We start from the raw sequence: 115,343 nt of genomic DNA, 5'->3' as shown, positions 1-115,343 counted from the left end.
ATGGCGTCGTACCCAGCACCTGTGCCCGGCCACTCGACAGATTAATCGAATACAACCGGCTGCCGTTGCTCACGGCGTACAGTTGCCCCGTTGCCGGGCGAAAGTCGATGGCCACCAGCCGTTCGCCCATCTGTAAATTGGTAACGTTAATGGTGCTCTGGACAACCGACGAGTTCTGCGAGTTTAACTGCAGCAACTGATTGTTGTCGGTCAGCGCGAAGAACATAAGGTCGGCAGACAGGCGTCCGTTGGCGGTCGACCGCCCATCTTGTGGGCTAAGTGGGTCCTGCACGTCCCGGCAGGCATTCAGCGTCAGCAGCGAACCAATCGTCAGCAGACCAGCGACGACACGGAGTGTTTTAGTGTAAAACATAAACATGAAGTAGTTGAAAGGTTTTTCATGGAGAAAACAATACCAGGGGTAATACGTCTCAGCGGGGCGAATGGATGCGTATAGAGCGAAAATAAGCTGGAAATTTACCAAGCGGAGGTAACTACTTACCAATCAGTATTTTCCCCGGAGAAGTAAACGGACTGAGCAATCGGGTTTCACCAGTTTTTCCGCAGGCTCACAAAGCTGCCGAATGCGTTAGGGTACAACTCCCCCCGGTCGAGTGCCACCGACGTAGTAAGCAGCGCACCGGGCCATCCTCTAAAGCGCCACTGCGCCGATAATCCCGTTGATAACTGCCGGAAGGGCTGTGGGTATGGCTGGTTTAAGGTGCCAAAATTCCGGCTGTAGGCCGCCCGCACCGTTAGCATCGGGCCGCGCCGAAAGCCGCCCCCGGCTCCGGCATACCAGGCCACAACCCGGTTGTTGGCGAAAAAGCCGCCCCCGCTCAGGTCATTCACGGTTGGACTAAAGTTGGTTCGTGGGCTAATGAACGGCGTGCCGAGCGTACGGCCCCGGTAGGACCACCCTTCGCGATACTGGCTGTGATTGAAATAGTTGTCACGTCCCTGGTAGCGGAGCGTCTGGTTGAAGACCGGGCCACTTTGGTTGGTCGTGCTCAACCACTCTAACACTATGCGCTGCATCCTGAATCGAACAGGAGCCGTTCGCTGGTTCAGAAACCGCAGACCCGTCAGGCCGTCGGGCAGATTTTGTAGTGCTAACCCGGACGCGTCTTCGTAAATGTGCTGATGATAGAGGAGCCAGTTGCTGGCCTTCCTGCGCCACTCCAGCGCAGCATCGTAACTGCCCACGTGATTGCCGATGCGGTTCTCGCCGTCGAAGCTTGTGAAGCGGTCGTTTTGGAGGCCGTCGGGATAGCGGCCGGTAACCAGCGATACGTAGTCGCGGAACGACGTGGGTAACGCCCCGTTGACGGCTAAGAGCGTGCCGACTAAATAATCCGCCCGCCCGCCCCACTGCACCTGATGGTTCAGCCCGGCGTAGAAACGGACCTTCCAGTTCGGTTTTCCAAAACGGCCATACAGGTATTTCTGATGCAGGTAACTATTCTTGATATAACTGTTCAGGAACCAGCCGTGGGCGTATCCCCCCCGAAAGGCCAGCAAACCTTTGGTAAAGGCCAGCGGTACGAAGTTGGGCGTGTGAAGCTGTACTTTAGGGAACGGCGTCGCATTGCCCGACCAGCTCACAAACCCCGATGTTAGCACCGTATCGCCCAGTCCAAACACTTCTCGCCGGTTGCCGCCGTAGAGTTCGAGCCAGCCAAATTTTAGCTTTACGTACGCATCCGGGAGCAGCCCGGCCGGATTGTTGGCCAGTCGGGGCGCTCCCACGTTCGCCACGGCATACAGCCCAAAACCCCAGTCGAACCGCGACGTTCGTTTGTTCGCTGAGTCGGAGCGGGCCTGGTAATCGCGTTGGGCGCTTAGGCGCACCGTGCCGAACGAGCCACGTGCCGGTATGATGCCGTGTTGGTTGGCGCTGAGCCAGAAGGGTGTTTGAGCCGGAGTTGCTGTTAGCCCACCCACCTCAACGGCGTATCGAATGGCTGGTTGCCCCACTACCGAACAACTAATTAGAAAAAAGAAACCGTTGAACAGATAGAGCAGACGCATAAGTGGAGTGGAGTGGATGAGCGATGGGGGTAGCGCCAGACGCAGCCCACGGATGGTATGTTGACGGCGGAATTTTGGCGGATCAAACTAAGCGAAAACATCTTGTATCCGCTGGCTATTAAGTTGATAAAATTAATTGGCAAATGGCAATACCTACTATAAAACTCAACAACGGCATCGATATGCCCCAGCTTGGCCTCGGTGTGTACGCTCCGCGTCACAATAATGAAATACAGCAGGCCGTAGAATGGGCGCTCGAAGCCGGGTGCCGCCTGATCGACACTGCTGCCGCCTATGGCAACGAACGGGAGGTGGCCGCTGCCCTGCAATCGGTTGGCCTGCCCCGGCAGGAGGTGTTTATTACGACCAAAGTCTGGAACGACGATCAGGGCTACGAACAAACGCTGCGGGCGTTCGACCGGAGTCTGGAGCGGCTTCAACTCGATGTCGTGGACCTGTACCTGATTCACTGGCCCGTGGAAGAGCACCGGCGCGAAACCTGGCGGGCGTTCGAAAAAATCTACGCCGACGGTCGCACCCGCGCCATTGGCGTTTCCAATTACTACGCTCCGCACTTAGATGAATTGTTTGAGCAGGCTACTATTACGCCCGCCGTCAATCAGTTCGAGTTCAGCCCGTACTGCTACCTACCTGACGTGCTGACGTACTGCCGCGAAAAAAATATTCAGCCCGAAGGCTACGCGCCCTTAGTTCGGGGCGAGAAAAAGGACGATCCGAGGTTGGTGAAACTGGCTGATAAGTACGGCAAAACGACGTTTCAACTGCTGGTACGCTGGTCGTTGCAACACGGCGTGGTGACTATCCCGAAATCGGTGAAGCGGGATCGCATCCGGGAGAACTTCGACGTGCTCGATTTTGTGCTTACCGACGAGGATATGGCGCTGCTGAACACATTTTACGATAACACCCGCGTTGCCCCCGACCCAAGCGACATTCCGTAGCGGGCGCGGGCTCGACCGGATTGTTCTGATCGCACGTTTGTATCTTTTCTCGACTACAGCACAAACAGCAAAGCGGGTTGTTCCGAATTATCCGGAACAACCCGCTTTGCTATTTACGAAAAAATATTGCTCAAAAGCCTACCGCGAGTAGCGGCTGCGGAACTCACGCCCGACGCCAAAGCCATACCCAAGCGCAAGGGTGAAGGTTGAGTTTTGCAGGGAACTGCGTCGTCCCCAAATGTTTGGCAGGTTGGTTTGAACGTCCGTCAGACCGAGGTTGTAGCGGGCGTCGATCAGGAACCGCTGCCGGTTGCCAACGCCCCAGTTGAATTGAAAACCGCCCGTTGCGCCGAGATCCAGGTTACTGAAATCATTGTTGTTGTCGCCGTTGATTAATGGGAAAGAGCCACTCGACAAGATCTCCCCGTCAACGCGTTTGGCGTTCAACTTAATGCCCAGCGACGGGCCAATGAATACGTTCGGTCGGAAATTGCCCGACAACGTCAGGAAGTAGCGGGCCACTACCGGAATCTCCAAATAATTGACGCGCTGCGTGAATTTGATAGCGTTGTTATTGAAGCGGGTGCCGCGCTGCGAGTAGAGAACGTCGGCCGAAATGCCGAAGTGGTTGAGGGAGCTATACATCAAAAACGCCCCGGCCGCCAAACCCGGTTTAAACTTCATGCCGTCGGCGTTGCCCCAATAATTAGACAAATTCAAGCCAAGGCGTGGTCCGGCACTGAATCGCTGTTGCCCGTAAGCCGTTGACAGACAAAAGAAAAAGAGGAGAAAAAATGGTGCGCGTACTGATCTGGGAATTGAGTTAAACATAGACTTTTGTAAATGGTGATACGCCCGTTTAACGACCGCTGTTTGGGAAATGTTTTGTGGGTGCGCCCCACATTTTATGTTCCGGCTTCGGTGCGTACCTTTGATATAGCCAGTTTCTGAAAAACGAGCAGGCGTATTACAATCAACAAGGTATGAAACGACCCTCGCTGTATTTTGCCGACGAACACGATCTATTCCGGCAGAGCGTCCGGCAGTTCATCGAAACCGAAGTCGTTCCGCATACCCACGAATGGGAAACCAATCGACGGATTCCTATCGCCATTTTTAGGCGAATGGGCGAATTGGGCTACCTCGGCCTTCCGTTCCCGGAGGAGTTTGGGGGCGTCCATGCTGATTTCTGGTACTCGGTCGTCTTTCTGGAAGAGTTGGCCCGCTGTGGCATGGGCGGCTTCACCACGGCCGTCAGCGTTCACGAGTACATGGCCATCAACCACATTTCAAAAGCGGGGAGCTACGAACTCAAGCAACGCTACTTAGTCCCGGCCATTGCGGGCGAAAAAGTAGCCGCGCTGGCCATCACCGAACCCGACACCGGCTCCGACGTGTCGGCCATCCGGACAACGGCCCTGCGCACCGATGCGGGTGACGAATTTGTTGTTAACGGAGCCAAAACATTCATCAGCAACGGTACCTACGGCGACTTCGTGACGCTCGTAGTCAAAACTAAAACCGATGCGGGCACCAACGGAATCAGCCTGATTGTGGTGGACCTGAACAGCCCCGGCATCACCCGTACCAAATTAGACAAAATGGGCTGGCACAGCTCTGATACGGCCGAAATTCGCTTCGACGATGTGCGCGTCCCGGTCGGCAACCTGATCGGCCAGGAGAACCGGGGATTCTATTACCTGATGGAAAGCCTGCAACTCGAACGCTTGGTAGCGGCCGTTATGGCGGTTTCCGGCGCACAGTTAGCCCTCGACTGGACGGTGACGTACCTCAACGAACGGGAAGCCTTTGGCAAAAAAATTAGCACGTTTCAGGCCATTCGCCACAAAATCGCCGACGTAGCTACTGAGATCGAGATGGCCCGGCAGTTTGTGTACCACACGTGTTGGCTCTTCACGCAGGGCGAAGTGGTTGTGAAAGAGTGTTCTATGGCTAAACTTGCCGCGTCGGAGATGCAGAAACGCGTGGTGGACACGTGTCTGCAATTTTTCGGGGGCTACGGCTACATGGAAGACTACCCCATTGCCCGCGCCTACCGCGACGTTCGGGTGGGCACCATTGCCGGTGGCTCCTCCGAAATCATGCGCGAGATCATCGCCCGGATCGTGATCGATGCCGTAGCCTACAAACCCGTCTACGAAGGGGCAGGGGCAAAGGAGTAAGGAGATCTCTATTTCAAATATGGCCGCACTACTGGTGCCCACCGCTGATACCCTTTTTCGGTCATGTGCAAACTGTCAGACCGGAACAGTTCGCTGATGGGTTGCCCGTCCGGGCCAAACATCGTTGGCCGGATATCTACGAACTGCGCGTTTGGCTTCTTCGCCAAAAACCGGCTGATGCGCTGATTAGCGTCGTCGGTGGCGGGCCAGAACTGTCGACGCGACGGGCTGGGTTTGATGGCTATAAACGTAAACGTCGCTTTAGGCAGCTTTTTGCGGACGTAACGGAACAGGTCAACAAAGCGGGCGTAGGTCTGCCGGGCAGTTTGCTTGCCCGTGGCAATGTCGTTTTCTCCGGCATACAGCACAATTTGTTTCGGTTGATACCGCACGATAACCCGGTCGGCGAAGTGGCGCACGTCGCTCAATTGAGAACCACCAAAGCCACGATTCAGTATTGCTTTGCTGGGAAAATACGCAGGCAGATCGGTCCAGAACCGGATGGACGAACTGCCCGTGAACAAAATAACGTCGGCTGGGGGAGGTGTCGCCCGGTCCTGCGCTTCAAACGCCAGAATCTCTTTCTCGAACGGGGGCGTTTGCCCGGATGCCCGAACACCAATGGTGAGCAATAAAAGGTAAGCGATAAATCTCATAGGGTTAATAAACAGATATTTAGGTGTATGGGCGTATGTATTTTCGGAGTGCAATTTACCCCGTAGGGGTTCAACAGCGCAGCGTCGGTAGCATGTCAACAGTTGTATTCTGTCTTTTTTGTCCCGTAGGGACGTAACAGCGCAGCCTCGGTTTAATACGATTGCCTGCCGACGCTGCGCTGTTATGTCCCTACGGGACGGTCTGGATACCATGAAACGGTATCGTCGAAAAAAGATTATAAAAAAGGTACGACGCTTTCCAGACTCATTCCCCGCGATCCTTTGACCAGTATATGGGTGTCGGTCATGGGGTGGTCCATCAGCCAGTTGTGCAGCGAAAACTTGTCGGGAATGTAATAGGCCTTGGGCAGCGCACCGAGCGCGTATTTCATGTCCTGCCCGGCCAGAATAACTACGTCGAAGTGACAGTCGGCAATTAACTGGCCCAGTGCCGCGTGTTCGGCTTCGCTTTCGGGACCGAGTTCGTACATGTCGCCGAGTATTACCATTCTGCGGTGAGCCGGTGTCACGGCAAACTGACGAATAGCAGCCGCCATTGAACTCGGATTGGCGTTATAAGCATCCAACAGAATGGTGTTGGTGCCTTTCACGAGCACCTGCGAGCGGTTATTGCTGGGGTTATAATCCGCGATGGCCCGGTTGGCGTCGGCGGGTGAAACGCCGAAGTACTGCCCAATAGCCAGCGCGGCCAGCATGTTCTCGAAGTTGTAGCGGCCTGGCAGGTGCGTCCTTACCTCATGTCCGGCCGCGTCGCGGTAGATAACGACCGGTGATTCCTGCACCAGTTCGACTGGTTCGCCGGGGTAAAATATGGCTTCCGCAAAAGTCGTTTCCTGGCGCAGCGTCTTGAGCCGTTCGCGGTACATGGCGGTTAGAACCGTGTCGCGGGAGTTGATAAATACCGTTTGTCCACTCTGCGCTAAGTAATCATACAATTCTCCCTTGCCTTTGCGAACGCCTTCGATGCCGCCGAAACCGTCGAGGTGTGCCTTGCCGACGTTCGTAATAAGGCCGTGGGTGGGTTGCGTAATAGAGCAGAGCAGTTCTATTTCTTTTTGATGATTGGCCCCCATCTCGATCACTGCCATTTCACACTGCTCATTCAGGGATAATAGCGTCAGTGGAACGCCGATGTGGTTATTGAGGTTGCCAACGGTGGCGTAGGTTCGGTAGTTTTTGCCCAAAACGGCTGCAATCAGCTCTTTGGTCGTCGTTTTGCCGTTGGAACCCGTCAGGCCGATAACGGGAAACGCAAACGTTCGGCGGTGGTGCCGGGCCAGTTCCTGTAGCGCCAGCAGGCTGTCGGGCACGAGCAAGCAGCCAGTTCCTCCAGTATCTGCTACCGCCGGGTCGTCGACGAGGGCGTAGCGTGCGCCCAATGCCAGCGCCTGCTCAGCAAAGGTGTTACCGTTGAAATTGTCGCCGGTCAGGGCCACAAACAGGCAGTCGGGCGTGATTCGGCGCGTGTCGGTCGAGACACCGGTGCATTCGAGGAATTTAGCGTAGAGTTGTTCGGTTGACAGCATCACAAACGGGCTGGTTCAGCGTTCTATACAGTAGCCTGATAAGTCAGGAAAATTTCGTTCTGAGTGTGTGGGTGTTTACGGGTTTATCGCTCAGAAACGGATACACTCAAAAGCGCTACACTCAATACGGCTTGTTTGACGTTGGAACTGCTCTCAAAGGTAAATGAAAAAGGCGTTTACGTTTATTGGCTGGCTGCTTGCGGTTGGCGTCTATGCCCAGCAAACAGCCCCCCGGCTGTTTTCTTTCCAGTACGACCAGCGCCCCACCGTCAGTGTCGACGGCCGGGTGTTGCTCAACCCCTGGGCGGGTGGGCTGAATGCCACCCAGTACTCGACCGTGCGCCTGAACGACGACACCCGCGACGACCTTGTGGTGTTTGACCGGACAACGTTTAAAGTCAGCACTTTCGTTGCCATCGACGACCCATCAGGCACGGGCATTGCCTGGCAGTACGCCCCCGCTTACGAAGTGGCTTTTCCGGTGGTATATAGCTGGATACTGCTGGTCGACTATGATGGCGACGGACGAAAAGACCTGTTTACGAACGGGTTGAGCGGTGTACGGCTGTTTCATAATGAGTCGGCAGGCGGCAATCCGGTGTTCAGGCTGATGGCCGACCCGCTTATGACCGAAGGGTATGGTGGCCGACAGTCGCTCTACGTGCCCCCATCCGACACGCCCGCTATTCTCGATTATGACGACGATGGCGACATTGACGTGCTGACCTTTGACGGAACGGGCGATCAGATTTCTTACCAGCAAAACCTGAGTGTTGAGCGGACGGGCCGTAAAGACGGGTTGGACTTCAAACGAACGTCGGGCGTGTGCTGGGGGCATTTCAAAAAGAATTACTGCAACGACTTCACGTTTGGACTGGAGTGCGGGGGCGAACCGCAACTGACAACGCCAGATCTAAGTGGAGCCAGGCCACTGCATTCGGGCAACACCCTGACCGTGCTGGATACCGATGGCGACGGCAATAAAGACTTGCTGTTTGGGTTCGTCACCTGTCAGAATCTGGCCCGCATCCGCAGTGTTGGTCCCAACAGCAGCAAAGCGTATTTTACGGGGTTCGACAGCTTATTCCCGGCTCGCCGTCCCATCGTGTTTCCGGCGTTTCCGGCTACGTCCTGGGAAGATGTCGACGGCGACGGTCAGAAAGATTTGCTGGCGTCGCCCAATGTGGGTTTCAACGAGAACCAAGCGTTTAATTTCCGGGCGTCGGGTTGGTTTTACAAGAACGCCGGAACCAATCTGAAGCCGGATTTTCAATTCGTTCGCACTGATTTTTTGCAGAGTGAAATGCTCGATTTGGGCGAAAACGCGGCCCCGGCCTTGGCCGATCTCGATGGCGATGGCGATATGGATTTGTTGATTGGTTACGCGGGCTTTCAAACCACCAATGGCTACCGGGCCGGATTGTGGCAGTTCGAGAACAGAGGCACCCGCCAAAATCCGGCTTTCGTGCTTATCACTACCGATTACTTAGGCCTGACGGCTTCGCTGACGCTGACCAATGCGATCCCCGCGTTTGCCGACGTGGATGCCAACGGGAGCACGGACCTGGTGCTGACGGCGAACGGCGTGGAGATGCGGGTACTGCTCAATTCCGCTCCCCAGGGCAGTGCTGTTCGCTACAGTCTCGCCACGGCCATCCGCTGGCCCAAGCCCGACCGGATGGTTCCCGGCGACCTGCCAACCGTGACTGACGTTGACCGCGACGGTATTGCCGACCTGTTGATTGGCAAGATCGACGGCACCATTCAGTACCTGCGCAATGCGGGCACGACGGCGAATCCTGTGTTTCAGTTGCAAAACCAAAATGTGGGTAACTTTGCCATCGACCGGTTCATTGGTGCCCATTCAATTACGGTTACTGATCTGAACGGCGACCAGAAAAATGAACTGACTGTTGCCACCAATAGCGGACAGATTCGGGTATACCAATTCCCCGACCGGCAGTCGTTCGATCAACCCCTGACGCTGCTTGACTCACTGCCGGGCGCGGGGTTGCCGGGTAAAGGACTTATAGCCGCTCTTGCTGACCTCGATGGCGATCAGCTACCCGATCTGATGGTGGGCACTACAACGGGTGGGCTGCGGTATCTGAAGAACACATCGCAGAAAGTAGTTATTACGGGCGTAACCGAGGAGCCGACCGGCCCGTGGGCATTCCCAAATCCAACGGACCGGTACATGACCATCCGCGCCCCGCACAACGGCCGCGTTGAACTGCTCTCGCTGTCGGGACAGGTTGTGCTGCCCGGTCAGGCCGTTCGGGCCAATATCGAAACAACGGTTGATCTTGGCAATCTGACCGAAGGCACCTACCTGCTGCGACTATCGGCCGACAGCACCTCACCACAGCAGGCGCTGGTGCAGAAGGTGGTCATCTGGAAATAGCCCTCTCCTAAAAACACTTCGTTTGGACTGGGGTTAAAGAACAGTATCTGCCTGTGTATATGGTTTAGGCGTATAGGCTGAATATAGACACGCACATACTCAAATACCAACACACGCAAACACTCAACTACTAATCTTATGGAAAACAACGATAACTCTAATCAGCAGGTGGATCAGAACACGGGTGGGCCGCTGGAAGGCATGTCGCCCCAAAATACGAATATGCCCGAAAGCAACGACGAAATGGATTCGGTTGTTTACGCGGGTTTGGGCGTCGATAACCAGCCTGATGTGATGAATCCGGGCGACGAGGAAGCCTCCGACACGCTTCTCTACACCGATACGGCCACTGCCCGCCACGCCACCGACGGTGTTTCCAACAACGAAGACCTGGATGACCTGCCCGACGATTTACTGGATGAAGATCTGTCGGACGACGAATTAGATGACGAGATCACCCAGCTCGCCGAGGAGGAAGACGAAGGGGGAGAGCCGTATTGATTTGATTAATCGGGTGACTTTGGCTCGTCGAATGAATAGCATCAGTGGGCATAAAAAAACCGAAGTCGTGATGACTTCGGTTTTTTATGTTTGGAGCCTCCTATAGGACTTGAACCTACGACCCCTTCATTACGAATGAAGTGCTCTACCAACTGAGCTAAGGAGGCTTTTTGCGAGTGCAAATATAGCCGGTCGGAATTTAATAATGCAAGTATCCGTTCTCTTTTCGGTAATTTTGCATCCATGATTTCCATTACGAACCTTTCTTATTTTATCGGTAGCCGGGCACTCTACGACAATGCCTCGCTGCACATCAAACCCGGTCAAAAAATCGGTCTGATTGGTCTCAACGGCACCGGTAAGTCTACGCTATTACGTATTATCAATGGCGAATACCAACCCGACGGCGGTATTATTTCCAAAGCGGGCGACGTAACAATTGGCTTCCTGAATCAGGATTTGCTGTCGTACCAAACCGACGATTCGATTCTGTCGGTGGCTATGCAGGCCTTTGCCCGGCAGAACGAACTGCATGAGCAGATTGAGGAGTTGCTCCACCAGATGGAAACCAATTACCGCGATGAATTAGTCGATAAGCTCGGCAAGGTGCAGGAAGAGTTCGACGCCCTCGACGGCTACACGATTCAATCCAAAGCCGAAGAAATTCTGGAAGGTCTCGGTTTCTCGACCGATGATCTGCACCGTCCCCTGAAGCTGTTTTCGGGTGGCTGGCGGATGCGGGTTATGCTCGCCAAACTGCTGTTGCAAAAGCCGTCGCTGTTGATGCTCGATGAGCCGACCAACCACCTTGACCTACCGTCGATTCAGTGGGTCGAAAAATACGTTCAGAATTACGAAGGAGCCGTTATCGTGGTTTCCCACGACCGCGAATTCGTTGATAATGTGGTCGATACGATTGTTGAGGTGTCGGGGGCGAAGTTGAATTATTACGCGGGAGACTATTCGTATTACATCGAAGAGAAGGCGCAGCGGAACGAGATTCAAAAAGGAGCTTTTGAAAATCAGCAGGCGAAAATCCGGCAAACGGAGCGGTTTATCGAGCGTTTTAAAGCGAAAGCGTCCAAAGCCAAGCAAGCCCAAAGCCGGGTTAAACAACTCGAACGGATGGAGTTGGTCGACGACGTGATTGACAGTAACGCACGGGTTAATTTCAAGTTTAACTTCTCGCAGCAACCGGGTCGGCACATTCTGCACTTAGATAATATATCGAAGGCGTACGGCGAAAAACGTATCCTGAAAAGCACGACAGCCCGGCTCGAACGGGGTGATAAAGTAGCGCTGATTGGGGCCAACGGACGCGGCAAATCGACGCTGCTGCGCATCATTTCCGGCTCCGAACCCATCGAAGGGGAGCGGCAGTTGGGCTACAACGTTTCGTTCAGCTTCTACGCGCAGCACCAGCTTGAGTCGCTGCGCGTGGACGATTCGATGCTGGACGAACTCAAACAGGCGAATCCAACGAAGTCGGATGGGGAACTGCGGGGTGTGCTGGGTTGCTTTCTGTTCTCGGGCGACGACGTGTTTAAGAAAATTAAGGTGCTGTCGGGGGGCGAAAAGTCTCGGGTGGCGCTGGCGAAGGTGTTGCTCTCGCAGGCCAACTTCCTGCTCTTAGATGAACCGACCAACCACTTAGACATGCAGTCGGTCAACATTCTGATACAGGCGTTGAATCAGTACGAAGGCACGTACGTCGTCGTCTCCCACGACCGGTATTTCGTCTCGCAGATCGCCAATAAAATCTGGTACATTGAAGACGGGCAGATTAAGGAATACCCCGGTACGTATGATGAGTATGAATGGTGGCAGGAAGAGCGCAAACAACAGGGATTTGTTGCCGACAAACCGGCTGAAGCCCCGAAGACGCAGCCTGTCAGTCAACCCGCCACCAACGGTCATGTCAATTCAGGCGGGGCCACAAATGGAAACGGCAGTGCCAGTAATGGTCATAAGCCGGGCACGAATGGGCGGGTCTCAGATGAGGAACGCAAAGAATGGCAGAAAACGCTGAAGACCCTGACTCGCCAGGCCGAAGAAGCCGAAACGGAGATTAGCCGCTTAGAGAGTCAGAAAAAGAAACTCGAAGCTGAACTCGCCGACCCCGCTACCTACGGTGACAGCCGCAAAATGCAGGCGAAGAACGACGAATATAAGCACTTGTCGCATCAATTAGACGCGCTCCAGACTCAGTGGGAAACCGCGATGCTGGAAGCTGAAGAATGGGAAAAGAAATTGGCGTGAAGTTGCGTAGAAATACGCCTTGAAGAGTAGGAATTGTACGCTAAAAGACTGGTAGTAAAGGTATTACTTTTACTACCAGTCTTTTTAACGTTAAACCCTACTACCATGCCATTAGATTTGACCAAACCGGGAGTCAGTCAGACTGATCCAAATTATTTAGCCATCACCGGCGATTTGCAGGGCAACATCCTTACCTCGCACGGCCGTAACTTCACGGGGCAGTTGCTCGTTCAGTTCAACCCGGCCAAGCGTGCTGAGATACGGGCATTTTTGAAGAAACTGGCTACATCGGGCCGCATCACGTCCACTAAACAGCAGAAGGCCGATACTGATCTGTTCAAGCAGCAGAAAAAAGCGGGGAAGGTCCCAACTCAAAAGTTTTTCCGGGGTTTATATCTGACCGCTCAAGGGTATAACAAGCTGGGGTTTACGGATCTGAATCAATTCGACAGTCTGTTTCAAAACGGCATGAAGGCGTCGCAGGACGACCTGCACGATCCGCTCGTTGACGACTGGGAAGTTGGCTACCAAAGCAATGGTGATGCCTTGTTTTTATTTGCCCATGGCGTAGAAGCTACACTGCGGGCAAAGATGATTGAATTTAGTGGTGTCCTGCGTGAAGCGGGCAAGGCAAAGATTCTGGCGGCTGAATATGGCAAAGGGTTCACGAATGCAGTTGGCGATCACCTCGAACATTTCGGTTACGTGGACGGCATCAGCCAACCCGATTTCTTTACGCAGAGTCCTCCCCTGCTACATAATCACTGGGACCCGATAGCTCCACTGAGTCTGGTGTTGGTAGACGACCCGCTGGGCACTCCTGGCAAGTCATTCGGCAGCTACTACGTGTTCCGTAAACTGGAGCAGAACGTGCGTGGTTTCAAGAAAACGGAAGGTCTGCTGGCTACCGCACTGGCGTTGGGTAGCGCCCCTGGCCTGACTGAAGAGCAGCGCGAGGAGGAAAGAGAACTGGCCGGGGCATTGGTCGTGGGCCGTTTCGAGAATGGGATGCCGGTCACCATGAGTAAAACGGCGGACTCGGTGTCGCTTCTTGACAATCAAATCGGTAAAATTAACGACTTCAATTACGGGCAGAAAGTGGCTGGTATAGACGATCTTAGCGGAGGACGCTGCCCATTTCAGGGCCACATTCGCAAAACTAATCCACGCGGCACGGGCGGCTTTGAATCGCCCGCTGATGAGCGGGGACACCTGATGGCCCGCCGGGGAATAACGTACGGTGAACGCCTGATTGAACCGAAAGACGAACCGGATATCGAGGAAATGCCTACCGAAAACGTAGGGTTACTTTTTGCCAGTTTTCAAAGCGACATTGCCAATCAGTTCGAATTCACGCAAAAAAACTGGGCGAACTTGATCAACTTTCCGCAAAGAAATGATGGGCTTACCACTGGTATCGACCCCGCCATCGGTCAGGTACCCGCTGGCGGTAAGATTACACACAAGTTTCCGAAAGTTTATAACAACAGCAATCCGGCAAACTCAAAATCGTTCGACGATTTTGGAAACTTTGTGACCATGAAGGGCGGTGAGTATTTTTTTGCACCCTCACTCACGTTCTTCAAAGGGTTATAATCTTGTTTGACAGCCGGCACAAATTGTATTAATTGGCGCGTCTGCAGATCGAATGGCAACCCGTAACAGAAAAAAACCGGCGTTCTGCCGGTTTTTTTCTGTTACGGACCAAAATAAACGTACAGAAGAACGGCTCCTCCCGACGCAATAAACCAGGTTATGAGTGCCAGTAAGGTTGCCACGCCGGTCTTGAGGTATCGAATTGGCCGCTCGTAGCCTATGAATTGATGGTAAGCAATGGTTAAATAAACCAACTGAAAAAGCAGGAGAAACCGGTTTAGATAAGACAGGTACTGATTAAATACAAAGCCTAACAGCAGTGTTGCAATGATACTGAAGAGCGAAAAGGAACCTGCAAAGAAGATGTGAGCCACCAAATGTTCTGAGTAGTTGATGCCGGTTCGCCGGAAAAATAACCAGAAGATAAGCGCAAACACAGGAATGGCCAGCAAACCGACGACGTTGATGTGTTTTTCGATGTATGAACTTGCCGCCCGTTGGCGTTGAATGTAAGGCAAATTTTCTTTCGGAATAGTTGGCGTTACGCGTGGCGTTGCTGACTGTTGAGGGGAATTGTCTTTCGTGTAAGGCTTTACGAGAATGTTGACGGATATGTTGAGACCCAGCACAATCAGCAGAAACGTAAACGGATTGAAGTATTTTTTGCGTTTGCCTTCCAGCACATACTCCCGGGCTGTAATGCCAGGTCGACGCGCCAAACTCCTGATTAAAAACAACACGCCTTTGTCGGCATGCGTGAAAGCATGAACGAACTCATGGAAAATGTGCGGCAGATTGAAGCGATGAATGTGGGTGGTTTGGCCACACTGAGGGCAAAAGGCGTACGTAGTTTCCAGGTCCGCCGAGCAGTTTGGGCACGTCTTTACGGTGGTCAGCGTCATGAGCGGAAGGGTGAAATGGGAGCGGCTGCAAAATACTAAATCATTCAGTATGAGCATTCTGTTTTTCGTCCTTTTGCACAACTACACCGAGGTCTCTGCGTTTACTTTACGAACCGCCTTACCAATCAAAATTTCCGCTGAATGCGTACGTACTGTCGACTGGCCTTATTCATTATTCATTGCTCACTATCCATTGCACAGGCGCAGCCGCAACTCCAGAACGTCGACCAGACTTATGACCCGCAGGTGCAAACGGTGCTGCTGTTCCCCGTGGTTGGCGGTAACCCGAACGACCTCTCATCATCCAATCCGTCACTAACGCTGAATCCGCCCGTGGTAGCGCTCGATGAGCAGGTGCCCCTTCAACTCGAATTCGATGATCTGACGGCTAATTACCGCTCGTTTCGCGCCCGGCTCATTCACTGCAACGCCGACTGGCAGCGGTCGGTGCTGAACGACATTGAGTTTACCTACGAGTACAACGACAATCCAATTACGGACTATCAGGTCTCGATCAATACCAAGCTTCCGTACTATCATTACCGGTTTACGGTGCCGCGCGTCAAATTGCCGGGTAATTACCTGCTCGTGGTATACGACGAACGCAACCGTGAGAACATAATTCTGACACGCCGGTTTTGCACCTACCAAAATCGGTTGACGGTGGGGGCGGGGGTGCGCTTCTCAACCGATCCGGCCCGGCAATTTACCGATCAGCAAATCGACCTGACCATCGACTACAAAGGATACCAGGTTATTTCGCCCCAGGACGATTTTCGGGTGGTGATTCGCCAGAATTACCGCGACGACCGCACGATTCGGGGGTTGCGGCCAACCAACGTGCGGGCCTTCGATCAGGTGCTGGAATACCGGGTGGTGGATCTGAGCAACACCATGCCCGGTGGTAACGAGTTTCGATTTTTCGATACGCGGACTGTGCTTTCCCGCGCCAACTACATCGACCGCATCGACCGCCCTGCCGACCGTAATATCGCTTATGTGCAAGTCGATCAGCCCCGCAGCCGGGGTGCCTACATTCAAAGCGACGATTTTAACGGGCAGTACGTAATCGACCACCGCGAAACGGGCAACGGCGCTACCAACGGCGACTATGTCGAAATGGTGTTCACCCTCAAAACGGCCGATATTCCGGGGGCAGATGTGTTTGTCAATGGTGGATTCAATCTCTGGCAACTCAACGACCGCAACCGCATGACCTTCGACCCGGCATTGGGGGTTTACCGGGCTGCTTTCCTGCTCAAGCAGGGCGTTTATAATTATAATTACGCCGTGCTGACAACGGGGCCGCAGCCCCGCGTGGACGAAACGTACATTGAAGGCAGCTACTCATCTACCGAAAACGACTACGAAGTGTTCGTGTATCACCGCCCCCCGGCCAGCCGCGCCGATCAGTTGGTGTCGTATCGGCGGGTGGGGGTGAATAAACGGAGGTAACGTTTACGCGCTGTGCAGAAACTCCATTACGTCGCCGTCCTGCACGACGTATTCTTTGCCTTCAACGGCCAACTTGCCCGCTTCCCGGACGCCCGCTTCAGTCTTGAACTGGGTGAAATCGGGAATTTTCATTACCTGCGCCCGGATGAACTTACGCTCAAAATCGGAGTGAATGACGCCGGCCGCCTGCGGAGCCTTCCAGCCCCGATGAATGGTCCACGCACGGACTTCTTTCACCCCCGCCGTGAAGTACGTGATCAGCCCCAGCAGCCGGTAAGACGCCTTGATGAGCTTATTCAGTCCCGATTCAGTGAGGCCGTATTCGCTCAGGAACAGCTCGCGCTCCTCAGGATCGTCTATCTCGGCAATCTGCGATTCGATGCCCGCGCTGATAACAATCACCTCGGCTCCTTCGTCTTTGACAGCTTCTTTGAGCGCGTCAGAATAAGCATTGCCATTGGGCAGCGACCCTTCATCAACGTTGGCCACGTAAATAACGGGCTTCACCGTCAGTAGGGAAATATCACTGATGGCCGCTTCACGCTCTTCGGCTGATACGTTGACCGTGCGGGCACTTTTACCCGCTTCCAGCGCCGTCTTGAATTGCTTCAGCACTTCCAGTTCCGCTTTTGCTTTGGCGTCGCCCGCGCGGGCACCTTTTTCGAGCCGCTGAATTTTCTTGTCGACTGACTCCAGGTCTTTCAGTTGGAGTTCGGCGTCGATGATTTCCTTGTCCGAAACGGGGTTGACTTTGCCTTCGACGTGTACGATGTTGTCGTCCTCGAAACACCGGATAACGTGCACAATGGCATCGACCTCGCGGATGTTGGCTAAAAACTTATTACCCAATCCCGCACCCTGACTGGCTCCTTTCACCAATCCGGCAATGTCGACAAACTCAATAATGGTAGGCACCACCCGCTGTGGCTTCACCAGGCCTTCGAGCGCGTCTAAGCGTTCGTCGGGTACGGTTACCACGCCCACGTTGGGTTCTATCGTACAGAATGGATAATTGGCCGCTTCGGCCTTACCGCTCGAAATTGCATTAAACAGCGTCGATTTGCCAACGTTTGGCAACCCCACAATACCACATTGTAAACCCATAAGAGAAAGAGTGAATGAGCGAATGAGCGAAAGAGCGTATGAGTGAAGAGCAACAGGCTGAATCTTCGTTCTCTCGCTCTTTCACTCATTCGCTCTTTAAGTTTCCGTACAAATTTACAACCGCGATGGCGGACCGCCGTAACGACGGACCGAAAAAAAGCCTTCGACAGGGCCGAAAGCGTACGGGGGCATTGCTGGAGCAAGTCTGAACGTGGAACTTTAATCAGTATACATATCGCATAGGCGCAGATTTATTCCCACTTAAGTTCACTGGTAAAGTCGGTTTGCTCGTCGCGTTCGGGCCGTACAAACTGTGCAAAATCAATATCAGGTAGCAGGTCTGTTTTAACGTGGTCGACGGTTTCCTGCAGGGCGTCGATGAACTTATGGAAGTCTTCTTTGTACAGAAACAGTTTTTGCTTTTCGTAGGTGAACCCCTCGCCCTGTGCCTGCCGTCGACTCTCGGTAATCGTAATGTAGTAATCGTTGGCACGGGTAGATTTTACATCGAAAAAATAAGTGCGTTTCCCCGCCCGAACCCGTTTAGAATAAATTTTCTCCTGTTCACGTTCGTCCACAATGCGTTAGGTTTAGTGTGTTCATAGACGCTAAAGTACAGGCATTCGTACAAGAACGAAAAGATTTGGCAAAGTATATTTCGGGGTAAAACAGCTACATGAAGTGCAGCTATTGTAGCGTTCGTGCCCCAGTTTTTTGGCTAATGGTTTGGTGGTAAGCCTCATCTCTACTATTTTTGTTTTCGAGAATTTGCACTTTTCAAAGACGAAGTCACTGGATGAGGTTGGTAAACCTACTGTCCAAGTGGTATCACCTAACCGAGAACTGTATGAATTTAATCATGTCATTCATGTTGTTTTTTAGCAATATGAAACCAGTTGAAACGCTTCCGGGTCTCCTACAGAAAGGGAAAGCATCGTTTTATGCCAAAAAATTTGCAGGTCGCAAAACCGCTTATGGCGAGCGTGTCAGACCCGAAGCCCTCGAAGGTGCCCACCTTACTTATCCCCTGAATACGCTGGTTGAGGTTACCAATTTAGACAACCAACGCTCCGTAATCGTACGAATCAATGATCGTGGTCCATTCGCCAAAGGCCGCGTAATCGACATTACCCACGCAGCCGCTCACGCGCTGGGAATGATCTCAAAAGGGGTTGTCAATGTATCGCTGCGGGTTGTTGGCAAAGGCCGCGCCATCGCGTTAGCTCCGCTGACAAACCCATTTGCCAATCCAGTTGCCCACCAGCCGATGCTGGAACCGGTGATGTAAGGTGGCCCCGATCCGTGATACCTATCCGCCCGACGCTCTTCTGTGCAAATCCTGCCAGTGCATCGGGCGGACGTTTTTTATGGCTCATTCCTTGGCAAAGTCCGAAACTTTGGCAAAGTTTATAGAATGAAACAACCGCTGAATTTAGGTCAGGTACGCTCCTACGGCAATGTCGAGTTTCTGGCCCGTCAGTTGGTCGAAGGCTTCATTACGGGTTTGCACAAATCGCCCTTTCATGGCTTCTCGGTCGAGTTCGCCGAACACCGGCTATACAATACCGGCGAGACCACGCGCCACATCGACTGGAAGGTATTTGGCAAGACGGAGAAACTGTTCGTAAAGCGCTACGAAGAGGAAACCAACCTACGCTGTCACCTCCTCATCGACACCTCGTCGTCGATGTATTATCCGGAGGCTAACTACGGCAAAATGACATTCAGCGTAATGGCGGCCGCGTGCTTAGCCTATATGCTCCAACGCCAGAAAGACGCCGTTAGCCTGACGACGTTTGCCGATACGATTGAGGTGCAAACGCCGGTGAAGTCGACGCCGTCGCATGTTCACAAACTCTTCACGCAGTTAGACCTGTTGATGGCGCAACCCAAGCCGCTGCGCAAAACATCGGCCGCCGATGTAATTCATCAGGTTGCCGAAAAAATCAATAAGCGGTCGTTGGTGGTGATTTTCAGCGATATGTTCGAGAATAGTGAGAAGAGTGACGCGCTCTTTTCGGCCCTGCAGCACCTGCGTCACAACCTGCATGAAGTGCTGATTTTTCACGTTACAGACAAGAAAACCGAGGAAGACTTTGCGTTCGATGAGCGGCCTTACGAATTCATCGACCTCGAAACGGGCGAGACCGTGAAGCTACAACCGGGTCAGGTACGTGATACGTATCAGCAGGCGGTGAAAACGTATTTCCAGGAGTTGAAAATGCGCTGTGGGCAGTACAAAATTGACTTTGTCGAGGCCGACATTGCCCAGGGCTTCGACCAGATTCTGACATCGTACTTGGTGAAGCGAACGAAGATGAGGTAGCCGAATATCAGACTGCCGCTCTCTACTTGTCAGCATATAGGGTTAGATAAGCGACGTTTTGGATAACCTCGGTGCTTATGTGCGGTTGCTTAAGCTGAGATTGATCAAGCAACTGAGCTTTGATTTTCACAATGATTTTATATCATTCGCTACAATCGTGAGGTCATTGTTAAGTTGATGACCTCCGCTGGCTATTTCTCGGAAAGTCGCCCAAGGTAATTTTTGCCTATAAATGGCAAGGTGTGCAAACGGCACCTCCTCATCATCGTGGCAGTGGTAAAGAAAAATTGGAACCTCACTGGACAACTTATCCGCAAAATGTTCTTGCAGTTTAAACCCTTCTTTCCAATCTTCATCACCACTCCAAAACGGTGTAGAAATTAGAAAAATAGCTGTAATCTTCTTCTTGATTTCGCTTTCGGAAAAGTATTTCAAAAGCATGGATGCTCCCAAGGAGTGTCCGACCAAAATAAGTTCTCCCCCAATCAGCGAAATTTCTTTGCCAATCTGCTTAATCCTCCCTAAATCTGGGGCAGATTCATTGGGTAAGCGAGGATAATGCATACAATAAGCTTCTCCTAAACTTTCCTGCAATGAATCAACGAGGATTTTGTCTGCCTCATAGTCCTCTTTACTTCCTCCTCCTTGTATAAATAGCATATGCTTATTGGTACTGCTCATGTTTGTTTGCTATTAAATTAGTGTTGGACAAAGTTAGAACAGGCTCGTTTGTAGCGACATGGGCATTTACGCCAATATGAAGGGTAGTTTGCGACTATTCGCCTGGGCAACGCAAGAATAAGCATAATCAGATGAGAGCACTTTACAACTGATCTTTGACGAGTAATTAAATAAACCATTAACCTGTTATTTGCCATCAATCTGCCCCTGTTATGCGCAAACATCTATTGGCACTGCTCACAATAGTTATTTTTTTTATCGTTGTTATCCAAGCGTGTACAAAAGAGGACCCCACTACGACCATCGCTCCCGCAGTCAGTCAATCGAACCAGCCCGTTCCGGCCCCCTCTCCCGTCAGTAGACCAATTACCGATGCTACGGCTGCGCTTGGTCAGGCGCTGTTTTGGGACCCAATCCTGTCGGGCGGTAAAGACGTAGCCTGTGCTACCTGCCATCACCCTAATGATGCCTATACCGATGGCTTAGACTTGTCGCTGGGTCCCAATGCCGTTGGCTACGGGCAAAACCGCCGGTTTCTGCGGCCTAACGACGTGACGGTTACGAAGCGAAATACGCAGACTATACTTAATGCGGTCTTTAATGGTATGGATCTCGATGGGAATTATGTACCCTTAACCGCGCCGATGTTCTGGGATTCGCGTATCCAAAGTCTGGAAAATCAGGTGACCAATCCGCTGATGACCTTTGAGGAAATGCGCGGCCATGCCTACAGTGAAGCCGTTACGGTAGACAGTCTGGTAGCCCGATTAACAAAAATTGCTGAATACCGACAACTGTTTCAGATCGCCTTTGGCAGTAACCAAGCTATTACAGGGGCTACTATTAGCAAGGCAATTTCGGCCTTCGAGCGCACCTTAGTTGCCATGAATTCGCCCTTCGACCGCTACCAAAAGGGTAATAAAACGGCGCTTACTGAAGGGCAAATAAAGGGGATGCAGCTATTTAAGGATGAAGGCTGTCCCATTTGCCATTCGGGACCAATGTTTTCTGACTATCAACTGCACATACTGTCGGTGCCAGACAACGTTAAACTGGCCAGTTCTGACGCGGGCGCCAGTGGCACGTATGCGTTCCGCACCCCCTCGCTGCGAAACGTGGGGCTGACGGCCCCCTACATGCACAACGGGGTTTTTCAGACGCTGAATCAGGTGATGAAGTTTTATGACGATATCGGCGAGCCTATTTCACAAAATCCACACGTACCAGTGCAGCAATTAGACGCAAAACTGCAGCGGATCGCCCTGGGCACAACTGAGCAGGGGCAACTCATTTCGTTTATGAACGCCCTGAGCGATCCTGATTTTGATAAGACGATTCCAGTTCGTGTTCCCAGTGGTCTCAAGCCGGGTGGCAATATCCGGTAGCCTGGTTGAGCTTCTTTGTATATTCAAGCTTGTTGAATTTTCCGAGTAATGGAATTAATCAGCCTTTCTGTCCGATTTATGATAAAAGTCAAATAACACAATCTGAGTTATGCGTCAGCTATAAAAATAATACAAAGTGCTACGGTGAGCCATTTGGACTCACCGTAGCACTTTGTATTAAGATGCTGTAATCAAAATTTTCCAACCTACTTATTTACGCTCGCCTTGGCATTAGCTGGAGCGACGGCGGGTTTTTTGGCAAGCTGCTGCTTTTTGTGGAAGAGGATAAAGTTTTCGATATCCTCAGTGGGCAGTTTCCGGGCGAGAATCGTCTTGTTCTTATCGAGGATGTAAAGGGTCGGCGTGGTCCACACGTCGTACTGCTGCCGGTAGTTCGTGCGGGATGCATAGTCGAAGCCGTTGATTGCTTTTTCGAGTTTGAACTCCCGAATGAATTTTTTCCACTCCTCAGGGGTGTCTTCAACGGGAATGGCAAACACTTCGATGCCCTTTCCTTTGTAGTCGTCCACAAATTTCTTGAGCTTAGGCGCACTCTCCCGGCAATGTCCGCAGTGGGGAGCGTAAAAGTACACGACGGTGTAATCGGCTTTGATAGCGGACAAAACAATGGGCCGACGGAGGGTATCGCTCACGACGGGCGCTACGAGTTTTTTGCCTACCAGTGTGGGTTTGAGCGTGGCAACCCGCTCGCCAATTTTACGAATCGTCGACGTGTCAGTGGTGGGCATGACGCCGGTGGCGTAATACTTCTCAAACATGTGGACGTACAATCCATCGGTTCCTACCACTTTGGGTTGCTCATACTGGCTCGTGATGTACCAGATGGTGTATGCTTTTACGTCTTTGTTCTTGCCTGCCAGTGCCTTGCCAACCACCAGATCGGCTTCTTTAATGAGTGAGTCCGCCGTCTGCACGGTTAACTCCTTGATGTATCGATCAATTTTCTGCTGCAAAAAAGGCGACCGCACGAACCGCTCGTCGGCGAAATCAAAATCGTCCCAGAAGTGACTTTTAAAGTAGTTGAACACCCAAACAGAGTCAGGGCGACCGTTGGCGGCTTTGGGCGCGGGCGGCACTTCGGGTTCGGCCGCAGTTTTCAGGAGTTTAACGGCAAACGTGCCCTTGTTCTCATTGAAAAACTGCTCCCGCTGGGTCTGCGCTTGTTTTTGCAGAGCAGCCATCTGCTGGTTGGCTAATGCTGTCGACGCGGCATCATTGCGCAGTTTTTTTTGCAGATTCAGAACCTGGGCTTCCTCGCTCAATTTGCCAAGCTGCTGTTGGTAGGTATAAAATAATTCGTTCTCCTTAGAACCCGTCACGGTCATATTTTTAACAACGTTCGACGTATCGGTCTGGAATGAGAACTGTTGGTTGGCGTCGGGGATCAGAAATTGAAGGATGCCATGCTTAGGCATCACGACGAGGTACAGCCCGGTCGGCAACGATTTAGTACCCTCGAAGACGAAATTGCCCGTTCCGTCGACGCGGGCGGTGTCTTTGGGGAAGTATTGTGTAGGCCCGAAGTAGTGAGCCAGCACAACCGTTGTGTCTTTTAAACCGTTGACGCGACCGGCTATTCTGAAGCTTTCGGTCGACTTGGTCGGCGTTGACTGCGCCCAGGCAACCGAGGTGAGCAGTAAACCGGCGAGGGCAATCAGCATACAATTTTTCATACGGGCAGGTACGTATCTTCGTGGCAGGGTGACGACAAATTTACAGTTTTTAGGCTGATCTTACTGCCTACAAAACGCTTGCCATGTTCAACATAGTCTATGTTTTACTTCTTTTCTAAAACCCTGAATTACCTGCTGACGCCCGCTGGCTGGCTCTTTGCGGTTCTGCTACTGGCTTATTTCACGAAAAATTCAGTGCGTCGGCGTCGGCTGCTTGGCGTTGGGCTGGGTCTGTTCTGGCTTTTGGGTAACTCGGCCCTGGTCAATGAACTGGCCATAGTATGGGAGTATCCTGCTCCGGCAAGAACGCCCGCGCCGGTGTCTGCTGACTCGACGGCTACCGTTGCGGTTGTGCTGACGGGGGGCATAATGAACGGTACGAAAGAGATACCAATTACTCGGTTTGTGTTAGGCCCCGGAGCCGACCGGGCCGGTCAGGCACTGTACCTGTACAAGATTGGTGCTGTCCGGAAAATACTGATTAGTGGTGGCTCCGGCAATCTACCGTTTCAGCGCAAAAACGCCAGCGACGAAGGGCAACTGACCGCCCGGTTTCTGACCCTGTCGGGCGTTCGGCCCGGCGACATCGTTCTGGAGAACAGGTCCCGAAACACGCATGAAAACGCCCAGTTCTCGGCCCGGATGCTCCACGACCGGTTTGGCATAAATCGCTGTGTGTTGGTTACGTCGGCTTCGCACATGCGTCGGGCAGCCGCGTGTTTCCGAAAAGAGAAGGTGCAGATAATTCCCTTCCCCGGTGGTTTCATCAGTAGCCGCCGTTCGTTTGAGCCGGGAGAGTATATACTACCCCATGAGCAAACCTTTGCTGATTCGTACCATCTGGTAAAAGAATTGGTGGGGTACGTTGTGTATTGGGCGGTGGGGTATATTTAAACACTCAAAATCTTCACCATTCTCAGCAGGTCCTCGTTGATGGGCTTGGGCAGGCGGATGGTGTCTTTGAAAGGCGTGTAGACCAGTTCATTGTTGACAACGCCCGCCATCACATTCTTCTCGCCGTTCATCAACCCTTCCAGCGCCCCTAAGCCTAACCGGCTGGCCAGAATCCGGTCGTAAGCCGTTGGAATGCCCCCGCGCTGAATGTGGCCCAGCGTCGTGACCCGCATGTCGATGTCGGGCTGCACCTGGGAGCGAATTTTCTCGGCTATTTCTGCTGCATTTCCTTCTTCCTCGCCCTCTGCAACGATGATGATGGACGACGATTTCTGACGGCTCCACCCAGATTTCAGCGTTTCGACAACTTCCGAAATAGGCGTCAACACTTCGGGTACCATCACTAATTCGGCCCCGCCCGCAATGCCGGACTGTATGGCGATGTAGCCGGAATCGCGGCCCATCACCTCAATGAAAAAGATACGGTCGTGCGAGTCGGCGGTGTCCCGGATTTTGTCGATGGCTTCGAGGGCGGTGTTCACGGCCGTGTCGAAACCAATGGTATAATCAGTACCGTAAAGATCGTTGTCGATGGTGCCGGGGGCACCAACGGTTGGAATGCCGTACTCATCGAAAAAGAGCGTTGCACCCGTAAATGTACCATTCCCGCCGATGGCCACTAACCCTTCAATGCCAAATTTCAGGAGTTGATCGTGGGCCTTGGCCCGACCCTCGGGTGTCATGAATTCTTTGCTGCGAGCCGATTTTAGAATAGTACCCCCACGCTGTACAATGTTGCTCACCGAATGCGAAGACATCTGAAAAATATCGCCGTTTATCATCCCGTTATACCCCCGGCGGATACCGAATACCTCAATGCCATGATAGACCGCTCCCCGAACGACCGCCCGGATACAGGCGTTCATTCCCGGTGCATCACCGCCTGAGGTAAAAACAGCAATTCGTTTCATCGGTTAAGTCTATTTTTTAACGAAAAAGCACAAGAAAAGGGGATTTTGGCGGAATAAACCCCGCAAATTTATCCGCATTTCCCAATCAAAAGGCATCAAACAGCCAATTATCCGTTTAGATTCACGCAAAATTTATAAACAGGAGCAAACGGCAAACCAGGCTCAGTAGAATCGTGATGATGGCCCGATAACCATGTTCAGCGAATGGCTCACGCCTTTGCGAATCGCCACGCCCGCCAACCGATTTTGCCGTGATTAAGCAGTGTTGGCAACAGTCCAAAGTGTGCTGCCAGCACCCTGAATCGGTCCGTCAGCGACCGCCGATGCTGCTGAACCGACAGGCCACCAATGAGGTAGCGACACAGCACGAACGGTAAAAACTCAACAAGCCGCGCTGCTTTCAAACATCGAATCTCCCAGTCCAGATCGGCGCTGAGGTTGTTGGTTGGGTAGTCGGGAGCGATGGTCCGTTTGGCCACGAATGCCTGATGACAGACCTTCATCCCCAGCGCCATATCGTGCCAGGTTAGGTTATGAGGCAACGTGTGGGGGGTAACGGCGCTGCGCAGGCCGACCGGCGTTCCGGTATTTCGGAAGCCGGAGCGTCGGTCGCCATCATCGCGCACGAAGAGTGCATCGCTGTAATAAACATCGGCTCCCGTTGTGTTAATTCGCTCCAGCAAGCAGGATAGCGTTTGCGGGTCGTGGAGTTCGTCGCCCGCATTCATAAACCAAACGTACTCCCCCTGCGCCCGGTGCAGGCCTTTGTTCATGGCATCGTACAGCCCGGCGTCGGGTTCCGAAATCCAGTGGGTGACGTGCTGTTCGTAGTTTCTGACAATAGCGAGCGTACCGTCCGTCGAAGCCCCGTCGATTACAATGTACTCATAATCCGTCGCCTGCTGGGCCACAACGCTCTGAATCGTGCGCTCCAGAAACCGCTCGGCGTTGTAGGTAATGGTGATGATGGAGACGGTGGGGGGCATGGTTTTTGGGTTTGTAGTTTTTGAGTTTGTGGTTTGTAGTTGGCTGACCGCACCGGCGGACCGGCGTAATAACCGACGCGTCAGCCAGCTACAAACCACAAACTCAAAAACTACAAACTGTTTGATAACTGCCTGTATAACTCAATATGCTGCGTCGCCACCACGTCTTCTGAAAAGTTTGCTTCGGCAGACTGGCGGGCGTTCTGGCGGAGCAATTCTGGGTTCGGATGCGTCAGTACAAACGCCAGCCCGTCGGCTAATTCCTGTGCTGAGCCAACAGCCGCGAGATAACCGTTCTGCTGGTGGTCGATCATTTCGGGGATGCCGCCCGTGCGAAACGCCACCACGGGCGTTCCGCAGGCCAGCGACTCGATAACGGTGTTCGGCAGGTTATCTTCCAGCGAGGGTACTGCCATCACGTCGGCCGCGTTGTAAGCGGCCACAATTTCGTCTTCGGTGGTCAGAATGCCCAACGCCCGGATTGGGTACGGTAGCTGATCGAACAGGTAAGAACGCCCCTTACCAAACACCAGTATTTCGGGCGTTAAGTCGGGGTGTTGCTGGTGTAATAGCGTTAGCGCTTCGGCAAAATAGTGAAATCCCTTTCGCGTATCCGTCACGTTCGCACTGCCGAAAAGTAAGCGGGGTTGGTTTAGGTTGGGCAGGTCGAGAAACGTGTTTGCTTCGGCGCGTTCGACGGGGCAGAATCGCTTCTGATCAATGGCGTAGGGAATGACAGCAAACGGAAACCGACGCAACAGGGTACTGCGCATAGCTTCGTCAGCTAACCATCGGCTGGGGGGGGTAAACAGAATATTAGCGGTGTCGAAAAGCCCCACTTTTTGCTCGAATACGCGGTACGATAAATCATGCTTTCCTGGCTTTTTGAGGTATGGGCACGTATGGCAATGACTCAGAAAATGGTCGCAGCCGCGCGAGTAATGACAGCCTCCCGTAAACGCCCATTGGTCGTGGAGTGTCCAGACGATAGGCTTGCTGAGCGCAAATAAATTACGAAGCGTGTCGATGGATAGGAAGCCAAAATTGATCCAGTGGAGGTGCAACACATCGGCCTGCTGAATGGCCGGGTGGAAGTTCAGGTTGGTGCCAAACACGGCTGGTGAAAACTGAAAACGCACGGACCGCTCACCCTCGAACGGTAAAAAATACAGCCGCTCGGCTACGAACCGCCCGAAGGCCGTTTGCTCGGCCAGAAAATTGTTCGCTAAATACGTTACGCCCCGTTCGGGCTGGTGTTTCTCCTGCCGGTTCGATGTCCCAACGAGCATCGTGCTCTCGACCGAAGCACTCAGCAGTGCACGGTGGAGCCGATTGGCGGCAACGGCTGCTCCGCCGAACCGGTGGTATGTGCTCAGGTGGACGACATTCACGGGCGGTAGGCGGAGATGTTAAGTTGCAAATCCATGAGGTCGTTACCCCGATACCGTTGGTTGACCAACGGCCGCGTCCGAGATTGGTTGCTGTCGATGTAATATCGAAATCCCTGATTTTCCAGCAACCGCACGATCAGTCCAAGCGTTTGCGGATGACCCACATAGGCGTGATACTCGATGAACAGGTTACGAACGTGGGCCAGCGCATCGCCACAGTCGATGAACACGTCAGTTTCGGCTCCTTCAATGTCAATTTTGAGCATGTCGACGCGTGTTTCACGCAGCAGGAAGTCGCGTAGCCGGACCGACGGCACGCGTTGGCGACCCGTCTCCGAAAACATGGAAGCTGCATCCGCTTCGCCACTGCCAAAGTCAAGTCCGTCGTCGTTTATCCATACCGCTTTGTTGATAACGTCGATGTCGCGGATACCGTTGCTCTGAAGATTCTGCGCCAGTATGACCCCAATAGCTGGATCGGCTTCAAACGCAATAATCCGGGCTTGGGGATAGGTTTGCCGGAAGTAGGCTAAACTGGTGCCGATGTTAGCCCCGCAATCAATGATAACTGGCTTGGTAACGTCGGTTGCGAACCGGTACGATTCGTCGGTGAAAATTTCCTTAAACTGCCAGACGAACGACAGCGCATCAGGCACCTGGAAACGATACGTCAGAAACGGAATACTGCCCGACTGATGCCGTGGCCGACCCGCATACCGCAGAAATAGCCACAGCAACCGCCGACCGTTAGGCGTTTGAATCGCCCGGTAAAGATTGGTGAACACGTAACGGAAAAGCCACATGGAGTAGAAGTTTATTACCCCACCTCAACCCCTCTCCTTGAAAAAAGAGGAGGGGCTAAAACCTCCGGGTCCAGAAGCCCCTCCTCTTTTTTCAAGGAGAGGAGTGGGGTGAATAGTCAATAGGAAAACCCAATGCCTGCGCCGGGGTACCAGTGGTCTTTGGGAACTTCCTGGTAATACACAAACTTGCGATGCACTTCCAGCGATAGCCGGGCCAGCACGCCCGTTTCGTGGGCATTATCACTCAGCATAATGCCGGTTGGGCTTAGTTTGGGCAGCACCACGCGGTACTCGTCGTGCTCGTATTGCGCCGAGTGGTCACTATCATTGATGAATAGGTCGATAGGTTCGTTAAAGGCCCGCAGACTGGTGATCGAGTCGCCGTAGAGTACCTCACCAACTTCTCGATAGGGGCCATCGAGCAAATAGCCTGCTTTGGTGGCAATGTCGGTGCCGTAGTAGTGGCCGGGTGCGCCCTCCGCCCGGTTGCGCAATAGGGCGGAGCAGAGCAAAACTGCCCCCAACCCTTTGTCGACACCCGTTTCGATAACCACGGCGGGCTTGCGCAGCCGCACCAGCGCGTACCAGCCCAACCGGCGGCCAAATTCAACGCGCAGATCGGCCACGCGCCGGTAGGAGGACATTCGGGTTTTTTCCAGGATATACGCACGCAGCGACTCGTCGGTCTGGGCTTCGCGAATGTAATTTTGTACCGTTTCGGGTTCGACGCCCGCTACCACTGCTACCGTATGCGCGAGGTAAAGTAGATTATCCTCCGTCAGTTCGTAAGTATAATTAGTATCCTCACGCGACTCAATACCCCAGCGCAGAATCTGACCGTAGCGGTGATTATAACTCCGGCTGGCCTGTTGCAGCCGGGGCAGAAAGTTAACGACGGGCGACTTTCGTACTTTGTACAGCGTGTCGATACCAAACAGTTGAATCAGGAGTTCTCGCATTAATCAGTTAGTTAAGGTGGTTTATAGTTTGTGCCGGGCGGCCGGTGCCGTTTGTAGTTGGCTGATGCGCATCTAAGGTGTCAGCCAACCACAAACTATAACCTATTAAAAACCCCTATTTTTTACCCGCTTCCAAACGCCATTCAGCAACTCATTGGCATCGGGTGATATATTCAACACATACATCGCCGTCAGAAACAGGACTGTGATGGCGGCTGACCGCACCGCTACGTCGGCTCCAACTCGCCACCAGATGCCCGTGTTGTGAGGCACTAATTCCGTTACGTACCACACAGCCCCGGTCACCAGCACCACTGCCCCATTCCGCCACGAGAACGGCTGCATCCTGAACGCAAGCCAGACGAGCAGCGTCCGGGCAAAGTTATACAGAAACGTCGCCAGCGCGGCCCCGGCAGCCGCTCCGTTAATTCCATAACGCGGAATCAGGTACTTGTTAGCCGCAATGGTAACGAAAACGACCACCACAAACAGCAGCGTGTCGAAGGCGTAGTAGCGTGACGTTGCCAGAATGATACCGTTCACGCCCGTCGCCATGTCGATTAGTTTGCCTAAACCGAGCCACAAAATTACGTAATACCCTGCTTCGTAACCGGTCGGCAACAACGTATATAGACTCGGCAAGTTGACAACTATACCCACAAAGACCAAACAGCCCGCTATAAGTTGGTTGAGCGCACTTTTTCGGTAAATCATCCCGATGTTAGCCCGGTCGTTGGCTTTCCACGATTCGGCAATGAGCGCTCCCGCTACTTTGTAGAGCGTGGTGGCGGGCAAGGCAATGACGGCCGCAAAGTACGCTGCGGTGCTGTAAACGCCCGTGTCGGCCAGCCCAGTCGTGGTGCTGATCATGGCTTTGTCGATGGTCCAGATAATCTGCGTAGACAGGGCTGAGGTGAGCGTCAGTACGGCATAACGGGCTACACTTCGACGCAGTTGCGGACTGACTGATACATAGTGTCGGCTGAAAAATAGCGCTTCGTCGCGGGCAACGCTAACCGTCATCAGCACCATCGGCAGCAGGAAAGCCAGTAGCCATACGCCCATAAACTGCGGAAACGTGACCCAGCCGAACCAGTACAAACCCCCCGCTAACAGGACCAGTAATCGCTGCACGAACTGTTGCAGGATCGTGCCTGTGACGGGGTCGTAGAGCAGCCGGGCGTAGTTGTCGAAGATGGCGAAAAGGGCGGTGAACAGGGTTAGCGGAATAAGCAGGTAGTAATAATCGACGAACAGTGACGACTGCGCTCCGTATTGCGCAATTACCCACGGTCGGCTCAGCCAAAGCCCCAGTACACACAGGCCAAAGCCGGTAAGCGTGGTAAGCGTGGTGATGAGCAGATAGCCGTTGTGCTGCCGGTCGGCGTTGCGGAAGTACGGAAAATACCGCCCGCCCGCGTTGCTAACCCCTAAATTGGACGCCTGTACCAGCACCTGCGACACGGCAATCAGCAGCGAGAGCAAGCCAACTTCTGACTTGCTGAAGAGATTCGGGAAGAAAACTCCCTGTGTCAAAAATCCTACGGCCACGCCCGCGTAAGCGTAAATCGAACTCTGAATCGTCTGCCGTTTGATGATACCCATTAAAAGGAATGAATAATGCGTAATGCACAATGCACAATGAGTTGTCACGTGGACACTTCGTTATTCATTATGCATTATTCATTTGATAAGGTCCCACGCCAGCGCTGTTCCGGCGTCGATGTCCTGAGTGGCGGTTTTGCCGATGATGTTGTCGTAATAGCGGGTGTGCAGGCCGTTGGCAGGGCGGATGCTGCGCGTATTGTCGGGCGTGAAGGGTTCGCCTGCCTTCATAGGCTGAACTACGTACAGCGACCGTTTGAATTGCAGGCTTTTGCACTCTTTCGGTGTCAGTACGTAGCTCACCTGACCCATGGCCAGATGCGCCCGTTCGGTTTCGACCACGAGATTTTTGAGTTCGTCGGGTTCCAGCGAAAACGCTGAGTCGACGCCCCCGTCGGCCCGGCGCAGCGTCACATGTTTCTCGAGCACCACCGCGCCCAGCGCCACTGCTGCCACGGCCGCCCCGATGCCCATCGTGTGGTCGGACAGGCCGACCGGCACGTTGAATAACTCCCGCATGTGCGGCATGGTACGCAGGTTCGTCGATTCGGGCGTGGCCGGGTACGTACTGGTGCATTTGAGCAGTACCAAGTCGCGGCAACCATTTTCACGCAGGATTTTTACTGATTCGTCGAGGTCGGCTACGGACGCAACGCCGGTGCTCATAATGACGGGCTTACCCGTTTGAGCGACGCGTTTGAGCAGGATGTGATCGGTGTTCTCGAACGATGCGATTTTATAAACCGGTACGTCGAGCGATTCCAGAAAATCAACCGCTGTGGTATCGAAGGGCGAACTGAAAGCAATCATGCCTCGCTTTTTGGCGTGATCGAAAATCGGTTTGTGCCATTCCCACGGTGTATAGGCATCCTGATAGAGCTTGTACAGATTTTTGTCGGCCCAGAGCGATTTGGCGTCGCGGATGTAAAACTCCTCCGATGCGCCATTGAACGTGATGGTGTCGGGCGTGTAGGTCTGGAGTTTGAGGGCGTGGGCACCTGCATCGGCCACGGCGTCTACGATTTCCAGCGCCCGGTCGAGCGACTGGTTATGATTTCCGGACATCTCGGCAATAACGAACGGCCGATGCGCCGGGCTAATGGTATGGTGGGCAACCTGAATCGGTTGAGTACTGCTCATTCTACGTGCGTATAAACTAAACTTGGCGTCTCCCCGCCTGGACTGACCCGGCCTGAACTGGCTTGGCCTGGACCGGCAAATTTACCGCTTTCGCCCGACAATTTGAAACCGGCCCGCTCGAAGGCCCGCACCGACGCCTGATTGTCGGGTTTAATGTAAGCGTGAATGGTCACTGCACCCCACTGCTTCCGGCAAGCTGCACAACCCAGTTCAATGAGCTGACTCGCCAACCCTTTACCCCGCTGCCTGGCATCGACCGACACGCCAATAATGATTTCGTCCGGCATGTCGGCGACAGGTGTCCGCTCGAACCGTACCTGTCCGACGGCTTCGCCAGTTTCATTTTCGAAGATCAGCAGTAGCGCAGTTGAGTCGGTGAGTTTGCGGGTAAACCAGGCCGCGTGCGTTTCGGGCGAAATCGGGTTGCTGTTGAACGACTGCCGCCGGGTGTCGGGGTCATTGGCCCAGTCGAAATAAAGCTGTGCGTCGGCGGGTTGGGCGGGGCGGTGGGTTAGCATTGATTATAGAACAAGGTCCGGAATCGTTCGGGCGAGCGACCGTCGAAAAGTCGCCGTTGGTTGGCTAACGTATTCATCACCGCATCGGGTGAAAATTCAGCCGACTGAATGGATAGTCGGAGGGCCGTATCCAAACCAATTGACGGAGTCAGTTGACTCAGTAATTTTGGGAAATTAACCGACAACGCCAGCTTTTCTTCAGATAGAAACTGAGCCAGTCGGTCCTGATTGTCAGCAGTAACGATAGCGATCAGCGGCCGATTAACGGCGCACACTTCGTAAGCAATGGTGCTACAGGCGGTAATAGCCAAACTACATTGCTGCAACTCAGCAACCATTGCTGCGGCACTCAGATTCTGTAGAAGCGTGAGGTTTGGCAATTGAGACTGAAACGCTTCAATAGCCGCCCAGTTGGGGTGAAAGGGCCCCAAAACAATATGCACGGGCCGCGTTGCATCGGACTGCCGGATCGCTTTCAGCACCGTCAGCGACGTATTGTGCGGGTCAGCACCGCCCAGATTAACGAAAATTGGACCGTCAGCGGGGGCGGCACCGAAGCTGTCGGGACGTAGAAATTCCGGGCGAAGCAGGGCGTAATGCGGTCCCAGACAAAATACCGTGTACGGGTCAGCATCGTAATCGGTTTCGGTGATGCCGCCCGCGTGATTGATTACGACGTCGGCTACCTGATGACCGATCATCAAGTCATCGATAAACACCAGTTTTGCAACCCGTTCGCGTACACTCCGCTGGGCCATTTCACCAAACGTGTAACCGTCCAGAACCACTACGTCGTCGGGTGTCGTAGCGGCCAGAAAATCAGCACTGTCAGTAGTTACCAGCGGCACGACTGTTCCGTTGGCTTCTTCAATCAATTGAACAACTTCGGGGGCAGGCTGGACAATGGCAAACCGGAACGCCCCACCCAGCATTTGCGCCAGCGCCAGACAGCGCATGACATGCCCCATCCCGATTTGTGGGTTACCGTCGGCGCGAAAAATGAGGTTCTTCATAACTTAATGCAGAATGAATAAGCAAGGTCCAGGCCCGCGTGTTGTCCCCATTGTACAGTATTCATTTTGCATCGTTCATTTTGTATTTTAATTCCGCCATGCGCCAGTCGTTCTCCGTGTCAATGTCGTGGGCTTCCATTTCACTGATCACCACCCCACCTGAGTTGTCCGTAATCAGGCGGTGGCTGCGCTGAAAAGCGGCTACATTGAAGAAGTAAAACTGCCCCGCATCGTGATATGCCGGTTCCAGATCCTGCGACCGCGTCAGGGCGTGCTCGGGCTGAAGCCACTCCACCCGCTGACTGTGCAGCGACACCGCCCGCTGAATGGGAAAGCCGAACCGCTGTACCGGGTACACCGTATCAAATTTGTGATTAGTTAGCATCGAAAAGGCTTGCCGGAGGAGGTTGGGTGTAACGAACGGCGCGGTGGGATACAGGCAACAGGCATACTCGAAAACCTGTCCCTGCCGTTGGTACTGGTCCAAAACTTCGCGCAGCACATCAGCGGTAGTGGCGAAATCACCGGCCGTTTCGGCACTGCGCAGAAACGGTACTGTCGCCCCACAATGCCGGGCAATGTCGGCAATCTCGTCATCGTCGGTCGATACCATCACATCGGAAAACAGACCCGCAGTTTGTGCCGCCTGAATGGAGTAGGCAATGACCGGCTTTCCCAGAAACGGCCGGATATTTTCGCGCGGAACACGTTTGCTGGCACCTCGGGCGGTGATGATGGCGATGTTGCTCATAGTGATTTTGACTACACAGCCAGTGTCATAAGGGCTGAAAGGCCGTTTTTCCTCCCGATTTTACCAGCAGACCTAACCGGGCGGATTTTCCCGCAACCGATAAGGGAACGATAGCGGTGAAGCCGGTATCTTTATTGTTCAGTGAGTCATCGTTGTCGAGCCGCTGGTGGAACAACGTCGTGAAAAAACGCCAGCCCTCCGGCGATTCAACCGCCAGAAACGTATCATTAAAATTTGCCTTTTGCTGGTCAATTTTAGCAAACCCGCTGATGATTAGAAAGTCGCCGTCGCGTCGGTTGATGTTGAGTGTATAAACCAATTTTTCAGTATTGGGCGTGGGGACTGTCAGGGCAATCTCCCGCGACGTTAGTTGGTCCAGCGTCAACGGCTCAGGCCGAAAAATACCGGCCGTCGACAGTTGGCTCAATTGGCGGGCTGGCTCGTAGACCGGGCTGCATCCGCGAATGATACCGTACCGTTCCCACAGCACCTGATCCGTCTGTTTCAATTCCCGGAATCGGACAATTTTTGAAAAGTAAGTCTCGTTCGAGATGACGCACATACTCACCGATACCGCTCCGGCAAGAAGTACAAACCAACGAAGAGCGCCCTGGTGTTTTTGCCTGACCAATTTATCGACTATGGTTAGATACGTCACGGCAACGACCAGAGCGGTAACGTTTTTGTACCGTGATGCAAACATCACGTCGACCGGATTGTCAATTCGGTTAATGGCCAGCATCAACCCCGTCAATTGTAGGAAAATCAGCATCCAGAACAAGGTTGGGTTGGTTCGGTCGTAGCGTGAGACGAGCAGATAAACCGTCCACATGCCGGTGATCCAGCCAACTGCCTGCGGTAACCAGTGAACAGCCGGATGGTAAAACATGGCTCCCAAAAACGCTGTATCCAACGCCAGTAAATGCGCAAACGTTACCGGATCAAACAGACTCGTGAGTGAGATTCCAGATGGATTGGTGTACCCGGAAAAATACAAACCGTAAACCAGTACAAGCAGCACCATTGTCACCGCAGCCCAGCGCCAATGTTGCCTGAATACAAAGCCCATCAGCAGCAGGGGTAATACCAGAATACCGTTGCCATTCGTCAGCAGGGCCAGTACACCCACCAGCAACGCCCAGCCTTCGCGCTGACGACTCGCCAGCCAGAACGCCAGCAACGCCCAGGCCGGTGCCCACAGATTCGACATGGCCGCCATCGCCCAAAAAGCGTTGTTCCACGATTGAAACTGGAAAAGAAAAAACAGAACGGGCAGGAAGGACATCAGCGATGAGAATCCGTAGTCAGCACGAACTTTTGGCAATGCCTTGTACAGCAGCCACCCCACGAGCAGGAGTGATGCGTTGCCCAATAATTGCAAGAAGGTAAAATTGACGTGCCCCGTCAGGGCATACATCAGCCAGGCAATGCCTTTGACCCAAACGACCCGGTGAAAATTGTTTTGTTCCAGCAACAGTCGCCACCGTTCTCCCGTCGACGCGTCCGGTAGTTTATTGAGGAAATCCACCAGCACCGGGTAATCGTCCATATACGGCATGTCGTACGCAAACCAGATTAGGACAATGAAATAATAAGCTACCGGTGTGGCCGCTAAACCAATCCCCAACCATTGTCGAAGCGGGCGGGCGGGGGGCAGTAGTACGGCGACGGTAGATTCCATGATAGGAAAATGAAGGACAGCAAATACTAATTACCCGTTCGTAAACTCCAATACGGCGGCAATCACGTACTCCTGCTCGTCGTCGGTCAGCGTCGGGAACATTGGCAGGCTCAGGCAATGGGCGTAGTAGCGCTCGGCGTTGGGGAAATCACCCGGTTTCCAGCCAAATTGCCGATAGTAAGGCATCAGATGCACCGGAACATAATGCACCTGCGCCATGATGTTGCGGATTCGTAGCGCGTCGTACAGCTCCTTGCGGTCGTCTACCTGAACAACGTAGAGGTGATAGGCATGACCTATGTTAGCGGGTGGCACGATTGTCGTTACGCTGGTTCCGGCAAAGGCCACGTCGTAGCGTTTGGCAATTTCGCGCCGACGGTCGAGCATGGCATCGACGCGACTTAACTGACTCATTCCTAACGCGGCCTGGAAATCAGTCAGGCGATAGTTATAGCCCAGTTCCTGCAACTCCATGTACCAGCCCCCCCGTTCGGGTTCGCCCGCGTAGGGTTCGTTCAGCTCAGCGGGTTTGTTGGTAATGCCGTGCGTTCGCAGCCGGAGCAGGTGCTTGTACAGGGTTTCGTTGTTGGTCGTAATCATACCCCCTTCCCCAGCCGCGATATGCTTGACGGGGTGGAAACTAAAAATAGCCAGATCCGCTAATGAGCCATCGCCACAGCGGTGTTCCCTCCCGGTTGAATCGCTGAACAATCCACCCGGTGAATGACAACTGTCTTCCAGCAGCCACAGCCCGTGTTCGTCGGCCAGTTCGCGGAAAGCCGCCATATCGACCGGATACCCCGCGAAGTCGACAGGAATGATGCCCGAAAAATGACCTTTTGGGTGCTGATCGAGCAGCACCCGCACGGCGTCGATGTCGATCAGCGCCGTGGCTGGGTCGATGTCGGCGAAATAGACCTCGCCCCCGCAATAGCGAACGCAGTTGGCCGAGGCCGAGAACGTAATGGGTGTGGTAATAACGCGCGTCCCCTCCTGCACGCCTAATGCCATGCAGCACAGGTGAAGCGCGGCCGTGCCGTTGGCCACTGCCACCGCATACTGGCACCCGATGTAGCTGGCAAACGCCGTTTCAAAGGCGGCAATGTGCGGTCCCTGCGTCAGAAACGGCCCGCGCAACACCTCCGTCACGGCCGCAATGTCGTCGTCCGTAATGTGCTGGCGTCCGTAGGGTATGAGATTTTCAGGCATCGGCCGTTCGGGTTTCAACCCAGGAAATGATGGTCTCCGCATCGTCTAAACCGGATTGAGCGACTTTCGCACTCGGATTGCCATCGTAGCCCAACGATAAGTGCAACGTGTCGTAGGCACTAACAAAAGCCCCCAATACTTTCTTGTCCAAAGTGGCCAGTTGTTCTTTGTACCAGCTTATATCTTTACGTCCCTTTTTCTTGGGCGATAACAGGTAATCCAGTGCCACCAGAATGCCAGAATAGGCCGTATTCCCAGCCATTTTAACGTATTTGGCATCCTGGTAATAGTCGTCTTCTTTGCGTGCCTTGTCGCGCAAAATCTCACGGGTGTTGTCAATGTAGCGTCGTGCTTCCTCAGTCGGTTTCATATTGGTGGGGTTGTCTGATTTAGATAATGATTAAACACTAAAATCAGCGTCAACGTGCTGCCGGATCTGTTCCCGTAGCTGCTCCACGTTCAGCCAGTCGGTGTTGGTGCCGGAGTTGTACTTGAAACCCATCTCGACGGCCCGGCCGTTGAACGCTTTTATGTAATCGTCCATGCTCCAGGTGGGCGTAGCGGGGGTAATCACGTAATACTTATCCGTCTCGACGGTACTGAGCGCGTCGGTTTCGGTGATCATCTCTTCGTGAAGTTTCTCGCCCGGCCGAATGCCAACTAACTTCTGTTCGCAGTTGGGGCCGATGGCTTCGGCAACGTCAGTGATGCGGTACGACGGTATTTTAGGGACAAAAATTTCCCCGCCCCAGGCGTGTTCGAGCGCGTGAAAAACCATCTCGACGCCTTCTTCGAGCGAGATATTGAACCGCGTCATGTCGGGGTGAGTGATGGGCAGAACGCCGTCCTTCCGCTTGTCCAAAAAGAACGGCACGACCGACCCCCGCGACCCGATTACGTTACCATAACGCACGACTGAAAACCGCAGATCGCGGCTGCCCTTCATGTTGTTGGCGGCTACAAAAAGTTTGTCGGAGCAGAGTTTGGTGGCTCCGTAGAGGTTGATGGGTGCGGCTGCTTTATCGGTTGAGAGCGCCACCACGCGCTTGACGCCGTTGTCAAAGGCCGCGTTAATTACGTTCTCGGCCCCGAAAACGTTGGTCTTGATGCACTCCATCGGGTTATACTCAGCGGCCGGAACCTGCTTCAGCGCGGCCGCGTGAACGATGATGTCCACACCTTCGCAGGCTCGCTTGAGCCGTTCGCCGTCGCGCACGTCGCCGATGAAAAAACGGATGGATTTGTACTGCGATTGCGGGTAGAACTGCGCCATCTCGAACTGCTTCAGTTCGTCGCGGGAGTAGACAACGACGCGTTTCACACCCGGAAAGCGCTGGTAGACCATCTCGACGAATTTTCTGCCGAAGGAGCCGGTGCCGCCCGTAATCAGAATGGATTTATTGGTTAAGTCAAGCATAATTCAGTTGGTAAGTCAGGCCAGTTGATGAGTTGGTCAGTTGATGAGTTAGCCTCACTCACCGACTGGCTGACTCGCTAACTGGCCTGACTGTTGTTCGTTCAAACGCATCAATGTAGCTCTTGGCGCTGGCATTCAGGATCGCAACGCCCCGGTGGTCGGCGTAGTCACGCAGGACTTCGTAGCCCCGGAAGACGTTGTGCAGGGATAAAAACTGCGATGACATCGACGACGTTCGTTGCCGGTACTTATCCGAATAAACGGGTTCGTGGCGCACGTCGGCGGGTTTATCGTAGAAGTGTATTTGTTTGATTAGTAACTGGTTCTGGTCGTCTAAACGGATTTGCTCATGCCAGGAGGTGTCAGCCCCGAACAGGTAAATAGTATCGAACCTGCGGTTGACCATCAGCGTCAGGGCCGCAATGATAACCGTTTGCGCCCGTGGCATACCCAATCCTTTTTCATACAGCCAGTACGTTAGTTGGTTGAAGCCGCTAACGACAGTATAGTTAAAATACACGACCTGAATATTGGCATTGCCGCGCTCAATTTGTCTCAGTAGATACGATCTTTTGGCAAAGTGGGGTACGTAGAGCATCATTGGCCAGTCTACCTGCTGCAGGAATACGGACAGTGTCCGTCGAATGTCGTCGCGGTCGGTGGTTTGTTCGGTGAAAACGAAGTAATTAGGATCGGAGATGACGTAGTTCTGGGGCTGAAGCTGCGCGAATGCCGCCGAGTGCGCGAAATTATTAACACAAACGATCTCGGTTTGGCGGATGAAGTCGAGTTGTTCCGTCAGCGACTCGTTCAGCGATGGTCCATTACCCAGTACGGAGCAAACCGGCCGTTGGTGGGGTGGCAACCGGGTGGCATGACGCCCGCGAATAGCCACTTTCACCAGCGATAACAGCGATGCGAACAGCGTATCTATGAATTGACGAACAGAATTAAAACCAGACTCGACCATGTAGTCAGAACTCGACGGTATGCTGTTTTTTATACAAAATAACGAAAAAAACGGGAGTTTAAACACGGACTAGTCCGTATTAAAACCTCTTCTCGAATGTAAGTTTAGGCGATTCCAGTGCGCCAAGGTTGCGTTTGAAACGCAGCAGGCTGGGCTTCGGCTGATGGTTTCCGTCGAGCGATACGCCGAGGTCGAGCAGCCGGATTTGTTGCTGCTGGCAATACCCGAACACGCCATCCGTCAGCAGCACCATCGGACTGTGGGCGTGGTAGGCGGGATTGGACGCGGGCAGGAAATTATACAGAATGTCTTCCCGGACCCGCACGGTCACTGTTAAAGCAGCCAGTGTTGGGCCGTCTTTGACAACGAAAACGGAAAACTGTTCGGGGAAAGTGAGGAGCAGTTTTTTCAGTTGGTCGGGTGGGAGGGTGAGCTTGTACCCCCGTTGCTGATGGGTTTGCATCAAAAATGACGTGACTTCATCAACGTTAGGGCAACGCCAGTGCGAAAACCGGAATCCAGCCCGCTGGCATTTTCGCAGTCGTCGTTGTTCCGCTGCTTCAATGACGTTCTTAAAGGCGGCACTGGTGACGGGCAGGTACGAATTCCAATTGGATGCTACCACGCAAAATCTCCGTTGAAGAAGTTGCTTCGTGAGTCGGTGAGCCTGTTCGGGGGCGTAGCAATGCGGGTAATTTACAAATCGAAGTACAGACGCACCGGTTGACTGGGCTTCGTCAATCAGCGCGTCGATGAAGCCGCCCAAAACAGAATCGGACAACGTTGGTATGAACTCAATCGAGCCGAAGGGAGCGGCAGCCGGGCTGCTGGCACGGCCGGGTTCGACAAAAAATGCGCATCGGGCGTCGGCCTGCCGGGTTACCTGATTTAGCGCCGTAATGACGCAGAAAGGCCCGGTGCTTTGCTGGCAGAGGTGTTCAGCGCTGTTGAAGAAAAAACCGGGTTGACTGAATAACGGAATTGCAGTCGCAGCTGGGCTTCGCTGTCGCAAGATCGCGTAATCCCTCATTCGGCTCGATCAGCGTTACTCATTTCGGGTGGGGGGTGGTTTGAGCAGGTAGCTACGCCCGTTTCTTTTTTATTAACTGCGCATACACCAACTGAATAATCCCGTCCTTGAGACCGAGATCGGGAACGATGATTTCTTCGGCACCGGCCCACTTCATCACCGAAATGTAGATGTCGGCAGCGGGTACGATGACGTCGGCGCGGTCGGCGTTCAGCCGTAATTTGTTGATGCGGTCTTCCTGACTGAACCCGGCGATGTAGTTGCGAATGCGTTCAATTTCGGTCCGTGTCGTGCTGGCATCCGACGTTTTGGACGCCAGGTTAAACAATTTACTGATGTTGCCGCCCGTGCCAACGGCAATCACCTCTTTGGTGGTGTCAACATTGTCTTGAACCCAATCCTCAATTCTGCGCCAGCCGCCCTTAATTTCCTTGCCTTCCAGCAGTCGTACTGAACCAATCTTGAACGATTTGGAATTTATCTTCTCCCGGTTTACGTACAAATTTAGTTCAGTGCTGCCGCCCCCAACGTCGATGTGCAAAAACTGCCGACCGTCCAGCGCCTGAACTACGACGTTATTAATGAGTTCGGCTTCTTTCTGACCGTCGATGATGTGAATTTTTACACCCGTGAGCGCTTCAATCCGTTTGGTGACTTCGTGCCCATTGGTCGATTCACGCAGGGCCGACGTAGCGCAGGCCATGTATTCTTCCACTTCGTGCAGTTCCATGAGCAGTTTATACACCTGCATCAGTTTGGTGGTTCGAGCCTCTGATTCGGGTGTTAGGGCACCAAAATTAAACACGTCGTGGCCGAGCCGTAGCGGAAATCGCACGTATTCAACGCGCTTGAAGCTAACGATGTCGTCGTTGTGTAGGACCGTCGAAATTTGCAGACGGGCTGCGTTGGAACCGATATCAATGGCTGCCAGTTTCATGTATGAAAAGCGAAAGAGTAAGAGGATGTAGTGCGCCTGGGTTCTGTCAACGTCCGTTGCAGTAATGTTCAGTGCGTATCGTTCAGCCGGTAAGTCGGGTTATGTCGGCCTTTCGTCCCCAAAGTAACGGATTTTTGTCGATCAGGGTTTGGTGCGTATTTTTGTCAACATTCCTGAACGCGCCCAAATCACTTGATCCTCCCTGTATTCCACAGCGTACGAACCTCTTTAGGATGTACATTAACGGCAACAAAGTTTGAAAACATTACCTGAACTTCTTCACGAACGCATTCTTGTGCTCGATGGCGCAATGGGGTCGATGATCCAGCAATACACGCTGTCTGAAGCTGACTACCGGGGGGAGCGCTTTGCCGACTGGCCACATGACCTCCAGGGCAATAACGATCTGCTGTCGCTGACCAAGCCTGAAGTCATTCAGGAGATTCACCGCCAGTACCTCGACGCCGGGGCCGACATCATCGAAACCAATACCTTCAGCAGTACGGCTATTGCGATGGCTGACTACCGTATGGAGGATCTGGCCTACGAACTTAATTACGATTCGGCCCGGATTGCAAAGGAAATTACCATTGAATTCACGCGTCAGAACCCCAACAAACCGCGTTTTGTGGCCGGAGCAATGGGGCCAACTAACCGCACCGCATCGCTCTCGCCCGACGTTAACAACCCAGCCTACCGCGCTGTTACCTTCGATCAGTTAGTTGATGCGTATTACGAGCAGGTCAGTGGTTTGGTCGATGGCGGGGCCGATCTGCTACTGGTCGAAACAATTTTCGATACGCTCAACGCGAAGGCCGCGCTGTTCGCAATTGATAAGTATTTTGTTGGAAAGACACCGCTACCCATCATGGTCTCCGGCACGATTACCGACGCCAGCGGCCGGACGCTCTCGGGTCAGACAACCGAAGCGTTTCTGTATTCGATGTCGCACTTACCCCTGCTGAGCGTGGGTCTGAACTGCGCCCTCGGTGCCGAACTGATGCGGCCGTACATCCAGACGCTTGCCAATGAAGCCCCGTTTTTTACGTCGGCTTATCCCAACGCGGGCCTGCCCAACGAATTTGGCGAGTACGACGAGACGCCGGAAATGATGGCGGTGCAGATCGAGGATTTCGTCAAAAGTGGTTTTGTCAACATCGTTGGTGGCTGCTGCGGCTCCACCCCCGATCATATCCACGCCATTGCGGCCGTAGCGGCTAAGTACCCACCCCGGCGCTTGCCCGAACCCGAACCGTATCAGAAATTAAGCGGCCTGGAACCGTTGAAAATTACCGAGCAAACCAATTTCCTGAACGTTGGCGAACGCACTAATGTCACCGGCTCGAAGATGTTTGCCCGGCTCATTAAAGCAGGCAACTACGACGAAGCGCTGAGCATTGCCCGTGGGCAGGTTGAAGGGGGCGCGCAGGTGATTGACGTCAACATGGACGAGGGAATGCTGGATTCGGTGGAAGCCATGACGACCTTCCTGAACCTGATTGCCGCCGAGCCGGACATTGCCCGTGTTCCCATCATGGTCGATTCCTCCAAGTGGGAAGTCATTGAAGCGGGGCTCAAGTGTGTGCAGGGCAAAGCCATTGTCAATTCTATTTCGCTCAAAGAAGGGGAGGACGCGTTCATCGAGCGGGCGCGGCTTGTTCGGCGCTACGGTGCAGCAGCCGTCGTGATGGCGTTTGATGAAGATGGGCAGGCCGATTCCTACGAACGGCGCATCCAAATTTGCGAACGAGCCTACCGGATTCTGGTCGACAAAGTCGGTTTTGCCCCGCAGGACATTATTTTCGACCCGAACATTCTGACCGTCGCCACGGGTCTGGAGGAGCATAACAACTACGCTGTCGACTTCATTAACGCCACGCGCTGGATCAAGCAGAACCTGCCGCTGGCCAAAGTGAGCGGGGGCGTATCGAATATTTCGTTTAGCTTCCGGGGCAACGACCTTGTGCGCGAGGCCATGCACTCAGCCTTCCTGTATCACGCCATTCGCGCTGGTCTGGACATGGGCATCGTCAACGCCGGGCAGTTGGAAGTGTACGACAGCATTCCAAAAGATTTGCTCGAACGCTGCGAAGACGTGCTGCTCAACCGCCGGGACGACGCCACCGAACGATTGGTGGAGTTTGCTGAAACGGTTAAAGCCAAAGGCAAAGAGGTCGTGAAGGACGAAAGCTGGCGGCTCGAACCCGTTCGCGAACGGCTCAAACACGCTCTTGTTAAAGGCATTACGGACTACATCGACCAGGACGTTGAAGAAATTCGGCACCAGGTCGAACGGCCATTGCACGTGATCGAAGGACCGTTGATGGACGGGATGAATATTGTCGGCGATTTGTTCGGAGCAGGTAAAATGTTCCTGCCGCAGGTGGTGAAGTCAGCGCGGGTGATGAAGAAAGCCGTGGCCTACCTAACCCCGTTTATCGAAGCGGAGAAAGGAGGGGGTGAAGCTCAGAATGCGGGAAAGATTCTGCTGGCTACGGTGAAGGGCGACGTGCACGACATTGGCAAAAACATCGTGGGGGTGGTGCTGGGCTGCAACAATTACGAGATCATCGACCTCGGTGTGATGGTGCCAACTCAGAAAATATTGGATGCGGCCCGCGAACACAACGTTGACATTATTGGCCTGAGTGGTCTGATTACGCCCTCGCTCGATGAAATGGTCGGCGTGGCGAAGGAAATGGAGCGGCAGGGCTTCACGATGCCGCTGCTCATTGGCGGAGCCACCACGTCGCGGATTCACACGGCCGTTAAAATAGACCCACACTATTCAGGGCCGGTTATTCACGTGTTGGATGCCAGCCGGAGCGTTCCCGTTGCCGGGCGGCTCGTGAGCGAAACGGATGGGACGAAAGAGTTAATCTTCTCGGAGATCAAAGCCGAATACGTCAAACTCCGCACGGATCACGCTAAACGGCAGAAGGAGAAAAACCTGCACAGTATCGAGAAAGCCCGCGCCAACCGCACTGCCATCGACTGGAGCCAGTTTGAGCCAACGAAACCGGTATTTCTGGGCAATCAGTATTTCAACGATTATTCCATCGCCGAACTGGCAAAATACATCGACTGGACGCCCTTTTTCCAGACGTGGCAGTTGCACGGCAAATATCCCGCTATCTTCGACGATGCCATTGTAGGTTCCGAAGCCCGGCAGTTATTTAACGATGCCAAAAAGCTCTTACAGGAGATCATCGACAACAAAATGCTAACTGCCAAAGCGGTTGTGGGTTTCTACCCTGCTAACTCCGCCGATGACGACGTACTGTTGCACGACTATGAAGAGCAGATTCGCGACGTTGCCTGTGAGCGGCACGGTTCGCACCGTCACGTCGAGTACCGAATATCCCGTGCCGAATCGGCCCAGGTTGTTTCGCCCGCCGTGACATCCGCCGGGGAGCTGATTTACGATACCAAAACGGTACTTCATTTCCTGCGTCAGCAGACCCAGAAAGCGCCCGGCCTGCCCAACCTGTGCCTTGCCGATTTCGTGGCCCCGCTCGACAGTGGCCGCGACGATTACATTGGTGCGTTTGCCGTTACGGCCGGAATTGGCATCGAAGCATTGCTGGAGAAATACGAGCGTGACCACGACGATTACAACAGCATCATGGTCAAAGCCCTCGCCGACCGGCTGGCTGAAGCCTTCGCTGAGCGGATGCACGAGCGCGTCCGGAAAGAGTTCTGGCCCTATGCCACCAACGAGAAATTGAGCAACGAGCAACTCATCAAAGAAGATTACCAGGGAATCCGTCCCGCTCCCGGCTACCCCGCCTGTCCCGACCACACCGAAAAAGGCAAACTGTTCGACCTGCTGAACGCGGGCGAGATTGGCATTGAACTTACTGAGAGTTACGCCATGTACCCGGCTTCGTCGGTAAGCGGTTTTTACTTTTCGCACCCCGAATCAAAGTATTTTGCCGTGGGCAAGATCAACAAAGATCAGGTACTGGATTACGCCCACCGCAAAGATATGCCCGTAGAAGAGATCGAAAAGTGGCTGGCCCCCGTGCTGAGTTATGATGCGTAGACGGATTGGCTGCGTTCCCGAAAAAAGACGGTTGCGCCAACGACCGTCTTTTTTGTTGTTAATTTATGCCTATCATTTCCAGATTAGTTTCGCATGGAAAATTTCATCGACCAGATTGAGATCAACAATTTTAAATCAATACGTCATTTAGAGTTGACAGGCTTCAAGCGGATCAACCTTTTTCTGGGACGGCCCAATGTAGGCAAGTCTAATTTGCTGGAAGCGTTGTCGCTATTCAGTTTGCCGTATATATGGGAAGGCTCAAAAAAGTTGACAGACCTTGTGAGGTTAGGTAATCCGTTTGAGATATTCTTTGATGGCAACTATGGTCAGACTTGCAGAGTAAGCGTAAGTCTGAGCGGAGACTTGAAAAAAACTTTAGTTTACGAAATCAATTTAGGTTCAGGGAAAAGCACACTGGAATTTGAAACTTTCATCACTAAATCTGAAAATCTTTCGGAGGATATATCTGAGTCTGTCCAAGGACGCCACAGGCAAACTAAGTTTGAACTGGACACTGACTTAAAAATGAATAACGCTACGGCTGATGAGAATTATGAAATTGTAGATCATGTTATGCGGTACGTATTCAGGGAATCTGGTGGCGTTCAACAAGGAGTAGTGCGCCCTTGGATAACTTCTCTGAACCCCCCATTCGGTAATAATCTGCTTAACGTTCTGGAGCATTCTTCATCATTGAGAGAATATTTTGGCCAATGGTTTCAGCAATATGGTCTACGCTTGGTGCTTGATAGGGCAAGTCGGTCATTGAAAGTAATGAAGGACAAGGGGGATACAGTCTTCATCCTTCCTTACTCGTCCGTCGCCGACACACTACAACGCATCATCTTCTACAAAACCGCCGTTGCTTCCAATCAAAATTCGGTGTTGCTTTTTGAGGAGCCGGAAGCTCATGCGTACCCGCCCTACATTTCAGAGTTTACGCAGGAGGTTATTCGGTCTGCTACAAATCAGTTTTTCATCGTTACCCACAGCCCACTTATTGTTGAGCAGTTCCTAAGTGGGGCACTCGACGATCTGGGCATATTCATGGTTGATTTTGAAGATGGTCAGACTGTGGTCAAAGGGTTGACAACAGACGAGATCAAGGAAGTTTACCGCTACGGAATTGATCTGTTTTTCAACGGTGAATCGTATTTGGCTTGATGGATCAGCATATAATTCCGGAATGCTACATTGACACCAAACTTGTAAAAATGCTCGTACCTCCCCAAGTCAGGTACAATCACCAGCATGGTTGCTCTAACGTGGAGAAAATCATGAAGAAGCTGAGGGGAGATTTTGCACTTGGGATCATTGACAAAGATAAGAAGGTGCTCAAGTATCTGGACGAATGTCAACTTGTGTGTGAGCAGGCTGAGTTCTTACAATTGTACAAACACGGAAGTGAGCACCATTATCTGATAATCATCAGGCCAGCCATGGAAAGATGGATTCTCAACACAGCCGATGTCGCTGGTTTGTCCCTGAAGGATTTCGATTTGCCCGATGATCTCGATAAACTGTGCGATCTCACTAAAACAGCAAAGAGCGATAAACAGGACCCAAACGCTCAGAAATTCGGCCAGCTTTTTCGGGAACTCAGGCGGTACAATCCTCCCTCAGTTACCGTCCTGTCATTTTGGATAACCTATCTCAAAGCCAACCCGTACACCGTAGATACAGATTGGCTCATACAAGAAACAGATCGTCTGTTGATTAATCCATGAAAACGCAAAAAAGACCGGTCAGTTTGACCGGTCTTTTTTGTTGTACTCTTTAATCTAAATATCACTTACGGCATGACGACCGTGTCGATTACGTGAATCACGCCGTTGGACTGATTCACGTCGGCGATGGTAACGGTAGACGTACCACCTTTAGCATCGGTCAACATGATTTTCTTGCCTTTCTGCATGGCTGTCAGCGTACCGCCAGCTACCGTTGTCAGCGTAGCTTTGCCACCACCGTCTTTGATAGCTTTCATCAAATCAGCCGCGCTCATTTTGCCCGATACAACGTGGTAGGTCAGGATGCCCGTCAGCGCATCTTTGCTTTCAGGCTTCACCAGCGTTTCAACCGTGCCCGCAGGCAGTTTTGCAAATGCTTTGTCGGTTGGGGCAAACACCGTAAATGGGCCGGGACCTGACAGCGTCTCGACTAAACCGGCTGCTTTCACTGCCGCCACCAGCGTGGTGTGGTCTTTTGAGTTAACCGCGTTTTCGATAATGTTCTTTGATGGATACATAGCAGCACCGCCAACCGTCACCGTCTTTTCCTGGGCAAACGAAACTTGGCTCATCGCCAGCAACGAAATCATCGAAAAAATAAGTTTGAAAGTCTTCATGTTGTTCTTTGAAATTAGTTGAAATGTGTATTGAATGTGTGATCAATCAACGGGAAGACATACGGTTTAAGGTTATTGTTTAGATTCATCGTTGAACAAATTATGTTGTTATCGATCAACTGTTCGGGTAACGGCTACTATACGCAAACTGACAAACGCGTTCTGGATAATAAAATGACAAATGACCAAAAAATCACCTGATTAAGGTATTGCGCAGAGGAAGCTAACCCCCTACCTTTCAGATTGTAACCTTCTTGCTACCCATACCATGCCTATCGCTGTCGCCGTCGCTGATGACCACCATTCGGTGGTTAAGGTCCTCGCTGACCTACTCCAAAAATTTGATCGCTATGACGTCCTGTTTATGGCCGGGAATGATGGCGACCTGCTGAACCGACTCCAACGAGGACCCCTGCCCGACATTGCCCTGATTGATCTGAACAGGGCCAGAACGGCTGACTTCGAGACAGTCGCGCAGTTCGGGTACTTTCGCCCGGCAACGGGTCAGCCAGCCCTCTCGATGACTGACCTCAACGAGCATATTATCCGTATGATTCATGACGGAGCGCGGGGCGTTCTGCTCAAAGGATGCCGTTCGCCAGAGTTACGCCGGGCATTGCATGATGTGGCGGAACAGGGATCATGTTATGCTGATTTCCTGATTGAAGGACTCAGCCACAGCCTGCCAGCTCCCAAACCAGTTGCGCCAGCAACGGTTTTTAACCTCAACGCCCGTGAGCATACGTTTTTGAAACTTGCATGTAGTGAGTTAACTTACAACGATATAGCTGACCGAATGTGTGTTAGTCCGCGTACGGTTGATGGCTACCGCGAAGTTGTATTTCAGAAGATGAACGTTCGTACCCGCGTTGGAATGGTCATGAAAGCCATGCGGCACGGCTTGGTGGACTTGTAATGAAGTAACCGGGGGTTACGGCGACCGTTTTAGTCCGTGCCGGTTGTAAATGGTAGCGATTTCGCCTTTACCAAGGGTCAGTACACGGGCAGTCTGTGACAAATAACCCTGTCCGTACTGAAACTCCTGCCGGTAAGTTCGTCCGTTTCGGTTGCGAATGAGGGCGTAGGCGTCGTCTGGTCTCAGCCGAATAACCTGGTCCGGCTTCGTCGCCAACTGATACCCTTCTAACCGACTGCCATTATTGGCAACCAAAACGACCCGCCCCCCGGTGGTCAGGTGCAATACGGTCAGCCCTTTCGCATCGCCGTCGGCCCGGAAACCCGTAGCGGCACTGTGAACGGGTCGGAACCGTCCGGTTCCGTCGCCCGCCAGCAGCAGGCCTGTCAGGGCGTCGTAGCGACCCGTGGATACTTCGGTGGCGTACGAATTGCCTGTCAGCAGCAGGTCTGGGTGACCGTCGCCGTTGTGGTCGCCGGGGAGCAGACCGTAGACCGGGCCAATCTGAGCATCAACAGGCAGGGCACGGCGTACAAAGCGGCCGTTGCCTTTATTCTCGATGTAGATGCTCTCGAAGCATTCGCTTTTTACCACGTATGCATCCCTCAGTTCACTCGGCAGAAACGAGTCCTCAAATCGGGCGGTGGCGTAGTCCAAAAACGTGTTGAAACGCCCCCGCATAGGGTTAATTTGCTTGATGAGGTCGCTGCGTGTGGGTCCGGGATAGTTCTGGCCCTGCACAAAATAGCACATGACGGGGTCGATGGTCCCATTTTTGTCGTAGTCTTTGGCGTAGATGCACAGCGGTTCGGTGGGCGTGGCGCGGTAGCGGCTGTTTAGACCCAAATTGCCCGCCACGTAGTCCATGTCGCCGTCTTCGTCGAAATCTCCAGCGGCTAAACTGTTCCACCAGCCAACGGTGTGCGTCAGGCCCGTTTCAGTCGTGACTTCGCGCAGTCGGTCGTCGGTATTTTTAAAGAACCGGATGGGTATAAACTCGCCCGCTACGATCAGATCGGGGCGGTTGTCGTTATCAAAATCGGTCCACAGCGCTGACGTTACCATGCCCGGCTGCACCAGTTCGGGGCAGACCCGCGCCGTTACGTCAGTGAACAAGCCCCGGTTGTTCTGAAACAGATAACTTCGGACCGGCATCGGATACCGCCCCGGCGACACCCGCCCGCCCACGAACAGATCGAGATCGCCGTCACGGTCATAGTCCCCGGCCACCACGCACGAGCCACTGGTTCGGATGTCGGGCAGGGCCGTTGGCAGGTGGCTGAAGTTACCGACTCCGTCATTAACGAAAAACCGATGCCGGTAGAGCGACGAACCGGTCAATTGTTCCGACCCACCCCCGACTACGTACAGATCGAGGTCCCGGTCGCCGTCAGCATCGAACAGCAAAACGCCCATCTCATCCACGGGCGAGAGCTGGAGCAGCGCCCGCTGCTGAAATGAACCAGCGACCGTCTGTAGAAAAAAACGCCCCCCAACCCCGGCCGCTCCACCCACATAAAAATCATCACGTCCGTCGCCGTTCACGTCACCAACCGCAATACCGGGGCCGTTTCGGGAGTGCATGTGGGGGAGGAGTGGCTGCACCGTAAAATCCTCAAAGGTGTTTTCTTCGTGCGTGTAGGTCAGTCCCCGCTGCCCGGTAATATCAGCGAACAAACGGGCGGGAGCAACGGCGGCTTGGGGAGCTGATGGTTGCCGCGAGTCGGCATAGCGGATAACCAGCCGCTGGTCGGGCCGGACGTTGCGGAACGTTTGGCGGTGTCCGTCGGGCCACTCAACCACTACGCTGTCAATGCGTTTGCTGTCACCCAAACCGAAATGAATGATTGGGTCGACCGACGATTCGTAGCCCCGGTAGGGGTTGTTCTCCTGAAACTGCACCGGCTTTTTGGTATCTGATTGCCCCCGCGTCGAATCACCGGCGTAGAGCCAGAGTTTCGCGCCGATGCCTTGCCGGTTGGTAACCGGACCGTTCAGTCGGACGCTCAGGAAGTGGTGTTTCGTGCGCTCCCGGCTCCAGTTCCGAAATACCTGCGCCTTGTCGTTGAAGCGGTTGATGACCAGTTCGAGGTCGCCGTCGTTGTCCAGATCGGCATACACGGCCCCGTTTGAAAACCCTTTGTCAGTAAATCCCCAGTCGTCGGAGCGTTTGGTGAACGTTAGGTTACCCGGCTGGCCGGCGGTGTTGTTTTCGTAGAGGTAATTTTGCAGCGGCACCTTGTCGAGCGCGTGAATGGCGGCTAATTTCTCGGCCCGTTTGGCATCGACGCTGCCCATCGGCGACTGCGATTTGGCCTGGTAGGTGATATAATCCAAGTTGCCGAGGTCGCGGTAAAAACCGTTGGTTACCATCAGGTCTTTGTCGCCGTCGTTGTCATAATCGCCCCAAAGCGCACTCCAACTCCAGTCGGTGCTGCTGACCCCGGCCAGAAAACCAACGTCGCTAAATGCCGGAACCGCGACGGCGGACCGGCCGGTCCGCGCATTACCATTGTTGATCTGCAAGGTGTTGCGGGTGTACTGGGGTTGGTAGCCTCGCTGCACGGCCAGTTGAAATTTGTCGTAGCTGGCTGCTGGAATAAGCATCTTGCGCCGGAGATTGTCTTCGGGCAGCATGTCCAGCACGAAAATGTCGGGCAGTCCGTCGTTATTCATGTCGGCCACGTCGTTGCCCATCGACGCAAAACTGGTGTGTTTCAGAGATTCCCCGGCCCGGTCCAAAAACGTCCCGTTTCGGTTGTTGATGTACAGGATGTCGTTGGTCAGAAAGTCGTTGGAGACGTAGATGTCGGGCCAGCCGTCGCCGTTGACGTCGCTGATGGCCGCGCCTAAGCTGTACCCTTCAATCAGGATTCCCGCCTGTTTCGATACGTCTTCAAAATGCCCTTTGCCATCGTTCCGGTACAGAATATCGGTGCCTTCCGACTCGCCGTTGACTTTGCGCCCGGCTACGTTGTTAACGCCGGTCATCATCTGGTCGGCGGGGTTGGTAATCAGAAAACAGTCGAGATCACCGTCGCGGTCGTAGTCGAAAAACGACGCGTTCATCGTCTGCCGGGTTTCGGCTAAACCGTATTCAGCCGCCCGCTCGGTGAAAGTCACCTGACCCTTTTGCTTCCCCGTTTTCGCAATTCCATTGTTGACATACAGTAGGTTAGCCCGGTTGCCGAACGTGGCGCTCCCCGACACGTTGACGTAAATATCCAGCCAGCCATCCTGGTTAATGTCCACCATCGACACGCCCGTACACCAGCGATTGGTCGTCAGCCCTGCGTCTTTGGTAACGTCTTTGAATTTCAGGTCGCCTTTATTCAAATACAACCGGCTGGTGGTTTGGTTGCCCGAAAAAAACAGGTCCGTCAGGCCGTCGTTGTTAACGTCGCCAGCGGCCACACCCGCGCCGGTGTAGATGTTCATGTAATTCAGCACGTTGTATTTGTCGTTCTCCTCAACCCGATTCACGAAGTCGATGCCCGTTTGTGACGACGACAGCGACTCGAACAGCGTTTCCTTGCCACAGCCGCATAATCCCAGCCACAGCATTATCAGCAGACCCATTTGCTTACCGTGCTGCATACACTTTCTGCTGAATAACCCGTTTTTTACCAAACGTATCGTAAATAACCACCGACTGCGCCCCCACCGGCATCGTGAACCGGCGGCCCTGCTGCGAGAGGTATGAATGACCAAAATAAAACTCCTGTCGATAGGATTTCCTGTCAAATTCCATAATGAGTGCGTAGGTATCAGTGGGTAGCAGCAGAATCGAAGGCCGCGCCGGTCCGCCCACCCGGAACGTGCGCAACGGCCCAGAATTACTGCCGACCAGCACGAGCGTTGCGCCGTTAGCGTGTTGCAAACAGGTGACGGATTTGTTGTCGCCGGTCAGGTTGAGCGTGTGCCGGTCGGGGGTGAAATGCCCCCTGCCGTCGCCCCGTAGGAGCAAACTTCCCTGCGCATCGTAGCGGCCTACGTTCACTTCGGTCGCGAACGAGTTGCCCACCGCCAGCACGTCGGGGTTACCGTCGCCGGTGAAGTCGGCGCAGAGCATCCCGTAAATTGGGGCAAATTGTGCCTGTGTCGACAACGCGCTGATAACGAACTTGCCCCCGCCCCGGTTTTCAAGGTACGACGACGCAAAACGCTCACTCCGAACGACGTAGGCATCGGCAACTTCGTCGGCGCGGAATGATTCGCGAAAGGTGGGTTTGGCGTATTCTTCGTAGGTAGTGAAGCGGGCACGCATGGCCGCCATCTGTTTATTGATGTCGTCGCGGGTGTGGACGGTGTACTCGTCGCCGTCCTTGAAATGGCACATGACGGGGTCTAAACGGCCGTTTTTGTCGTAGTCTTTAGCATAGATGCACACGGGTTCGTCGGCGGTGGCGTGGTAGGGACTGTTCAGGCCGAGGTTGCCCGCGATGTAATCTGTGTCGCCGTCTTTGTCGAAATCACCCCCGACCAGACTGTTCCACCAGCCCGCCGTGTGCGTCAGCCCGGTTTGGGCGGTTACTTCGCTGAAGCGGCCATTTATGTTCCGAAAGAACCGGATGGGCATAAATTCACCAACCACAATCAAATCGGTCCAGGTGTCGTTGTCGAAGTCGGTCCACAACGCCGACGTGACCATGCCCAAACGCGAAAAGTTGACCCCGGCCCGGTTCGATACGTCCGAAAATCGGCATCGTTTCTGCTGACCTGGTCCGGTAAATGAATCGTTACGAAGCAAATAACTCCGGGGCGACAGCGGGTACTCACCGGGGCAAACGCGCCCGCCGACGAACAAATCTAAATCGCCATCGTGATCATAGTCAGCCGCCACCACGCTCGACCCGCTGGCATTGACCGGTGGGAGAGCACTCCGCGAGCGCGCAAAACGACCTGTGCCGTCATTGAGGTATAGCCGGTGCTGATAGGCAGCGTCGCCCTGCTTTTTTGCCGATGCGCCCCCGCTGACCACGTACAGGTCCTGATCGCCGTCATTGTCAGCATCGAAGAACAGGGCACCCATGTCGTCGGCCAGCGAATCGGTGCCAACGGTTGTGCGGGTGAAAGTGCCCGCTTTGGTTTGCACGAACAACCCACCGGTCGCGTTGGCGGCACCGCCCGCGTAAAAATCGTCCAGCCCGTCGCCGTTAATGTCGCCGACGGCCAAACCAGGTCCGTTGTGTGAGTTGAGGTGCGGCAGAAGCGGTTGCTCCCGGAAATCGACAAATTCGTCTTCGTGGTGCTGGTAGTGGATGTTGAGGTCATTGCCACACTCGGTAAACAGCGGAACGGGACGTTCGGGCTGGAATTTGTTTCTCGGCGGATGCGCATTTCGGTAGTTCAGCGTCAGAAACTGGTTTGATTTTGGGTTCCGCAACGTTTCTTTCCGACCGTCGGGCCAGCGAACAGTTAGGCTGTCGACCGGGCCGGTTTTCAGTCCGAAATGGGCGTTTAGCTCCACCGTAGACAGATACCCGCGATACGGCGAAACGTACTGGTATTGCATCGTTCCCCCCTGCCAGAGCCAGATTTTCGCGCCCAGCCCGTCGCGGTTGTCGGTTGGTCCCGTCAGCCCGACGCGCAGCCAGTTCGGAGCATTGGGTTTCTGGCTGGCCCGGTTTTCGTAGATGGTGGCTGGCTCGTCTAAATTATTAAACACCAGATCTAAATCGCCGTCATTGTCCAAATCGCCGTAAGCCGCGCCGTTGGCGTAGCCCGGTGTATCCAATCCCCACTGCGCCGACACATCGACAAACATGGGGTTGGTGGCCGACGTATCGGCGCTAGTGTTTCGGTAGATGTAGCTATGAACCTGGATGCCCGGCAGTTTACCCAACTCGGCCAAGCGTTCCTTCCGGTTTGCGTCGGGCGTGCCCATGAACAACGCCCGCTTACCGTACATGATGAAATCTAAATTGGTGATGTCCTGCCTGTAGCCATTTGCTACGAGCAAATCTTTCCAGCCGTCGTTATCGTAGTCGGCGAAGAGGGGACTCCAACTCCAGTCGGTGGCCTGCACCCCGGCAAGCTGACCTACTTCGCTGAACGAAACCTGCCCGTTGAGGTCAGGGCCGTTGTTGAGTTGCAGCGTATTGCGGATGTACTGCGGTTCGTAGCCATACGCAATGTTCTGCTGAAACTCGTCGTAGGTGTTGCCCATCATCGTGAGTTTCCAGCGTTTATTGTCGGGCGGCAGCATGTCCACCACCATCACGTCGGTCAGGCCGTCGTTGTTGATGTCGGCTACGTCGTTACCCATGCCGTTGTGCGTCTGGTGGCGCATCAGCGCCCCGGCTTCGTTGCGAAAACCCGTGTGGCGTCCTCGCGCATCATGCTGGTTGATCCAAACCAGATCGTTGGTCAGAAAATCGTTCGAGACGTACACGTCCGGCCAGTCGTCGTTGTTCAGATCGCTGATGGACACGCCCAACCCGAAGCCTTCGATGGTGATGCCTTCGGCCCGCGATACGTCGGCGAACGTTGGTAGTCCAGCCGCGCCAACGCCGTTGTTTCGGTAGAGTTTATCGGTCGTTGAGGACTGCCCATCGGTTTGTTTAGGTCGCGAATTATTGCGGTTGTAGTTAACGATGGAGTTGCGCAGCAGGTACATATCCAGATCACCGTCGCGGTCGTAGTCGAAGAATGCGGCCTGAATATCGTAGCCATCGTCGGCTAAGTTCATCGCGTCGGCGGCTTCGCGGAAGGTTGGGATACCATCAGCGTTGAGACCGTTGTTAATGAAAAACAGGTTCCGCATGGCCGACGAGGGAGTTTTGCGATGACCCGCCCGGCAGATGTAGATATCCTGAAACCCATCCTGGTTGATGTCGACCACGCTTACCCCGTACTGCCAGCCATCGGTTTTCAGTCCCGCCCGCTCGGTAATGTCCTCAAATTTTGGCCCGTCTTTACCCGGTACGGTTCGGTTCAGGTACAGCCGGGCCGGAACCTGATTACCCGTGAAAAGAAGGTCCAGTAGTTTGTCGTTGTTGACGTCGCAGAGGGCCACGCCTGCCCCGTTGAACTTGTACTCAAAGTCCAGAATCGTGATCGAATCGTTGGGCGTAAGCTGGTTAACAAAGTCGACCCCCGTCTCCGACGCGCTCAACTGCCGGAACAGCTTTTGGGAGCCGGTCAGGGATTGACAAGTACTCAGGCCAACCGCCATTAATAGTAGCAGAAAGACACGTACCGGATAACACAAACTCAGCATTCGTTTTGGACTGTTTTCACCAATATATAAAAAATTGGGACGACGCCACGTTGGCATCGTCCCGTAAATTAATCGTCTTTTAACGATCAATACCCCGGATTCTGTTTCAGCACACCACCACTCCGGTCGATTTCGGACTGCGGCAGGGGAAAGACGTTGAACCGGTCGTTCCACTTACTGCCGAATACCTGCGGACCAATGCCCCAGCGCGTAATATCGAACCAGCGGTGCGGCTCAAATGCCATCTCAACCCGCTTTTCGTGGCGCAGGGCCTGACGCGGATCGGCGATGGTAGTTGGAGGCAAGCCCACGCGGGCACGAATCTGACCGTTGATAATGGCCAGCCCCTCAGCAGTGCGCCCGGCTTCGATCAGGGCTTCAGCATTCAGCAACTGCATTTCGGCGTAGCGGTACCAGCGTTCGTTGTTGAAGTTGGCCTGTCCGTGCGGAGCGTAGGCTCCAGCCACCACGTTGTTCTTGCCGCCGTATTTTTTGACTGTGTACCCCGTTGATGACCAAGTTTCGTTATAGGGTACCTCAACCACCGCGCCCCCGTTGATGGTGTAGTACATATCACCTTTTTGGTACAGCGTGGCGCTGAGCCGGGGGTCGCCTTTTTCAAATTCATCCACCAAACTTTTCGTGGGCGCGTACCAGCCCATGTGCCCGCCCGGTGCGCCGGCCGCGCTGCTGGCATCCCAGTACCAGACCCGGCCTGTTCCCTGCGAAGCTTTGAACGCTTCGGAGTGCGTATCGTCGAACACCCACAGGTTGTCGTCGGAGAACGGCCCGCCGTACTGCACCTCGAAGATGGACTCCTGTCCGTTTTCCCGGTTGAAGGCGAACGCATCGTCGTAGCTCGGCCAGAGTTTGTAGGCGTTGTTCTTGTTCACGTCATCGAAGGCGGCAATGGCGGCTGGCCAGTCTTTTTTCCAGACGTTCACCTTACCTTCAAAGGCGCGGGCGGTCCATTTGGTGACCCGGCCCGTGTTGCCCGCGTCCCAGGTGGCGGGGAGTCCGGCGTAAGCATCCTGCAAATCTTTGAGGATGGCCGCGTAAAGCTGCTCTTTGGTGGCGTTGGGCGTGGCCAGCGTACTGATATCCTTTTGCACTTCCAGCACCAGCGGGGGCGTGCCCCACATCTGGAGAGAGAAAAAGTGGAAAAACGCCCGCAGAAATTTCCCTTCGGCTATGTACTGCGTTTTCTGCGCATCCGTCAGCGAGTTTTCCCCGGCCGCGTTTTCAATCACCAAATTAGCCCGCAGAACGCCCTTGTATACCTGGGTGTAGAGAGCCGCGAACGGCACATCGGAGGCCCGGATCAGCAGTTGGTCGAGGTCACGCGCCCGGCGCAGGTCGCCCTGGTTATCGGCTTTGGCGTTGACTTCCACGTCGTCGGTGGTGGCTAATGAGATGGCCCAGAACTCACCCCGCTCACTGAGGGTTTCGGTGCTGGTGCCCCAGAAATCCTGAATGGCTGAGTAGCCCGCGAACACCGCACCGTCAAAATCGGCCTGGGTTTTATAAAACGTGGACGTAGTCACCCGGTCGAGGGGTTCGAGGTTCAGCCGGTTACAGGCCTGCACAATGGCAAACGACGCTATTGCGGTCAGGCCGACGGCTTTGAGTAAGGTTGTCTTTTTCATGGATGGGTTGAGCGGGGTTAAAACGTGAAGGACCAGCCAAATTGAATGATCCGGGGCTGGGGCGAACTACCCGAATCCATGCCGGTCGCCAGCGGAAACTCCCCTTTCTGGTAGCTGAAGCCGCGCGTTACTTCGGGGTCGTAGCCGGTGTATTTGGTAAAGGTCAGCAGGTTCTGCGCCCCAATAAACAGCCGCGTGCTGGCTATGTATTTACCGGTAACCTTCTGGAGTACTGCCGCCGGAATCGTGTAGCCGATCTGAACGTTCTTAAGCCGCAAAAACGATCCGCTCTCCACCCAGCGATCCGAGAAACGGGTGTTGGCATTGGGGTCGGTTAACGTGGCGCGGGGAATGGTGTTGCTGGTGCCGGGACCCGTCCAGCGGTCCAGCACACTCGTCAGTTGGTTGTTGCCCCCGTTCATGCTCGTCAGGCTTTGCCGGGCTGCATTAAAGATCTGGATGTCGCCCACGCCCTGAAAGAGCGCCGAGAAGTCAAACCCCTTGAAGCCCGCCGACAAGTTGATGCCGTAGTAATAACTCGCAATCGGACTGCCGATTCGGGTGCGGTCGAGCGCGTCTATTTTTCCGTCGCCGTTCACGTCCTGAAAGCGAATGTCGCCCGGTGCCGCCCCACCCGAAAACGCATCTTTCGGGGCTGCGTCGATCTCGGCTTGGGTCTGGTAAATGCCGTCGGTTTTAAAGCCGTAGAAATAGCCCAGCGGTTCGCCAACGGTGGTGCGGTTGGTTTGTCCCCCACCGATGCCGGAAATGATTTCGGGAATACCGCCTAAGGATATTACCTCATTTTTTACCGTCGTGATGTTACCCCCAATGCCGTAGCGCAACTCGCCGATGCGGTTCTGGTAGTTAATGGCCAGTTCGATGCCCGAGTTGCGGATGGAGCCGAGGTTATTATCGGCGGGCAGGAAATAGCCCGACGTGGCCGGAATAGGCTGGCTCAGCAGTACGTCGTTGGTCGTTTTATTGTAATAGTCGAACGTCAGGTTGATTTTACCGTTGTAAAGGCTCACATCGGCTCCGAAGTCTAACTGAGTGCTGGTTTCCCATTTCAGATTGGCGTTGGCAAACGTAATCGGGGCCGGGCCGCGTACCACCGTCTGCCCGCTCCCGATGGAGTAGAAGACGGTTGTGGCCAGCGAGGGCAGGTAAGCGAAGTTCTGCCCCGTAAACTGGTTGCCCGACTGTCCCCAACTGGCCCGGATTTTGAAGTCGCTGATGGCTTTTATGTCCTTAATAAACGATTCCTCGCTCAGCCGCCATCCCGCCGAGAACGACGGGAAAATGCCCACCCGGTAGCCTTCGGCGAAGCGCGACGTGGCGTCTCGCCGGACGTTGAAGGTGAACAGGTATTTGTTGTTGTACGAGTAGTTGACCCGGCCCAGAAATCCGCGCAACGCCCACTGATCGGCTTCGTTGGCCGAGGCTACATTGGTGGCGACCGACGCAAACCGGATGGCCGTGTTGAACAAACCCCGACCCTGCAACCGCAGTTTATCGTAGCGGAACGCGGTTTCTTCGTAGCCGCCCAGCACCGTCAGGTCGTGCTTGCCGAAGGTACGCTGAAACGTCAGGGTGTTAGTCAGGTTGGTGGTCAGTTCAATGGGGCGCTCCTGCACTAACAGCGACAGGCCGGGTGAGTTGGAGTTTGTGTAGTCGCCCGCGTTCTGGAAGTAAAACCCGTCGCCCACGTTGTAGTCGGCCCCGGCCGTTATCCGGTAGCGTAACCCTTTGATGGGTTCAAACTCACCGTAGATACTGCCCAGCGCCTTGCGCGTCACGACCCGCGTTTCGTTGGCCGACAGTTCACTGCGCCAGACGTAGTTGGTGCCCGTGGCCCCGTCTCCGCGCGTGGTGGCGTTTTCAGGGTTAAAACCGGTAGGATTCGTTGGGTCGTAAATCTGAAAGTAGGGTGCGTTATTGGCGCTGCCCCAGGCGGCAAACTGCGCCCCTTCCGACTGCACTAAGCGGTTGGTGGAACTCAGCAGGAGCGATTCGCCAAACCGGAGGTAGTCGCCAACCCGCATGTCGGAGTTGGCTTTGATCGAAACGCGCGAAAATCCCTGCGCCCGCTCCACGCCACTCTGCCCCAGATAGCCAGCCCCGATGTTGTAATTAGCAGTTTTACTACCGCCATTGACCGTGATGTTATGGCTTTTCATAGAGCCGGTTCGGAAAATAGCATCCTGCCAGTCGACGACGGGTTTTCCGGCGAAGGCGCTCAGGTCGCGGCCCAGTTCGCTTTGGAGAGCGATGTACTGGGGCACGTTGAGTACATTCAATCGCCGGTTCTCGGGCACGGTCTGCACCCCGTAGTAGCCGTCGTAGTTGACCGACGTGCGGCCTTCTTTGCCCCGTTTGGTGGTCACGATGATGACTCCGTTAGCGGCCCGCGCCCCGTAAATCGCCGTTGCGGACGCATCTTTCAGCACGTCCATCGACTCGATGTCGTTGGGATTTATGCCCGCTAAGGGATTTGATTCGGTGGCCGAAGCCGTGTTGACCGAGATGTTGGAGGTCTGAACAATGGGTACCCCGTCGATTACCCATAGCGGCTGGTTGTTACCCGTTGTGCCCACGCCCCGGATACGAACCTCAATGGGTGCGCCCGGATCGCCACTGCGGTTGCTGATCTGCACGCCCGACACCCGTCCGGCCAGGACCTGATCGGGATTGGTGTAGGGCCGGTTGACGAACTCTTTGTTGGTCACCGAACTAACTGCCCCGGTCAGATCAACCTTGCGCTGCGTACCGTAGCCGACCACAACCACTTCATCGAGTGCCTTCACGTCGGCCTGTAGCGTCACATTGGTCACGGTGCGGCTGCTGACGCCGACCTCCTGCGTGAGGTAGCCAATGAATGAGACTACTAAGCGGGCATTGGTGTTAGGCACGTTGAGCGTGTAATTGCCCGATGCGTCGGTGACGGTACCTGTGTTGGTGCCTTTGAGCACCACCGACACGCCCGGCAGGCCCTCGTCGGTTTCGGCGGAGACTTTACCGCGCACCGTTATTCCCTGAGCCAGGGCGTTCGTCGCCAGACAAAGCAGAAATCCCAACGGTAAATACCAGACATTCCTGACTGATTGAGTAAATCTTTTCATAAGGTTAGATGAATAAGGTGAACAAGGCGATGCTGTAGAGTAAGGTGTGCAGGACGCAATATCGACAAAAACTAATGGGAGCAACCGATATTATTTTACCGTTTAATAATATAATAATAGTACCAGCTATACGTGACCACTGTTATACGCCTATGATGATTGTGAATAGGTTACGCCGTACTAAAAATATACTACTATATTTTTAGTTAAAAATCGTTAAGTATGGAATATGTCTGCTTTTACACTCATAGCTTTGTGCCTGTTCATCAAACCGCCCTCAACTCTTCCTTTTTATGAAAAACGTTTTCCTGCTGGCCGTGCTGTGTCTGCTGACGGCTGCGCTCTATGGGCAAAATGCGCCCGCTCCGGCTCGCTTCACGCTCCAGGGCCGGGCAGTCGATACGTCGGCGGCCCCGCTGGCGTCGTCCACGGTAATGCTGCTCAGTCCTAAAGATTCGTCGCTCGTTAACTTCACGCGCTCAGACGACAAAGGCGCGTTTACCTTCAAAAACTTAAAGTCGGGTACGTACGTGCTGAAGATTTCTTTCGTGGGGTTTATTCCCTACAATTTGGTCGTTCAGCCCACCGGAGAGGCCGTTGTGGACCTCGGCCCGTTGAAACTCAAGCCTATTACGCGGGAGTTGATGGAGGTGGTCGTACGAACGGCCAAAGCGCCCCTGACCATCAAGGGCGATACCATCGAGTACAACGCCAGTTCGTTTAAAGTGCCGCCCGGCTCAACAGTTGAGGATCTGCTGCGTAAACTGCCGGGTGTGCAGGTTGATGCCGACGGTAACATCCGGGCGCAGGGGCAGGAAGTGAGGAAGGTGACCGTCGACGGGAAGAGTTTTTTTAGCGACGATCCCAAATTGGCTACCAAGAACCTCCAAGCCGAAGCTATTTCAAAGGTGCAAGTCTTCAACGACAAGACGGAACAGGCCAAGCTGACGGGCATCGAAGACGGCAAGAAAGAGAAAACCGTGAACCTCGAACTGAAAGAAGAGTTCAAAAAAGGTGGTTTTGGGAAGGTGACAGCCGGAGTCGGCCCGGCATCCAACGACATTGCGCCCCGTGCCGAGATCAAAGGAAACTACAACAAGTTCGATGCCAAACGGCAGTTATCCATCATTGGGCTGGGTAATAACACCAATCAGGGCGGGCTGTCGTTCAACGATTACCAGGACTTCCGGGGCAGTAATTCGTTCAATTGGAACGACCAGGCCGATTTTGGTTTTGGCAATGGCCGGTTCTTTTCCTTCGGTGGCGACGATGACGAATCGCTTGGCATTCCGGTGGGGGGCGGTAGCGGGCGGGGTTTTTCCAATAATGCCGCTGGTGGCGCGAACTACAATTACGATACGAAGAAAGTTAAGCTCAGCACCAGTTATTATTTCAACCAGACCCGTTTGCAACTCGACGCCCTGCGCAACCGACGAAGTTTTCTGGAGAGTGGAAACGCTGCGCAGACCAGCTCGTTCCGCACAGTAGAAAACAGTAATCAGGTGAATTTTAACGGAAACCACCGCATCAGCATTCGTTATGAGAAAATGCTCGACTCATTGAATACCATCGTGTTCATTAGCAACAGCCGCCTGAACAATGGAAATGCCAGTTTGTTTCGCGGGCAGCGGCTGTTCCGCAGTACTGGAATGCCTGCTCCGGGGCCAACGCTTTCGGAAACCTTATCGACGCTTGACACCAGCAGTAACGCCAGCGAGTCGATGCAGTTTGGCTCGGCTAACACGCTGCTTTACCGGTTGAAGTTCAAGAAAAAGGGGCGGAGTTTGGCCGCCAGTGCTACGTACCAGATCAACACCAACGATGCCAGCTTAGACTTGAACTCGCGCAACGAATTTTTTCGGGCCACCACCGCGAACGACATGATTCGCATTATCCGGCAGGACCAGGGCACCAACAGCCTGCGTAATGAGTACAAGGCCAACCTTCAGTACGTGGAGCCGTTTGCCAAAAAGTACTTTTGGGAAACGTTTTATAACTTCAGCCTGCGCTACGACGAGGTCGACCGAAACGTATTCAACAAAGGTGATATAGACCAAACGCTCATTGATTCGCTGAGCCGGTATTATAAAAATAATTACCTGCTCAACCGGCTCGGCTCCAGCATCCGCTACACCTACAAAGGGCTGAACCTGTCGGCGGGGCTGGCGGGGCAGCAGTTCACCCTCGACGGCCGCTATGCTCCCGATCAGACAACGTTAGTGGACAGCACTATTCGGCGAACGTTCACAAATGTGATTCCGAACGTGTCGCTCAACTATGACCTGAAAAACAATAAATATCTCTACGGCGGCTACAACGTGAACGTCCGTATTCCTTCATCGCGCGATTTACAGCCGCTGATCGACAACACGAACCCGCTGTTTGTGCGGGAAGGAAACGCGACGCTGCTGCCCGAACTGCAACATAACCTGAACGCGGGGTTCAACTACTTCAACCCCGGCAGTTTCACCAACCTATACGTGAACCTGTTTGGTACGTATTACGTCAACCAGATTGTCTATAGTCAGCTTGTCGACACGCAAACGTTGATTACCCGCACCCTGCCCGAAAACCTGACCGGTGGCCGGAACGTTGGTTCGTATATTGGTTTTGGCTTTCCGCTCAAGAAAACCAAAGCCACGCTAAACCTGAATACAAACTTCAATATTGGCAGGAATCTAACCCGGATCAATAAAGAATTGAACGAAACGGATAATCAGAACTATAACGTCGGTGCCCGGCTCGACCTGACGCCAACGGAGTGGTTCACGTTCTACGGCAATGCGAATCTGGGTCGCGCCAATACACGTTACTCAATCAGTTCAGGGCAAAATCAGGTCATCATCAACAATAACCTCAGTGGCGACATGAACCTGAAACTGCCCGGTGGTTTCTACGTAAACACCAGTCTGAATTACCGCACCTTCAAAAATGAGCGCCTTGGCTTCAATCAGCGGATTCCCATCTGGAATGCGTCGGCTTATCATATTATGGGCAAAGCGCAAAAAGCTGAAATTCGGCTCTCGGCCTTCGACATGCTCAACCGCAACGTGATCGTGTCGCAGTATGCGGGTCAGAACTTTGTCTCCGATGAAAGCATTCGCACCTTAGCCCGGTATTTTATGCTGAGCTTCACGTATAACATGCGGGGCGTTAAATCTAAAATGCGGAGAGAAGGGTATTATTGAGAATCCCGCTGTTCTACCCCACCCCAACCCCTCCCCGTTGGGAGAGGGGCCATACATTGGTCAAGCCCCTCTCCCAACGGGGAGGGGTTGGGGTGGGGTAAACCGCATAAACTATAAAGCCATGAACCGTATTTTCACCCTGCTTCTTTTCACCCTGATTGCTGCCACGTCGCTGGCGCAGAACACCGAGGGTGTCGTCTCGTACAAACGCAAAACCTACTGGCTTAAAATCATCGGCCGGATGACGTACCTCAGCCAGGAAGAAAAGGACCGGGCGGCCAATACCTGGAAAAACTTCGAGGAAGAGAACAACGCCGAAAAGATGAAATTAGCGTTTAACGCAAACGAAAGCCTGTACACCTACGCCAGCGAGCAAGGCCAAACCGACGACGGGCAATATTCGTGGCGCAACCGGGAACTACAGTTGTACCGGAATTTTGAGAAGGACAAAAAGACCGAGGTGGAGGAAATGCTCGGTAAAACCTACATCGTGGAGGATTCACTGCACACGCCGGTCTGGAAAATTGGGAATCAGATCAAGGACGTGGCGGGATATATCTGCATGAAAGCGGAAACGCAAGACCCCATCAAAAAGCAAAAAATTACGGCTTGGTTTGCGCAGGATATTCCCGTTCCGGCCGGACCAGAGCGCTACACCGGACTGCCGGGCGTAATTTTGGAACTGGACCTGAACGATGGGGACGTGGTCATTGAAGCAACGAACGTAACCTTCCGAAAGCTGACCCCCGACGATCTGAAACTACCCAAACTGAAAGGAAAAAAAATCAACGGCGCGGCTTACGACGCTATGATCCATCAGCACATCACCGACAGCATGACCGCCCGCCGGAACCCATACTGGTCGATTCGTTATTGATAGCCTACAATGTCGGCGGGGCTCTGGATTGACAAGTTTAATCCAGTGCCCCGCCGTATTTACGCTACCGGATGGGCGAGTAATCCGTTGGTTTCATGTAGACCGACTCCACCTTCTCGGTCAGCGGTCCACCCTTCTCCGACTCTTCCTTTGCCTTCACCCAATTCGGGTCCTTACGAAAGTCGTCGAAGTGCTGCTTGCCCTCGGCTTCGGACGGGTGCGCCAGCATATAAATCAGTTTGGGTTGTTTGCCATCGGCTTCCGTCGTAATCCAGTAACCAACATGCGTCATGCCGTGCTTGCTGAACAACGCGATTGTGTGATCACGGAAACGGGTCAGCAGGTTGGTCAGCTTGCCGCGTGCGGGCGTGTAGGTACGGAGTTCGAACGTGCGTTCGGGCGACTTGGTCCCTGTTTTAATAGTCGGCGACAACTGCGACTCGGTCATGAAAATCTGATCGATATGGTCAACTAATTTGCCATTCGCTTCGGTTTTGGCCACCACCGCTTTCCAGTCGGGGTCGCTGCCAAACGCCTGCCATGAGGCTTCGCGGGCCTCACGATTGGGATAAGCGAGGATATAGAGCAGTTCTTTGCGGGATGTGTCGGTGGGCGTCCAGTACCCAATATTTTCCATGCCGTGTTTAGCGAACAGCTTGGTCGTGTACTGCCGGAAGCGATCCACAATTTCGGCGTACTTACCCGGCGTGGGGTAGTAAACACGGATTTCATATAGCTTGGTAGACGGTTTTATGGGGTTAGCAAATGCCACAGTGGTCAGCAGAATACCGAAGGTCAGTAGTAAAATCAATTTGTGCATAATGAAGCGTGAAAAGTACAGATTTAAGTCGATAGTGAGTCATCAGGATTGAAAAAGGAGCAACTGCCTTCATATTACTTGTAAAATACGCATCAACGCCTATTTTTGTCAGTACCCCATCTCGTAAACTTCACCAGTACAGTATGCTAAGCCGCGTTGCCAACTCCGTTTACTGGATGCACCGCTACATTGAACGGGCCGAAAATTACGCCCGATTCATGAGCGTCAACTTCAATCTTGCTCTCGACCTGCCCCCTAATGTCGATCAGCAATGGGAACCATTGCTGATTGCTACGGCCGACGACAAACTGTTTGCCAAGTATTATAAGGAAGCATCGCGCGAGAACGTCATCCAGTTCATGACCTTCGACAAGCGCAATCCCAATTCCATTGTGGCCTGTTTAAGCTACGCCCGCGAAAACGCCCGCACCATTCGCGAGGCTATTTCAAAAGAAATGTGGGAACACCTAAACCAGTTTTACCTGATGGTGCGCGACACGGCCCCCAAACAGCAGTGGGGGCAGAGTCAGACGCAGGGTTTCTTCACCGAAATTCGGAACGGTACGCAGCTTTTCTACGGCATTATCGACGCCACCATCACCCGCAACGAGGCCTGGCATTTTGGGCGGTTGGGGCGTTTTCTGGAGCGGGCCGACAAGACGTCGCGCTTTCTGGACGTAAAGTATTTCACGCTCCTGCCCGAAATTGATGCCGTCGGCTCAACGCTCGATCTGATGATCTGGTCGGCCGTGCTCAAGTCGGTCAGCGCGTATAATATGCACCGCCAGCAGTACCGGTCGCTGACACCATCGAGCATCATAGAATTTTTGATCCTGGATAAAATGTTTCCCCGCGCTGCGGCCCACTGCATCCGGCAGGCCGAACTGTCGCTTTACGAAATTTCGGGTAACAACATCGCACACGGCTTTGGCAACACCGCCGAGCGAGCGCTCAGCAAACTCCGCACCGACATCGAGTTCACCGAAACCAAGGATATTTTCAAAACCGGACTGCACCAGTACCTTGATCAGTTTCAAACCCGCACCAACGAAGCCGGTGCTGCCATCTTCGAGACGTATTTTGACCTGAAGCCGGTGGAGGTTTAAAGAGTGAAAGAGCGAGCGGATGAAAGAGCGAATAGCCAACGCTGGCCTTATCCGCTCTTTCATCCGCTCGCTCTTTCACTCATTGGCTCCGGTCCGGCGTTCCGGTTCGCTCTTTAATTAAAAATGGGGAGCGTCAGGGCCAGATAGGCCAGGCCCGCCCGGTTGCGGAAGCGGTTATTATCAGCGACGATGTCGCGGTTCTGGACGGTAACCTCCGTTGTGAGCCACTGATAACCGGCTTTGATGGCAAAGCGCTGATTAATGCGAACGCGGGCGTATACTTCGGTCGAGAGCGTACCGATGTCATTATCGCCCAGGAGCCGCAGATTCAACCGGCTTGGGTAAGCCCGCTGGAATACATTGGCACCCGCAAACGGAGCAATAACCGAGTCGGCTCCGCTTTTGCTTTTAATAGCGGAAAATAAACCCGTCGAGGATCGGTAGCGGGCAGTACGTCGGCGACCGAATGTCAATCCCATCAGATCGGCGCTGGCTCCCAACTCTAGCCAGCCCAGATTAACCTGCGCCCGGACACCCGCGTTTAGCGAAGTCATTGTCACATAGTCAAAACGCACCGTGTCGATGTTGTCGTTAATGAGCGGTCCCGACAACGCACCGAAACCAGTTTTACCACGAGTCAGGCGGGCGGGGGCCGTGTAATAGTTGAGATTATCGCCGTAGAACGCGCCTAAGCGCATGGTCCAGCCGAGCGAGAACAACTTGCGTTCGCCGACATTAATCAACTGGTAGTAGGTTATTGAGGGATTATAGTTGTTTGTCGAGTACCCCATTCCCACATCAACACCACTTTTTAGCCGGGCCGACACGGGCGATTGGGCGAAACTATGGACAGAAAAGAAGATCAGTAACGTAGTGAGCAATTTAGTCATGCAAACGAAGCAGGTTGTTTTAACGGGCAAAGATAGGCGGAAAGGAGGAAAGGGAAGAGGAGCGGGAAGAAAGGAAGTGCGTTGTGCATTTTTCCTTTCTTCCCGCTCCTCTTCCCTTTCCTCCTTTTATGCGTCCATCTTCAACACCACCGCACCCAACGGCGGCACGTTTATTCGGAGCGACTGCGGTCGGCCATGCCACATAGCTTCCTCGCTCTGAATAGGTTCAGCATTGGTGACGCCACTGCCATAAAACTCGATGGCGTCGCTGTTGAATAGCTCGTGATAAGCACCCGCCGATGGTACGCCGATGCGGTAATTAGCGCGGGGGACAGGTGTCATGTTGAGTACCACCAGAAGCGTGTCTTTTGGGTTGTTGCTTTTACGAACGTAGCTGACAATACTGTTTTCGCGGTCTGCCGTGTCGACCCACTGGAAGCCATCTTCCGTGAACTGCCGCTCATACATTGCTGGTTCGGTTTTGTAGAGCGTGTTGAGCGCTTTCACACAGGCCGCTGTGCCTTTGTGGGGCGCAAACTCCAGCAGGTGCCAATCTAAGCTGGTATCGAATTTCCACTCCGACGTTTGCCCAAACTCACCCCCCATAAAGAGCAGTTTGGTACCGGAGTGCGTAAACATGTAGCTGAACAGCAGCCGCAGATTGGCGAACCGCTGCCACTCGTCGCCGGGCATTTTACCAACTAACGACTGCTTGCCATACACGACTTCATCGTGTGAGAGGGGCAGCATGAAGTTTTCAGTATAGGCATACACTGTGCTAAACGTCAGGTTGTCCTGGTGGAACTTGCGGAAGGCGGGGTCGCGCTCAAAGTACCGGAGCGTGTCGTTCATCCAGCCCATCATCCACTTCATACCGAAGCCCAACCCACCTACGTACACCGGTCGCGACACGCCCGAAAACGACGTTGACTCCTCCGCAATCACCTGTGTATCGGGGAATTGGCTGTAGATGGCTTCGTTAATTTCTTTGAACAGCGAGACGGCGTCGAGGTTTTCACGACCGCCAAACACGTTCGGCTCCCACTCGCCCGCGTTCCGCGAGTAGTCCAGGTAGAGCATCGACGCTACCGCATCCACCCGCAAGCCATCGGCGTGGCAGCGGTCGAGCCAGAACATGGCGTTGGAGAGCAGGAACGACCGTACCTCCGGGCGACCGTAGTTGAACACGTAACTTTTCCAGTCGGGATGGTAGCCCTTGCGCCGGTCGGGGTGTTCGTAAAGGTGCGAACCGTCAAATTCGTACAGGCCGTGCGCATCGCCGGGAAAGTGGGAGGGAACCCAGTCGAGTAACACACCGATGCCCGCCAGGTGCAGTCGTTCGATGAGCTGCATAAACTCCTGCGGGGTGCCAAAGCGGCTGCTCGGCGCATAATATCCTGTAATCTGATAACCCCACGACGGCGCGTACGGATACTGCATGACGGGCATGAACTCGACGTGTGTGAAGCCCAAGTCTTGTATATAAGGCACCAGCGCATCGGCAATTTCGCCGTAGCTCAGTTCACGCTCCGGATTGCCGGGGTCGCGTCGCCACGACGACAGGTGCATTTCATAGACCGAGAAGGGCGCGTTGAGGGCGTTTTTCGCCCCTCGGTTGGCCATCCAGTCGCCATCCTGCCATTCGTGATAGGTGTCCCACACGACCGATGCCGTTTTGGGCGGAACCTCCCACCAGTGGGCATAGGGATCACCCTTTTCCACCTCGCGCCCGCCTTCGTGGACAATGAAATATTTGTAGGTTTCGCCCCGGCCAATGTGCGGAATAAACGTTTCCCAGATACCCGACGAGTCCCAACGGACGTTCATCGGAGCGCTGCCCCGATCCCACCCGTTGAAGTTGCCAATAACGGCAACGTAGCGGGCCGAGGGTGCCCACACGGCGAAATAGGTGCCCGTTACGCCGTTATGCTCCACGACGTGCGAACCGAATTTTTCGTACAGTTTCTGGTGTTTGCCCGCCCCAAACAGGTGAACGTCGAAGTCGGTAAATCGGGAATAAATGGGGTTGGTGGTTGGAGCAGGCGAATCGGCTTCGGGCGTGCTGGTTTGCTCAGCAGTGACCGGTTGAACGGTCGGTTCGGCCGGTGATGGTGCGGCTTCGGCCGTTGTCGGCGGGGTTTTTCGTTTTGCCATTAGTTAAGGGGAATCGGTTGCAGGAATGAACCCCATCAGGGGCGGAAAGTTAGAAAAAAAGCGGGAGGGAACTACGTGATAAGGATGTCGCACAACAAAATGTCCCTGCCACCAATTTTATTGGAATCGAAAAAAGCAACTCAGTTTCTAAATCGCTTTCAACGGGCGAAGACCAGCAGCGAACGCCGTGCCATTGCTGACCCGTATCGTCTTTACGCAACGGGTCTGATCTTCAACTCACGCTTCCGTTCCAAACGCTTTCTCAATCTGCTGACGCATCAGCCGGACGTAGCGCGTGGGAAACAGCCGCGTCAGCCATTCTATTTGGCGGGCGTCGGCCCCAATTAGCACACGGGCTTTGTTCTGACGGACCCCGTTCCAGATCTGGCGGGCGGCTTCCTGGGGCGTAGTTTTGGCCGCTTTCTCAAAACTAATAGCTCCCTGCCGGTGCATGGCGTTGCTAACGAAGCCGCTCTTGCCAAGGCGTGCATTGGTGGCGATGTTGGTTTTGATGCCGCCCGGATGTACACAGGTCACGCCAATGTTCGTATCCAGCAACTCCATCCTGAGCACGTCGCTGAATCCGCGAACGCCAAACTTAGCCGTGCAGTAAGCTGATTGATTCATCACCCCCGCCAGCCCAAATACACTCGACAGGTTCACGATATGACCCGTTCCTTGTGTCATCATGAAGGGCAAAAACGCCTTCGTCATCCGCACCACGCCCCAGAGATTGATATTCAGCAGCCACTCGAACTCATCCAACTCGGTTACGGAAAACGGACCGCTGCCCAGTGCTACCCCTGCATTATTGACCAGAATCAGCCGCTGGTTGGCTAAAGTCGGAATAGTTTCGTCGGCGAACGCACGGATTGCGTCGGCGTCAGACACGTCTAAGTAGGTGGTCGTAACCTGGCCCGACGCCTGCTGCCTGGTCTCGGCCAAGCCCCCTTCGTTTATATCCGTTGCGATGACGTGTGCGCCCTCAGCGGCTGCTTGAAGGGCAAGCTGACGACCGATGCCCGACCCGGCTCCGGTGATAATGACGGTAGCATTCTGGAAGGGGTTCATGGGGAGAAGATCGTAGTTAGTCAGGAATGAGGCTGGGTTACGCACATCGTGCCGGGCTACTTTCCCTTCAACAGCCCCGTTTGCAGCATCGGTACATCGGGTAGGACATCGCCGTCACTCAGGCGAATTTTCTCAATCTCCCGGACCACGTCGATGATGCCCTTCAGCGGGATTTTTACCCATGATGGCCGGTAGCTGATTTCGTAACCTAATTCATACACAGCTTTTTCGAGCAGATAAATCAGAAGCAGGAAATTGGTTTCATTATTGTTTTTGAAGAGGGGGTGCGGGGCGCCAAAAACCTCGAAATAAGCATTCAGGAAGGTGTCGCGGATGAGGTTGAACCAGCGGTCCGACACGCGCTGTAGGTGGTCGGGATCGAGGCCTTCGGTTTCGGCGGAGTTAAATAACTTGGCCGAAACGGCGTAATGGTACGAGCGGATCATCCCGGCGACGTCTTTAAGGGGCGAGTGTTTGATTTTGCGTTCGCTGATGCTGGACTCCGGTTCTCCCTCGAAGTCGATGATAATGAAATCGTCTTTGTTATCGTCATTCGTTATGGCCAGTACCTGCCCGAGGTGGTAATCGCCGTGAATTCGGGTGCGCAGCGAGCCAAGCGGGCGGGTGCGAAAGTCGGCGATGAACGTCTCAATCATCTCCCGCGCTTCCATAAACACCCACGCCAGGCGCTGCGCCTGCGGATCGAGTTTGGTGTAGTTGTCAATCAGCAGCGCGTACCGGCGTTCGAGGAGATCCTCAAACCGACGAATCAGGAAATCGCGGTAGTCATCGGTGAACGATTCGGGGGCAAAAGCCGGGTCCGATGGAATACCATCCCGAATTGGTTTGTACAACGCACAATGCATTTCCCCCGTTCGCTTAGCCAGCATCTCCACTTTCTCGAAAACATCTTCCCGAACGGAGAAAATTCGTTGCGGCACGGCGTATAGAAAATCGTTGAGGTAGTCACCGGTTTGTACCCACGAATCCATGTCGTTGGCCACCATCCGCTGCATCATGCCAAGCGTTACGTCGGGGATTTCGTTGCGCTGCCACACAATGCTACCTGCAAAGGCCGGAATATTGGCGAAACTGCTCTCGTCGGTCAGAAACCGGACCATATCTACTTCCGGGTTGGTTTCGCGGAAGAGTTTACGGTAGAGTTTCAGGAAATATTTATCGCCGAAGATCATGGCCGAATTACTTGAGTCGACCGGCAGCACCTGCGAACTAAGTGCCTCATCACCTTCGTCCATTCCCCTGCCCCGATGGAACAGAAGCTGCCCGCTGGCCTGACCCACTAACTGATTCTGCTGAATTCCCGCAAACAGCACCTGCCGGAAGCGTTCGTCATATATGGCGTCGATGAGCGTTCCTACGCGCCCGCCAAGCGTAGCGTCGCCGATGCGGCCCTTCTTCGGCACGTCGGCTAAGCGAAAAGATAGCGTTTGCGAGGCTCGGTCAGTGACAAATGAGAGCGGCAGCAGGTAATTTTCCGGGAGACCGCTGGCGTAGGTCGCTTCCAGAATCAGCAGGTACGCTACGTCACCGCCGGTTAACGGAAGCGCGTGCACTGTCTTGATGGTGAAACCGGATTGCGGACGGGCTTTACCGGCGAACCATCGGCAGGTGTTCACGTAGGACGGGAGCAGCGTCTGCGTCAGTGATGACCAGAAACTGGCGTCGGCGACGGCGTTGGGCCAGGTAACGGACGAAATAAAGGGTTGGGTTGTAAGCATGAAATAGAATCAGTTGAGAACCAAAAGAACCTGACAGAATGACGAGAACGTTTGATGCTCCTACAATAAAGTCAATAATTTCTTGACTATACAACACAGGCCGAAATGTGATGTTGCCAAAAAGTTGAGTCTGCCTGCTAAAAAGCTAACTGTTGTCCAATACTAAACACGTTTCATTCGCTTGCAACGTGTTTAGTATGTCTATTTTGGAGATCAAAGCTCTTTCAGCCAACTGCTGCTTATAAAAAAGCCGAACCGATCAGATCGGTCCGGCGAGTGGTTGTGCAGGGGCGGTTATTAATTACCGGCAACGAAGTCGGTTTGGACGATTCGGTTAGCCGCTGTGGATTGTTTCGTTTTGAGGGTGATGGTTTGGCGCGTCGTTTCTACACCATTCGTAATTTCGAGCACATAGTTGCCGTCGGGCAGTTCGTCCACATTCAACCGGGTGCGGAAAGAAGTCTCTTTCTTGCCGAGGTGCTGACTGTACAGCAGTTGACCATCTGAGTCTTTTAGCTGAACAGTGACCGAACCACCCGCCTGCTTGTCGAGCGCGATTTGGAGTTTACCGGTAACTGTCGAATAAATACCGGTCTTGTAAGTTGCCACCAACTGGCGGCCAGGTTTGGCTTCGCTCAGTGAAGCGGTGATAAACGTTAACGACAGAGCCAGGAACAGGGGTTTGATGAGCGTTTTCATGATTTCTGATGGTTGCTTGATTTGAGATGACCAACTGGGTTCCTCCCGATTGGTGAAACAAAGATATAGGCTACGATAAGTACTATGTATTGCAAAGTACTGGAACGGCTGATCTGTTGGATGAATGGCGTAAAGTGAGGACGACGGAGGAAATGGTACGAGCTACATGTGCGTACTAATGGGGTTACAGCCCGTAATTTGTCAGTAATAAAGCTGATTCCTTAGATGACAACACAGCCCCACGTACCCGTTTACCGCATTCCGTCGGTGTTTGTGCCGTTCAATTCGCTGATTGCCGCTGAGAGTACCCGCCACGGGGGCGTCAGTCCGGCTCCGTTTGCGTCGCTTAACGTAGGCATCAATACCGACGATGACCCAGCTAACGTTGAGGAGAACCGCCACCGGTTTTTTTGCGGTATTGGAGCCGATGCCTTTGGGTTTGCTTCATCACATCAGGTTCACGGCACCGAAGTCCTGAACGCTACCCAAGCCGGGCGGTTCGACGGGTATGATGCGCTCATTACCAACCGGCCGGGCCTGCTTGTTGGCGTGACTGTTGCCGACTGTGTTCCCATTCTTATATACGATAGCGAACACCGGGCGGTTGCGGCCATTCACGCGGGCTGGCGCGGAACTGTTGGGGGCATCGTCACAAAAGTACTAACGGCCATGCACCAGCAGTTTGGCACGCTGGGTGCACAGTGTTACGCCTACGTCGGTACGTGTATTGACGAAACCACATTTGAGGTAGGGGAGGAGGTGGCGGGGCAATTTGCGGCAGCGTTTGTGCAGGTTGACCCGCACAGTCAAAAGAGATATGCCAATTTGAAAGCCGCTAACGTACGTTTATTAAACGGTTCTGGCGTTCCAGCGGCCCAGATAGAAGTGTCAGGTTTCTCGACTGTGCTGAACAACCGCGATTATTTTTCGTACCGGGCCGAAGGCGGGCAAACGGGGCGGATGCTGTCGGTCATCGGTATGCATCCATAAACAAAAGTGAACCGGGTGAAGTTATGTCTCTGTTTTTCAAGTATATCATTCATCCTTTCACTCAACGTATTTAGCATCATGGGCATTTTGTATTCAATTCTCGTCGGAGCTGTCGCCGGTTTTTTAGCTGACCTCGTGTTCAAGCGGTTTTCGTTCTCGCTGATCGTTCAGATCCTGCTCGGCATCCTGGGTGGCTTCATTGGCGGCTATATTTTCGGTCGCGACGGTGGTTTAATCGACCAAATCCTGACGGCATTCGTTGGCGCGGTTATCGTTCTTGGCATTGCCGCCCTAATTAAAGGATCGCGTAAGACGGTGTAAAATAAAGTAAAAAAGGGAAAAGGGCCTATGGATTGCATCACGCAGTTCCATAGGCCCTTTTCCCTTTTCTACTTTATTTCAATAGCTGCCGCGAGATCACAACTTTCTGAATTTCGCTGGTTCCTTCGCCAATCGTACACAACTTGGCATCGCGGTAAAACTTCTCGACCGGATAGTCTTTTGTGTAGCCGTAGCCACCAAAGATCTGCACCGCTTCATTGGCTACCCGCACGGCCGTTTCCGACGCGAATAATTTAGCCATTGCTGACTCTTTATTAACCGATTTGCCCTCGTCTTTTAAATCGGCTGCCTGATACGTCAGCAGTTTGGACGCTTCAATATCCGTTGCCATATCGGCTAATTTGAATCCGATAGCCTGGAAGTTGGCAATGGGCTGACCGAACTGCTCGCGCTCTTTGGCATATGCCAGAGCCGCATCATACGCACCATACGCGATACCAAGACTCAGCGCGGCAATGGAGATCCGGCCCCCGTCGAGCACTTTCAACGATTGCACGAAACCGTCGCCCACTTCGCCTAACCGCTGACTGTCTGGAATGCGGCAATCCTGAAACAGCATCTCGGCGGTTTCTGAGGCCCGCATCCCCAGCTTATCTTCCTTGCGCCCACCCGAAAAGCCGGGCGTGCCGCGTTCAACGATAAACGCCGTGGCATTGCGCGATGTGTTAGGTTCTCCGGTCCGGGCGATTACCACGGCCACATTGCCGCTTCGGCCGTGCGTTATAAAGTTTTTGGCACCGTTCAGCACCCAGCCATCTTGCGGTCCGGCGTTCCGGTCTCTAACGGCCGTGGTGCGCATATTACCCGCGTCGGAGCCGGTATTGGGTTCGGTAAGGCCCCACGCGCCAATCCATTCGCCGGTGGCTAACCGGGGCAGGTACGTTTGCTTTTGTACCTCGTTGCCGAACATCAGAATTTGGTTTGTACAAAGCGAGTTATGCGCGGCCATCGACAAACCCACTGATCCATCAACCCGCGACAGTTCAACAATAGCGGCTACGTACTCGCGGTAGCCCAAACCCGCCCCGCCATACTCAACCGGCACGAGCATACCCATCAGGCCCTGATCGCCCAATTGCCGAAACAACTCGATGGGAAAGTGCTGCTCTTCGTCCCACTTGCGGATGTTGGGGCGGATGAGCCGTTCGCTCAGGTCCCGCACCGACTGAACGATTAGCTGCGAAAGACCCAGTCGATCAGAATGGCTTACTTGTTTTTCTACAATTTCACTAACCATATTGGCCGTTGATAAAGTGGTTGATTTAACGTAATAACAAACAAATACAATATCTTCTTCTATAACCACAATTTGGACAAAATAGATGCCAACCTAATCGAAATACCGATGGAACTACGTAATTGGTCAATTTAGAATGACTGAGTAACACCAAATTAAAGTCAGTGACCATCCGTACGATACTCACGTCAGATTGACCGGAGTTATGACACCCCGGCCACTAAGTCAATAATAAAAAGTACAACGTGGTGTGTTCGTAGAAAACTCCTATTTTTGTGATGATCCGATGCATTTCGGATTACTACTGAAAATAAGGAATCTTAACTTCTTTTTAGAAAATTTATGAAATTAGCAGTTGTTGGTACCGGATATGTAGGTCTTGTTACGGGCACGTGTTTTGCGGAGACTGGTAACCAGGTAACGTGCGTCGACATTGACGAACGGAAAGTCGAAAAACTCAACAACGGCATCGTGCCCATATACGAGCCAGGCCTTGATACGCTGTTTCACCGGAATGTGGATGAAGGTCGGCTGGCGTTCACAACCAATTTGGAAGAAGGCATTAAAGGAGCCGAAGTTATTTTTCTGGCGCTGCCAACCCCGCCGGGTGAGGATGGCTCAGCCGATCTGAAATATATTCTGAAGGTGGCCAGCGACCTCGGTCCGATTCTGGAACAGTACGCGGTCATCGTCGATAAGAGTACGGTGCCCGTTGGTACGGCCGAGAAAGTGCATGCCCACATCGCCGACAATGCCACCGTCGATTTCGACGTGGTCTCGAACCCGGAGTTTCTGCGGGAAGGCGTAGCCGTTGAGGATTTTATGAAGCCTGACCGCGTGGTTATTGGCACGAAGTCAGACCGGGCGAAGGCCGTGATGAACCGGCTCTACGCGCCGTTGGTTCGGCAGGGTAATCCCGTCATTTTTATGGACGAGCGTTCGGCAGAGATGACCAAATATGCCGCCAACGCATTCTTGGCCACCAAAATCACCTTCATGAACGAGATTGCCAACCTGTGCGAACGAGCCGGGGCCAACGTCGATGACATTCGGCGGGGCATCGGCACCGACAGTCGCATCGGCAAGCGATTCCTGTTTGCGGGTATTGGCTACGGCGGCAGTTGTTTCCCCAAAGATGTGCAGGCCCTGGCCAAAACAGCTAAGGATTTCGACTATGATTTCAAGGTGCTCAAGTCGGTAATGGAGGTTAATGACCGTCAGAAAACCAAGATGGTCCCCCAGATTCTGTCGCACTTTGGTGGCGATCTGAAGGGCAAAACCATTGCTATTTGGGGGCTTTCGTTCAAGCCTTACACCGATGACATCCGGGAAGCTCCCGCCTTAGATAATATTCGGGCGCTGGTGGAAGCAGGTGCGAAAGTAACCGTGTACGACCCCGAAGCGATGGACAATGTGCGCAATCAGATTGGCAATTCGGTTGCCTATGCCCACACAGCCTACGCAGCGCTGGACGATGCCGATGCGCTGTTCATCATCACCGAATGGCCGCTGTTCCGCACCCCCGATTTCGACAAGATGAATCTGCTCATGAAAGGCAAAGTCATTTTCGATGGCCGCAACGTGTACGAAATTGACCAAATGCGTGATATGGGCTATACCTACTACAGCGTTGGTCGCGAGACTATTCTGGCCCCGGTTGAACAAGCTGTTAAATAATGAACAATTAATAATGCGTACTGTATAATGCTGCCTGAATAGCCAGATTCATTATACATTGCGCATTATTCATTATACATTCCACTAAATGAAACGAGTTCTAATTACCGGCGGAGCCGGATTTTTGGGGTCACACCTGTGCGACCGGTTTATTAAGGAAGGGTATCATGTTATGGCGATGGATAACCTCATCACCGGCGACATTCGCAACATTGAACATCTGTTTCACCTGCCGAACTTCGAATTCTATCACCACGACGTATCCAAATTCATCCACGTGCCGGGCGACTTGGACTACATTCTGCATTTTGCCTCACCGGCCAGCCCAATCGACTACCTCAAAATTCCGATTCAGACGCTGAAGGTGGGGTCGCTGGGCATTCATAACTGCTTAGGTCTGGCGCGGGTAAAAGGCGCACGGGTACTGATTGCGTCCACCTCGGAAGTTTACGGTGATCCAACAGTTCACCCACAAACGGAAGAATACTGGGGAAATGTTAACCCAGTTGGACCGCGTGGCGTGTATGACGAAGCCAAGCGGTTTCAGGAAGCCATGACAATGGCCTACCACACCTACCATGGTCTGGAAACGCGCATTGTCAGGATTTTCAACACTTATGGCCCCCGAATGCGGCTGAACGATGGCCGGGTGCTGCCCGCTTTCATTGGTCAGGCACTGCGGGGTGAAGACCTAACCGTTTTTGGCGATGGTAGTCAGACGCGGTCGTTTTGCTACGTCGATGACCTGGTGGAAGGCATTTACCGGCTGTTACTGAGCGATCATCCTTACCCGGTGAACGTCGGAAATCCGTCGGAGATCACCATTAAGGAGTTTGGCGAAGAGATTATTAAACTGACGGGCACCTCGCAGCAGTTGGTATTTAAAGAGTTGCCCAAGGACGACCCTAAGCAACGGCAACCCGATATTACCAAGGCTAAGGCTATCCTGGGTTGGGAGCCGAAGGTATCGCGGGCCGAAGGGCTGCGGATTACGTACGAATATTTTAAAAATCTGCCCGAAGAAGAGTTGTACAAAGCGGCTTACCACCGGGAGTTTGTCAAGAGTTTGTAAACGCACCCATATTGTAGTCTACAAAATCGCCTTATATTTACCGGGGTAACCGCCTTGCGCTGTTACTTTTAGCTGTCTTATAAAAACCTGCGGACCTCGATGTGCGCAGGTTTTTTGTTGTAGCGCCTAAGCTCCGGGTTCGCCTGTGATCATGGTGTTTACAGCCGAACCTGGAGCGGGGCCGCCCGTGCGGTGCGGCATTACGCTAACTCAGCCGATCCTTAAAACTTTCGTAGCCGTAGCTCCGCACTAAGTCGAATTGGTCGTTTGTTCGCCAAACGCCAATGCTGGGCAGATTCACACCGTTGAACGTGGTAGTTTTCACCATTGTGTAGTGAATCATATCGTCGAAAATAATTTTATCTCCAACTTCAAGGGGCTGGTCGAACGAATAATCGCCCATGAAGTCACCGGCGAGGCAGGTCATGCCACCCAGCCGGTAAGTTGGTTTACCGGCCACAGGCTTGTAGTAAGCGCCCGAATAAACACTGCTCAGGATGCGCGGTTTGTAAGGCATTTCGAGCGTGTCGGGCATGTGGGCGGCAAACGAGGTATCCAGAATAGCCACGTCGATGCCCTGACTGTTGAACACGTCGAGCACGGTGGAAACCAACACGCCCGTTTGCCAGGCAATGGCCGAGCCGGGTTCCATAATCACGTCGACATTGTATTTCTCACGGAAGGCTTTCAGCAGCCTAATCAGGTGTTCTGTATCGTAGCTTTCGCGGGTCATCAGGTGGCCTCCGCCCAGATTCACCCACTTCGCCTGGTGAAGCAACTCACCGAATCGGCTTTCGAGTTCGGTGAGCGTACGCTCTAAGGTAAACGAGTCGTTTTCGCAGAGCGTGTGAAAATGGATACCGTCTAATCCGTCGGGCAGTTGATCGGGCAGTTGGTCGCGCGTGGCACCTAAGCGTGAACCCGGTACGCACGGGTTATACATGTCCGTGGCTACTTCCGAATACTGCGGATTAACCCGGATGCCGCAGCTAACAGTTGGTGACGGTCCGCCGATGCGGTTTGTAGTTTGTAGTTTGTGGTTATATTGCGCAACCCGGTCTTTAAACCGTTCCCACTGACTCCACGAATTGAACGTCAGGTGGCTGCTGCGTTGCATTACTTCGTCAAAATCATGGTCCTGATAAGCGGGTATGTAGGTGTGCGCTTTCACGTCCATGTACTCATTGACAAGTTTGATTTCGTTGAGCGAAGAAGCCGTTGCGCCACTCAGGTATTCGCGCACGATGGGAAACACGCTGTACATCGAGAAGCCTTTCAGAGCCAAAATAATGGTTACCCCGGCGGCTTTCTGTACTGAATCAATCAGTTCGAGGTTTTGGCGAATTTTGGCTTCTTCAAGCACAAAGCAGGGCGATGGTATGGCTGGTTCGCTGTTATTATCGAGGTGTTGCAGTAAGGTCGTATTCATCCCGCAAAGGTACGAAACTAACGGCTTTTGGAGCGGTAGTTATTAAAACCGAACGGTACCATGAGGTTGTATTTGACGTTTACCGGCCGTCCCGACTGACTTCCCGGTTTCCAGTTGGGCATGGCACTAATTACGCGCACAGCTTCTTCGTCGCAACCATAGCCAACTCCTTTAAATGCAGCGACATCGGTAATCCGGCCGTCGTTTCGGACGATGAAACTGACGAAGACCCTACCCGTAATCTTGGCTGCGTAGGCTGCTGCCGGATAGCGAACGTTCGTTGCCAGATAATCCTGAAAAGCCCCCATACCACCCGGAAATTCAGGTTGTTTTTCAACGACTGTGAATATTGGCTCATTACCTGAATTGTCGGATTGCGCAAAGCCATAGTTAACCGAAATAAGGAGCAGCAAACCGACGGTCAACGAGAGCACACGAGTAAGTGTCGAATGATGAGCAGAAAGAAGTTCGTTTCTGGTAGACATGGGCGGATGTAATTAAGGAATGCGTTCGTGTATGAGTGCTTAGTCGTGGTAAAAATAGCCCACGCAAACAGACACGTCTTTCGCTGGGAGCTTCATTTTGGCGGGAACACAACGGGTAAATTATATTTCACCCAAATAAGCTTGCCCGATTGGGTGCTTGGTTGCCAGCGGGGCAAACTTCGGGCGACGCGCAGGGCTTCTTCGTCACAACCATACCTTAAGCCTTTCAATACCTTAAAATCCGATGCATTTCCAACCGTATCAATAACGAACGAGATAAATACCTTCCCCCTGATTTTGGCTTTGGCTGCTGAATCGGGGTAGCGCACATGCTGCCGTAGATACTCGATCAGTGCTTTGGAGCCACCCGGAAACTGAGCCTCTACTATATTATTATAAAACCCGGTCGTTTGCTGAGAGTCTGACTTGGTCTGCTGCGCGAATGCAGTTAAAACGGATAGAAACAAATTGACCACCAGCCACAACGCACGGCTGGACAGTTGTCGATGGGTAAATTTTGTAGACGCAGCCATTGGTTTGGGGTTGGTGAGCAATAAAACAACTTGGTTTCACTCCAGCGCAAACGCAATTGGCAGGTTGTACTTTACGCGTACCGCCCGGCCCGACTGCTTACCTGGTCGCCAGTGGGGCATTTTCTGGATCACCCGAACGGCTTCTTCATCGCACCCAAATCCAATGCCTTTCAACACCTGCACATCGGTCAGGCTACCGTCGCTGTTGACGACAAAGCTGACAAACACCCGCCCCGATACGCCCGCATTCGCGGCTGAGCGGGGGTAGTTCAGATTCTTAGTCAGAAACGTCCGCAGGGCATCCATGCCGCCGGGATATTCGGGCTGCTGTTCAACAACGACGAATAATTCGTCGGGTTTAGGCGCTACACCAATGGCAATTTCTTTAGCGGTTGGCACGGTGGCCTCCGGCGGAGCAATTACTTCAATGTCGCCGGTGCCTTCGGCTGTTTCCTGGCCAGATGTCGCGTTCTGAAGTTCTTCGACAGTAGGCGGGAGTGTTATCTCAACCACATCCGCTTCGGGCATTACGACCAGCGGTAAGTTGCGCACTGTATTAACTGCCGGTACCTGCTCCACGGGTGGTAGTGGCACGGGTAGCTCAGCCGGTGGCTCTTTCAGCTTCATAAGCTCCGTCTCAACCATAACCTGACTGGTTGAAAATGGATCGGTTGGAAAAAAGCGGGCGTAGAGCGTTGGCGCGGACAGGCCAACCAAAAACAAACCGACGCCCAAACCCAGTGCACGGGTGAGCGTCGGTCGGTAGTGCTGGCGCAGGTCGAATGCGCCGTAGGCCCGGTTGCGGGTCTGAAAAATGATTTCGTCGTAGGTCAGCGCTACGGCATTGGGTGCGTCGGCATGAAACATGGTACGGGTGGTTTAGCTATGTACCACCTCGATGTTTAGCCCGCTTTAATTCCACAAAACCAACTCACAGATTGTCGTACTGCTGCACTAAGGTCGCGGCATCAGCTTCTGATTTGAAGCTGAGTTTGTCCGCAAACGTCTTCAGCGCGTCGCTCCTGTTGTCGAGCGCGTCGAGCAGCGATTTTTTGGAAAGTTTCACTTTCGTAAGCTTCTGATCGGGCTTGAGCACGTAGTAGGTGTTGGCATCGGCGTAGGTATCGTAGCGGACACCACTCGAATAGGCTGCTTTGTAGTCGGCCGCCCGGAAGCTTTTAGCCACCCGTTTCAACAGCGCCGTTTTTCCTTCGTACAACACCAGAAAATACCCATCCCGCACAGTGGGATCATCTGCTTTAACCGTTGGAAAGCGCTTGAAAATGTACTCCCGGCCGTCGGTGTCACCGGCTGCGGAGGTGCTCAGCCGAAACTGGTTGACCGTTTGCTGGTTAATGATGATGGAGTCGTTCCCTTGTTTGGGCCGGAGCAGAATCAGCGCTTGTCGATGGGCATCGAACTTAATGGGTACGTCGGTGTACTTCTTGCCGTTCACCAGGTCGATTTGTCCCTTCGCCCACTCGGTCTGGAAATAAGGCGTACCGCGCAAACCCTCGTAGCGCGTGTCAATGCGCCAGATCATCGGAGCCGTGCCTACTCCGTTAAGGGCGTTCAACCGCAGGTTCATCTCCGGGTCGGCCATGGCATCAGGGCTGCCCAGGTGCTGATTAGGCGTTGCTTTTGGATCGTCGGCTTTAACTTGCCCGCGTTTAGCTACCTGCGTTTTTGTCGAATCAGGCGTTTGGGCTATTGTCCCTGCGGTCGATGCGATCAGCAATGCCGCCACGAATAAAGGTTTCATGCAAACAGCGTTGTAAAGTTGAGTAATTGACTAAGTTGGTGAGGCAATTTACTTATTAACTGCCCGACTACCAACGCATTGACTTAAATCGGGTATTCGTGCGGCAGTGGCACGTCGATCCGCTCCTGCACGGGCAGTCCCTGTTTGTTCATCTGCTCAATGAACGGATCGGGGTCGAGTTCCTCACAGTTCCAGACGCCGGGCTTCATCCACGCGCCGGTTAGCATGAGCATAGCGCCAATCATGGCCGGAACGCCCGTGGTGTAGCTTACGGCCTGCCCCCGCACCTCACGGTAGGTCTCGGCATGGTCGCAGTTGTTCCAGATGTAGTACGTCCGTTCGGCACCGTCTTTAACACCCTTTATCTGGCAGCCAATGCTGGTTTGGCCCGTGTAGTTTTCGCCGAGCGAATCGGGCGCGGGCAGCACGGCTTTCAAAAATTCGAGCGGAACAATGTTCATTCCCTGAAATTTTACCGGGTCGATGCGCGTCATGCCCACGTTTTGCAACACCTCTAAGTGCGTTAGATACGCCTGGCCGAAAGTCATCCAAAACCGCGCCCGTTTGAGAGTCGGGAAGTTTTTGACCAATGATTCCAACTCTTCATGGTAGAGCACGTAGGACTCGCGCGGGCCTATTTCAGGGTACTCAATTGATTTGTGAATGCTCATGGCCGGAATCTCGACCCACCCGTTATTTTCCCAGTAGCGGCCGGGCTGCGTAATCTCCCGGATATTGATTTCGGGATTGAAATTAGTGGCGAATGCCTTGCCGTGGTTCCCCGCATTGCAATCGACAATATCTAAATAATCCATCCGGTCGAAGTGGTGCTTGTTGGCGTAGGCCGTAAAAACCTGCGTGGCACCGGGGTCGAACCCGCAACCCAGCAACGCCATCAGCCCGGCCTGTTCAAAACGCTCACGGTAAGCCCACTGCCAGTGGTATTCAAATTTAGCAACGTCTTTCGGCTCATAGTTAGCGGTGTCCATGTAATGAACGCCCGCTTCCAGACAGGCATCCATAATGGGCAAATCCTGATAGGGAAGGGCCACATTGATAACTAACACTGGCTCAAACGAGCGAATCAGCCGAACCATTTCCGCCACTACATCGGCATCGACCTGCGCCGTCTGAATCGTTACGCCGTGCATCTGCTGAATTTCGGCGGCAATCCGGTCGCATTTTGCCTGCGTGCGGCTGGCCAGCATGATTTTGGTAAAAACGGTGCTGTTCAGTGCACATTTGTGCGCGACAACGCTTCCCACTCCGCCTGCTCCGATGATGAGCACATTTGCCATGTAGTTTAGATTTTAGTTTAGAATTGACTCGACCGTAAAGATAGGCAAAGTCAGGAAGCTGCTGAAAAATGCCAGTTGCCGCTTCAGTTACTTAATTAGATGAATCGTAACGCACAAATAAATTGCAGAAACAAAGATTTAGTATATTTGTTAAGTAGATAATCCCTCACGCTCAATCAACCCTCCCATGAAATTACTGTCTTCCTCCGGCTCGTTCGAGTTATCCATTCTCGGGTACGGCAGCGATGTTGCCACCTGGCACGAACGTAACAAGTTGTTGTGTCGCTTTTCCACAAACTGGCGTCAACAGACGGATTCGCAATCGGTACCGCTGAAAACCTGGGAAGTGAGCCGATTGCTGAACGGGCTGCGGCTGCTCTGGAACCGGGCGGTCAGCCACATCGACTTCACGTTTTCGGAGCCAGGTCTCAGCGTTGAAGCCACCGCGCTTCCCAACGAAAAATACCGGCTGCAAATTCAACTGGATCATGGGCTAACGCCGTCCTGGCACGCCTATCCCGACTTTCCTATGGAACTGGACGTGTTCCTTAACCGGGCACAGTTGCAGCAGGCCATCCGGGATTTGTCGAGCGAGTTAGCCAGCTATCCAGAGCGGTAGACCACTCGTCTTTCCGTCCCGATTGGCTTGATGGTCAGTTGCTTAACATGTAAAACTCATATAGTCGTCCCGATAACGAAATATAGTTGTATATTTAAATTGTAGGCCCGCAACTACTGCTACGCGTACACGCCGTTATTATGCTCCTTTCTGGTCAGCGCAGTTTTTTTGAACTGAACATTCTCGATTACGAACACTCGCCGGAGAGTCCTTCTTTGGCGGATCGTAACCTGCTGTGGGTAGCGGTTCGCTCCGGCTGGCAACACCATCAGTCCATGTCGACGGCGGCTATCCTGCATACTTACGAAGTCGAGTTACTAATCAACTGGTTTCGTCACCTGCATACCACGGGCCGACCGCAGGCCCGCTTGCTGTTCAGCGAACCCTGTTTGAGTTTCGAGTGCATCTCGGCCGATACGGATGAGTTTTTGTTGCAGATCAAGCTGGCGTACGAAGTGGCACCCGACTGGCACGATGATCCTTTTTCTCCTTTTTGGCTCCCGGTAGTCGTTCCGAAACGGAAATTAGTGGCTGCGATTGACCAGTTGGCCGATCAATTTATTCATTTTCCGGTACGCCGTTGACATTACTACTTGGTAACATCAACGCTATGAATCATATTTGCTCTTAAGCTGTAAATTCGGTAGAGTTGGTATACTACTTTAGCAGCTTGACGGGACCTATCAGTATACGCCTAATTAAAAACACAAACGGTTAATAGTATGAAAGTTGTCAAGCGTAGAAACCGCCAGATGACCATGGAACGCATCCTCCGTGCAATGGGTGATGTGATGGCCGAACGAGGCACTGAAAAAGCAGGTATAAATGCCGTTGCTGAGCGGGCTGGCGTAAACAAAGTGCTCATCTACCGCTACTTTGGTGGCTGGAATGGGCTGTTGGAAGCTTATGTGCAGCGTGGCTTTTTCTTGTCCATGTTCAACGAGAAATTTCTTGAATCGGTGCCGGAATCACTGCCCCCCGAAAATCGAAGCAAAGTTTGGTCGGAGTACACCATTCAGTTTATGCAGGAGTTTCGCGCCCGCAAGCCATCGCAGGAGTTGATTCGCTGGGAAATGAGCCACGGCGAAACCGACCTGGCCCGGCGGTTAGCTGAGTTCCGCGATCAATCGTACAAAAATCTGGTCGATAAGCTGGCTCCATATTCTGATTTTGACCCAATCGCCATTACCAGTCTGATGGTAGCTGCCGTTACGCACATGGTACTTATCAGCGCACAGCGCGACAAAATAGGGGACATTGACCTTCGCTCCGAAGCGGGTTGGGAACGGCTGGAAACCGCCATCCGCCGAATTTACTCGGGTCTTAACATTGCCCTCGAACGGGAAAATGCCAAGAAACTCGAACCGGTGAGGGAATAAGTAATGAATAATGGTCAACGAATAATGTATAATGACGCTGGAAGTTTCATTATACATTATTCGTTGACCATTCGGGGCCGCCCGCGCGGTTCATTGTTCATTAACTCCTCAATGGCGTCGGCTTCGAGCGGAATAGCCGCCATCAGGTCCACGTTGCCCGACTCGGTAATTAATAGGTTATTCTCCAGGCGGATTCCGAGTTTCTCATTGCGTATATAGATGCCCGGTTCAACAGTAAAGACCATGCCCGGCTCCATCGCCCGATATTTGTTGCCCACGTCATGAACGTCCAGCCCCAGAAAGTGCGACGTGCCGTGCATAAAATACGTCTTGTATAAAGGCGCATCGGGGTTCTGGTTGGCTACGGCCGTGCGGTCGAGCAGACCGAGACCAATCAGCTCGGACTCCATTACCTTCCCTACTTCGCGGTGATAATCATCCCAGAGGGTTCCGGGCCGCAGCATCTGTTTGGCTTCGTTCATCACGCGCAGCACGGCATCGTAAACCGCCCGCTGCCGCTCCGTAAACCGGCCGTTTACGGGTACGGAGCGGGTCATGTCGGCATTGTAGTTGGCGTATTCCGCTCCCAGGTCCAGCAGAATAACGTCGCCATTCTGGCACTGGGCGCTGTTGTCGATGTAGTGCAGCACGCAGGCGTTGGCCCCCGATGCAATGATGGGCGTGTAGGCGGCTCCCCGCGAGCGATTTCTGATGAACTCGTGCATCATTTCGGCCTCAATCTCATACTCCCAAACGCCCGGCTTGATGAAACGGAGTAACCGCCGGAACATAGCATCTGTGATGTTAATGGCGGTTTGCAGCAGTTCGATTTCCTGTGGCTGTTTGATGGCTCGCAACTGATGCATCAGCGGGGCCAATCGCTCCAGGTGGTGCAGTGGATACTGTTGCCGAAAGGCGTCGATGTAGCGGGCGTCGCGCGTTTGAACGGCCACGTCGGCGCGGGTGTGCTCGTTGGTGTTGAGGTACACGTAGTTGGCCTCAAAAATCATCTGCCCGAAAATCTGCTCAAACTGGCCTGTCCAGTACACCTGCTTTTCGGGCAGTCCCGTTACCTGCTCCGCTTCGCTTTTGGTAAGTTTATGACCCTCCCAAATTTCAATAAGTTCGCTGGTTTCGCGTAGAAACAGCACCTCGCGGAACTTGGGGTCGGGGTGGTCGGGAAACAGCACGAGCCGCGTTTCTTCCTGGTCGACGCCGGTGAGGTAGAACAGGTCGTTGTTTTGCCGGAAAACCATCGTACCGTCGGCGTTGGTCGGCATAATATCGTTGGCGTTGACAACTACTATCGATTTGGGTTTGAGCAAGGCCGTTAGCCGTTGTCGATTCTGAACGAAGAGGTGATTGTCGATGGGTAAATAGCGCATAATGGAGGTTGTCAACGTACATTTCCGGTTAAGTTTGCAAAGAAAACTAAAAGCCGCAGGAGTTTTTTGGTGTTATCGTGTTTAACTTCTTACGTGAACCTCGCGTAACCTACGTTGCAATTGCTTTTCTTACCTGTATGACATTCCGACTACCTCTTTTGCTTTGCCTGATTGCGCTTTCGGCCCACGCCCAGCCGAATCGTGGCGACGAACCGGCCGACCGGCCCAAATACTGGATTCTGCTCGATGCAAAAGATCAGTCGGTGGCTCCGGCGCTGTCGCCAACTGCGCTGAGCCGTCGTCAACTACAGGACATAACCATTGACGACACCGACCGGCCCGTTTCATCCGACTACCTACATCGGCTACGGCAGGTGGGTGTGCAGCCCGTTTGTCAGTCGCGCTGGCTCAATGCGGTGTCGGCCCGACTAACGGCGGAACAGTACGCACGGGTGGCGGCCCTGCCGTTTGTGACGTCAATTCAGACCATTGATCCGGCGATCATCATTACGTCGCTCGGTCTGCCTGCCGGGTCGGGTGAGGCCAATCCCATGCTGGCACCGGTGATGACCCAAATTCAGGCCCCTGATTTCGCCCAGGCCGGGCTGACGGGCCGGTTCGTAACCATTGGCGTGATCGACGCGGGCTTTTTCGGGGCGGACTCCGTGGGGGCGCTCAAACACGTGTTTGCCCGGCAGGGCGTTAGTCAGGTTCGTGATTATGTGAATGACAAGAAAACGCACGGCAACCTCTTCCGCACGCTCGAAACGATGTCCGATTTCCACGGTACGGAAGTGCTGGCGGCCATTGCGGGCAACGATCCCACCGAAAATGTGCAGTATGGTTTAGCCACCGACGCTAAATTTTACCTCGCCCGCACCGATCAGGGTAACCGGGAGTACCGGGGCGAAGAGGATAACTGGGTGGCCGCTATGGAGTGGATGGACAGCCTCGGCGTTCGGCTCATTAACACCTCACTGGGGTATGCAAAGGGCATGAGTAATCCCAAAGACAATTACGCGCCGAGTCAGATGGACGGCCACACCAGCCTGATTAGCCGGGCCGCGCAGATTGCCTCCGACAAGAAGGGTATTTTAGTGATCGTGTCGGCCGGTAACGAAGGCGACGACCGTTCGTGGCGCATCATCAGCACCCCCGCCGACGCGCAGGGCGTGTTAGCTATTGGGGCCACCAATTCTAAGCTTTGGAACCGAATTGGCTACAGCAGCATTGGTCCCGAAAGCTTGCCCTATCTGAAGCCAAATGTTTCGTGTTTCTCGCTCTATGGCACGTCACTGTCGGCTCCGGTCATTACTGGTTTTGCTGCCTGCGTCATGCAGGCCAACCCGAAGCTGACCAACAAACAAGTGATGGAGTTGATTGAGAAATCGTCGCATCTATATCCGTACGGCAATAACTACGTTGGCTACGGCGTCCCACAGGCCTCACGAGCTATTGCACTGCTCAAAAACCAGCCGTTGCCCGCCACTGCCCGGTTGGTAAGAGCGTCGGGTAAATCGGTGACGCTGCCGATTGCGACAACTGAAACGGCTATTTCAGTATTTCACAAAAAAGACGCCACGCACGTCATTCAACAGGAAGCAGCTAAAGTCACGAATGGCCAGTTGACGCTGCGCCGGGCGGCTGGCGAAAAACAAACAACAGTAGATGTGAAAAAAGAAGTGATTGAAGTGATTTGGGAGTAGACAGGCTAATTATGTTAGCGGTATTTTTACATTCAGAAAGTAGCGAAATCGCTGATAATAGTTAACCTAATCAAAACAATGCAGGTAACTGTTTCTGCCGGGGAGGAAGATGTAGCGAATGAGGTACGGAAATTAAAATCTGAAATGGTAAAGGCAATCTACATAGCCGGTTTTATTCACGCGCTGACGATTATTGTCGCGACCGCCTTCCTGATATATCAAGTAAATTAGTGAATACTATTTACTACAAATACTTCCCATCTTTCAAATAATTGGCCACGTAATCGGCAACGCCTTCCTCCAGGGTGTGGAACGGACGAACGTAACCAATTGAGCGGAGTTTAGCCATGTTGGCCTGCGTAAAATACTGATATTTGTCGCGGATGTCGGCGGGGGTATCGACGAAACTAATGTCAGGCTCAAGGCCCAGCGCGTGGAACGTATTAGTGGTCAAATCGCGGAAGGTGCGTGCTTTGCCACTGCCGAGGTTATAAATGCCGGAGTGACGCCGGTGGTGCATCAAAAACGAACACACTTCGACAACGTCTTTCACGTACACAAAGTCACGCATCTGCTCACCGTCGGCAAAATCGGGATTGTGCGACCGGAACAGCTTCATCTGACCGGAACTACAAATCTGCTTGTGGGCGTGAAAAATAACCGACGCCATCCGGCCCTTGTGGTATTCGTTGGGACCATACACGTTGAAGAACTTCAGCCCGGCCCAGAAAAACGGTTTGCGTTCCTGCTCCAACGCCCAAATGTCGAACTCGTTTTTGGAGTCTCCGTACGGATTCAGCGGTTTTAGCTGCGGAATCAATGATTCATTGTCATCATAGCCCAATTCGCCCAGGCCATACGTTGCCGCCGAGGAAGCATACACGAGTGGAATCTGATAGTCTATGCAGCGCTTCCAGATCTGTTTAGAATATTCGACGTTGAGGTGCTCAAATATTTGTCGGTCAAATTCAGTGGTATCCGTCCGGGCACCAATGTGAAAAATGAATTCGACTTCCTGATAATTCTGATCGAGCCAGCCGAAAAACTGCTCCCGGTCCACCCGTTCCTGAATACGTTTGCCCGTTAAATTCGCTTCTTTCGCGGGGTCTGAAAAATCATCGACAGCGATGATAAAATTGAAATTTTCCTGATTCAACTTTTCAATTAGGCAACTCCCTATGAAACCAGCGGCTCCCGTGACAATGATCATAAACTGGTGGTTGTAAACGTGTTTCCTGACTATTTCAGTTACTCTGTGGGTTATATTTGACGAAACAGGCCGTAAAGTTACCCATTTTAATATGACAAATTGAATAGGGTTTTTGAGGATTAAATTGCATTATTTCTATGTGCTGCCACGTTTCCGCTGCGTAACAAACCGGGCATTTTATTCGGCCTTATCCGTTCGTACCTTTGCCTTTTCATTTTAAAACCGGCGTTTCTGGCAACCGCCTTTCTAAACCAGAAAAATGGTCTATATCAATAGAATTGAGCATTTCAATGCGGCCCACCGGCTCTATAACCCAGCCTGGTCGGAGGAGCGTAACAAAGAAGTTTTTGGACCCTGTGCCAACGTGAACTGGCACGGTCATAATTTTGAACTGGTTGTAACCGTCAAAGGGGACCCCGATCCGGATACCGGGTTTGTGATGGACCTGAAGTTGCTAGGTGACATCGTTAAGCGCGAGGTGATTGAGAAAGTTGACCACAAAAACCTCAACCTCGACGTGGATTTTATGCAGGGTAAGCTGGCGAGCTGCGAGGTTTTTATCGTGGAGATCTGGAAGATTCTCGAACGTGCCCTTGCCCCCGTCGCTGCCGAAACGCCCCGCACGACGGCCCGGCTCCATCAACTCCGGCTCTACGAAACACCCAGAAACTTCGTCGATTATTTTGGTGAGTAGAGCCGCGACCCTTCGCGTCTCCTATGCGTCAGCAAAAACCATCCGGTCAGGAGACGCGAAGGGTCGCGGCTCTACAAACGATTATGATGTACTACTTGATAGCTGGTGAACGCTCCGGTGACCTCCATGGCGCGAATTTAATTCGGGCAATCCGCCAGCATGACCCGGACGCTCGTTGCCGGGGGTACGGTGGCGAACAAATGGAAGCCGCTGGTGCTCAGCTTGTTCGGCATTACCGCGAGATGGCCTTCATGGGGTTTCTGGAAGTGGCTAAAAACCTCGGCACGATCCGCCGGATCATGCGCGAATGCCAGGCCGATTTGCTGGCCCACCGCCCCGATGTGCTGATCCTGATCGACTACGCTGGTTTCAATCTGCGCATGGCCCGATTCGCCAAAAAACACGGTATCCGGGTGTTCTACTACATTTCGCCGAAAGTGTGGGCCTGGAATCCCGGCCGGGCGCGTAACATCAAAGCGAGCGTGGACCGGCTGTTCACTATCCTTCCCTTCGAGACCGAGTTCTTTGCCAACTACGATTACAAGGTCGAATATGTGGGCAATCCGCTCTTGGACGCGCTGTCCAATTTTCGGCCGGACCCGGATTTTCGAGAAAAAATTGGTTTGGATAACTATCCTGTTATCGCGCTGTTGCCCGGTAGCCGTCGTCAGGAGATTACGGCCATGCTACCCGTCATGCTGGCTGCTACGCGGCAGTTTCCTACGGATAAATTCGTGGTTGGAACGGTGAGCAACCTGCCAGATTCCCTCTACGATAGCATCATGGCCGATTATCCTGACATCCGGCGGGTGAGCGACGCGGCCTACGATCTCCTTCACGTGGCAACGGCCGCGCTCGTAACCTCGGGCACGGCTACGCTCGAAACGGCTCTGTTCAATGTGCCGCAGGTGGTATGCTACAAAACGGCACGGTGGTGGTATGAAATTGGCAAGCGTATCCTGACAGTGCCGTTTCTGTCGTTGGTAAACCTGATTGCCGGTCGTGCGGTCGTTCCCGAACTTATTCACGACTGCACACCGGACCGCCTTGCGGCCGAACTACGGGCGATCCTGCCCGGCGGCCCAAACCGGGATGTGCAGTTAGCGGGATACGCCGACGTGCGTCAGAAGATGGGTGAACCCGGTGCGTCGGAGCGGGCTGGCAAACTAATGGTCGAGGAGTTGAGAAATAGTGCTCAAACCGTTGCCTAACATAATTAACCACGCACTTCAACAAGATTCACTGTATTTGAGTTGAGACAGATACTCACATCTATGGACTCTTATGGACTCTTATGGACTCTTATGGACTCTTATGTATTGTTGACGATGACGCTGACTACCGCTTCTTAGTGCAGCAGGTTTTCAGTCGTTTCCTATCGGCTTACCCGATGCGTTTGTTCCCAAGTGGAAAGGCGCTCCTGGACGAACTTCCACAGATGAGTGAGCAACCAAATCTGATTTTGCTTGATCGGCACATGCCGGATTTAGACGGGCATCAGACGCTGCTCTATTTAAAACAGCAGTCAGCCTATCAGAAGATTCCGGTCGTGATGATGAGCGCTCATGCGTCTCTTTTTGAAATTGAGGACTGTTATAAAGCTGGCGTCAACTCATTTTTGTTCAAAAAGAGCGGCCTTGCTCCGCTAAAGGATACGCTCTCGGCGGTTTGCCAGTACTGGCTGGAACTCAACCGCGAACCGCTTGACAAGAAGATTGCCTGACACTTACTCCCGGCTGATGACGCCCGTCGCTTCCCATTGTTTCAGCCAGTCTTTTTTGACGCCGTACACCTGAGAGAAGAACGCATATAATGGCTGCATGTCCTGTTCGTAGTTGCCGGTGACGTAGAGCGGTTCGCTCAGCAGGACGAGTTTGCGGGGCCAGTCGAAGCCGGTCAGAATGAGGGGAACGCCGGATTTGAGCGCAATGTAGTAGAAACCCGTTTTGAGTTTAGTGACGTTGGCACGGGTGCCTTCGGGCGCAATGCAGATGTGAAGCCGCTCGTTCCGGTTGAATACGTCGACGGTCGCGTCCACCAAATTATGTGACTTGTCGCGGTAGACGGGTTTGCCACCCAGTGCTCTAAACAGCCAGCCGGAGTACCAGGTAAACAGCGAACTTTTGGCCAGAAACTGAATCCAGATATGGATGGTCGGGCGGATACCCAAACCGACCGGGAAATCCCAATAAGTGGCGTGGGGAGCAACGACCCAAATGCCCTTCGGCACGGTCGGTACGGGACCAGCGATTCGCCAGCCCCATAATTTGAACAGCCAGCGAGTGAGCGCACCGAGCATTTTTACAGCCAACAGTTATCAGTGAGCAGCAAGCAGTTTCAGGAGACGTTAACCGCGTATGACCGCTGTGAGCTGCTCACTGATACCTGTTCACTGATTTAGTATTTCCGATCCTTGCGCTCCAGCCACTTACCCGTGATGAAGGCGGCTATCAGCAGAACGGCGTAGAACAGGAGCGTTAGCGGGGTCGATAAATCCATGATATAAGTCCAGTTGAAATCGGGTGCAAAAATACGAGAGACGCCGGACAATAGACGTTTAATGGCCGATTTTGTTTGTTAGGCCCGACAGAATACCGTTTTCATAAAACGCCTTTTGTGCTTGGAAGGTTATCCAATTCCGTTATGTCGCGCTGAACGGCCATTTTAATCGCCTTGGCAAATGCTTTAAAAATGGCTTCGATCTTATGGTGTTCGTTGTCACCGGCTACTTTCACGTTCAGGTTGCACAAAGCCGTATCCGAAAAGGATTTAAAGAAATGGAAAAACATCTCTGTGGGCATATCGCCGATTTTCTCGCGCCGAAACTCTGCATCCCACACTAACCAGGGTCGCCCCGAAAAATCAATAGCTACCTGCGCCAGTGCTTCGTCCATCGGCAGCAGAAACCCGTAGCGACTGATGCCACGCTTGTCACCGAGGGCACGTCGGTACGCTTCGCCGAGGGCCAGAGCGGTATCTTCAATGGTGTGGTGCTCGTCAATGTGCAGATCGCCCTGCACGCGGATGCTTAGGTCAGACCCCGAGTGCTTGGCTACCTGATCGAGCATGTGATCGAAAAAGCCGAGACCCGTGTGCATGTCGGCCCGGCCGGTGCCGTCGAGGTTCAGATCGACACGAATCCGGGTCTCTTTCGTGTTGCGTTCCACGGTAGCCACGCGGGCGGGCAGGCGCAGGAATTCATAAATCACGTCCCAGTCGCCGGTTGCCAGCGCGATGGCGTCGCGCATGGCATCGGTTAAACCACTCACGTCGGCAGACTGTACCGGAGACGCTTCACCCGCGTTGGGTAGGAACAGGATTGCCTTTGCGCCCAGATTCACCGCCAATTGCACATCGGTCAGGCGGTCGCCAATGACGTAGCTGTTGGCGAGGTCATAGTCCCCGGAGAAATACTGGGTCAGCATTCCGGTGCCAGGCTTGCGGGTGGGCGCGTTGTCGCGGGGGAAATGGCGGTCGATATGGACGGCCGCAAAGTTGATGTTTTCGCCCGTTAGCGTGGCCAGCATTTTAGTATGAGCGGGCCAGAACGTATCCTCTGGAAACGAAGCAGTGCCGAGTCCGTCCTGATTGGTGACCATGACTAAGCCATAAGGGGTTTCTTCGGCGATTCGGCGCATGGCCGAGATGGCTTTGGGAATGAAATCGAGTTTAGCTAAAGAATCGACCTGCTGATCGGGCTGCGGCTCCGCAATGAGGGTGCCGTCGCGGTCGATAAACAAAAGTTTTTGCATAGTGGAAACCGTGGTAAGCCGACAAAGATAGGCCCCTGGCGCGTTGCGAACGAAAATGTATTACTTTTGCAGTACAGTTCTTTATAGCTATTTTTATACGCCCTGGTCGTACCCGTACCCATTGTTTTCAGCGAATCAGTAGTTTCTATTGTTCTGCTTATTTAGTAAGGACGCAAGCATTCTTACCGTTTTTCAACAACATAATCTACACCAAAATAAACTGATAGCCTGAAAAGAACCTATTTCGAGTGCATTACATTCAAAACCATATAGTTAAAAATACAGTCAACTCATGCCAACAGTATCATCCAGGTTAACCCGTATCGGGGTTTTTTATGACGGCAATTATTTCTTACACGTAAGCAACTACTACAATTACTCGCACGAACGGCGCAGCCGGATCAGCATCTCGGGACTTCACGATTTTATTCGCAGACAGGTAGCTGAGGAAGAGGGAGTTAACGAGCGGCTTTGCCAAATTGTCGACGCGCACTATTTCCGGGGGCGGCTCAATGCGCACGAAGCCAATCAGCGCGGTAACCAACTATTCTACGACCGTTTGTTCGACGATATTCTGATGTCGGAGGGGGTAGTGACCCACTATCTGCCCGTAAAAACGTACCAGGGCTACCGGCAGGAAAAAGGCATCGACGTATGGCTGGCCCTTGAAGCATTTGAACTGGCGCAGTATAAAAAATTTGACGTTGTGGTGCTCATTACGTCGGACGGCGATTACGTACCGCTGATTCGCAAGCTCAACACGGTTGGCTCCCGGATTATGGTGCTGAGCTGGGATTTTGAATTTCAGAATGAGCAGGGTGAGAAACAGGTTACCCGCACGTCGCAGGACTTACTTGAAGAAGTGTCGTATCCAGTGGCCATGCATGAACTGATTGACAATCGCATTCGCAAGAATGATACCGTCATTCAGAATCTGTTCGTGAAGCAGGCGCAGGCGCGGCCCACTTTTACGGCGGCTCCGGCTGCGAATGGGGGCACCTATGGTAATGGCACGGGCAGCAGTTTTGGTAATTTTGCGAACGGTAACGCCTATAGCAGCTACCAGCAACCCGATGAGCCAAACTACAACGTGGCGGATGGTGTCGTTGTTGATGATGATCCGGAGGGCCGCAAAATCAGCACAATTCGCAGTCTGAAAACGGGATATGGCTTCGTCAACTTTCCGCCAAACAACCTCTTTTTTCATTATACCAGCCTGATCGACACGGATTTCAACGAGTTGCAGGTGGACGATGAAGTCGAGTTTATGATTGGCCAGAACGCCGAAGGTAAAGACATTGCCATTGATGTGCAGTTAGTGCGTTCGTAGCATGAATGAGGTTCGCGTGGCTGCTGCCGACGTGTCGTGGTCCGACGTATCGCGGTCCGACGTATCGGCGTTCCGGTGGCAGGCGTTGGCCTGGGCTACGGCGCAACAGGCGCACAAAGATGGTTTCGTACTGTTGCTGAACCACAACGACATTGCTTACCCCAATGACCCGTTTCCAAACCGGCTGTTTGTCGGGGCGAAGCGGGTCATTTCGTTTGCTGGTCAGGATGCGTTTCAGGCGCTGCACAAGGCACACTGGGAGAAACCGTCGTATTTAGTGGGCTATTTCGGATATGACCTGAAAAACCAGCTTGAGGCATTGGAAAGCCGCAATCCTGATCGGCTGGGCTTCCCCGATGCGTATTTCGTGGAGCCGGAGTGGGTGATTGATTTTAGTCAGGACGGGGTAATTGTGACGGGTGAAGGAGATAGACGGGCGTTAATGAATGCGATTTCTGGATTCTCGTTGTCCTCGCACCGGCGTTCCGGTGAGGGGATATTCGGTGAGGGAACCGTCATTCAAGGGCGCGTCTCGCCCGACGAGTACGCAGCCAACGTCCGGCGTATACAGCAGCACATTCTGGCGGGCGATGTCTACGAACTGAACTACTGCATTGAGTTTTTCGCGGAAAACGTCGGTCTCGACCCACCAGCTACTTACCAGGCGCTGAACGACCGGTCGCCGATGCCTTTTTCGAGTTTTCTGAAAATGGGTGATCGCTATGTGATGGGTGCTTCGCCGGAGCGTTTCCTGCGGAAGCAGGGGCAGCAACTCTTGTCGCAACCCATCAAAGGCACCATCCGGCGCGGTCAGACTCCAGATGAAGATGCTCAGCTACGCAGTCAACTGCTCAACTCTGAAAAAGAACGGGCCGAGAACCTGATGATTGTCGATTTGGTCCGTAACGACCTCGCCCGGTCGGCCGAAACCGGCTCGGTGCACGTGGATGAACTGTTTGGTATTTACGGTTTTGCCCAGGTATACCAGATGATTTCGACGGTGTCGGCGACGCTACGGGATGGGCTGTCGTGGGCTGATACGCTCCGTAACGCTTTCCCAATGGGCAGCATGACGGGCGCCCCCAAAATCCGGGCCATGCAACTCATTGATGAACTGGAAGTGAGCCGGAGAGGTGTCTACTCGGGCGCGATTGGCTACATTACTCCCGATGGCGATTTTGACTTTAATGTGGTTATTCGTTCGTTGCTGTACGATGCCCAAAGCCGGTACGCGTCATTTTCAGTGGGTAGCGCCATCACCTACGACGCCGACCCGGCGCAGGAGTGGGACGAGTGCCTGCTGAAAGCGCGGGCCATTCGGGAGGTGCTGGAAAGGGGCGGTGTTTTTAGTGGTTGAGTATGTAAATGTTTGGGTTGTAGTCCCCGTCGCTGTGTCCTCACAGCGACCCGTCCGGCAGGCGGACCTTGCTGACGTATATGTCGCTGTGAGGACACAGCGACGGGGACTACAACCTAAACAACCGGTACAACTATTTCTTGTAACCCCGGAATCTGTAACAGCGTGTTCGGATTCGGGCAGATGGCCAGAAATTTCTCACGGTCAGACACGGAGCAGACGCCGGGGAAGTCGCCCCGCAGCCCCAGCATATCCGTCATCAACTGAAAATGCAGGTGCGGGGGCCAGTCGCCGTTTTCGGGGTAAGGGCCAATCTCGGCAATCTTTTCGCCCGCCAGAAATGGCTTTCCGTCGTACAAACCGTTCAGTGAAGAACGCGTCAGGTGACCGTATAGACTGTACAATTCACCGTTTGTCGTGTCGTGTTCCAGAATAATCGTCGGGCCATAATCGCCGAAGTTGGCGTTGTCCTGAAAGCTGTGAACGACGCCATCCAGCGGGGCGAAAACGGGCGTTCCCGCATTAGCCCAGAAGTCGATGCCGAGGTGAATTTCGCGTGGTCCGTCACACGGCGGTCCACCGTCGCGGGATTCCTTCTGCTCAAAATGAGCGCTCCGTCGGTAAATAACGCGATGTTCATTGTAGCCGCCCACGCCAACGACGGCCCCAGCCGCCCGAAGCTTACCGAATACATAGTCGGTGAACACCACCGTATTCGTCAGATTGAGCGTAGTGAGGTCGGGGTTAGTAGCTGCGAAATCAAGAATCAGGTACGGATATTTCCGAAAGTCAATAGGAAGCAGCATGGCCGTAATCTTAACAACGTTTACAAAACTCACAAAGATAAAGGCAGACGGTGGCCGTTGCGAATGCGTTACGTCTTTGCGGCTAAGATTAGTATATTTACCCTCATTCTGCTCAGTAAACCCCCATATTCTTTGGCTAACTGCCTCGATTAAACCTATTTTATGGAGACAATCATCAATAAGCCCGCTCGAGAGGTCACGCTTTTTGGCCACCCGATGGGCCTTTTCGTCCTGTTCTTTACCGAGATGTGGGAGCGCTTCAGCTACTACGGTATGCGGGCGATCTTGCTGCTATTTCTGATTGATAACATCCGGGGGGGCATGGGCTTGAACGAATCGGAGGGCGCGGCTATCTACGGAATTTACACGGCTTCGGTTTATTTACTGTCGGTGCCTGGGGGCTGGATTGCCGACAACCTGCTGGGTCAGCGCAAGTCCATCTGGTACGGGGGTATCATCATTATGCTGGGGCATATTATTCTGGCTTTCCCGTCCGGGCCAGGGTTATTTTACGCGGGGCTTTGTACGGTAGCCATTGGAACAGGCCTGCTGAAACCCAATATCAGCAGCATCGTCGGTGAACTGTATCCCGAAGGGGGAGCGCGGAAAGACGCAGCCTTTTCAATTTTTTACATGGGCATCAACACTGGCTCCCTGCTGGGTATCTCCATTGTGGGTTACCTGGGCCAGAAAGTGGGCTGGCATTATGGTTTCGGGGCGGCTGCTGTAGCAATGGCACTTGGCATCGTAACGTTCCGGCTGTTCGGGCAGCGCTACCTTGGCGACCGGGGTAATTTTGTGGCGCAGCCACCAAAGGCTACCGACGTACCGGCGACTGGAAGCCGGTCGCTGCTGGTATTTCTGGGCGTGATGGTTGCGCTGCTGTTGGTACTTCAACTGACGGGTGTGCTGGACCTGACGACTGCGCAGGGGTTAGCGCAGGCGATGGGTACTATTATTTCGATGATCGCGCTGGGAGGATTTGCCTACATTTTGATTGCGGGCGGGCTGGATGCAGTCGAGAAAAAGCGGATCGTGGTCCTGTTTATCTTTTTTCTGGCATCGGCGGTCTACTGGGCGGGTAATGAGCAGCAGGGTTCTTCGCTGCAAATTTTTGCTGACCGCTACACCGACCTCAGTTTGTTTGGCTGGCAGATGCCGTCGAGCTGGTTTCAGAACCTCAATCCCGCCTTTATTCTCCTTTTTTCGCCAGTGCTGGCCGTATTGTGGATTTTTCTGTCCAATCGAAAGATCAGCTACCCGGTGCCCGCTAAATTTGCCACCAGTCTGATTTTACTTGGGCTGGCTTATGTTGTTATGATTGTTGCCTCAAAACTGGCCCTTACCGGCGAACGCACGTCGCCATTATATTTGACGATGACGTACCTCTTTTTCACCCTCGGCGAGTTGTTTTTGAGTCCGGTAGGGTTGAGCGCGTTTTCCAAGTTGTCGCCCAAACGCTACGCCAGTCAGTTAATGGGACTTTGGTTTGTTGGTTCGTCGCTGGGCAACCTGATTGCGGGCTTGTTTGCGGGGGGCTTCGACGAGAAGAACGTACAGCAGATGCCTACCCTGTTTCAGAGCGTAGCCCTGTTCGCACTCGGCGCGGGTGTCCTTATGCTCTTCTTTGTAAAGCCGCTGAAAAAGTGGATGGGAGGAATAGACTAACTCAGCCGCCTGCTTTCTTTGCTTTATATTCTTTGCCCGTAAGCCACGTCAGCACTTTATCGCGGTGGTCGCCCTGGATTAGAATTTCGTCATCTTTCACTGAGCCGCCTGACCCACAGGCGGCTTTTAGTTGCTTGCCCAACTCGCTCAGGTCAGCGTCAGTTCCGACGAAGCCGCGCACGGTTGTCACGACTTTATTGCCGCCCAACTTCACGAGCCAGATTTTGAGGTCCTGCTGCGCTGGGGGTACTGTCTCGGCTTCCGGCTGTTCGTTGGACTGATACTGGAAGTTCGGGTCGGTTGAGTATACGACCCCGCCGGAACGGGTTTTCTTGCTCATAATACACACTATTGATAGGCAAAAATAACGCTTTTCGTCCGATCATTGGGTGGGCCACACCACCGTACGCCACCACTTGCGGACTCGGTGGCCGAGCCACAGCCAGAATCCGGAGAGCACAACGGCGGGGAAGATGACGAACTTGACGGCAAAGGCCGGTTCGGGGAAACTCGCCACCGGGCCGTATATGTAGCCGACGATGGGGATGCTGGCCAGAATGTGAAACCAGCGGATGATTTTTCGTTCGGTAGCCGCTTTCATAGCGTCAGTCAGTTAACAGTCGACAGCAGTTGCTGACTATCAGCCCACCCCTTCAGGGTTGGGACCTTTATAATTCCAGCAAGCCCCGAACGGCCTCGCCATACGTACTGCCGGTAGTTAGCCGGGTGCTTTTCTTATCGGTCATGGCCAGCATGAACTTGCCGTCGAAGTGGCGGTGGACCTCGGCGATTTTGTGCCGGTTAACCATCACGGACCGGCTCACGCGCACAAACGTATCGGGCAGTTTTTCGGTGAGCGTTGTCAGCGTGTAGGTTGTCAGAAACTTTTGCCCGTCCATTGTCGACAGAAAGACGTATTTGTCTTCGGCCTCAAAATACGCGATGTCCGAGAGTGGAATCAGCCGGATTTTGTCGCCTGTTTTAACCGAGATTGAATAGATTTTCTTCTTCGGCTGCATCTGTGCCAGCAATCGTAACACGTTCTCCGTCATCGGATTTGCGGCCGGGAAATCGGTTGCCTGCCCGGCGCTCTGCCGTTCGACCAACGCCCGGATTTTATGGGCCGTGCGGGATAGCCGTTCGGTTTCAATGGGCTTGAGCAGGTAATCCACCGAGTTCTCTTCAAAAGCGCGAATAGCGTACTGGTCAAACGCGGTGGCGAAGACGACCATTGGCATGATGGTTAGCCGGGATAGCATCTCGAAACCGTTGAGCAGGGGCATTTCGATATCCAAAAAAATAACGTCGGGTTGCTGCGCTTCAATGAGCGCCAGTCCCTCAGCACCGTTGGCCGCGTCGCCGATGACATTGAACGTGTCGCGGTGCTTTTCCAACAGGCGACGGAGTCGGCTAATGGCCAGCGACTCGTCGTCGATAAGCAGGGTTTTGAGGGGAAAATTCATACAATTTATGGTTGAATACGGGCCGCTACGATAGACTTATCAACATTGATTTTGCTCATCCGAATCGACAGTAACACCTGCTTGACCGGCCAGTTCTGGAGTTCAACCCGCGCGTCGTCGCCATAGAGCAGTTTGAGCTTGTCCTGAATACTGCGCAGGCCATAGCCTCCCCCCATATCGTCGGAAAAGGCCGGTCCGTTGTCGTGGACGCATAGGTGAAGATCGTCGCCTTTTTCGTAAATGCGCACGTCAATCCGACCCTCGTCGGCGCGTTTGGCAATGCCGTGTTTGATGGCATTTTCAACGATGGGCTGGAGCAGAAACTGCGGTAATTTTAATTCATTCAGGGCTGGATTGGCAATTTCAACGCTAAACGTCAGCCGATTGCCAAAGCGTACCTGCTCCACCTGTAAGTACGTGCGGACCATCTCCAGTTCGTCGGCCAGCGTGCCGAACAGTTCACCGTCGCGTCCGGTCGAATAGCGAAATAGTTTCGACAATAAAAGCGTCATTTCCTCGGCTTTTTCCGGATTGTCGTGCACCAAACTGGCAATGCTGTTGAGGGCATTGTACAAAAAATGCGGGTTAATTTTGGCCTGCAACGCATCCAGTTCGGCGCGGGTTTTCAGCTTTTCCAGATTCAATAGTTGAAATTCCTGCTCCGAAAGTTTCCGGGTAAGCTGACGGCCCTGTTGCAGCACGTATAGGAAAACATTGGCGACCAGAATATCACCCAGCACATAAATATACCAGGGAGCACTCTCCGTCACGAAGTCGGGGCGTTTGGTTAATTCGTCGATAAACCCTTTTCCCAGCCACAAATAAATGGACGAGTTGATGGCGAAAAAGCTAATTACCGTGGCCCAGCTTAGAAAGACGTGCTGTTGCCAGGTTCTCTGAAACCGGCGCGTGAGCCAGCCCGACAGTGTCCAGGTTAGCAGGAATACAACCGCGCCATCAACAACGTTTTGTACGATCAAAAATTGGTAAAAACCGGCCAGAATCGGGTCGCTCGATGTCAGAATCAGGTTAGTGAAATAAATGATGGCATTGCTGCCATAAACCAGTAATGCGCCCAATGCTGCACCGATGAGCGTCCCCCAGCCGGGTTCTTGCAGCAGCGTCGTCAGCGTGATGGGTTCGGCGCGTAATTCATCCGGCCGGTACGTACTGCGCCCCGAAAAGTTGAATTTCGCGCCTTCCACGTTGGCCCCCGTCAGGTTAGTATCTTCCAGGCCGCTGAAACTCAGGTTCGCTTCGTAGAGGTCGGCGTCGGTAAAGTCGGCTCCGTTGAGGTCGGAGAAACTCATATCCGCCTGCCGCAGTACTGCGCCCCGAAAGTTGGCCCGCGAAAGGTTTGAAAAACGCAGGTCAGCGCCCGTCAGGTCGAGACCACTGAAGTCAAAGTCGGCCATGTCCGACGCCCGCATTTTAAGGCGTCGTCCGTTTTTGCTGATGGTGCCGATGAGTTGTTCGCGGGTCATGGTGCTACTTTGCTGATACCTGTTTCTGACGCCCTGAGTTTAGTGCCGTGAAGTTTACTCTTTAAATTGGAGTAGTTTAATGCAAACGGGTATCAATCCAACAGACACCGCTACAAATAAAGTGACCCGAATATAATTCAAATTCTTCCAGTTAATTACGCGTTGATGCAACGTACTTTCGTAATGCATCGTGTTGGCTAGCTTCTGAAACTTAATTATGTTTGGAGCGAAATAAAGTAGTGTCCATACGCGTATTGCAATGTGAATTGCGAACAACACTAAGAGCCAATTTCTAATAAAATGTAATTTCCAGCAAGAAATAATAGCGAGAACAAACGTAATGTCGTGAACAGAATGAACTGCTATCCAAAATGGTTTAAAATCGAGCCCATATTTTCCTTTAAACAATTGAAATGATTCAGGTGGCGATGCTGTCCATTTTGGAACAATGACGGCGGTTTCAAATAGCTGAGCACCGTTCATTGTGAAGTAAATAAGCGTTGTAAGCAGTAACCAAATTTCTGCTCTTGACAGGTATTCTTTCGTAACATCATTCATGTTGATCTGCTGACTTCATTGCTAAAAATACAAACCCAATGCTGTTGCCAATAAGTTGTAGTCGGGCAGATCAGTTAGTGAATAATCCACCAACTGACCAACCCACTGACTTATCAACTCGCTGACTGTTTATCATTTCGGACATTTTTCCAGCATCGGTTCGATTTGAGCCTTTCCCCACATCGGGTGCAGATCACTAACTGGTTTAAATGTAGCAAATTTCTCGACGGCCTGTTTCAACACCGGACAGGCTACGGCGGGTCCGCCCCCAAACTGCTCCGGTGTGAACATCAGCCCGGATCCTTCGAGCACGTATGAGCGCGGATTGTTGGCGTTCAGCGACTTAGCTTTTGCGATACCCGCCTGAATTTGTGGTCCGTACTGTTGCCAGCGGTTGGCGGGGTCTACCGTCATGCGGGCCTGGGCGATGTATGCTTTCAGAACGGCCAGTTCGTCGTTGTCGGGCGACAGTGTTTCGGCCGCTTTCAGATTGCTGTCGGCCTGGTCGAGGAATTTGTCTTTTTCGGCTTCGTTTTTGCCCGTGAAGCCCGAATAAACGTACATCATACCGGCGTAGTAGCGGGGTAACCACTCGTTTGGTTCGGCGCTGGCGATGCGCTCAAACTGGTTGGCCACGGTCTGGAACTCGGCCGGTGGCGTTTTGGGGCTTTGCGTTTTTAGCGTACCGATAGCCGCGCTCATAGCTTGTTTGTACTGCTCTGACCCGGCCTGGATTGACTGAGCAAAAACTGACTGGCTGGCGGCAGAGGCCGCAATGAGGAGAATTGTTAGCGTTTTCATTGGGTTTATTTGGTTTAAAGTTAGTAACAGCATGACTCCGGCAATCATAATTCGTTGATGTTCACTTTTGCCTTTTTGCTCAGCATAATCATCCCCCCGACGAAGAAACTTCGGTACGACTGTGGCCCAACGGCGTAGCGTGTTTTGCCCGGTCCGCCGTCGCGGTCCTGAGTGTAGCGGTAGGTAAATACATTGCGGGTGTTGAGGATGTTGTCGGCCGTGGCGTACAGAATCACCATGTTCTTTTTGATGCTGGTGATGTGGCTGGCCGTGAAACTGAGGTTGTTGACAATGGGCGTCCGGTCGGTCAGAAAATCGGTTTGGCTCCGGTTAGGGTTGTAGTACGGCCGACCGCTACTGATGGTGTAGGTCAGGCCCATATTGGTGCTGATTTTCTGAAACCACCGCTTGGCAATGAAACTCACATTGTGGTTTGAGATGAATGTTGGCGTGGCTCGCGTCAGGTAGTTTTGAAACAGCCGCTTCGTGTCGACGTAGCTGTACGTAATCCAGTAGTCCAGTCCTTTTACGGTTTTCTGGTCGCGCCAGAAGACGTCGAAACCCTGCGCGTAGCCGTTGCCCGAATTGTTGGTACGGCCATTCGGGAAGCGGTACGGATTAGCGTCAAAGCGAGCCGTCGAATCGAGGAGTTGACCGTAGACCGGCGTGGCGAATTCGCGTACTAACTGCGCGTAATTTTTGTAAAACGTTTCAATGCGAAACGTGCGCTTGTCTTTGATGATCTGGTAATTGAGAATCAGGTGGTCGGCCCGCTCGAAGTTCAGCGACTGGTTCAGGTAGAGATAGCGATAATCCGGAGTCTGGTAAAACTGTCCGTAGGCCAGCGATACCTGACTATACGCCCCTGTTTTATACGCCATCGATAGGCGCAGAGCCACGTTGAACCGGCCAATCACCGACGAATATTCCCCCCGAATACCTGCCTGAACGGCTAAGTTACGGGTGAAATACATCTGCGACTCTACGAACACAGCGCCGTACTTGTCGTGCAGGGCGTAGTTGGTGCCGAACACATTGTTCTGGATGGTGATGGCATGGGCTTCTGCGCCGAACAGCAGCGAATTACTTTTGGGCAGCAACCGCGTCAGCACTACCCGTCCCTGCGCCCGCTCGCTTGCCCGCCCAAAATCCAGTGCGTTGTAAGTCGTCTTATCGGTGTCGTGGCTATACGACAGTCCCGAAAGCAGCGTCCATTGGCCACCGGCCCAACTGTCGGCGTAGGTGCTGGTCAAGAACACATTGCGGTTATGCTGATTCATGGACGTCATGGTCGTTTCGCTGTTGGACTCAGCCCCCGCCGGGTCGCGAAAGTTCATGCCGAGCCAGCTATCCGAGTACATGCCGTAGACTTTGAGGGTCCCGGTTTTGGTGGGTTTCAGCCGATACGTCAGCGACGATCCCGTAAACTCCGGCACGTGCGTCCAGTCGATATTCTGCCGGACCAGCGCGAACAGCGGTTTCAGGGAACCGTAGTAACCCGTTGCCGAAATGGACGATTTTTCCGTCGCGTGGTCGTAGCTGATGCCCGCACTGGCTAAATTCAGGCTGAGCGACAGGCCGTTGTTGTTGCCTTTGTCGGTAGTATTGAGCAGTAACACGCTCGACAGCGCCTGCCCGTACTGGGCCGAGTAGCCGCCCGTGCTGAACGACGTACCCTTGAACATGAACGGCTGGAACCGTCCCCGCGACTGCACGTCGGGCAATGAACTGAAGTACGGATTCTGCACGATCATGCCGTCGATAACGACCTTCGCTTCGGCATTGGAGCCACCCCGCACGAATAAGCCTTCCTGCTCACCCACGCGCTGCGTTCCCGGCAGCAGGTTCATAACGGCCGTGATGTCGGCTCCGGCTCCGGCCGTCGTTACAATGTCCATTGGCTTCAGCATGGTCATCCGTTTCTCATCCGAAGCCTCAAACGAGCCAGCCGTAATCACGACCGTATTCAACTCATTGGCCATCTCCACGAGCCGAATGCTCAGCGGTGCGGTTTGCCCAATCGTAATTCGTTGCGCGAAGGGTTCATAACCAATGTAAGTGGCAACCAGCGTAGCCGTGTCTTTACGGGTTCGGTCCGGCGCCCCGGTGGTGAATCGAAACCGGCCGGTGCTGTCGGTGTTAGCCCCGTCGTAGGTGCCGCGTAAAAACACATTGGCACCGGGCAGGGCGTGTCCCTTTTCATCCGTCACGCGGCCGGTAACAGTGCTTTGTGCCGAAGCTTCAGCTATCAAAAGCAACAGGGCAGAGAGGAGATAGAGCGTTTTCATGTAAGTTGCTGCGGTTCGGCGTTCCGATGGTTCGGCATTCCGACGGTTTGGTGCGTCAAATGGATGGATCAAACCTACGATAAGCCGTTGCTGACCGCTCGTTATTTCCGACGAACGCCGGAGAAGGAGACATGAAACGGGAGTAGAACCGGATAAAATGGGTTGGTATACCGGGCGGCTGCTTAATTCGTGGCACCAACATTTAGGGAGAAACATTGTTACTGACGTAGGAAAACCCGCGTACCGTCGGTTCGGCGCTCCGATGACCACTACCCTGACCTCCTTTCAACTATCTGTTGGTCGTCTTCGCCCCTGGCGCGAGGGCGACGAAGATTCGTTGTGCCGCCATGCCAGCAACCGGAACATCTGGAACAATGTCCGTGATTTTTTTCCGTATCCCTACACCCCCCGCGATGCTCATTCGTGGGTGCGTTCTAACAAATCGTATCAGCAGCCTAATAACTTAGCCATTGAGGTGGAGGGGCAGGCCGTGGGCAACATTGGCTTCACTGTCAAAGATGATATCTACCGCTACAACGCCGAAATTGGCTACTGGCTTAGTGAGGCCTATTGGGGGCGGGGGATCATGACCGAGGCCCTGCCAATTATGACAGACTATATCTTTAAGAATTTTCAGGTAAACCGGCTTTTCGCCTGCGTACTCGAAAACAACATTGGCTCCATGCGGGTGCTCGAAGCCGCCGGTTATCAGCGCGAAGCGGTGCTGCGTAAAGCGGCCATTAAAAACAATCAGTACGTGGACGAGTACATCTTTGCCATGCTCCGCGCCGAACACGAGGGGGAGGGAATCATAAATGATGAATGAGTTGAGTTGACAATCATTCATCCGCTTCGGCCGGTACGCCGGAGCGGGACCGATTTATCGTTTATCATTCTTTTTAGCTTGTTTTGCCAAAACATTACCGCTTCGGCGGACTCCTTGTTCATGCCGAAGATAGTGATTGCGATTGATGGGTATTCGAGTTGTGGCAAAAGCACAACCGCCAAAGCCGTAGCTGAGCGAATGGGCTATGGCTACATCGACACCGGGGCCATGTACCGCGCCGTCAGCCTGTTTTTCATTGAGAAACACGTAGCGCTTTCCAATCGAAATGAAGTAAACGCTGCGCTCGAACAACTTCACATCACCTTTAATCACAACAACCGCACGGGCCGCAACGAAACCTGCCTGAATGGGCTAAATGTGGAGGAGGAGATTCGCAAAATGTACATTTCCAACATCGTCAGCGAGGTCAGTGCCATTCCTGAGGTACGCTGGGCGATGGTGGCCCAGCAACAGAAAATGGGGCGTCGGCGGGGGGTGGTCATGGATGGCCGCGACATTGGCACGAAGGTGTTTCCCGATGCTGAAGTAAAAGTATTCATGACGGCCGACACCCTTATCCGGGCCAGACGCCGACAGCAGGAATTATTAGCTAAAGGGGAACTGGTTAACTTAGATGACATTGTTCACAATCTCGAAAAGCGCGACAAAATCGATTCCTCCCGCGCCGAAAGCCCCCTGGTTCAGGCCCCCGATGCCACGCTCCTCGATACCTCGCACATGACCATCGAAGAACAGATCGACTGGGTAGTCGAACAGGCCGACCGGCGGCTGGCGGAGTTGCACCGGAGTAAATGATTAATATATAATGGTTAATGCGTAATGGATAATGCAGGAACACGGGTGACCCCAATAATTCCCCATACGCTAACCGCCAGCCCCCCCCATTGTGCATTATACATTAATCATTCGGGGCCGCCCGCGCGGTTCATTTAAAAAACATGACCGTCGACTTTTTAATTGTGGGGCAGGGCGTGGCCGGGTCGGTGCTGGCCTGGACGCTCGATCAGCGCGGCTGCTCTGTGATTGTGGCCGACGACCCGGCGCAGCCCTCGGCCTCGGCAGTGGCGGCTGGTATCGTGAATCCACTGACGGGCCGTAAACTCGTTCGTACCTGGAAAGCCGACGAGCTGTTTCCATTTCTGCACCAGTTTTATACCGGCATCGAGCAGGAGTTGGGTGTCCAGTTTTTCCACCCGAAGTCAATTTATCGCCCCTTCCGGTCTGTGGCCGAACGAACTGACTATTCGGTACTCATAGCTGATCCTGCCGTGCAGCCGTATGTTACGCAGGCTGCGGATGATGCGTTGTATAGCCGTTGCATCAATAACCCATTTGGGGGATTGGAAGTAACGCAGAGCGGGTGGCTTGACCTGACCGAGTTTGTGCGGATTATCAAAGGATATTTTATCCATAAAAACCAATATTTTGAGGGCCGGGTAACGGACGATGACCTGATTATCAGCGACAAAAAAGTGGCTTGGCAGGGCCTTCAAATCAATAAAGTTATCTTTTGTGATGGCGTTCAGGGGCGCGAGAATTCGTTATTCTCTTACTTGCCCTATAACCCCGTGAAAGGGCAGATTCTGACGGCCGTTGCCGAAGAGTATACCCTTAAAAATATCGTCAATCAGGGGTTGTTTGTGCTGCCCGTTCGGGATGGGCTAATTCGCATTGGCGCGACGTATTCCTGGCATGACCTCGACTGGCAAACAACGGACGATGGCCGGGCGTATTTAGAATCGAAAGTCAGTTCGATCCTAACCGTGCCCTACCGGGTGGTGGCGCAGCAGGCGGGCATCCGGCCATCGACCAAAGACCGACGACCGTTTGTAGGGATGCATCCGGCGCACCCAACGGTGGGAATTTTTGGGGGTATGGGCACCAAAGGCGTTTCGCTGGCACCGTATCTGGCTGAGCAGTTTGCCCGGCATCTGTTGGCTGGTGAAGAATTGGAGCCGGAAGCGAATATTAGCCGGTGCGTTTCGTTATACAATCGGTAATTAAAGGCTGTTAACTGCTGGGCGTTTTATCAACGTCTTTCTACTTTATGCGAAATAAATACGTATTGCTGGCAGGCCTGTTGTTGAGTGGCCTTAGCATCGCTACCGCGCAGAACTACCCGTCGCTCGAACGGTTTGGGAAGAACCGCATCCAATACCGAAGTTTCGACTGGAAAACCATCCGCACATCCAATTTCGAGATTTATTACTATCAGGGCGGCAGTCAGATCGCGAACCTGACGGCGCAGTATGCCGAACTGGAATTTGACCGGATCACCGAACTGCTGGGGTATACGCCCTACAACCGCGTCAAAATTTTCCTGTTCAACTCGCCCCAGGAGCTGGCCCAGAGCAACATTGGCCTCAACGCGCAGGGAGGATTGAGCAGCCGCGAGTTGGACCTCTCCAAGTCGCGCGTGGAACTGGCCTTCACGGGCGACCAGGTTAGCTTTCGGCGGCAGATCGTTCGCGACATTTCCATGCTGTTTGTGTATGACATGCTCTACGGCGGCAGCCTGAAAGATGCGCTGCAAAGTTCGCTACTGCTGACGCTGCCCGACTGGTTCATGCCCGGCATTGCGGCCTACATCGCCGAAGGCAACAGCATTGAACTCGACGACTACATGCGCGACGTGTCGCTGACCCGACCCGTTAAAAAGCCGGGTTTGCTGGCGGGTGCCGAAGCCGAGCGCGTGGGCCACTCGATCTGGAATTACATCGTTCAGAAATACGGCCGCGATAACGTTTCGAACATCCTGAACCTCACCCGCATCATTCGCAACGAGCAGAACAGCATTGCCAGTACCCTCGGTATTCCCTACAGCCGGTTCCTGCGTGAGTGGCGCGACTACTACGCGGGTATGGCCAACACCGTAACGCAGTCGTACCAGGCCGGAGCCGATGATTTTCAACTGAAGTTGGGGTCTGTCGATGATAAGTCGTCGCTGGTTAGTTTGAAGCTTAGTCCCGACAAACAGTTTTTCGCGTACACGACGCTGCGCGACGGCAAGTTCAACGTGGAAGTCGTGAACACGACGACCCGCAAAAAAACCAGAGTGCTCACCGGCGGTTACCGGCTCGACGGGCAGGCTACCCGAACCAGCACGCCGTTGGTGGCCTGGCAGCGCGACAATAACCTGCTTGTTCTGACCGACGAATTAGGCAAGACCAACCTGTACCGGTTTGGTAACTTTGAGAAACGACCCAAACAGGAGTTCAGGCGGTTGGTCAACGGCCTGTCGCAGGTGGTCTGGATGGACGCGTCGGAGGACGGGGGCAGTCTGATTTTGAGCGCCGACCGCCAGGGTCAGAACGACCTGTTTCTGTACAGCATCAACCGGGGATCCTACCAGCAGCTAACGAATGATTTGTACGATGACCTTTACCCTCAGTTTGTGGGGCGCACCGCCCGAACGGTCGTGTTTAGCTCGAACCGGCAGGCCGACACGCTCGGTGTTGACAAAGGGTCGTACAAAACCATCCGCGATCAGCTCAGCCTGTTTTCGCATGAAGGAACCGCCCGCGACCTGTCGGTGGTGCGCCTGACCGACTCGCTATCGTACGCTACGCAACCCGTTGCCGCTGGCGAGTCGACGGTTTATTTTCTCAATAACGTGGGGGGTATTACAAATTTATACCGACTCCAAACCGAAACAAAAGCGGTCAGTCAGTTGACGTCGCTTCCGCAGAGTATTCGCCTGTATGACCTCAATCCGGCCAATGGCGGCTTTGTCTACAGCAGCCTGAAAAACGGCGATGAGTACATTGGATTTCGTTCGCAACTAAACCTGACGCAGTCGGTTCAGGTACCGCCAACCCAACGCAGCCGTAGTTTGAGCGGCACAAACGCGGCCGGGGCGAACCGCGCCGGACGAACCGCTACCGATTCAGGAGTGCAGCCCGACAGCACCGCCCGTGATTCTACCCGTACGGTCAGAACGCCAGCGCCTGATTCCGCAACGAGACTGGCGCTGGAACCTGGCGAAGTGGACACCGACAATTACCAGTTCGACCCCGAGGTGCTGAAAGCGGCTGAATATCGCCAGCGCCGGTCGACCGCCACCACGCCCGCTCTGACCGCAACATTGCCACGCACCCGCCGTCGGGAGAACATCACCATCCGCGGACCGTTCGACTACAAAGGTATGTTTAGCGTCAACGATGCACAGTCGGGCTGGCGCGTCGATCCGATTTCGGCGAAAGGCTTTGGTTACTATCAGGACGTTACGCTGACCGACCTGCTGGAGAATCATGTGCTGCGGGCGGGGGGCTTTATCACAACGTCGCTCCGCAACACCGACTTGTTTGCCGAGTACATGAACCAGACGCACCGCATCGACTACGGCGTCCGCGTTGACCGTCAGGCGCTGTTTGTGGATACGCCGGATGTTGGTTTGCTTCAGAAGTACCGCTATAACCGGGTTGCGCTCACCGCTTCGTACCCGATTTCGGTCAATAGCCGCTTCACGGTGTCGCCGTTCTATGCCATCACGCGGCTCATCGACCTGACATCCTATGGGGAGCCGGACCGTGTTTCGGACTATGCCGGACTGCGGGGCGAGTTTGTATTTGACAATACTAAAGTCAACGGGATGAACATGCTGATGGGCACCCGGCTGAAACTCCGGTTTGAGGAGTATGCCGGTTTGCAGGCGGCAGCGCAGGGGTTCCGGCGGCTGTCGCTCGATCTGCGCCATTACCAGAAAATTCACCGCGACTTAGTGCTGGCAGCGCGTTTTTCGTTTAGTCAGGCCGGTGGGTCGTCGCCGAAGCAAAGCACGTTGGGGGGCATGGAAAACTGGATTGGCTCGAATCAAAAGGAGCCAATCGCGTCGAACCCGCTGCTGGTGCCCAATACGGTTCCTAACGAAATCAGAACGGATTACCGGGATGTCTTCTTCCTTGATTTTGCGGGACCGCTGCGTGGCTTTCGCCAGGGCAAGCTGACGGGTAACAGCTATATGCTGTTCAACGCCGAGCTTCGGCTACCGCTGGTTCGCTACCTATACCGGGGCAATATCACGTCTAATTTTCTGCGTAATCTCCAGTTGGTTGCCTTTACTGATGTTGGCACCGCCTGGACGGGTAGCGGTCCATTCAGCCTACAGAATAGTTTGAATACGGAGATTGTCGGGGGGGGGAGTATACCCTTCCGGGCGTCGGTTACCAATTATAAGAATCCGTTCCTGATTGGCTACGGGGCTGGCGCACGAACGATGCTGTTTGGTTATTTTGTGAAATTTGATTACGCCTGGGGCATTGAAGATAAATTCGTTAGCAAACCAATCGCTTACCTGACGTTGGGCTACGATTTCTGACCCTTTACTTTCAATGCCGGTTGTCGTTACCGAGCCGCTCCCACTTACGGAAGCGGCTTTTTTGTGGGCTACAAATGCCAGTTGACGTGCTTGCTCATGCGATTTAATGTAGTAATGAAGTTGATAAGTAACTCCTAATTAGTAATACATCATTCGTTAGCATAACTTGTTTAATAGCTTTTCATCGCTTTAAGTAACGTAATTATAAATGATGTATCATCTTAATGCCCGCGGTGTAGAACTGCTGACTGATAAATCTTATCTACAGAGTGAAAGTGTAGTTGGCATAGTTTTCGCTATTCCCGGACCGCTCAGGTCTTCACTACGAATGCCCGCTTCTTCCTTAACTGCCGCGTAGATTGGTTGCTAAATGCTAATAGAGATAGTCATTAAGCTGTTTATATACAGATTGTTACCTGTTATTATAAGTGAGTAAATAAGGAAGACTGTGGTTTGGCATAGTTTTAGATAATTTCTGAGGAGCAAAAGTGCCTTGTTAACCTGGTTGGCCGAATCGTGACTTGTTCGCGAATTGGCCAGGTAGAATAGCCGCGAAGCAGAGGGCATTTTGATAGTCAAGTATATCGCTCCAAATCAAGTTGCAGATGAGAGTAACATCTACGCTACGTTCAGGCCATTTGTGTGCTGTGCGTCACCGCCGTGCTTCACAGGAACAGTACACAACTGCCGGTTTTCAAGAGCAAGTGATCTGGCTGGCAGATCAGATGATTAGCTGGCTCTTCCGGTTTATACGGGAACGGGTAAGTCTGAAAGCCAATCGCGTCGCATCTGCAGCGCTTCCCAACGCGGTCAGTAATGTCCATTGTTCGGTAGCTGCCCACAGGCAGCTTACCCGCTCCGTCCCCGGTTTTTTGAACGAACCGCCCGACATACCCGACTCTCGACTCTCTACTTCTCCAGCGCGTACGGTCTCACAGGTATTCACTCCTTTTTTTCAACGTCCAATGAATGAGCAACGTATACTGAGCAGGTCACCATACGGCTCCACCGCCCGGTTCGTGCCGGATGCCGGTGGTAATCGTGCGTCAACGGCAGGCCAGCCCGTTTTTGTGGGCAGGGTGGCAACGTTGCTGTCTGTATCGACAAACCGGATGTTGCGGGCCACCTGCTTCGCGCTGACACTGTTACTGGGGCTGATAACATCATCAGCACAGGCTCAATCGCTTACGGTTGACCTGAGTGTACGAAAAGTAGTCAGCAATCAAAGTCCGGCAATCGGTGATGTGCTCACGTATACCGTCGTTGTGGCCAACAGCGCCAGCTCGACCACGGCTACGGGGGTAGTTGTGACCGATCAACTGCCGGTTGGCGGTGTAACGTATGTTCCCGGTTCAGCCTCGATTGTGCGGGGTAGTGGCACGTATGTGGCCGCCACGGGCATCTGGAGCGTGGGTACGGTAGCTCCGAATGATTCGAGTGTTCTTATTTTGCAGGGTACGGTGCTTGGGCAGGGGGTGTGGTTCAACACGGCTGAGGTTACGGCCGCTGACCAGGCAGATTTCGACTCGGCACCCAACAACCAGATTCTAACCGAGGACGATTATGACGCCGTCTGCTTCTCTGTTCCTATAGTATTATATCAGGGTGACGAATATACGGTAATGATTCCATCCGGTTACGACCAGATTGTGTGGTACCGAAACGACATTCCGATCAGTACATCGACCGTGTCGGCATCATTAGCCGTAGTAAACCCGGATCTTTCATTAATCTTTAAAAGTCCGGGCATATACCGTTTCGAAACGTTTCGTAATGGGTGTCTGGTAACCAACTGCTGCAACATCGAGGTTCTCGAGGGGCTATTTGGCGTTTTAGGTGACCGCGTCTTCGTGGACGCTAACAAGGACGGCCTGCAGGGCACGCCTGCTGCTGAGCCGGGCATACCGGGCGTGGTAGTGGTCTTGTTAGACGCCACCTTAACGGCAGTCGCTTCGACTACGACTGATGCATCGGGTTTGTACTCCTTCACAGGCTTGACGGTGGGCATTCCGTATAGTATAAGCTTCGTAACGCCAGCGGGTTTCGTCTCC

General features: G+C 53.4%; 93 protein-coding genes and 1 tRNA gene (1 of these 94 running past the window's edge). 37 read left to right on the top strand and 57 right to left on the bottom strand.

The annotated features are described in order from the left end of the window. Positions 1 to 373, bottom strand: the 5' end (the start) of a protein-coding gene (locus ACYVHB_RS17250; protein ID WP_461053015.1) for a DUF4394 domain-containing protein. The gene continues 1,184 nt to the left of window position 1, outside the view; the window shows 373 of its 1,557 coding nt (coding positions 1-373); its start codon is at positions 371 to 373; the stop codon falls past the left edge of the window. 176 nt (positions 374 to 549) lie between these two features. Further along, entirely contained in the window at positions 550 to 2,031 is a 1,482-nt protein-coding gene (locus tag ACYVHB_RS17245; protein ID WP_461053014.1) for a capsule assembly Wzi family protein, read from the bottom strand. Between the two features lie 143 nt (positions 2,032 to 2,174). Between ACYVHB_RS17245 and ACYVHB_RS17240 the strand changes: the two genes are divergently transcribed. Next, positions 2,175 to 2,993 carry an aldo/keto reductase gene (locus ACYVHB_RS17240; protein ID WP_461053013.1) on the top strand — a complete coding sequence of 273 codons (819 nt, stop codon included), beginning with the start codon at positions 2,175 to 2,177 and terminating at the stop codon, positions 2,991 to 2,993. Positions 2,994 to 3,131: 138 nt separating this feature from the next. Here the strand turns inward: ACYVHB_RS17240 and ACYVHB_RS17235 are convergent, their stop codons facing one another. Beyond that, complete coding sequence (locus tag ACYVHB_RS17235; RefSeq protein ID WP_461053012.1) at positions 3,132 to 3,824, bottom strand: porin family protein; 693 nt, start codon at positions 3,822 to 3,824, stop codon at positions 3,132 to 3,134. Between the two features lie 152 nt (positions 3,825 to 3,976). On the opposite strand from ACYVHB_RS17235, the gene ACYVHB_RS17230 reads away from it, so the two are divergent. Beyond that, positions 3,977 to 5,176, top strand: a complete 1,200-nt coding sequence (locus ACYVHB_RS17230; RefSeq protein ID WP_461053011.1) for an acyl-CoA dehydrogenase family protein — start codon at positions 3,977 to 3,979, stop codon at positions 5,174 to 5,176. Between the two features lie 8 nt (positions 5,177 to 5,184). Here ACYVHB_RS17230 and ACYVHB_RS17225 read toward each other — a convergent pair whose 3' ends face one another. Next, on the bottom strand, positions 5,185 to 5,832 hold the full coding sequence (locus ACYVHB_RS17225) for a GDSL-type esterase/lipase family protein (RefSeq protein WP_461053010.1): 648 nt from the start codon (positions 5,830 to 5,832) through the stop codon (positions 5,185 to 5,187). Between the two features lie 236 nt (positions 5,833 to 6,068). Next, positions 6,069 to 7,379 carry a UDP-N-acetylmuramoyl-tripeptide--D-alanyl-D-alanine ligase gene (locus tag ACYVHB_RS17220; protein WP_461053009.1) on the bottom strand — a complete coding sequence of 437 codons (1,311 nt, stop codon included), beginning with the start codon at positions 7,377 to 7,379 and terminating at the stop codon, positions 6,069 to 6,071. Positions 7,380 to 7,542: 163 nt separating this feature from the next. Between ACYVHB_RS17220 and ACYVHB_RS17215 the strand changes: the two genes are divergently transcribed. Beyond that, a complete protein-coding gene (locus ACYVHB_RS17215; protein WP_461053008.1) occupies positions 7,543 to 9,783 on the top strand; it encodes an FG-GAP-like repeat-containing protein in 2,241 nt (746 codons plus the stop codon). A 138-nt stretch (positions 9,784 to 9,921) separates the two neighbouring features. Next, a complete protein-coding gene (locus ACYVHB_RS17210; RefSeq protein WP_461053007.1) occupies positions 9,922 to 10,284 on the top strand; it encodes a hypothetical protein in 363 nt (120 codons plus the stop codon). 91 nt (positions 10,285 to 10,375) lie between these two features. On the opposite strand, the gene ACYVHB_RS17205 is transcribed toward ACYVHB_RS17210, so the two are convergent. After that, positions 10,376 to 10,451: transfer RNA gene (locus tag ACYVHB_RS17205), tRNA-Thr, on the bottom strand. A 76-nt stretch (positions 10,452 to 10,527) separates the two neighbouring features. On the opposite strand from ACYVHB_RS17205, the gene ACYVHB_RS17200 reads away from it, so the two are divergent. Both ACYVHB_RS17200 and ACYVHB_RS17195 read left to right on the top strand, forming a co-directional pair. Continuing rightward, the gene (locus ACYVHB_RS17200) at positions 10,528 to 12,543 is read left to right on the top strand and encodes an ABC-F family ATP-binding cassette domain-containing protein (RefSeq protein WP_461053006.1); all 2,016 of its coding nucleotides are present in this window, start codon (positions 10,528 to 10,530) and stop codon (positions 12,541 to 12,543) included. A gap of 105 nt (positions 12,544 to 12,648) precedes the next feature. Beyond that, positions 12,649 to 14,139, top strand: coding sequence for a Dyp-type peroxidase (locus ACYVHB_RS17195; RefSeq protein ID WP_461053005.1), 1,491 nt, complete (start codon positions 12,649 to 12,651; stop codon positions 14,137 to 14,139). Between the two features lie 101 nt (positions 14,140 to 14,240). Here ACYVHB_RS17195 and ACYVHB_RS17190 read toward each other — a convergent pair whose 3' ends face one another. After that, positions 14,241 to 15,098 (bottom strand): DUF3667 domain-containing protein, encoded by an 858-nt coding sequence (locus ACYVHB_RS17190; protein WP_461053004.1) that lies wholly within the window; start codon positions 15,096 to 15,098, stop codon positions 14,241 to 14,243. 84 nt (positions 15,099 to 15,182) lie between these two features. Between ACYVHB_RS17190 and ACYVHB_RS17185 the strand changes: the two genes are divergently transcribed. Further along, the gene (locus ACYVHB_RS17185) at positions 15,183 to 16,496 is read left to right on the top strand and encodes a type IX secretion system plug protein (protein WP_461053003.1); all 1,314 of its coding nucleotides are present in this window, start codon (positions 15,183 to 15,185) and stop codon (positions 16,494 to 16,496) included. A gap of 3 nt (positions 16,497 to 16,499) precedes the next feature. Here ACYVHB_RS17185 and ychF read toward each other — a convergent pair whose 3' ends face one another. Together ychF and ACYVHB_RS17175 are read right to left on the bottom strand one after the other, a co-directional pair. After that, complete coding sequence (ychF, locus tag ACYVHB_RS17180; protein WP_461053002.1) at positions 16,500 to 17,600, bottom strand: redox-regulated ATPase YchF; 1,101 nt, start codon at positions 17,598 to 17,600, stop codon at positions 16,500 to 16,502. Between the two features lie 251 nt (positions 17,601 to 17,851). Further along, a complete protein-coding gene (locus ACYVHB_RS17175) occupies positions 17,852 to 18,178 on the bottom strand; it encodes a DUF3276 family protein (protein WP_461053001.1) in 327 nt (108 codons plus the stop codon). Positions 18,179 to 18,447: 269 nt separating this feature from the next. Between ACYVHB_RS17175 and ACYVHB_RS17170 the strand changes: the two genes are divergently transcribed. Then, positions 18,448 to 18,888 carry a septal ring lytic transglycosylase RlpA family protein gene (locus ACYVHB_RS17170; protein ID WP_461053000.1) on the top strand — a complete coding sequence of 147 codons (441 nt, stop codon included), beginning with the start codon at positions 18,448 to 18,450 and terminating at the stop codon, positions 18,886 to 18,888. A 126-nt stretch (positions 18,889 to 19,014) separates the two neighbouring features. Continuing rightward, positions 19,015 to 19,926 (top strand): DUF58 domain-containing protein, encoded by a 912-nt coding sequence (locus ACYVHB_RS17165; RefSeq protein ID WP_461052999.1) that lies wholly within the window; start codon positions 19,015 to 19,017, stop codon positions 19,924 to 19,926. Positions 19,927 to 20,052: 126 nt separating this feature from the next. On the opposite strand, the gene ACYVHB_RS17160 is transcribed toward ACYVHB_RS17165, so the two are convergent. Continuing rightward, entirely contained in the window at positions 20,053 to 20,607 is a 555-nt protein-coding gene (locus ACYVHB_RS17160; RefSeq protein WP_461052998.1) for an alpha/beta hydrolase, read from the bottom strand. Positions 20,608 to 20,819: 212 nt separating this feature from the next. Here ACYVHB_RS17160 and ACYVHB_RS17155 point away from each other — a divergent pair, with 212 nt between their 5' ends. After that, entirely contained in the window at positions 20,820 to 21,992 is a 1,173-nt protein-coding gene (locus ACYVHB_RS17155; protein ID WP_461052997.1) for a cytochrome-c peroxidase, read from the top strand. A gap of 206 nt (positions 21,993 to 22,198) precedes the next feature. Here ACYVHB_RS17155 and ACYVHB_RS17150 read toward each other — a convergent pair whose 3' ends face one another. Beyond that, positions 22,199 to 23,686 carry a thioredoxin-like domain-containing protein gene (locus ACYVHB_RS17150; RefSeq protein WP_461052996.1) on the bottom strand — a complete coding sequence of 496 codons (1,488 nt, stop codon included), beginning with the start codon at positions 23,684 to 23,686 and terminating at the stop codon, positions 22,199 to 22,201. 99 nt (positions 23,687 to 23,785) lie between these two features. On the opposite strand from ACYVHB_RS17150, the gene ACYVHB_RS17145 reads away from it, so the two are divergent. Further along, entirely contained in the window at positions 23,786 to 24,580 is a 795-nt protein-coding gene (locus ACYVHB_RS17145; RefSeq protein WP_461052995.1) for a YdcF family protein, read from the top strand. Here ACYVHB_RS17145 and pfkA read toward each other — a convergent pair. The 17 genes from pfkA to ACYVHB_RS17060 all read right to left on the bottom strand — a co-directional run bounded on the left by pfkA (position 24,577) and on the right by ACYVHB_RS17060 (position 41,961). After that, positions 24,577 to 25,551: a 6-phosphofructokinase gene (gene pfkA, locus ACYVHB_RS17140; RefSeq protein ID WP_461052994.1), complete on the bottom strand. Its 975-nt coding sequence runs from the start codon at positions 25,549 to 25,551 to the stop codon at positions 24,577 to 24,579. The genes ACYVHB_RS17145 and pfkA overlap by 4 nt on opposite strands. Before the next feature lie 209 nt (positions 25,552 to 25,760). After that, positions 25,761 to 26,537: a glycosyltransferase family 2 protein gene (locus ACYVHB_RS17135; RefSeq protein WP_461052993.1), complete on the bottom strand. Its 777-nt coding sequence runs from the start codon at positions 26,535 to 26,537 to the stop codon at positions 25,761 to 25,763. A 110-nt stretch (positions 26,538 to 26,647) separates the two neighbouring features. Further along, positions 26,648 to 27,928 (bottom strand): glycosyltransferase family 4 protein, encoded by a 1,281-nt coding sequence (locus ACYVHB_RS17130; RefSeq protein ID WP_461052992.1) that lies wholly within the window; start codon positions 27,926 to 27,928, stop codon positions 26,648 to 26,650. Continuing rightward, a complete protein-coding gene (locus tag ACYVHB_RS17125) occupies positions 27,925 to 28,731 on the bottom strand; it encodes an FkbM family methyltransferase (protein ID WP_461052991.1) in 807 nt (268 codons plus the stop codon). The genes ACYVHB_RS17130 and ACYVHB_RS17125 overlap by 4 nt, the downstream gene beginning before the upstream one ends. Positions 28,732 to 28,847: 116 nt before the next feature. Further along, a complete protein-coding gene (locus ACYVHB_RS17120) occupies positions 28,848 to 29,690 on the bottom strand; it encodes a class I SAM-dependent methyltransferase (RefSeq protein WP_461052990.1) in 843 nt (280 codons plus the stop codon). A 105-nt stretch (positions 29,691 to 29,795) separates the two neighbouring features. After that, positions 29,796 to 31,295 carry a lipopolysaccharide biosynthesis protein gene (locus tag ACYVHB_RS17115; RefSeq protein ID WP_461052989.1) on the bottom strand — a complete coding sequence of 500 codons (1,500 nt, stop codon included), beginning with the start codon at positions 31,293 to 31,295 and terminating at the stop codon, positions 29,796 to 29,798. A 78-nt stretch (positions 31,296 to 31,373) separates the two neighbouring features. Further along, positions 31,374 to 32,435: a pseudaminic acid synthase gene (pseI, locus tag ACYVHB_RS17110; RefSeq protein WP_461052988.1), complete on the bottom strand. Its 1,062-nt coding sequence runs from the start codon at positions 32,433 to 32,435 to the stop codon at positions 31,374 to 31,376. Then, complete coding sequence (locus tag ACYVHB_RS17105) at positions 32,432 to 32,953, bottom strand: GNAT family N-acetyltransferase (RefSeq protein WP_461052987.1); 522 nt, start codon at positions 32,951 to 32,953, stop codon at positions 32,432 to 32,434. Before ACYVHB_RS17105 ends, pseI begins: the two co-directional genes overlap by 4 nt. Next, positions 32,947 to 33,966 carry a UDP-2,4-diacetamido-2,4,6-trideoxy-beta-L-altropyranose hydrolase gene (gene pseG, locus ACYVHB_RS17100; RefSeq protein WP_461052986.1) on the bottom strand — a complete coding sequence of 340 codons (1,020 nt, stop codon included), beginning with the start codon at positions 33,964 to 33,966 and terminating at the stop codon, positions 32,947 to 32,949. The genes ACYVHB_RS17105 and pseG overlap by 7 nt, the downstream gene beginning before the upstream one ends. Before the next feature lie 61 nt (positions 33,967 to 34,027). Then, a complete protein-coding gene (gene pseF, locus ACYVHB_RS17095; protein ID WP_461052985.1) occupies positions 34,028 to 34,717 on the bottom strand; it encodes a pseudaminic acid cytidylyltransferase in 690 nt (229 codons plus the stop codon). Positions 34,718 to 34,742: 25 nt separating this feature from the next. Then, positions 34,743 to 36,398 (bottom strand): hypothetical protein, encoded by a 1,656-nt coding sequence (locus tag ACYVHB_RS17090; protein WP_461052984.1) that lies wholly within the window; start codon positions 36,396 to 36,398, stop codon positions 34,743 to 34,745. A 30-nt stretch (positions 36,399 to 36,428) separates the two neighbouring features. Beyond that, positions 36,429 to 37,607 (bottom strand): UDP-4-amino-4,6-dideoxy-N-acetyl-beta-L-altrosamine transaminase, encoded by a 1,179-nt coding sequence (pseC, locus tag ACYVHB_RS17085; RefSeq protein ID WP_461052983.1) that lies wholly within the window; start codon positions 37,605 to 37,607, stop codon positions 36,429 to 36,431. Next, positions 37,600 to 37,977 carry a DUF5618 family protein gene (locus ACYVHB_RS17080; protein ID WP_461052982.1) on the bottom strand — a complete coding sequence of 126 codons (378 nt, stop codon included), beginning with the start codon at positions 37,975 to 37,977 and terminating at the stop codon, positions 37,600 to 37,602. The genes pseC and ACYVHB_RS17080 overlap by 8 nt, the downstream gene beginning before the upstream one ends. A 30-nt stretch (positions 37,978 to 38,007) precedes the next feature. Next, positions 38,008 to 39,024, bottom strand: coding sequence for a UDP-N-acetylglucosamine 4,6-dehydratase (inverting) (pseB, locus tag ACYVHB_RS17075; RefSeq protein WP_461052981.1), 1,017 nt, complete (start codon positions 39,022 to 39,024; stop codon positions 38,008 to 38,010). A 58-nt stretch (positions 39,025 to 39,082) separates the two neighbouring features. Beyond that, positions 39,083 to 39,994: a hypothetical protein gene (locus ACYVHB_RS17070; protein ID WP_461052980.1), complete on the bottom strand. Its 912-nt coding sequence runs from the start codon at positions 39,992 to 39,994 to the stop codon at positions 39,083 to 39,085. A 79-nt stretch (positions 39,995 to 40,073) separates the two neighbouring features. Then, a complete protein-coding gene (locus ACYVHB_RS17065) occupies positions 40,074 to 41,024 on the bottom strand; it encodes a GNAT family N-acetyltransferase (protein ID WP_461052979.1) in 951 nt (316 codons plus the stop codon). Between the two features lie 52 nt (positions 41,025 to 41,076). Beyond that, positions 41,077 to 41,961, bottom strand: coding sequence for a Ppx/GppA phosphatase family protein (locus ACYVHB_RS17060; protein WP_461052978.1), 885 nt, complete (start codon positions 41,959 to 41,961; stop codon positions 41,077 to 41,079). Between the two features lie 256 nt (positions 41,962 to 42,217). On the opposite strand from ACYVHB_RS17060, the gene metH reads away from it, so the two are divergent. From metH to ACYVHB_RS17045, 3 genes are all read left to right on the top strand, one after another. Further along, positions 42,218 to 46,006, top strand: coding sequence for a methionine synthase (gene metH, locus ACYVHB_RS17055; protein WP_461052977.1), 3,789 nt, complete (start codon positions 42,218 to 42,220; stop codon positions 46,004 to 46,006). Positions 46,007 to 46,099: 93 nt separating this feature from the next. After that, positions 46,100 to 47,173 (top strand): AAA family ATPase, encoded by a 1,074-nt coding sequence (locus tag ACYVHB_RS17050; RefSeq protein WP_461052976.1) that lies wholly within the window; start codon positions 46,100 to 46,102, stop codon positions 47,171 to 47,173. A 113-nt stretch (positions 47,174 to 47,286) separates the two neighbouring features. Next, complete coding sequence (locus tag ACYVHB_RS17045; RefSeq protein WP_461052975.1) at positions 47,287 to 47,736, top strand: hypothetical protein; 450 nt, start codon at positions 47,287 to 47,289, stop codon at positions 47,734 to 47,736. 65 nt (positions 47,737 to 47,801) lie between these two features. On the opposite strand, the gene ACYVHB_RS17040 is transcribed toward ACYVHB_RS17045, so the two are convergent. Then, positions 47,802 to 48,353: a fasciclin domain-containing protein gene (locus ACYVHB_RS17040; RefSeq protein WP_461052974.1), complete on the bottom strand. Its 552-nt coding sequence runs from the start codon at positions 48,351 to 48,353 to the stop codon at positions 47,802 to 47,804. A 268-nt stretch (positions 48,354 to 48,621) separates the two neighbouring features. On the opposite strand from ACYVHB_RS17040, the gene ACYVHB_RS17035 reads away from it, so the two are divergent. Continuing rightward, positions 48,622 to 49,269, top strand: coding sequence for a LuxR C-terminal-related transcriptional regulator (locus tag ACYVHB_RS17035; RefSeq protein ID WP_461052973.1), 648 nt, complete (start codon positions 48,622 to 48,624; stop codon positions 49,267 to 49,269). A 15-nt stretch (positions 49,270 to 49,284) separates the two neighbouring features. Here the strand turns inward: ACYVHB_RS17035 and ACYVHB_RS17030 are convergent, their stop codons facing one another. From ACYVHB_RS17030 to ACYVHB_RS17015, 4 genes are all read right to left on the bottom strand, one after another. After that, positions 49,285 to 52,866: a VCBS repeat-containing protein gene (locus ACYVHB_RS17030; protein ID WP_461052972.1), complete on the bottom strand. Its 3,582-nt coding sequence runs from the start codon at positions 52,864 to 52,866 to the stop codon at positions 49,285 to 49,287. Beyond that, on the bottom strand, positions 52,853 to 56,491 hold the full coding sequence (locus tag ACYVHB_RS17025) for a VCBS repeat-containing protein (protein ID WP_461052971.1): 3,639 nt from the start codon (positions 56,489 to 56,491) through the stop codon (positions 52,853 to 52,855). The genes ACYVHB_RS17030 and ACYVHB_RS17025 overlap by 14 nt, the downstream gene beginning before the upstream one ends. An 86-nt stretch (positions 56,492 to 56,577) precedes the next feature. Beyond that, the gene (locus ACYVHB_RS17020; protein WP_461052970.1) at positions 56,578 to 58,137 is read right to left on the bottom strand and encodes a RagB/SusD family nutrient uptake outer membrane protein; all 1,560 of its coding nucleotides are present in this window, start codon (positions 58,135 to 58,137) and stop codon (positions 56,578 to 56,580) included. A 17-nt stretch (positions 58,138 to 58,154) separates the two neighbouring features. Further along, entirely contained in the window at positions 58,155 to 61,259 is a 3,105-nt protein-coding gene (locus ACYVHB_RS17015) for a SusC/RagA family TonB-linked outer membrane protein (RefSeq protein ID WP_461052969.1), read from the bottom strand. Positions 61,260 to 61,552: 293 nt separating this feature from the next. Between ACYVHB_RS17015 and ACYVHB_RS17010 the strand changes: the two genes are divergently transcribed. Then, positions 61,553 to 64,447, top strand: coding sequence for a TonB-dependent receptor domain-containing protein (locus ACYVHB_RS17010; RefSeq protein ID WP_461052968.1), 2,895 nt, complete (start codon positions 61,553 to 61,555; stop codon positions 64,445 to 64,447). Between the two features lie 121 nt (positions 64,448 to 64,568). After that, positions 64,569 to 65,324 carry a GLPGLI family protein gene (locus tag ACYVHB_RS17005; RefSeq protein ID WP_461052967.1) on the top strand — a complete coding sequence of 252 codons (756 nt, stop codon included), beginning with the start codon at positions 64,569 to 64,571 and terminating at the stop codon, positions 65,322 to 65,324. A 64-nt stretch (positions 65,325 to 65,388) separates the two neighbouring features. Here ACYVHB_RS17005 and ACYVHB_RS17000 read toward each other — a convergent pair whose 3' ends face one another. Further along, positions 65,389 to 66,144, bottom strand: a complete 756-nt coding sequence (locus ACYVHB_RS17000) for an NIPSNAP family protein (protein WP_461052966.1) — start codon at positions 66,142 to 66,144, stop codon at positions 65,389 to 65,391. A gap of 143 nt (positions 66,145 to 66,287) precedes the next feature. On the opposite strand from ACYVHB_RS17000, the gene ACYVHB_RS16995 reads away from it, so the two are divergent. Beyond that, positions 66,288 to 67,250, top strand: a complete 963-nt coding sequence (locus ACYVHB_RS16995) for an alpha-E domain-containing protein (RefSeq protein ID WP_461052965.1) — start codon at positions 66,288 to 66,290, stop codon at positions 67,248 to 67,250. A 113-nt stretch (positions 67,251 to 67,363) separates the two neighbouring features. On the opposite strand, the gene ACYVHB_RS16990 is transcribed toward ACYVHB_RS16995, so the two are convergent. The 5 genes from ACYVHB_RS16990 to ACYVHB_RS16970 form a co-directional block, all read right to left on the bottom strand. Continuing rightward, positions 67,364 to 68,140 (bottom strand): hypothetical protein, encoded by a 777-nt coding sequence (locus ACYVHB_RS16990; RefSeq protein WP_461052964.1) that lies wholly within the window; start codon positions 68,138 to 68,140, stop codon positions 67,364 to 67,366. Between the two features lie 126 nt (positions 68,141 to 68,266). Continuing rightward, a complete protein-coding gene (gene glgB / locus ACYVHB_RS16985) occupies positions 68,267 to 70,294 on the bottom strand; it encodes a 1,4-alpha-glucan branching protein GlgB (protein WP_461052963.1) in 2,028 nt (675 codons plus the stop codon). Between the two features lie 237 nt (positions 70,295 to 70,531). Further along, the gene (locus ACYVHB_RS16980) at positions 70,532 to 71,410 is read right to left on the bottom strand and encodes an SDR family NAD(P)-dependent oxidoreductase (protein ID WP_461052962.1); all 879 of its coding nucleotides are present in this window, start codon (positions 71,408 to 71,410) and stop codon (positions 70,532 to 70,534) included. An 11-nt stretch (positions 71,411 to 71,421) separates the two neighbouring features. After that, a complete protein-coding gene (locus ACYVHB_RS16975) occupies positions 71,422 to 73,104 on the bottom strand; it encodes a maltokinase N-terminal cap-like domain-containing protein (RefSeq protein ID WP_461052961.1) in 1,683 nt (560 codons plus the stop codon). A gap of 297 nt (positions 73,105 to 73,401) precedes the next feature. Further along, a complete protein-coding gene (locus ACYVHB_RS16970; RefSeq protein WP_461052960.1) occupies positions 73,402 to 73,803 on the bottom strand; it encodes a T9SS type A sorting domain-containing protein in 402 nt (133 codons plus the stop codon). 225 nt (positions 73,804 to 74,028) lie between these two features. Here ACYVHB_RS16970 and pgeF point away from each other — a divergent pair, with 225 nt between their 5' ends. Together pgeF and ACYVHB_RS16960 are read left to right on the top strand one after the other, a co-directional pair. Continuing rightward, positions 74,029 to 74,793, top strand: a complete 765-nt coding sequence (gene pgeF / locus ACYVHB_RS16965; RefSeq protein WP_461052959.1) for a peptidoglycan editing factor PgeF — start codon at positions 74,029 to 74,031, stop codon at positions 74,791 to 74,793. 78 nt (positions 74,794 to 74,871) lie between these two features. Then, complete coding sequence (locus ACYVHB_RS16960) at positions 74,872 to 75,114, top strand: GlsB/YeaQ/YmgE family stress response membrane protein (RefSeq protein ID WP_461052958.1); 243 nt, start codon at positions 74,872 to 74,874, stop codon at positions 75,112 to 75,114. Positions 75,115 to 75,187: 73 nt separating this feature from the next. Here ACYVHB_RS16960 and ACYVHB_RS16955 read toward each other — a convergent pair whose 3' ends face one another. Further along, on the bottom strand, positions 75,188 to 76,372 hold the full coding sequence (locus tag ACYVHB_RS16955; RefSeq protein ID WP_461052957.1) for an acyl-CoA dehydrogenase family protein: 1,185 nt from the start codon (positions 76,370 to 76,372) through the stop codon (positions 75,188 to 75,190). Positions 76,373 to 76,714: 342 nt separating this feature from the next. On the opposite strand from ACYVHB_RS16955, the gene ACYVHB_RS16950 reads away from it, so the two are divergent. Both ACYVHB_RS16950 and ACYVHB_RS16945 read left to right on the top strand, forming a co-directional pair. Beyond that, the gene (locus ACYVHB_RS16950) at positions 76,715 to 78,049 is read left to right on the top strand and encodes a UDP-glucose dehydrogenase family protein (RefSeq protein ID WP_461052956.1); all 1,335 of its coding nucleotides are present in this window, start codon (positions 76,715 to 76,717) and stop codon (positions 78,047 to 78,049) included. 88 nt (positions 78,050 to 78,137) lie between these two features. Then, positions 78,138 to 79,121, top strand: coding sequence for a UDP-glucuronic acid decarboxylase family protein (locus ACYVHB_RS16945; protein ID WP_461052955.1), 984 nt, complete (start codon positions 78,138 to 78,140; stop codon positions 79,119 to 79,121). A gap of 205 nt (positions 79,122 to 79,326) precedes the next feature. Here ACYVHB_RS16945 and nspC read toward each other — a convergent pair whose 3' ends face one another. From nspC to ACYVHB_RS16915, 6 genes are all read right to left on the bottom strand, one after another. Beyond that, entirely contained in the window at positions 79,327 to 80,550 is a 1,224-nt protein-coding gene (nspC, locus tag ACYVHB_RS16940; protein WP_461052954.1) for a carboxynorspermidine decarboxylase, read from the bottom strand. A gap of 17 nt (positions 80,551 to 80,567) precedes the next feature. Then, complete coding sequence (locus ACYVHB_RS16935) at positions 80,568 to 81,035, bottom strand: energy transducer TonB (RefSeq protein ID WP_461052953.1); 468 nt, start codon at positions 81,033 to 81,035, stop codon at positions 80,568 to 80,570. Positions 81,036 to 81,127: 92 nt separating this feature from the next. Further along, positions 81,128 to 81,568, bottom strand: coding sequence for an energy transducer TonB (locus tag ACYVHB_RS16930; RefSeq protein WP_461052952.1), 441 nt, complete (start codon positions 81,566 to 81,568; stop codon positions 81,128 to 81,130). Positions 81,569 to 81,604: 36 nt separating this feature from the next. Next, complete coding sequence (locus ACYVHB_RS16925) at positions 81,605 to 82,435, bottom strand: energy transducer TonB (RefSeq protein WP_461052951.1); 831 nt, start codon at positions 82,433 to 82,435, stop codon at positions 81,605 to 81,607. A gap of 64 nt (positions 82,436 to 82,499) precedes the next feature. Beyond that, positions 82,500 to 83,330, bottom strand: a complete 831-nt coding sequence (locus tag ACYVHB_RS16920; RefSeq protein ID WP_461052950.1) for a hypothetical protein — start codon at positions 83,328 to 83,330, stop codon at positions 82,500 to 82,502. An 83-nt stretch (positions 83,331 to 83,413) separates the two neighbouring features. Then, entirely contained in the window at positions 83,414 to 84,628 is a 1,215-nt protein-coding gene (locus ACYVHB_RS16915; protein WP_461052949.1) for a saccharopine dehydrogenase family protein, read from the bottom strand. A gap of 187 nt (positions 84,629 to 84,815) precedes the next feature. Between ACYVHB_RS16915 and ACYVHB_RS16910 the strand changes: the two genes are divergently transcribed. From ACYVHB_RS16910 to ACYVHB_RS16900, 3 genes are all read left to right on the top strand, one after another. Next, positions 84,816 to 85,247 (top strand): WapI family immunity protein, encoded by a 432-nt coding sequence (locus ACYVHB_RS16910; RefSeq protein WP_461052948.1) that lies wholly within the window; start codon positions 84,816 to 84,818, stop codon positions 85,245 to 85,247. Between the two features lie 140 nt (positions 85,248 to 85,387). After that, complete coding sequence (locus ACYVHB_RS16905) at positions 85,388 to 85,831, top strand: WapI family immunity protein (protein ID WP_461052947.1); 444 nt, start codon at positions 85,388 to 85,390, stop codon at positions 85,829 to 85,831. Between the two features lie 168 nt (positions 85,832 to 85,999). Then, positions 86,000 to 86,626, top strand: a complete 627-nt coding sequence (locus ACYVHB_RS16900) for a TetR/AcrR family transcriptional regulator (protein ID WP_461053247.1) — start codon at positions 86,000 to 86,002, stop codon at positions 86,624 to 86,626. 56 nt (positions 86,627 to 86,682) lie between these two features. Here ACYVHB_RS16900 and ACYVHB_RS16895 read toward each other — a convergent pair whose 3' ends face one another. Next, positions 86,683 to 88,011: an aminopeptidase P N-terminal domain-containing protein gene (locus ACYVHB_RS16895; RefSeq protein WP_461053246.1), complete on the bottom strand. Its 1,329-nt coding sequence runs from the start codon at positions 88,009 to 88,011 to the stop codon at positions 86,683 to 86,685. 137 nt (positions 88,012 to 88,148) lie between these two features. Between ACYVHB_RS16895 and ACYVHB_RS16890 the strand changes: the two genes are divergently transcribed. Continuing rightward, positions 88,149 to 89,717, top strand: coding sequence for a S8 family serine peptidase (locus ACYVHB_RS16890; protein ID WP_461052946.1), 1,569 nt, complete (start codon positions 88,149 to 88,151; stop codon positions 89,715 to 89,717). Positions 89,718 to 89,961: 244 nt separating this feature from the next. Here ACYVHB_RS16890 and rfaD read toward each other — a convergent pair whose 3' ends face one another. Further along, entirely contained in the window at positions 89,962 to 90,927 is a 966-nt protein-coding gene (rfaD, locus tag ACYVHB_RS16885; protein WP_461052945.1) for an ADP-glyceromanno-heptose 6-epimerase, read from the bottom strand. A gap of 259 nt (positions 90,928 to 91,186) precedes the next feature. Between rfaD and ACYVHB_RS16880 the strand changes: the two genes are divergently transcribed. From ACYVHB_RS16880 to ACYVHB_RS16870, 3 genes are all read left to right on the top strand, one after another. Beyond that, complete coding sequence (locus tag ACYVHB_RS16880; RefSeq protein ID WP_461052944.1) at positions 91,187 to 91,621, top strand: 6-pyruvoyl trahydropterin synthase family protein; 435 nt, start codon at positions 91,187 to 91,189, stop codon at positions 91,619 to 91,621. Positions 91,622 to 91,704: 83 nt separating this feature from the next. After that, positions 91,705 to 92,832, top strand: coding sequence for a lipid-A-disaccharide synthase (gene lpxB / locus ACYVHB_RS16875; RefSeq protein WP_461052943.1), 1,128 nt, complete (start codon positions 91,705 to 91,707; stop codon positions 92,830 to 92,832). Between the two features lie 83 nt (positions 92,833 to 92,915). Next, entirely contained in the window at positions 92,916 to 93,344 is a 429-nt protein-coding gene (locus ACYVHB_RS16870) for a response regulator (protein ID WP_461052942.1), read from the top strand. 3 nt (positions 93,345 to 93,347) lie between these two features. Here the strand turns inward: ACYVHB_RS16870 and ACYVHB_RS16865 are convergent, their stop codons facing one another. Together ACYVHB_RS16865 and hisB are read right to left on the bottom strand one after the other, a co-directional pair. Continuing rightward, a complete protein-coding gene (locus tag ACYVHB_RS16865) occupies positions 93,348 to 93,920 on the bottom strand; it encodes a 1-acyl-sn-glycerol-3-phosphate acyltransferase (protein WP_461052941.1) in 573 nt (190 codons plus the stop codon). Positions 93,921 to 94,221: 301 nt separating this feature from the next. Next, on the bottom strand, positions 94,222 to 95,373 hold the full coding sequence (gene hisB / locus ACYVHB_RS16860; protein WP_461052940.1) for a bifunctional histidinol-phosphatase/imidazoleglycerol-phosphate dehydratase HisB: 1,152 nt from the start codon (positions 95,371 to 95,373) through the stop codon (positions 94,222 to 94,224). A gap of 292 nt (positions 95,374 to 95,665) precedes the next feature. Between hisB and ACYVHB_RS16855 the strand changes: the two genes are divergently transcribed. Then, positions 95,666 to 96,703 (top strand): NYN domain-containing protein, encoded by a 1,038-nt coding sequence (locus tag ACYVHB_RS16855; RefSeq protein ID WP_461052939.1) that lies wholly within the window; start codon positions 95,666 to 95,668, stop codon positions 96,701 to 96,703. Position 96,704: 1 nt separating this feature from the next. Next, the gene (gene pabB, locus ACYVHB_RS16850; RefSeq protein WP_461052938.1) at positions 96,705 to 98,060 is read left to right on the top strand and encodes an aminodeoxychorismate synthase component I; all 1,356 of its coding nucleotides are present in this window, start codon (positions 96,705 to 96,707) and stop codon (positions 98,058 to 98,060) included. A 116-nt stretch (positions 98,061 to 98,176) separates the two neighbouring features. Here pabB and ACYVHB_RS16845 read toward each other — a convergent pair whose 3' ends face one another. Further along, entirely contained in the window at positions 98,177 to 98,866 is a 690-nt protein-coding gene (locus ACYVHB_RS16845; protein WP_461052937.1) for a peptidoglycan DD-metalloendopeptidase family protein, read from the bottom strand. 162 nt (positions 98,867 to 99,028) lie between these two features. Between ACYVHB_RS16845 and ACYVHB_RS16840 the strand changes: the two genes are divergently transcribed. Continuing rightward, the gene (locus ACYVHB_RS16840; protein ID WP_461052936.1) at positions 99,029 to 100,534 is read left to right on the top strand and encodes a peptide MFS transporter; all 1,506 of its coding nucleotides are present in this window, start codon (positions 99,029 to 99,031) and stop codon (positions 100,532 to 100,534) included. 1 nt (position 100,535) lies between these two features. On the opposite strand, the gene ACYVHB_RS16835 is transcribed toward ACYVHB_RS16840, so the two are convergent. The 6 genes from ACYVHB_RS16835 to ACYVHB_RS16810 all read right to left on the bottom strand — a co-directional run bounded on the left by ACYVHB_RS16835 (position 100,536) and on the right by ACYVHB_RS16810 (position 107,128). Next, positions 100,536 to 100,874 (bottom strand): translation initiation factor, encoded by a 339-nt coding sequence (locus ACYVHB_RS16835; RefSeq protein ID WP_461052935.1) that lies wholly within the window; start codon positions 100,872 to 100,874, stop codon positions 100,536 to 100,538. A gap of 42 nt (positions 100,875 to 100,916) precedes the next feature. After that, a complete protein-coding gene (locus ACYVHB_RS16830) occupies positions 100,917 to 101,135 on the bottom strand; it encodes a hypothetical protein (RefSeq protein WP_461052934.1) in 219 nt (72 codons plus the stop codon). A 67-nt stretch (positions 101,136 to 101,202) separates the two neighbouring features. Beyond that, on the bottom strand, positions 101,203 to 101,997 hold the full coding sequence (locus tag ACYVHB_RS16825) for a LytR/AlgR family response regulator transcription factor (RefSeq protein ID WP_461052933.1): 795 nt from the start codon (positions 101,995 to 101,997) through the stop codon (positions 101,203 to 101,205). Between the two features lie 5 nt (positions 101,998 to 102,002). Then, complete coding sequence (locus tag ACYVHB_RS16820; RefSeq protein ID WP_461052932.1) at positions 102,003 to 103,481, bottom strand: histidine kinase; 1,479 nt, start codon at positions 103,479 to 103,481, stop codon at positions 102,003 to 102,005. Positions 103,482 to 104,171: 690 nt separating this feature from the next. After that, on the bottom strand, positions 104,172 to 104,840 hold the full coding sequence (locus tag ACYVHB_RS16815) for a hypothetical protein (RefSeq protein ID WP_461052931.1): 669 nt from the start codon (positions 104,838 to 104,840) through the stop codon (positions 104,172 to 104,174). A gap of 44 nt (positions 104,841 to 104,884) precedes the next feature. Then, on the bottom strand, positions 104,885 to 107,128 hold the full coding sequence (locus ACYVHB_RS16810; protein WP_461052930.1) for a TonB-dependent receptor: 2,244 nt from the start codon (positions 107,126 to 107,128) through the stop codon (positions 104,885 to 104,887). Between the two features lie 262 nt (positions 107,129 to 107,390). Between ACYVHB_RS16810 and ACYVHB_RS16805 the strand changes: the two genes are divergently transcribed. The 5 genes from ACYVHB_RS16805 to ACYVHB_RS16785 form a co-directional block, all read left to right on the top strand. Next, positions 107,391 to 107,954 (top strand): GNAT family N-acetyltransferase, encoded by a 564-nt coding sequence (locus ACYVHB_RS16805; RefSeq protein ID WP_461052929.1) that lies wholly within the window; start codon positions 107,391 to 107,393, stop codon positions 107,952 to 107,954. A gap of 120 nt (positions 107,955 to 108,074) precedes the next feature. Then, the gene (gene cmk, locus ACYVHB_RS16800) at positions 108,075 to 108,770 is read left to right on the top strand and encodes a (d)CMP kinase (RefSeq protein ID WP_461052928.1); all 696 of its coding nucleotides are present in this window, start codon (positions 108,075 to 108,077) and stop codon (positions 108,768 to 108,770) included. A 143-nt stretch (positions 108,771 to 108,913) separates the two neighbouring features. After that, complete coding sequence (locus tag ACYVHB_RS16795; RefSeq protein WP_461052927.1) at positions 108,914 to 109,975, top strand: NAD(P)/FAD-dependent oxidoreductase; 1,062 nt, start codon at positions 108,914 to 108,916, stop codon at positions 109,973 to 109,975. A gap of 47 nt (positions 109,976 to 110,022) precedes the next feature. Continuing rightward, complete coding sequence (locus tag ACYVHB_RS16790) at positions 110,023 to 113,292, top strand: hypothetical protein (protein ID WP_461052926.1); 3,270 nt, start codon at positions 110,023 to 110,025, stop codon at positions 113,290 to 113,292. Between the two features lie 965 nt (positions 113,293 to 114,257). Then, on the top strand, positions 114,258 to 115,343 hold a 1,086-nt coding region (locus ACYVHB_RS16785; RefSeq protein WP_461052925.1), incomplete at its 3' end, for an SdrD B-like domain-containing protein.

It is taken from the genome of Spirosoma arcticum, from assembly GCF_054779955.1.
Note: the sequence above shows the minus strand (reverse complement) of the source record. Positions and strands in the feature narration are given on the sequence as shown.

What these genes read in the sequence shown, in the direction of transcription:
- ACYVHB_RS17020 (WP_461052970.1), bottom strand. Translation starts at nt 58,137, where the DNA reads ATGAAAAAGACAACCTTACTCAAAGCCGTCGGCCTGACCGCAATAGCG.
- ACYVHB_RS16935 (WP_461052953.1), bottom strand. Translation starts at nt 81,035, where the DNA reads ATGTCTACCAGAAACGAACTTCTTTCTGCTCATCATTCGACACTTACT.
- nspC (WP_461052954.1), bottom strand. Translation starts at nt 80,550, where the DNA reads ATGAATACGACCTTACTGCAACACCTCGATAATAACAGCGAACCAGCC.
- ACYVHB_RS17030 (WP_461052972.1), bottom strand. Translation starts at nt 52,866, where the DNA reads ATGCAGCACGGTAAGCAAATGGGTCTGCTGATAATGCTGTGGCTGGGA.
- ACYVHB_RS16880 (WP_461052944.1), top strand. Translation starts at nt 91,187, where the DNA reads ATGGTCTATATCAATAGAATTGAGCATTTCAATGCGGCCCACCGGCTC.
- hisB (WP_461052940.1), bottom strand. Translation starts at nt 95,373, where the DNA reads ATGCAAAAACTTTTGTTTATCGACCGCGACGGCACCCTCATTGCGGAG.
- ACYVHB_RS16905 (WP_461052947.1), top strand. Translation starts at nt 85,388, where the DNA reads ATGCTCCTTTCTGGTCAGCGCAGTTTTTTTGAACTGAACATTCTCGAT.
- ACYVHB_RS16960 (WP_461052958.1), top strand. Translation starts at nt 74,872, where the DNA reads ATGGGCATTTTGTATTCAATTCTCGTCGGAGCTGTCGCCGGTTTTTTA.
- ACYVHB_RS16795 (WP_461052927.1), top strand. Translation starts at nt 108,914, where the DNA reads ATGACCGTCGACTTTTTAATTGTGGGGCAGGGCGTGGCCGGGTCGGTG.
- ACYVHB_RS17230 (WP_461053011.1), top strand. Translation starts at nt 3,977, where the DNA reads ATGAAACGACCCTCGCTGTATTTTGCCGACGAACACGATCTATTCCGG.
- pseG (WP_461052986.1), bottom strand. Translation starts at nt 33,966, where the DNA reads ATGAAGAACCTCATTTTTCGCGCCGACGGTAACCCACAAATCGGGATG.
- ACYVHB_RS17010 (WP_461052968.1), top strand. Translation starts at nt 61,553, where the DNA reads ATGAAAAACGTTTTCCTGCTGGCCGTGCTGTGTCTGCTGACGGCTGCG.
- ACYVHB_RS17060 (WP_461052978.1), bottom strand. Translation starts at nt 41,961, where the DNA reads ATGAAACTGGCAGCCATTGATATCGGTTCCAACGCAGCCCGTCTGCAA.
- ACYVHB_RS17165 (WP_461052999.1), top strand. Translation starts at nt 19,015, where the DNA reads ATGAAACAACCGCTGAATTTAGGTCAGGTACGCTCCTACGGCAATGTC.
- ACYVHB_RS17185 (WP_461053003.1), top strand. Translation starts at nt 15,183, where the DNA reads ATGCGTACGTACTGTCGACTGGCCTTATTCATTATTCATTGCTCACTA.
- ACYVHB_RS16790 (WP_461052926.1), top strand. Translation starts at nt 110,023, where the DNA reads ATGCGAAATAAATACGTATTGCTGGCAGGCCTGTTGTTGAGTGGCCTT.
- pseC (WP_461052983.1), bottom strand. Translation starts at nt 37,607, where the DNA reads ATGCCTGAAAATCTCATACCCTACGGACGCCAGCACATTACGGACGAC.
- ACYVHB_RS16920 (WP_461052950.1), bottom strand. Translation starts at nt 83,330, where the DNA reads ATGAAACCTTTATTCGTGGCGGCATTGCTGATCGCATCGACCGCAGGG.
- ACYVHB_RS17125 (WP_461052991.1), bottom strand. Translation starts at nt 28,731, where the DNA reads ATGTGGCTTTTCCGTTACGTGTTCACCAATCTTTACCGGGCGATTCAA.
- ACYVHB_RS17115 (WP_461052989.1), bottom strand. Translation starts at nt 31,295, where the DNA reads ATGGGTATCATCAAACGGCAGACGATTCAGAGTTCGATTTACGCTTAC.
- ACYVHB_RS16995 (WP_461052965.1), top strand. Translation starts at nt 66,288, where the DNA reads ATGCTAAGCCGCGTTGCCAACTCCGTTTACTGGATGCACCGCTACATT.
- pfkA (WP_461052994.1), bottom strand. Translation starts at nt 25,551, where the DNA reads ATGAAACGAATTGCTGTTTTTACCTCAGGCGGTGATGCACCGGGAATG.
- ACYVHB_RS16955 (WP_461052957.1), bottom strand. Translation starts at nt 76,372, where the DNA reads ATGGTTAGTGAAATTGTAGAAAAACAAGTAAGCCATTCTGATCGACTG.
- ychF (WP_461053002.1), bottom strand. Translation starts at nt 17,600, where the DNA reads ATGGGTTTACAATGTGGTATTGTGGGGTTGCCAAACGTTGGCAAATCG.
- pseB (WP_461052981.1), bottom strand. Translation starts at nt 39,024, where the DNA reads ATGCTTGACTTAACCAATAAATCCATTCTGATTACGGGCGGCACCGGC.
- ACYVHB_RS16930 (WP_461052952.1), bottom strand. Translation starts at nt 81,568, where the DNA reads ATGGCTGCGTCTACAAAATTTACCCATCGACAACTGTCCAGCCGTGCG.
- ACYVHB_RS17035 (WP_461052973.1), top strand. Translation starts at nt 48,622, where the DNA reads ATGCCTATCGCTGTCGCCGTCGCTGATGACCACCATTCGGTGGTTAAG.
- ACYVHB_RS16895 (WP_461053246.1), bottom strand. Translation starts at nt 88,011, where the DNA reads ATGCGCTATTTACCCATCGACAATCACCTCTTCGTTCAGAATCGACAA.
- ACYVHB_RS16890 (WP_461052946.1), top strand. Translation starts at nt 88,149, where the DNA reads ATGACATTCCGACTACCTCTTTTGCTTTGCCTGATTGCGCTTTCGGCC.
- ACYVHB_RS16805 (WP_461052929.1), top strand. Translation starts at nt 107,391, where the DNA reads ATGACCACTACCCTGACCTCCTTTCAACTATCTGTTGGTCGTCTTCGC.
- ACYVHB_RS17015 (WP_461052969.1), bottom strand. Translation starts at nt 61,259, where the DNA reads ATGAAAAGATTTACTCAATCAGTCAGGAATGTCTGGTATTTACCGTTG.
- ACYVHB_RS17040 (WP_461052974.1), bottom strand. Translation starts at nt 48,353, where the DNA reads ATGAAGACTTTCAAACTTATTTTTTCGATGATTTCGTTGCTGGCGATG.
- pabB (WP_461052938.1), top strand. Translation starts at nt 96,705, where the DNA reads ATGAATGAGGTTCGCGTGGCTGCTGCCGACGTGTCGTGGTCCGACGTA.
- ACYVHB_RS16810 (WP_461052930.1), bottom strand. Translation starts at nt 107,128, where the DNA reads ATGAAAACGCTCTATCTCCTCTCTGCCCTGTTGCTTTTGATAGCTGAA.
- ACYVHB_RS17120 (WP_461052990.1), bottom strand. Translation starts at nt 29,690, where the DNA reads ATGCGAGAACTCCTGATTCAACTGTTTGGTATCGACACGCTGTACAAA.
- ACYVHB_RS17025 (WP_461052971.1), bottom strand. Translation starts at nt 56,491, where the DNA reads ATGCTGAGTTTGTGTTATCCGGTACGTGTCTTTCTGCTACTATTAATG.
- lpxB (WP_461052943.1), top strand. Translation starts at nt 91,705, where the DNA reads ATGATGTACTACTTGATAGCTGGTGAACGCTCCGGTGACCTCCATGGC.
- ACYVHB_RS16990 (WP_461052964.1), bottom strand. Translation starts at nt 68,140, where the DNA reads ATGACTAAATTGCTCACTACGTTACTGATCTTCTTTTCTGTCCATAGT.
- ACYVHB_RS16855 (WP_461052939.1), top strand. Translation starts at nt 95,666, where the DNA reads ATGCCAACAGTATCATCCAGGTTAACCCGTATCGGGGTTTTTTATGAC.
- ACYVHB_RS17160 (WP_461052998.1), bottom strand. Translation starts at nt 20,607, where the DNA reads ATGAGCAGTACCAATAAGCATATGCTATTTATACAAGGAGGAGGAAGT.
- ACYVHB_RS17215 (WP_461053008.1), top strand. Translation starts at nt 7,543, where the DNA reads ATGAAAAAGGCGTTTACGTTTATTGGCTGGCTGCTTGCGGTTGGCGTC.
- ACYVHB_RS17210 (WP_461053007.1), top strand. Translation starts at nt 9,922, where the DNA reads ATGGAAAACAACGATAACTCTAATCAGCAGGTGGATCAGAACACGGGT.
- ACYVHB_RS16865 (WP_461052941.1), bottom strand. Translation starts at nt 93,920, where the DNA reads ATGCTCGGTGCGCTCACTCGCTGGCTGTTCAAATTATGGGGCTGGCGA.
- ACYVHB_RS17240 (WP_461053013.1), top strand. Translation starts at nt 2,175, where the DNA reads ATGGCAATACCTACTATAAAACTCAACAACGGCATCGATATGCCCCAG.
- ACYVHB_RS17000 (WP_461052966.1), bottom strand. Translation starts at nt 66,144, where the DNA reads ATGCACAAATTGATTTTACTACTGACCTTCGGTATTCTGCTGACCACT.
- cmk (WP_461052928.1), top strand. Translation starts at nt 108,075, where the DNA reads ATGCCGAAGATAGTGATTGCGATTGATGGGTATTCGAGTTGTGGCAAA.
- ACYVHB_RS16840 (WP_461052936.1), top strand. Translation starts at nt 99,029, where the DNA reads ATGGAGACAATCATCAATAAGCCCGCTCGAGAGGTCACGCTTTTTGGC.
- ACYVHB_RS17150 (WP_461052996.1), bottom strand. Translation starts at nt 23,686, where the DNA reads ATGAAAAATTGTATGCTGATTGCCCTCGCCGGTTTACTGCTCACCTCG.
- ACYVHB_RS16815 (WP_461052931.1), bottom strand. Translation starts at nt 104,840, where the DNA reads ATGAAAACGCTAACAATTCTCCTCATTGCGGCCTCTGCCGCCAGCCAG.
- ACYVHB_RS16830 (WP_461052934.1), bottom strand. Translation starts at nt 101,135, where the DNA reads ATGAAAGCGGCTACCGAACGAAAAATCATCCGCTGGTTTCACATTCTG.
- ACYVHB_RS17105 (WP_461052987.1), bottom strand. Translation starts at nt 32,953, where the DNA reads ATGCTAACCCACCGCCCCGCCCAACCCGCCGACGCACAGCTTTATTTC.
- ACYVHB_RS16915 (WP_461052949.1), bottom strand. Translation starts at nt 84,628, where the DNA reads ATGGCAAATGTGCTCATCATCGGAGCAGGCGGAGTGGGAAGCGTTGTC.
- ACYVHB_RS17170 (WP_461053000.1), top strand. Translation starts at nt 18,448, where the DNA reads ATGAATTTAATCATGTCATTCATGTTGTTTTTTAGCAATATGAAACCA.
- ACYVHB_RS17145 (WP_461052995.1), top strand. Translation starts at nt 23,786, where the DNA reads ATGTTTTACTTCTTTTCTAAAACCCTGAATTACCTGCTGACGCCCGCT.
- ACYVHB_RS17225 (WP_461053010.1), bottom strand. Translation starts at nt 5,832, where the DNA reads ATGAGATTTATCGCTTACCTTTTATTGCTCACCATTGGTGTTCGGGCA.
- pgeF (WP_461052959.1), top strand. Translation starts at nt 74,029, where the DNA reads ATGACAACACAGCCCCACGTACCCGTTTACCGCATTCCGTCGGTGTTT.
- ACYVHB_RS16820 (WP_461052932.1), bottom strand. Translation starts at nt 103,481, where the DNA reads ATGACCCGCGAACAACTCATCGGCACCATCAGCAAAAACGGACGACGC.
- ACYVHB_RS16835 (WP_461052935.1), bottom strand. Translation starts at nt 100,874, where the DNA reads ATGAGCAAGAAAACCCGTTCCGGCGGGGTCGTATACTCAACCGACCCG.
- ACYVHB_RS17135 (WP_461052993.1), bottom strand. Translation starts at nt 26,537, where the DNA reads ATGCCCCCCACCGTCTCCATCATCACCATTACCTACAACGCCGAGCGG.
- ACYVHB_RS17245 (WP_461053014.1), bottom strand. Translation starts at nt 2,031, where the DNA reads ATGCGTCTGCTCTATCTGTTCAACGGTTTCTTTTTTCTAATTAGTTGT.
- ACYVHB_RS17155 (WP_461052997.1), top strand. Translation starts at nt 20,820, where the DNA reads ATGCGCAAACATCTATTGGCACTGCTCACAATAGTTATTTTTTTTATC.
- ACYVHB_RS17195 (WP_461053005.1), top strand. Translation starts at nt 12,649, where the DNA reads ATGCCATTAGATTTGACCAAACCGGGAGTCAGTCAGACTGATCCAAAT.
- ACYVHB_RS17200 (WP_461053006.1), top strand. Translation starts at nt 10,528, where the DNA reads ATGATTTCCATTACGAACCTTTCTTATTTTATCGGTAGCCGGGCACTC.
- ACYVHB_RS17235 (WP_461053012.1), bottom strand. Translation starts at nt 3,824, where the DNA reads ATGTTTAACTCAATTCCCAGATCAGTACGCGCACCATTTTTTCTCCTC.
- ACYVHB_RS17080 (WP_461052982.1), bottom strand. Translation starts at nt 37,977, where the DNA reads ATGAAACCGACTGAGGAAGCACGACGCTACATTGACAACACCCGTGAG.
- ACYVHB_RS16845 (WP_461052937.1), bottom strand. Translation starts at nt 98,866, where the DNA reads ATGCTGCTTCCTATTGACTTTCGGAAATATCCGTACCTGATTCTTGAT.
- pseI (WP_461052988.1), bottom strand. Translation starts at nt 32,435, where the DNA reads ATGAGCAGTACTCAACCGATTCAGGTTGCCCACCATACCATTAGCCCG.
- ACYVHB_RS17220 (WP_461053009.1), bottom strand. Translation starts at nt 7,379, where the DNA reads ATGCTGTCAACCGAACAACTCTACGCTAAATTCCTCGAATGCACCGGT.
- glgB (WP_461052963.1), bottom strand. Translation starts at nt 70,294, where the DNA reads ATGGCAAAACGAAAAACCCCGCCGACAACGGCCGAAGCCGCACCATCA.
- rfaD (WP_461052945.1), bottom strand. Translation starts at nt 90,927, where the DNA reads ATGATCATTGTCACGGGAGCCGCTGGTTTCATAGGGAGTTGCCTAATT.
- ACYVHB_RS17005 (WP_461052967.1), top strand. Translation starts at nt 64,569, where the DNA reads ATGAACCGTATTTTCACCCTGCTTCTTTTCACCCTGATTGCTGCCACG.
- ACYVHB_RS16870 (WP_461052942.1), top strand. Translation starts at nt 92,916, where the DNA reads ATGGACTCTTATGGACTCTTATGTATTGTTGACGATGACGCTGACTAC.
- ACYVHB_RS16970 (WP_461052960.1), bottom strand. Translation starts at nt 73,803, where the DNA reads ATGAAAACGCTCATCAAACCCCTGTTCCTGGCTCTGTCGTTAACGTTT.
- ACYVHB_RS16975 (WP_461052961.1), bottom strand. Translation starts at nt 73,104, where the DNA reads ATGCTTACAACCCAACCCTTTATTTCGTCCGTTACCTGGCCCAACGCC.
- ACYVHB_RS17045 (WP_461052975.1), top strand. Translation starts at nt 47,287, where the DNA reads ATGAAGAAGCTGAGGGGAGATTTTGCACTTGGGATCATTGACAAAGAT.
- ACYVHB_RS16900 (WP_461053247.1), top strand. Translation starts at nt 86,000, where the DNA reads ATGACCATGGAACGCATCCTCCGTGCAATGGGTGATGTGATGGCCGAA.
- ACYVHB_RS17065 (WP_461052979.1), bottom strand. Translation starts at nt 41,024, where the DNA reads ATGAGGGATTACGCGATCTTGCGACAGCGAAGCCCAGCTGCGACTGCA.
- ACYVHB_RS17190 (WP_461053004.1), bottom strand. Translation starts at nt 15,098, where the DNA reads ATGCTCATACTGAATGATTTAGTATTTTGCAGCCGCTCCCATTTCACC.
- ACYVHB_RS16950 (WP_461052956.1), top strand. Translation starts at nt 76,715, where the DNA reads ATGAAATTAGCAGTTGTTGGTACCGGATATGTAGGTCTTGTTACGGGC.
- ACYVHB_RS17090 (WP_461052984.1), bottom strand. Translation starts at nt 36,398, where the DNA reads ATGGAATCTACCGTCGCCGTACTACTGCCCCCCGCCCGCCCGCTTCGA.
- ACYVHB_RS17050 (WP_461052976.1), top strand. Translation starts at nt 46,100, where the DNA reads ATGGAAAATTTCATCGACCAGATTGAGATCAACAATTTTAAATCAATA.
- ACYVHB_RS16910 (WP_461052948.1), top strand. Translation starts at nt 84,816, where the DNA reads ATGAAATTACTGTCTTCCTCCGGCTCGTTCGAGTTATCCATTCTCGGG.
- ACYVHB_RS16945 (WP_461052955.1), top strand. Translation starts at nt 78,138, where the DNA reads ATGAAACGAGTTCTAATTACCGGCGGAGCCGGATTTTTGGGGTCACAC.
- ACYVHB_RS16825 (WP_461052933.1), bottom strand. Translation starts at nt 101,997, where the DNA reads ATGAATTTTCCCCTCAAAACCCTGCTTATCGACGACGAGTCGCTGGCC.
- pseF (WP_461052985.1), bottom strand. Translation starts at nt 34,717, where the DNA reads ATGAGCAACATCGCCATCATCACCGCCCGAGGTGCCAGCAAACGTGTT.
- ACYVHB_RS17070 (WP_461052980.1), bottom strand. Translation starts at nt 39,994, where the DNA reads ATGGTCGAGTCTGGTTTTAATTCTGTTCGTCAATTCATAGATACGCTG.
- ACYVHB_RS16925 (WP_461052951.1), bottom strand. Translation starts at nt 82,435, where the DNA reads ATGTTTCATGCCGACGCACCCAATGCCGTAGCGCTGACCTACGACGAA.